Origin of the sequence: Kitasatospora brasiliensis, from assembly GCF_032654805.1 — a bacterium.
Lineage (GTDB): Bacteria > Actinomycetota > Actinomycetes > Streptomycetales > Streptomycetaceae > Kitasatospora > Kitasatospora brasiliensis.
Map to the genome: position 1 here is coordinate 281,489 of NZ_JAUOOW010000002.1, position 113,034 is coordinate 394,522.

A 113,034-nucleotide genomic window follows, 5' to 3' on the forward strand; every position below is an offset into this window, starting at 1 on the left:
CAGCCCGACGGCGTCGCCGACCGCGACCGAGACCCCGTCGGCCCCGCCGACGACCCAGTCGCAGGAGCCGCAGCCGCCGCAGCCGACCCCGACCTGCGTGCCGGGCGTGGACTGCCCCGGCGACCACCCGAGCCACTCGACCAGTAAGACCCCGAACCCGGGCAACAGCTGCCTGCCGCTGATCAACTGCCAGACGCCCCCGCCGACCGCGACGGACACCCCGCCGCCCGGCGGCGGCAACGGCAACGGCAACGGCAACGGTGGCGGGCACCCGGGCGGCGGCAAGCCGACCCCGAGCACCACCGGCGGCGGCGGTCTGCAAGGCCTCCCGGCCGGGCAGTAGCCCGGCGGAATTCGGTACGTACGGCGGTGGCGGTCCTCCTCGGAGGGCCGCCACCGCCGTTTCCGTCGGGGCCCGGCGCAGGCCGCGGACGTTGGGGCGGTTTCGTCATGATTGGCGAACCCGACCGCCGACCGACGGCCCGGACCGTTGCGGGGTCCTCCTCGTCCCGGCGGGATCGGTGCGGCAGGATGTCCGGCATGACGTCGAGCGATCGAGACGAAACCGCCGGCCCGGTCGGTTCCGGTGCCGCCGAAGGGCCCACCCCGGCAGCCGTCGCCACGGCCGCGCCGCCGGCCAACACCGTGGTCGTCCCGGCCGACGAGGACCCGGTGGCGGCGGCCGGCAGCGAGGTGATCGGCGGGCCGCCCGGCCGCCGGGCGCTGCTCGGCGTCTCCTGGTGGATCCCGGCCCGCTTCCTGGCCCTCGCGGTGATCGTGGTCTCGGTGCTCGGCATGGTGCAGAAGCTGCCCTGCTACGACCACGCCTGGTTCCAGGCGGGCTCCCCGCAGTACGTCCACGCCTGCTACAGCGATGTCCCGCACCTGTTCGCCGGGCGCGGCTTCTCGGCCGGGCTGCACCCGTACGTGGACCGCATCCCGGGCTCCTCGGGGGACCTCCAGTACCTGGAGTACCCGGTGCTGACCGGCCTGTTCATGCAGGTCGCGGCCTGGCTGACGCCCGGCGGCGGGGACCAGACCAGCCAGGAGCAGTGGTTCTGGGCGATCAACGCCGGAATGCTGATGGCCTGCGCGGTGGTCGCCGTGGTGGCCCTCTCGCGCACCCACCGGCGCCGCCCCTGGGACGCGCTGCTGTTCGCGCTCTCGCCCGTCCTGCTGCTCAACGGCACCGTCAACTGGGACCTGCTCGCGGTCGCCCTGACCGCCGTGGCGATGGCCTGGTGGTCCGGCTCCCGTCCGGGCTGGGCCGGCGTCTTCATCGGCCTGGCCACCGCGGCCAAGCTCTACCCCGTGCTGCTGCTCGGCCCGCTGCTGGTGCTCTGCTGGCGGGCCGGCCGGTGGCGGGAGTTCCGGCTGGCGCTGGGCGGCGCGGCCGGCGCCTGGCTGGTGGTCAACCTGCCGATCATGGTGGCCAACTGGCAGGGCTGGTCGACCTTCTACGTGTTCAGCAAGCACCGCGGCGAGGACTACGGCTCGTTCTGGCTGATCCTGATGCAGCGCCGCGGCGTCGGGCTGGCCGACCTCGACGTCTACATCGGCCTGCTGATGGTGCTGGGCTGCCTGGCCATAGCGTGGCTCGGCTTCTCGGCCCCGCGCCGGCCGCGCTTCGCCCAGCTGGCCTTCCTGGTGGTCGCGCTGTTCGTGCTGGTCAACAAGGTGTACTCGCCGCAGTACGCGCTCTGGCTGCTGCCGCTCGCCGTGCTCGCCCGGCCGCGCTGGCGGGACTTCCTGATCTGGCAGGCCTGCGAGGTGCTCTACACCCTGGGCATCTGGTCCCACCTGGGCTTCGTCACCGGCTCCAAGCAGCACGGGCTCAGCGAGGGCTGGTACCACTTCGCGATCGGACTGCACCTGGTGGGCACGCTCTACCTGGTCGCCGTGGTGGTCCGCGACGCCCTCCACCCGGACCGCGACCCGGTCCGCTGGGACGGCAGCGACGACCCCTCCGGCGGGGTGCTGGACCAGGCCCCGGACGTGGCGGTGCTGGGCGCCGCCCGCCGGCTGCGCGAGGAGGAGAGCTACGCCGGATACGCGCCGGCCGGCCCCGAGCAGTGGCTGAACGAGCCGGAACTGCCGGGACCGGCCGAGAAGGCCTAGCGAGCGAGCCCAAGGGCCGCGCCGGTGCCGAAAGGGGTGCTCAGCGGTCTACGACGCGGTCGAAGTGCGTGGTGGTGTGCCGGACCTGGAGACCGAGCTCCTCGCCGATCGTCGGGGGCTTGGTCTCCCCGTCCAGGAACAGCAGCGAGACCTGCATGTGCGGCGGCTCGGCGAACCACAGCTGCTTGCCGGCCCAGTGGAACGGCGACTTGGTCTTGTTGACGGTCGCCAGGCCGGCCCGGGCGATGCCCTTGGCCCGCGCGCCCATGCTGGCCACGTACTTCGGCGCCTCCAGGCCGATGCCGTGGGCGGTGCCGCCGGCGACCACCAGGAGGTGGCCGTCCGAGGGCGCCGGGTGCTGGCGGTAGCCGTAGCGGTCGCCCTTCTGCACCGGGGTGACGTCCAGGACGGTGGCCCGGACCTCCAGCGCGGCGTGGTCGCCCAGCCAGAGCCGGGTGCCGATCCGGGCCCGGAAGACCGTCTGCGGGTAGCGCTTGGCGAGCTGCTCCATGCCGGCCGCGCCGAGGTGGCTGACGAACACGGTGTGCACCGGGATGCCGGCCGCCACGGCGGCGTCCACCCAGTACACGACCTCGTCGACCGGGTTGGAGCCGTCTGGCCGGTCCATCGGCAGGTGCAGCGCCAGGCCCTCGAAGTCGACGCCGTCCAGCTCGGCGGCGACGGTCGTCAGCTCGGCGGCGCTCACACCGTGCCGGCGCATGGTGGTCATGCACTCCACCACCACCCGGGCACCGTGCAGCGCGCGCAGCGCGTCCACGTGGGCCACCGTACGGATCACCCGGGAGTGCGGCAGCGGCAGCACCTCCTCGCCGACCCGGTAGGGGGTGAGCACCAGCAGCTCGCCGCCGTACCACTCGGCGGCGTCGGCCGCCTCGTACGCGGTACCGACGGCGAGCACCCCGGTGCCCAGCAGCGTCGCCTCCTCGGCCAGCCGGTGGTTGCCCAGGCCGTAGCCGTTCCCCTTGGCGACCGGCACCAGACCGGGGAACTCGGCGAGGACGGTGCGCTGGTGGGTGCGCCAGCGTTCGGTGTCGAGGTAGAGCGACAGCGTCATCGGGGCAGCCTCCTCAGCGGCGGGACATGTAGAGGTCGAGGGCCTTGTGCAGCAGCTTGTTGAGCGGGAAGTCCCACTCGCCGAGGTATTCGGCCGCCTGGCCACCGGTGCCGACCTTGAACTGGATCAGACCGAACAGGTGGTCGTTCTCGTCCAGGGTGTCACTGATGCCGCGCAGGTCGTACACGCCGCCGCCGAGGGCGTAGGCGTCGCGCATCATCCGCCACTGGATGGCGTTGGACGGCTTGACCTCGCGCTTGTGGTTGGCCGAGGCGCCGTAGGAGTACCAGACGTGCTCGCCGACCACCAGCATCGTGGTGGCGGCCAGCGGCTCGCCCTCGTGGTAGGCGATGTAGAGCCGCATCCGGTTCGGGTCCTCGGCCACCATGGCCTTCCACATCCGCTGGAAGTAGGACAGCGGGCGGGGGGTGAACTTGTCGCGCTCGGCGGTGACCAGGTAGAGCTGGTGGAAGATCGGCAGCTCGTCGTAGCCGCCCTGGTACACCTCGACGCCGCTCTTCTCGGCCTTCTTGATGTTGCGGCGCCAGAGCTGGTTGAAGCCCTTCTGGATGTCGTCCAGCGAGCGGTTGGCCAGCGGCACCTGGAAGACGTAGCGGGGCTGGACGTCGCCGAAGCCGGCGCCGCCGTCATCGCCCTGGAGCCAGCCGGCCTTGCGCAGCCGGTCGGCCACCTCGAAGGCCCGGGCCTCGTACCAGTCGGCCTCGACGTCGCGCAGCCGCTTGGCCTGCTTGCCGGCGATGGCCTCCTTGATGGTGGGGGCGTCCCAGCGGCGGATGACCACCGGCGGGCCCATCTTCACGGAGAAGGCGCCCTGCGACTTGAGGTGGGCCAGCATCGGGGAGAGCCAGCGGTCGAGGTCGCGGTCGAACCAGTCGATGACCGGGCCCTCGGGCAGGTAGGCCAGGTAGCGCTTGAGCTTGGGGAGCTGCCGGTAGAGCACCAGGCCGGCGCCGACGAGCTGGTCGGTGTCGTCGAACCAGCCGATCGACTCGGACCGCCACTCGGCCTTCACGTCGCCCCAGGACGGCACCTGCATGTGGCTGGCCGAGGCACGGCTCCTGATGAAGGCGAGGTGCTCCTCGCGGGTGATCGTCCTCAGGCGCAGGCTCATTGCTCGGTGCTCCTCGTCGGTCGGGCTGCGGTGCCCAGGTTCTCGGGCTTGACCCTATCGTCCGGGGCCCGGGCGCCCGGCGCGGCGGGCACGACGGAGCCCCCGTCGGGTACCTGTCTCCTCCAGCAGATACGCGACGGGGGCGGCGGGGGTTCCGGGCGGGCTCTGTGGCCTCGGTCCCAGCGGTTCTCAGCGGCTCGCGGCGGTTCGCGGGCGGGGCCTCAGCCCCAGAGCCCGCCGCGGGCGATGCCGAGGTAGAAGCCGATCGCGGCGGCGCCGAGCGTGATCATCAGGACGAAGCGCTCGGCGGTGGTGACCGAGACGAACATGCCCCACAGGCCGGTGACGATCCCGAACAGGCCGGTCCACGAGGTCAGCAGGTGCAGGTTGTGGAAGAACGAGGTGGTGAAGGCGATCACGCCCAGCAGGGCGGTGATGCCCACCAGGGTGTTCTCCCGGGGGTGCGGATGGCCGTCGGTGTTCAGGGTGAGCGCGGGCATGCGGTGGACGGACTGGGCCATGAGTCCCACCTCCTGGCGTGGAGACGAACGGGCAGGGATCCCGTTCCGTCCAGATTGCGGCGGTTGGGTCGGTCTCACAACCCCTATGCGTTTTGTTCGTCCGTCCGGGTGCAGGTAGGCTGTGCCGTCTGCACTGGTGTAGTTGTGCCCCCTTGCGCCCTCTTCCGGGCGACACCCGCTTCCGGGTGGTGCGGGGGCCGTCTGTCCGACCCGGCCGCTACGGTGGCGGAGTCGGTCACTGCTCCGGTGCCGACGCTACGCACAACCCTCCTGCCACGGAGAGACCGTGGCCGCTGAGTCCAAAGGAGGTGGGTTACCCATGCGTCACTACGAGGTGATGGTCATCCTCGACCCCTCGGTCGAGGAGCGCGCTGTCTCCCCCCTGATCGAGAACTTCCTCACGGTCGTCCGCAACGGCGGCGGCAAGGTTGAGAAGGTCGACACCTGGGGTCGTCGCCGTCTGGCTTACGAGATCAACAAGCAGTCCGAGGGCATCTACTCGGTCATCGACCTGAAGGCCACGCCTGAGGTCGTCAAGGAGCTCGACCGCCAGATGGGCCTGAGCGAGTCGGTTCTGCGGACCAAGGTCCTGCGCCCGGACACCCACTGAGCCACCTCTGAGGCCTTCGGGTCTCGGGTAGCTCGCGTCCGCTGTTTCACGTGAAACAGCGGTGAACGGACATCTTCCCGAGAGGTCATCACCACCATGGCAGGCGAGACCGTCATCACCCTCGTCGGCAATCTCGTCGACGACCCCGAGCTGCGCTTCACCCCGTCGGGTGCGGCGGTCGCGAAGTTCCGCATCGCGTCCACCCCCCGCACCTTCGACCGTCAGACGAACGAGTGGAAGGACGGCGAGAGCCTCTTCCTCACGTGCAACGTCTGGCGGCAGCCGGCGGAGAACGTGGCCGAGTCGCTCCAGCGCGGCATGCGCGTCATCGTGCAGGGCCGACTGCGCCAGCGGTCTTACGAGACCAAGGAAGGCGAGAAGCGGACGGTCTTCGAGGTCGAGGTCGACGAGGTCGGCCCGAGCCTGCGCTCGGCGACCGCCAAGGTCACCCGGGCCAACCGGTCCGGCGGCCCCGGTGGCGGCTTCGGCGGCCAGCAGGGTGGCGGCCAGGGCGGTGGCGGCTGGGGCGGCGGCGGTGGCCAGCAGGGCGGCGGCAACTGGGGTGGAAACTCCGGTGGCGGCCAGTCCGGCCCCTCCGACGACCCCTGGGCCTCCAGCGCCCCGTCCGGTGGAAACCAGGGCGGCGGCTGGGGTGCCCCGTCCGGTGGTGGCGGCTACTCGGAAGAGCCCCCGTTCTAAGAGCTGACAGATTTCGTGCGGCCCGGCCGTCGGCGTCCCCGGACGCCCGCCGGGCCGTGAACCCCAAATGGAGCACACAATGGCGAAGCCGCCTGCTCGCAAGCCGAAGAAGAAGGTTTGCGTCTTCTGCAAGGACAAGGTCAACTACGTTGACTACAAGGACACGAACCTGCTGCGGAAGTACATCTCCGACCGCGGCAAGATCCGTGCCCGTCGGGTGACCGGCAACTGCACCCAGCACCAGCGTGACGTCGCCACGGCCGTGAAGAACAGCCGTGAGATGGCGCTGCTGCCCTACACCAGCACCGCGCGCTAAGAGAGGGTGACCAAGTAATGAAGATCATCCTCACTCACGAGGTGCCGGGCCTGGCCTCGGCCGGCGAGGTCGTCGAGGTCAAGGACGGCTACGCCCGCAACTTCCTGATCCCGCGTGGCTTCGCCATCCGCTGGACCAAGGGTGGTCAGAAGGACGTCGACGCCATCCGTCGCGCCCGTAAGATCCACGAGATCCAGACCCTTGAGGCCGCCAACGAGGTCAAGGGCAAGCTTGAGGGCGTCCAGGTCAAGCTGGCCGTTCGCTCGGGCGAGGCCGGCCGTCTGTTCGGTTCGGTGACCCAGGCCGACGTCGTCGAGGCCATCAAGGCCGCCGGCGGCCCGGCTGTGGACAAGCGCGCCGTCGCGATCGCTTCGCCGATCAAGACCGTGGGCTCCCACAAGGTCTCGGTCAAGCTGCACTCGGACGTCGTGGCCAACCTCGACGTCGCCGTCGTGGCTGCCTGAGCTCCGTAGCTCCAAGGCCTGAGGGCCGGACTCCTCCGGGAGTCCGGCCCTCGGTCGTTTCCCGTGGCAGAGGCGGAACGTTTCAGCCGCGGACCGCTCCGGTGACCAGCCACTTGCCGCCGCGGGCGCGCCAGGCCAGGAAGCCGGCCCGGAGCAGCATGAACAGGTTCATCGCCCACCAGAGTCCGGCCAGTCCGGCGCCGGTGGCCGGGACCGCGAGGGCCACCGGGACGAACACCGCCAGGGTCGCCAGCCCGGCCCAGGCCAGGTACGGGCCGTCCCCGGCGCCCATCAGCACGCCGTCCAGCACGAAGACCAGGCCGGCCACCGGCTGGGTGAGCGCGAGCAGCAGCAGGGCCGTGGCCAGCTGGGAGCGGACGGCCGGGTCGGGCGTGAACAGCGGGACGTACAGCGGGCGGGCGAGCACCACCAGCAGGCCGAGCACCAGCCCGGAGACGATGCCCCACTCGACCATCCGCCGGGTGGCGGCCCGTGCTCCCGGGACGTTCGAGGCGCCCAGGTAGCGGCCGATGATGGCCTGGCCGGCGATCGCGATGGCATCCAGCGCGAAGGCCAGGAAGTTGAACAGCGCCATGGTGATCTGGTGCGCGGCCACCTGGTCGTCGCCGAGCCGGGCGGCCACCGCGGTGGCGGTCATCAGCACCGCGCGCAGGCTGATCGTCCGGACCAGCAGCGGGCCGCCGGCCTTCGCGCCGGCCCGGATGCCGGCCGCGTCCGGCCGCAGCGAGGCCCCCTGCCGACGGGCGCCGCGGACCACCACGACCAGGTAGGCGGCGGCCATCCCGGTCTGGGCGAGCACGGTGCCCCAGGCCGAGCCGGCCACGCCGAGCCCGGCGCCGTACACCAGGCCGGCGTTCAGGCCGATGTTGGCGGCGAAGCCCGCGACGGCCACCACCAGCGGTGTGCGGGTGTCCTGGAGGCCGCGCAGCACCCCGGTGGCGGCCAGCACCATGAGCATCGCCGGGATGCCCAGGGAGCTGATCCGCAGGTACGTCACGGCGTGCGGCGCGGCGGTCGCCGAGGCGCCCAGGACGTCGGCCACCCAGGGGGCCAGCAGCAGGGTGAGGAGCACCACCGGGACGGCCAGGCCCAGCGCGAGCCAGATGCCGTCGATGCCCTGCTGCACGGCGCCCCGGCGGTCCCCGGCGCCGATCCGGCGGGCGACCGCCGCGGTGGTGGCGTAGGCGAGGAAGACGAACACCCCGGTCGCGGTGGACAGCGCGGCGGAGGCGACGCCGACCCCGGCCAGCTGGGGGGTGCCGAGGTGGCCGACGATCGCCGAGTCGGCCATCAGGAAGAGCGGCTCGGCGACCAGGGCGCCGAAGGCCGGGACGGCCAGGGCGAGGATCTCCCGGTCGTGCCGGCGGCGGGTGGCCGGGGGTGGGGGCGAGGCGGTCATGGGCTCCAGGCTACTCATCCACAGGTAATGGACGTAAGTGATGTGTGGCCATTACTCGAAACTCTGAGCGACGCGGTTCGCCCGCTCTGTGCCCACAGCCATTCGGAGGCGTGTGAAGAATTTCTCATGCACAGGCCCGAGAAGTGGTAATCCCAGGTCAGCAGGTTGACGGCGGATCGATCGTCCGGTTATCCACAGGGACGTCCACAGGGGTGTCCACAGCTTTGCGGCAGTTCTCCACAGGGCGGGGCCGTTCATCCACACCCCCTGTGGATAACCGCCTTGGCGCAAGGGCGTCCGGCGCCTTAGCGTGGGCCATCCACCCGACACTCCCACCGCCCCCGGCGTCCGATTTGTCGGGGCCGTGGCGTACAAAGAGGAGCGGATCCGCTCCACCCAGCCACCGGCAAGGCCCGCTCCAACTTCGCACCACTCGCTGATCGGGGAACACGCGTGACCGGCCCCCAGTACGACGACCACGACGCCCCGCCGCCGGAGGAGGACTGGCAGACCGCCGAGGATCCCTTCCCGGCCGGTGCCTTCGACGACGCCCCCTTCCCGGACGGCCCCGGCGACCGGCTGCCGGTGTCCCGCGGCCGCGGTGAGGGGCGCCAGGGCGGTGGCCGCGACGGCTTCCAGAAGGACGGCTTCCAGAAGGACGGCTTCCGGAAGGACGGCGGCTTCCAGAAGGACGGCTTCCAGAAGGGCGGCAAGGGCGGCCGGTCGGAGGGTGGCTGGCAGCGCCGGGACGAGGGCGACGGCGGTGGCGGCGGTGGCGCGGACGGCTTCGAGCGCGTCCCCCCGCAGGATCTGGACGCCGAGAAGTCCGTCCTCGGCGGCATGCTGCTCTCCAAGGACGCCATCGCCGACGTGGTCGAGGTGCTCAAGCCCGCCGACTACTACCGGCCCGCGCACGAGATGATCCACGGCGCGATCCTCGACCTCTACGCCCGCGGCGAGCCGGCCGACCCGATCACCGTGGCCGGCGAGCTGACCAAGCGCGGCGAGCTCCAGCGCGTCGGCGGCGCCTCCTACCTGCACACCCTGGTCAACTCCGTCCCGACCGCGGCCAACGCCGAGTACTACGCCCAGATCGTCAACGAGCGGGCCGTGCTGCGCCGGCTGGTCGAGGCCGGCACCCGGATCGCCGGCATGGGCTACGCGGCCGAGGGCGACGTGGACGAGATCGTCAACGCCGCCCAGGCGCAGATCTACGCCGTCACCGAGCAGCGCACCAACGAGGACTACGCGCCGCTGGCCGACATCATGGAGGGCGCCCTCGACGAGATCGAGGCGATCGGCTCCCGGCAGGGCCAGATGTCCGGCGTGCCGACCGGCTTCGCCGACTTCGACCAGCTCACCAACGGGCTGCACCCCGGCCAGATGATCGTCATCGCGGCCCGTCCCGCGATGGGCAAGTCCACCCTCGCGCTGGACTTCGCGCGGGCCTGCTCGATCCACCACAAACTGCCGAGCGTGATCTTCTCGCTCGAAATGGGCCGCAACGAGATCGCCATGCGCCTGCTCTCGGCCGAGGCCCGGGTGGCGCTGCACCACATGCGCTCCGGGAACATGACGGACGACGACTGGACCCGGGTCGCCCGCCGGATGCCCGACGTCAGCGAGGCGCCGCTGTTCATCGACGACTCGCCGAACCTGTCGATGATGGAGATCCGCGCCAAGTGCCGACGGCTCAAGCAGCGCAACGACATCAAGCTGATCGTCATCGACTACCTCCAGCTGATGCAGTCCGGCGGCTCCCGCCGGGCCGAGAACCGTCAGCAGGAGGTCTCGGACATGTCCCGAAACCTGAAGCTGCTGGCCAAGGAGCTGGAAGTCCCGGTCATCGCGCTCTCCCAGCTGAACCGTGGCCCCGAGCAGCGCACCGACAAGCGGCCGATGGTCTCGGACCTCCGCGAGTCCGGCTCGATCGAGCAGGACGCCGACATGGTCATCCTGCTGCACCGCGAGGACGCCTACGAGAAGGAGTCCCCGCGCGCGGGCGAGGCCGACCTGATCGTCGCCAAGCACCGTAACGGTCCGACCGCGACCATCACGGTGGCCTTCCAGGGCCACTACTCGCGCTTCGTCGACATGACCCGGGACTGATCCCGGGGGCCGTCAGACGGTGACGGTGGAGCGGAAGAGCGTGCCGGTGCCGGAGAGGCGGGTCGGGGCGCCGGTGGCGGGGAGGAAGGCGGACTGGCCGCGGGCCAGGCCCAGGACGGTGCCGTCGGCGGCGGTCAGCCGGGCGGCGCCCTCGGTGCAGAGCAGGATCTGCGGGGTGCGGCCGTCGATCTCGCGCTCGACGCCGTCCAGCGTGAAGCGGGAGAGCCGGAACTCGTCGATCGGGACGGGGTAGAGCTCCTCGCCCGGGGTGCCCTCGACCGGGGCCGGCCGCAGCGGCTCGGGGGCGCCGGCCTCGAAGACCACGACCTTCAGCAGCTCCGGCACGTCGATGTGCTTCGGGGTGAGGCCGGCCCGCAGCACGTTGTCGGAGTTGGCCTGGAGCTCGACGCAGACACCGGACAGATAGGCGTGCGGCACCCCGGCGCCCAGGTAGAGCGCCTCGCCGGCCTGGAGCCGGAGGTGGTTGAGCAGCATCCCGGCGATCACGCCGCGGTCGTCCGGGAAGTCCTTGGCGACCCGGGCGTACGGTGCGTACTCCCCGTCCGGATCGGTCAGCGCCAGCACCTCGACGGTCCGCCGGACGGTCTCCTCGTCCAGCGCGAGGGCGGCGGTCAGGGCGCCGCGCAGCGCCTCGGACTCTCCTCCGGCCGCTGACAGCCGGTCGATCACCGGGGCGAGCCCGGGCACCGCCAGTCCGCTCAGCAGCCGGGCCGCCTCGGCGGGCCGGCGGAAGCCGCAGAGGCCCTCGAACTCGCCCAGCGCGCAGACCATTTCGGGCTTGTGGTTGGTGTCCCGGTAGTTCCGCTCGGGGGCGTCCAGCGGGATGCCGAGGGCGTTCTCGGCGGCGAAGCCCGCCCGGGCCTGGTCCACCGTGGGGTGGGCCTGGATCGACAGCGGGATGCCCGCGGCGAGGACCTTGAAGAGGAACGGCAGGGACGGACCGAACCTGGCCACGCTCGCGGCGCCCAGCTCGCCCTCGGGATCGGCCGCGATCAGCTCGTCCAGTCGGCACGGGCCCTCGCCGCGGTCGGCGCGCGACGGGGCACCGGGGTGGGCGCCCATCCACAGCTCGGCCTGCGGTTCACCGGTCGGCCGCTGCCCGAGCAGCTCGGGCAGGGCGGTCAGCGACCCCCAGGCGTACGGGCGGACGGTGTTGACGAGCCTGTCCATGCGCGCGGTCCTACTCCTTCGCTGTCTGGCGGGTGTGCCGGATCGCCGGGGCGGGCCCGGCGGTGCGGGGGGTCCGGGCACAGGCAAGGGAACGACCCTAGCCGAACGGTGTCACCCAAGGGGAAACGGTGGGCATCCGGTGGGAGTGCCATGGCCGCAGCGTTGGTTCCCGGTGCGGTAGTAGGATGCCAGGACGCAGTAGCCTCCGCCCTGCGCGCAGTTCTCCGCCGGGGTGATCCCCCGGCGGGCTGCCGGTGGAGCCGCGTTCCAGAGTGCGGGCGCCGGTGTTCCGAGACCCCCCGTCATCGGCCGAGAGGTTTGTACGTGACCGTGAACCAGCAGAGTTTTGCTGATCTCGGCAAGGTCCTGGTGATCATCCCGACCTACAACGAGGCGGAGAACGTCGAGCGGATCGTCGGCCGGGTCCGTGCCGCCGTGCCCGAGGTGCACGTGCTGGTCGCCGACGACAACAGCCCCGACGGCACCGGTGACCTGGCCGACAAGCTGGCCGTCGAGGACCCGCAGGTCCACGTGATGCACCGCAAGGGCAAGGAGGGCCTCGGCGCCGCCTACCTCGCGGGCTTCCGCTGGGGCATCGACAACGGCTACGACGTCCTGGTCGAGATGGACGCGGACGGCTCGCACCAGCCCGAGGAGCTGGACCGGCTGCTGGGCGCGCTGCGCGGCGCCGACCTGGTGCTGGGCTCGCGCTGGGTGCCGGGCGGCCGGGTGGTGAACTGGCCGAAGTCGCGGCTGCTGCTCTCCCGCGGCGGCTCGACCTACTCGCGGCTGATGCTGGGCGTGCCGATCCGGGACGTCACCGGCGGCTACCGGGCGTTCCGCAAGGAGACCCTGCTCGGCCTGGGCATGGACCAGGTCGCCTCGGCCGGGTACTGCTTCCAGGTCGACCTGGCCTGGCGCACGGTGAAGGCCGGGTTCAAGGTCGCCGAGGTGCCGATCACCTTCGTCGAGCGCGAGCTGGGCGCCTCCAAGATGAGCCGCAACATCGTGGTCGAGGCGCTGTGGCGGGTGACCACCTGGGGTGTCACCGACCGGCTGGCCCGACTGCGCCGGGGCGCCGCGAAGCGCTGACCGAACCGCGTGAGGCCCGTCCACCGGAACCGGTGGACGGGCTTTCCGCCGTGTGACGCACGCCGCGCCGGGCGCGCCTTCCGCTCATTCGGACGTCGGTACTCCCATGCTGTAGGGCGCAGCCAATCCGATTTGCCGATCAGAGGGAGCAACCCGTGACGTCGTCCCCGCCCGAGGAGAGCGCCGGCGCGGAGCGTGCCCAGAACGAGCCGGTGGAGTTCGGGCAGCCCGCGCGGCCGCTGGAGACCGCCGTCTTCACCGGCCCCGAGTCGGCCTTCTTCGCCACCTCCACGCTGATCCTCGGCGAGCGGACGGCGATCCTGGTGGACGCCCAGCTGACCCGCAGCGCCGGGCGCGAGCTGGCCGAATGGGTCGCGGGCAAGGGCCGGCGCCTGCTCGCCATCGTCGTCACCCACCCGCACCCGGACCACTACTTCGGCGCCGAGGAGGTGCTGCGGCTCTTCCCCGAGGCGCAGCTGCTGGCCGCCCCGGCCGTGGTCGAGGCCATCGCGGCGACCGTCGCCGCCAAGGTCGCCCAGTGGAAGCCGGTGTACGGCGACGACATCCCGGACCACCCGCTGATCCCCGCCCCGCTGCTGCCGCAGCCGCTGATGCTGGACCGCCAGGTGATCCCGGTGCTGCTGCTCGGCCAGGCCGACTGCGGGGACTCCACGGTCGTCCACGTGCCGAGCATCCGCACCGTGATCGCCGGGGACTTCGTCGCCAACGGCACCCACCTGTGGACCGCCGACACCACCCCCGCCCAGCGCACCACCTGGGGGCACAACCTCGGCCGGATCGCCGACCTCGGCGCGGACCGGGTGATCGCCGGCCACCGGGCCCCGGACCAGGGCGACGACGCGGCCCGGGTGCTGGCCTTCACCGGCGAGTACCTCCAGGACTTCGACCGGCTGCTGGCCGGGCACCCGGACGACCCGGAGGCGCTGGTCACGGCCATGAACGAGCGGTACGGGGAGCTGACCCTGCCGTCCTTCCTGGCGCTGGGCGCGGCCGCCAACACCGCTCGTGCGGCCGCGGAAGCGGGCCCGGAGGCGAAGCCCGAGCCCGAGGCGAAGCCCGAGCCCGAGCCCGAGGCGGAGTAGCGCGGGCGGATACTGGCCGCATGACGCCGTACGACGTGATCGTCCCGGCAGGCGGGGCCGCCCGACGCCTCGGCGGGGCCGACAAACCCGGGCTGACGGTCGGCGAGACCACCCTGCTCGACCGGGTGCTCGCCGCCTGCGCGGGCGCCCGCACCACCGTCGTGGTCGGCCCGGCCCGGCCGACCACGACGGCCGGCGTCCGCTGGACCAGGGAGCGGCCGCCCGGCGGCGGGCCGGTCGCCGCCGTCGCGGCCGGACTGGAGCTGGTCACCGCGGACACCGTGCTGCTGCTCGCCGCCGACCTGCCGTTCCTGGACCGCCGGACGGTGGAACGCCTGGTCACCGCCCTCGACGAGGCCGGGGAGGGGACGGACGCCGCCGTGCTGGTCGACGCGGGCGGCCGGGACCAGCCGCTCGCCGCCGCCTACCGGAGTGCCGCGCTGCGCACCGCGCTGGCCGCCCTCGGCGACCCGGCCGGCCAGTCGCTGCGGCGCTTCCTCGGCCCGCTGAACGGGCTGCGGGTGGCCGACACCGACCAGGTCGCCCACGACTGCGACACCTGGGAGGACCTGGAGCAGGCCCGCGAGCGCGACCGGGGCACCGGCGGCGTGTGAGCGAAACGACGCGCCCCGCGCCAGGGGCGAACACCTCGGGGGTACCGACGATCGGGCAGCATAAGGCGCATGGAGCGCACGCTGGATGACTGGATCGCCGAGGCCAAGGCCGACCTGGGTATCGACCTGGACGTGGACGTCCGTGGTCTGCTCGACACGGCCCGGGTGGTCGCGCACGGAGTGGCCCGGCCGGCCGCGCCGCTGACCGCCTTCCTGATCGGCTACGCGGCCGCCCGGCGGGGCGGCGGGGCGGAGGCGGTCGCCGAGGCGACCCGACGGGTCGAGGCCCTCGCCGAGCGGTGGGCGGCCGACGCGCCGGGCGAGTCGTGAGCACGGTCGGACCGCTGAGCTGGCCCCGGGCCCGGGAGACCGCTCGCCGGGCCGGGCTGCGCCCGCTGTCCGGGGTCGGCGTCCCGCTGGCCGAGGCGCTCGGCCACACCCTCGCCGAGCCGCTCGGCGCGCTGACCGACCTGCCGGCCTTCGACACCTCCGCGATGGACGGCTGGGCGGTCGCCGGCCCCGGCCCCTGGCGGGTCGCCGGGCGGGTGCTGGCCGGCCGGGCCGAGCCGGCGCCGCTGACCGACGGCACCGCCGCGGAGATCGCCACCGGCGCCCAGCTGCCGCCCGGCGCCACCGCGGTGCTGCGCCGTGAGCACGGCCGATCGGACGGCGCGCTGCTGCACGACCGGGGCCCGGAGCCGCTGAGCCCCGGCCAGGACGTCCGCCCGCGCGGCCAGGAGTGCCGCCGGGGCGAGGAATTGCTGCCGTCCGGTACGCCGGTGGGCCCGGCCGTGCTCGGCCTGGCCGCCGCCTGCGGCCACGACCGGCTGCCGGTCCACCGCCGTCCCGAGGTCCGACTGTTGCTGCTGGGCGACGAGTTGCTCACCTCCGGTGTCCCCGGGCCGGGCCTGGTCCGGGACGCGCTCGGGCCGCTGCTGCCGCCCTGGCTGCGGGCGGCCGGCGCCGAGCCGGCCGAAGTCCGGTACGTCCGGGACGACTTCGCGCTGCTCCGGGACGCGCTGCGGCACTCCACCGCCGATCTGGTGGTCACCACCGGTGGGACGGCCGCCGGTCCGGTCGACTTCCTGCACCGGGCGCTCGCCGAGGTCGGCGCCCGGCTGCTGGTGGACGGCGTCGCCGTCCGGCCCGGCCACCCGATGCTGCTCGCCGAACTCCCCGGCGGCCGCCACCTGGTGGGCCTGCCGGGCAACCCGCTGGCCGCCGTCGTCGGGATGGTCACCCTGGTCCTGCCGCTGCTGCACGCCCGCGGCGGGCGGCCCGCCGACGCCCCCGTCCTGGCGACCGCCGCGGCGGCGCTGCACGGGCACCGTACGGACACCCGGCTCCAGCCGGTCCGGCGGACCGCCGGGGGCGTCGTGCCGCTGGCCTTCGACGGGCCCGCGATGCTGCGCGGCCTCGCCCGGGCCGAGGCGCTGGCCGTGGTGCCGCCCGGCGGGACGGCGGCGGGGGAGACGGTGGAACTGGTGGAGGTGCCGTGAGCGAGCGAAGTGAGCGCACCATCGAGAGGCGCGCGTTCGGCGAAGCGGCTGCCGAGCGCAGCGAGGTGGGCGCATGAACCGTTTGAGACGCAACACCGCGCCCGGCACCGAGCCGTGGGCGGACGCCGGGATCGTGCTGCCCGCCCGGCGGGCCGAGCCCGCCGTCCGGCAGGTCGGCTCCCGGCTGCTGCTGGCGCTCGCCGTGCTGGTCGCCACCACGCTGATCGTGTACGTCGACCGGGACGGCTACAACGACAACGCCGGTGGCGGGCTCAGCTTCCTGGACGCGGCCTACTACGCCACCGTGACGCTCTCCACCACCGGGTACGGCGACATCACCCCGTTCAGCGACAGCGCCCGGCTCACCAACATCTTCGTGGTCACCCCGCTGCGCGTGGTGTTCCTGATCATCCTGGTCGGCACCACCCTGGAGGTGCTCACCGAACGGACCCGCCTGCAATGGCGGTTGAACCGCTGGAGGTCCACCGTGCGCGAGCACACCGTCGTCATCGGCTACGGGACGAAGGGCCGCAGCGCCGTCGACACCCTGCTCGGCCAGGGGGTGAAGAAGGAGGAGATCGTCGTCGTCGACCCGCAGCGCAAGGTGATCGACCACGCCGCCCGGGACGGCCTGGTCGGGGTGGTCGGCGACGCCACCCGCACCGACACCCTGATCCGGGCCGCGCTGCCCACCGCGGCACGGGTGGTGGTCGCGCCGGAGCGGGACGACACCGCGGTGCTGATCACGCTGACCGCGCGCCAGTTGAACAAGGCCGCCACCGTGGTCGCCGCCGTCCGGGAGGACGAGAACGCGCCGCTGCTGCGGCAGAGCGGCGCCGACGTGGTGGTCACCAGCTCCAGTTCGGCCGGGCGGCTGCTCGGGCTGTCGATGCTCAGCCCGCACGCCGGGGCGGTGATGGAGGACCTGCTGACGTACGGCAACGGGCTGGACGTGGTGGAGCGCCCGGTCACCCGGGCCGAGGCCGGGCACAGTCCGCGCCAGTGCGCGGACCTGGTGGTCGCGGTGGTCCGCGGCCGACGGGTGCTCAACTACACCGAGCCGGAGGCCGCGGTGCTCCAGCTCACCGACCGGGTGATCGTCATCAAGTCCAGCGGAGTCGCCCCGACCGGCTGAGCCGCCCCCGCGACCGCCCTGACCCGCAGTAGGTTCGGGGCATGCATGCGATGACGATTCCCGTACCCGGTGGTCCCGAGGCACTGGTCTGGGCCGAGGTGCCCGATCCGGTGCCCGGCGAGGGCGAGGTCCTCGTGGAGGTGGCGGCCACCGCCGTCAACCGGGCCGACCTGCTCCAGCGGCAGGGCTTCTACAACCCGCCGCCCGGCGCCTCCCCCTATCCGGGCCTGGAGTGCGCCGGGCGGATCGTCGCGCTCGGGCCCGGGGTGTCCGGCTGGGCGGTCGGCGACGAGGTGTGCGCGCTGCTGGCCGGCGGCGGCTACGCGCAGCGGGTCGCGGTGCCGACCGGGCAGCTGCTGCCGCTGCCCGCCGGGCTGACCGCCGAGCAGGCCGCGGCGCTGCCGGAGGTCGCCTGCACGGTGTGGTCCAACGTCTTCCTCACCGCGCACCTGCGGCCCGGCGAAACGGTGCTGCTGCACGGCGGCGCGAGCGGGATCGGGACGATGGCGATCCAGCTGGCCAAGGCGGTCGGCGCTAGGGTCGCGGTCACCGCGGGCAGTCCGGAGAAGCTGGCGCGCTGCGCCGAGCTGGGCGCGGACATCCTGATCGACTACCGCGCGCAGGACTTCGTCGAGGCGCTCCGGGAGGCCACCGGCGGGGCCGGGGCGGACGTGATCCTGGACATCATGGGCGCCAAGTACCTCCAGCGGAACGTGGACGCGCTGGCGGTCAACGGGCGGCTGGTGATCATCGGGCTCCAGGGCGGGGTGAAGGGCGAGCTGGACCTCAACGCGCTGCTGCGCAAGCGCGCGGCGGTGATCGCCACCAACCTGCGCGGGCGGCCGCTGGCCGAGAAGGCGGCGATCGTGGCGGCGGTGCGGGAGCACGTGTGGCCGCTGGTCGAGTCCGGGGTGGTGAAGCCGGTGGTGGACCGGGTGTTGCCGCTGGCCGAGGTGGCCGAGGCGCACCGGGTGCTGGAGCGCGGGGAGCAGGTCGGGAAGGTCGTGCTGCGGGCCTGAGCGCGGGCGGTCCGGGGGCGTCGAGGGTGGGTGAATTGCCCGAAATGCCGTAACGATCGGGGCGTGCGAGGCTGGTCCGGAGCAGTCCCGCCGCCGATCCCGCCCCCGGGCGCCGTCGGCCGTCGGAAGGACTCCGACCGTGGCCGCATCACCGTACGCACCCCTCGGGCCGCTGCCCGTCGCGCCGCACCACCGTCGTACCGCCCGTCGTACTGCCCCTCGCATCGCCCGCCGCGCTCCGGGCCGCGCTCAGCGGCTGTTCGCGGCGGCGGTGCTGGGGCTCACGCTTCCGCTGGCCGCCGCTTCGGCCGCGGTGGCGTTGCCCTCGCCGACGGCGTACCCGCCGCCCGGGGCGGGGGCGAGGTTCGATCCGGGCGCGGAGGCCGACGCCGACTCCTTCGAGCGGGCTTCCCGGCCGCTGCCGCATCCGTACCCGGACGGTGACTTCCCGCCGTTCCACCGTCACCGCCCGGCCTCGCTGCCCGAGCGCTCCGACGCCGTGGTGGAGCAGGCTCCGGACCAGCCCGTCGAGGAGGCTCCGGAGCAGGCGCCCGAGCAGGCTCCGGACCAGCCCGTCGAGCAGGCTCCGGCGCGGGCCCCGGAACAGCCTCCCGAGCAGGCCCCGGACCAGGGCGTCGCGGCCGAGCAACCGGAGGGCGACGGCGACGCCGCGGACGCCGGGGCCCCCGGCGAGGCCGCCGCCCCGGACCGGGCCGCCGCGGACCTCGCGGCGCCGGCCGCCGGACAGCCCGTGGCGGCCGCCGTCCCGGTGCCCGTGCTGTTCCCGGCCCGCTGGCAGGACGCCTCCACCACCCAGCTCCCGCTGGGCGTCGGGCTGGGGATGATCGGCTGCGGGCTGGGGCTGATAGGCCTGCGGCTGCGCAAGGGTTGAGGCGGCGCCCCCGGTCCCGCCCCCGGCGCCGCTCTGGTCCCGGCGTCCGGGCGTGGAGATCCGGTGTGGGTCCGGGAGGGGTTCCGGGGGCGTTACCCCCCCCGCCCGCAGGGGGTCGCGGGAAGGCGGGACGACCGGGGGCTTCCGCCCGACCAACCCCAGTGAGAGAGAATGTTGTTCATGACGAATCCGATGAACGAGCGCCCGTCGCAGGAGCCCTTCCGGGCCACCGGCGGGCAGTCGCAGGACGGCCAGAAGGTGCTGATCGTCGGACCGGACGGGCTGCCCGTGGGCCAGGGGTTCGCCGGCGCGGCGGGCGACGGGGACGACGAGGGTGACATGCCGCGTGAGCTCCCGGTGACCGAGATGGTCGAGCAGCCGGCGAAGGTCATGCGCATCGGCAGCATGATCAAGCAGCTCCTGGAGGAGGTCCGGGCGGCGCCCCTCGACGAGGCGAGCCGGGTCCGGCTGAAGGACATCCACGCCAGCTCGATCAAGGAGCTCGAACTCGGGCTGGCCCCGGAGCTGGTCGCCGAGCTGGAGCGGCTGTCGCTGCCGTTCACCGAGGACACCATCCCGACCGAGGCCGAGCTGCGGATCGCCCAGGCCCAGCTGGTCGGCTGGCTGGAGGGCCTGTTCCACGGCATCCAGACCGCCCTGTTCGCGCAGCAGATGGCGGCGCGGGCCCAGCTGGAGCAGATGCGCCGGGCACTGCCGCCCGGTCTGCACAGCGGTGAGGCGGACGAGGACGAGCCGGGCCAGGGCCAGGGCCGCGGCATCCGCTCCGGCCCCTATCTGTAGCCGTACGCCGGTGGGTACGTCCGGTCCGTCCCGAGCACCCTCGGACCGGGCGCACCGCCGTCGGCGCGAGCCGATACCCTGACCCAGTCGTCGGCCGCTGGAACCGCCGCGACCGGGGTCCGCCAGGCCGGCGGGCAGGGCCCACCACGCACGGACGAGACCGAACGTCAGGCTGCGGCGAGCACGCCCGCGCCGAGGGGGAGCAGAGGACCATGAGCGAGCACGGCAACGCGGCGGTCGAGGGCTTCTCCCTGGGCAACGGCCGCTATGTGCTGCAGCGGCTGCTGGGCGAGGGCGGCATGGCCTCCGTGCACCTCGCCCACGACCGCGTGTTGGACCGGCAGGTCGCGCTGAAGAGCATGCACAGCGAGCTGGGCCGGGACGACTCGTTCAAGGAGCGGTTCCGCCGCGAGGCCCAGGCGGTGGCCCGGCTGGAGCACCCCAACATCGTCACGGTGTACGACAGTGGCGAGGACATCGCCGCGGACGGCTCCAGCACGCCGTACATCGTCATGCAGCTGATCGACGGCATGGGCCTGCGCGAGTCGATCAACGAGGCGATCGGCCAGTACGGCGCGGTGCCCACCGAGGAGGCCCTGCGGGTCACCGTCGGCGTGCTGAACGCGCTGGAGGCCTCGCACGACATGGGCCTGGTGCACCGCGACATCAAGCCCGGCAACGTCATGTTCGACCGCAAGGGCAATGTCAAGGTCATGGACTTCGGCATCGCCCGCGCGCTGGAATCCGGCGTCACGTCGATGACGCAGACCGGCATGGTGGTCGGCACCCCGCAGTACCTCTCGCCGGAGCAGGCGCTCGGCAAGCCGGTGGACGCCCGCTCCGACCTGTACTCGGTCGGCGTGATGCTCTTCGAGATGCTCACCGGCCGGCTGGTCTTCGACGGCGACTCGGCGTTCTCGATCGCCTACAAGCACGTCCAGGAGGAACCGCCGGCCCCCTCCGCCCTCAACCGCTCGATCACCCCCGAGGTGGACGCCTACGTCGCCCAGGCGCTGCGCAAGGACCCGGCGCACCGCTTCCAGAGCGCGGCGGCGATGCGGGACGAGGCGGAGCGGCTGATCGCGGCGGCCAAGAGCGGCGGCAGCGGGCACAAGCTGGAGGCCAGCACCCCGCTGGTGATCAACGAGGGCCCGCGGTCGGTGCACGCCGCCCCGCCGACCCCGCACCCGCACGCGCAGTACGGACAAGGGGGGCCGCAGCAGCAGGCGCACACCCCGCCGCCGCAGTACCAGACCCCGCCGCCGGCCTACCAGACGCCGCGACCCCAGTACCCGCAGCAGCAGCAGCAGGCGCACACCCCGCCGCCGCAGTACCAGACCCCGCCGCCGGCCTACCAGACGCCTCGGCCGCAGTACCCGCAGCAGCAGCAGGCGCACACCCCGCCGCCGCAGCCGATGCCGCCGTACCAGCAGCCGAAGGCGCCCACCAGCGGCGGCGGTTGCTCCACGGCCGTGGTGGTGGTCGGGATCATCGTCGGCGTGCTGGTGCTCGCGGGCATCATCATCGCGATCGTGGTCAACCGTGCGGAACAGAAGACGGGCACCAAGGTCGGCCACGCCGAGCGCCCCGCCGCCGTGCTGGTGGTCGACCTCCCGGCCGACCGCGACGGCCTGCACTGACCACGTCCGACTGGTTCGGGGGTACCACGGTCGTCCTTCGGAAGCGGTAGCGTTCGGGGATACGTAAGCGACAGGGCACCGCGATCCGAGCGAACGCCCGGGGCGAGGAGCGATGGCACAGACGCAGCAGCCGGACGAAGATGCGGGTGCCCGCGGGGTCGGCCGGACCGGCGGGACGCCGAGGATCCCCGAGCCCGGCAGCGAAGCCGCGACGTCGGCGCTGCCGCCGGTCATCGGCCCGCCGACTCCGGGCCGTGGCACCGCCGTGCCGCTGAGCACCGTCGGTGACGGCCGCTACCGGCTGACCCACCGGCTCGGGCGCGGTGGCATGGCCGAGGTGTTCGCCGCCGAGGACGTGCGGCTCGGCCGCACCGTCGCGGTCAAGCTGCTGCGTGGAGAGCTGGCCCAGGACGACGTCGCCCGGCTGCGGTTCACCCGTGAGGCCCACGCCGTCGCGGCGCTCAACCACCACTCGATCGTCGCGGTCTACGACACCGGCGAGGAGTACGTCGGGGACGAGTCCACGCCGTACATCGTGATGGAGCTGGTGGAGGGCCGCACCGTCCGCGAGCTGCTGGCGGACGAGGAGGCGCCGCCGGTCGACCAGGCGCTGATCATCATCGCCGGGGTGCTGGAGGCGCTCGCCTACAGCCACCGCAACGGCATCGTGCACCGCGACATCAAGCCCGCCAACGTCAGCATCACCAACGCCGGCGCGGTCAAGGTGATGGACTTCGGCATCGCCCGGGCGCTGACCGGCGGGGCCACCACGATGACCCAGACCGGCATGGTCATGGGCACCCCGCAGTACCTCTCGCCGGAGCAGGCGCTCGGCAAGCAGGTCGACCACCGCTCCGACCTGTACGCGGCCGGCTGCATGCTCTACGAACTCCTCACGCTGCGACCGCCGTTCACCGGCGACACCCCGCTCTCGGTGGTCTACCAGCACGTCCAGGACATGCCGGTGCCGCCCTCGCAGGCCAACGGCCGGGTGCCGGCCGCGCTCGACCAGCTGGTGCTGCGCTCGCTCGCCAAGAACCCGGACGACCGCTTCCAGGACGCCGACGAGTTCCGCGCCCACGTGCAGCACGCGCTGCGCGAGATGCACGGCGCGGCCGGGGCCGGCTGGGTCCCGGGCGACACCGGGGCGACCCAGGTGCTCCGGCCCGACCAGGCCGCGACCACGGCGTTCGGCGCGGTCCGCCCGGCCGACCAGACTTCGGTGCTGCCTTACCCGACGGGCGGCCCGCAGTCGCCCTCCTCGCCCTACCTGGCGTCCGGCGTCTCGTACACCGGTGGCGGCGAGGACGGCGAGGACTCCGGTCGTCGGCGCGGGCCGTGGGCCTGGGTGGCCGGTGTGGTCGCCGTGCTGGTCGCGGCCGGTGCGGGCATCGCGTTCGCGATGAGCGGCTCCGACGACCACACCGGCTCGGTGACCACACCGCAGGCCACGGTGGTCAGCACCAGCGAGCCGTCCACGCCGGTCCAGAGCGGTCAGCCGACCCCGCCTGCCTCGGTCTCGGGCAGCAAGAAGCCGCAGCAGCCGACCGACCCGGCCAACACCGGGAACAGCACCTGGAACAACGGCAACAACGTGTCGCCGTCGCCGAGTTCGGGCCGGCACTCGTCGAGCCCGACGCCGACCGACGCCCCGAGCCACACGCCGAGCGCTAGCGCTTCGGCGAGCTCGACCGGCGGGACGTCGACGGGCGGTGGCGGTACCGGTGGCGGCAACAGCACGGGGCTGCCGAACCCGCTGCCGACCAAGACCAACCCGCCGGTGACCACGCCGCCCTCGTTGCCCGCGTTCGGCACCGGCGGCTGAGCGGCGGGGGGAGCAGACGTGAGGGCCGACCGGTGTCGCACCGGTCGGCCCTTCTCGTGCGGCCGGCCTCCCGCCGGGCCGGTGCCGTCAGTTGGCGAAGGCGTCCAGCACCTGCTCGTACTCCTGGCACCACCACGCCAACTGGCCCGCGGAGGCCGGGTAGAGCGGGTCGGCCCGGTGGTCGGCCCGCTGGTAGCGCCACTGGAGCATCCAGAAGTCGTTCAGCCGCTCCCACCAGACCCGGTGGACGGCCGCGGCCAGGTGCTCGGCGGTGGCGGCGCCGGTGGCCCGGTAGGCCTGGGAGTAGCGGCGGACCCGGACCAGGTCCAGGACGCCGGAGACGCGGTCGTTGAAGAGCAGCGTGGCGGCCCGGACGGCCTCCTCGGCGCGCGGCTGCGGGCCGAGCTTGTCCCAGTCCAGGACGGCCGCCACCCCGCCGTCCCGCGACCTGTTCCCGTAGAGCAGGTTGAGGCCGTGGAAGTCGCCGTGGGTCCAGCCGGTGGGCGGCGCGGCCTCCGGGGCGGGGCGGCGGTGGGCGTATCGGGCGAGCAGTTCCAGCCGTTCCGTGAGCCGGTGCACCACCAGCGCGTCCAACTCCCCGGCCGGGCGGTGCTCCTGGGCGTGGCGCCGCAGATCGCGGGCCAGCCCGGCGCTGTCCGCCGGGTCGGCGCTCCGGTAGCCGGCGGGTTGCACCAGGGGGGCGCAGACGTCGTCGAGCGCGCCGTGCAGCCGGCCGAGCAGCGTGCCGAGCCCGTCGCACTGCGCCGGGTCGAGCTCGTCGCCGTGCCGGTGCCGGCCCTCGACCCAGGGGAACAGGGCGAACATCCGGCCGCCCAGGGAGGCGACCGTGCTCGACCGTTCGGCGCAGGCCAGCGGGGGTGCGACGGGCAGTCCGACGGTGTTCAGCGCGGCCATCGCGCGGTGGTGGGCGAGGATCTTCGCCCGGCCGGCGGTGGCGGCGTCGACGTAGCACTTCAGGAAGTACGGACCGGCCTCGGTGGTGACCAGGTACCCCCGGTTCAGCAGGCCCTCGGCGACGGGTTCGGCGGTCAGCAGCCGTCCCACCCGGTAGCGGGCCAGGACCTCGGCGAGCGCGTTGTACGGGACGGGTGGGCTGAGGGTCCCCATCGGCGGTGCGGAGAGATCGGGGCGGGCCGGGGCGCAGGCGAGGGTCTGGCTGAAAGTCACGTGCAGAGGTTATGGCCCCCTTGCGGGGGCCCTTGACAAGTCGTCAGTTCTGTGCAGTGGTGCGGTCAGTACTGGTGGTCGGCCTGGTGCCGCGCCACGAAGGCGGCCGCCTGGGTGCGCCGCTCCATGCCCATCTTGGCGAGCAGACTGGAGACGTAGTTCTTGACCGTTTTCTCCGCCAGGTGCAGCTCGTTGCCGATCTGACGATTTGTCATACCTTCGCCGATGAGGTCCAGGATCCGCCGCTCCTGCTTGGTGAGTTGGGCGAGCCGCTCGTCCTCCTTCTCGCCGCCGTCGCGGAGTCGGGCGAGCACCCGGCTGGTGGCGATCGGGTCGAGCAGCGAGCGGCCGGCCGCGACGTCCCGGACGGCGGTGATCAGGTCGGTGCCGCGGATCGCCTTCAGCACGTAGCCGGAGGCGCCGGCCATGATCGAGTCGAACAGCGCCTCGTCGTCCGAGAACGAGGTCAGCATCAGGCACTTGACCTCCGGCAGCTGGGACCGGATCTCGCGGCAGACCTCGACCCCGTTGCCGTCCGGAAGCCGGACGTCGAGCACCGCCACGTCCGGGTGGACCGCCGGGATCCGGGTGAGCGCCTCGGCGACCGTACCGGCCTCGCCGACCACCTCGATGTCGTCCTCGACCGAAAGCAGATCGTGCACGCCCCGTCGGACGACCTCGTGATCGTCGAGCAGGAATACCCTGATTTGTCCGTTATCAGTCACATCCAAAGCCTCCCATATCACCGTACGAAAGACCTATCGTTCACACCGCCGTCAAGACGGGAATCAGACAGGCCCACCGAAAACCGATACCGAGAACCCCCTTACGTACGGGCGTCCGCCCGGATAACGTGCGCTGGTGTCCTGAAGGCGCTCGAATTGAGAGCTGCGTCACGCCGCCCGTCACCCCCACCCTTCCGACGGCGAGCCGACCGCGGCACCCTCGGGGTTGTAGACCCTGAACAAGTAGGACGTCCTAGCGCAAGCGCGTCACGGGCGGACGCTGGGTAACGTTCTCGTGCGGGACGCCGTCGGAACAGGATCACCACCTGCCCCGCTGTGGGAGCGCACACCCACGCGCGCCCCGCGAGGCGGTGACCGGACCGGTCACCGGCGACCCCGGGCGGCCGGACAGACCGAGGAGTGAACGTGACCGTCAAAAGCACGGCGAGGGCCCGCAAGAAGGCGGCCCCCTCCGTCCCCGACACCCTCCGCGCCACGGGCGAGGACGCCCAGCCGGAGCTCGTCCAGCTGCTCACGCCGGAAGGCGAGCGGGTCGAGCACCCGGACTACCCTCTCACCACCACTCCCGAGGAGCTGCTCGCCCTCTACCGCGACCTGGTGCTGGTGCGCCGGTTCGACGGTGAGGCCACCGCGCTCCAGCGCCAGGGCGAGCTGGGCCTGTGGGCCTCGCTGCTCGGCCAGGAGGCCGCCCAGGTCGGCTCCGGCCGCGCCATGCGCCCCGGCGACTACGCCTTCCCCACCTACCGCGAGCACGGCGTGGCCTGGTGCCGCGACGTCGACCCGCTGAACCTGCTCGGCATGTTCCGCGGCGTGAACCACGGCGGCTGGGACCCGAACGAGAAGAACTTCCACCTGTACACCATCGTGATCGGCGCGCAGGCCCTGCACGCCACCGGTTACGCGATGGGCATCAGCAAGGACGGCGCCGACGACGCGGTGATCGCGTACTTCGGCGACGGCGCCTCCAGCCAGGGCGACGTCAACGAGGCGTTCACCTTCGCCTCGGTCTACAACGCGCCGGTGGTGTTCTTCTGCCAGAACAACCAGTGGGCGATCTCCGAGCCCACCACCAACCAGACCAAGATCCCGCTGTACCGCCGCGCCTCCGGCTTCGGCTTCCCGGGCGTCCGGGTGGACGGCAACGACGTGCTGGCCTGCCTGGCGGTCACCCGCTGGGCGCTGGACCACGCCCGCAGCGGCAACGGCCCGGTGCTGATCGAGGCCTTCACCTACCGGATGGGTGCCCACACCACCTCCGACGACCCCACCCGCTACCGGCACGCCGAGGAGACCGAGGCCTGGAAGGCCAAGGACCCGATCACCCGGCTGCGCGCCCTCCTGGAGAAGGAGGGCCTGGCCGACGAGGCGTTCTTCGCCGCCGTCGACGCCGAGAGCGAGCAGCTGGGGCTGCGGGTGCGCGAGGGCGTGCGCGGCATGCCGGACCCGGACCCGACCCTGATCTTCGACCACGTGTACAGCGAGCCGCACGCGCTGGTCGATGAGGAACGGGCCGAGTACGTCGAGTACGCGGCCTCCTTCGAGACGGGGGAGACCCACTGATGGCCGGTCAGTTGAGCATCGCCAAGGCGCTGAACGGGGCGCTGCGCAAGTCGCTGGAGAACGACCCGAAGACCGTCCTGATGGGCGAGGACATCGGCAAGCTCGGCGGCGTCTTCCGGATCACCGACGGCCTCCAGAAGGACTTCGGCGAGGACCGGGTGATCGACACCCCGCTCGCCGAGTCCGGCATCATGGGCACCGCGATCGGACTGGCGCTGCGCGGCTACCGCCCGGTCGTGGAGATCCAGTTCGACGGCTTCGTCTACCCGGCCTTCGACCAGATCGTCTCCCAGCTGGCCAAGATGCACGCCCGTGCGCTGGGCCACGTCAAGCTGCCGGTCACCGTGCGCATCCCCTACGCGGGTGGCATCGGCGCGGTCGAGCACCACAGCGAGTCGCACGAGGCGTACTTCGCGCACACCGCCGGCCTGCGGGTGGTCACCCCGGCCAGCGCCCACGACGCCCACTGGATGCTGCGGCAGTCGATCGAGTCCGACGACCCGGTCATCTTCCTGGAGCCCAAGCGCCGTTACTGGGACAAGGGCGAGGTCGGCGACGCCGCGGACCTGGGCCTGCACGACGCCCGGATCGTCCGGCCCGGCACCGACGCGACGCTGCTCGCGTACGGCCCGATGGTCAAGGTCTGCCTGGAGGCCGCCAAGGCCGCCGAGGAGGACGGCCGCCGGCTGGAGGTCGTCGACCTGCGCTCGCTCTCCCCGGTGGACTTCGCCACCCTGGAGGAGTCGGTCAAGCGCACCGGTCGGGCCGTCGTGGTGCACGAGGCACCCGTCTTCCTGGGCATGGGCGCCGAGTTGGCCGCCCGGCTCACCGAGAAGTGCTTCTACCACCTGGAAGCACCTGTCCTGCGGGTCGGCGGCTACCACGCGCCGTACCCGCCGTCCCGGGTCGAGGAAGCCTTCCTGCCCGACTTGGACCGCGTGCTCGACGCCGTCGACCGCGCGCTCGCGTACTGACTCCGGGGAGCGAAGATGACGACCGAAGTTCGCTCGCTCCGCGAGTTCAAGATGCCCGACGTGGGCGAGGGCCTCACCGAGGCCGAGATCCTCAGCTGGTACGTCAAGCCCGGTGACACCGTCACCGACGGGCAGGTCGTCTGCGAGGTGGAGACCGCCAAGGCGGCGGTGGAGCTGCCGATCCCGTTCAACGGGGTGGTCGAGCAGCTGCACTTCCCCGAGGGCGCGACGGTCGACGTCGGCACCGTGATCATCTCGGTCGCGGTCGCCGGGGAGGCGGGGGCCGCGGCTCCGGCCGCCGCTCCGGCTCCGGTTGCCGCTCCGGTTGCCGCTCCGGTTGCCGCTCCGGCCGCCGCCGAGGAGACCGAGCCCGAGCGGCGCGAGGTGCTGGTCGGGTACGGCCCGCGCACCGGCGCCGCCCAGCGCCGGGCCCGTCGGACGGTCACCACGACCACCACGACGATGGCCGCCGCGCCGAAGCCGGCCCCGGTCGTGCCCGCTCCCGCTCCCGCTGCTCCGGCTCCGACGGCCCCGGTGGCCGAAGCGCCGGTCGGGGAGCGGCCGTTGGCCAAGCCTCCGGTGCGCAAGCTGGCCAAGGACCTGGGCATCGACCTGCGGGCCGTCACCCCGACCGGTCCGGGCGGCGTGATCACCCGCGAGGACCTGCACGCCCACGCCGCGGCCCAGGCCGCCGCGGCCGCTCCGGCCGTCGAGCCGGTCGTGGCGGCGGCGGTCGAGGCGGCCGAGGCCGTGGTGGCCCCGGTGCCGGTGTCCGCCACGGGCGACGTCCGGGTGCCGATCAAGGGCGTCCGCAAGGCGACCGCGCAGGCGATGGTGGCCTCGGCCTTCACCGCCCCGCACGTCACCGAGTTCGTGCAGGTCGACGTGACCCGCACGATGAAGTTCGTCCGCCGGCTCAAGGAGAGCGGCGAGCTGGGCCGGGACGTCCGGGTCAGCCCGCTGCTGATCGTCGCCAAGGCGCTGCTCACCGCGATCAAGCGGCACCCGGAGATCAACGCCCAGTGGGACGAGGCGGCCCAGGAGATCGTCCTCAAGGGCCAGGTGAACCTCGGCATCGCCGCGGCCACCCCGCGCGGCCTGATCGTCCCGAACATCAAGGACGCCGGGTCCAAGACCCTTGCGGGACTCGCCACTTCGCTCGGTGAGCTGGTCGAGACCGCCCGTCAGGGCAAGACCTCGCCGGCCGACATGCAGGGCGGCACGGTCACCATCACCAACGTCGGCGTCTTCGGCGTCGACACCGGCACCCCGATCCTCAACCCGGGCGAGGCCGCCATCCTGGCCTTCGGCGCGGTCCGGGAGCTGCCGTGGGTGCACAAGGGCAAGGTCGTGCCGCGCCAGGTGACCACGCTCGCGCTCTCCTTCGACCACCGCCTGGTGGACGGGGAGTTGGGCTCCAAGGTGCTGGCCGACGTGGCCGCGCTGCTGGAGCGCCCGAAGCGGCTGATCACCTGGGGCTGACGGCCTCGTAGGGCAGCCTCGTAGGCCGCTCTCGTAGGACAAGGGAAGGGGCCCTCCACCGCACCGCCGTGCGGGGAGGGCCCCTTCGTCGTCCGACCGATCGACTAGCGCTGGGGACGGAGTCGACGGACGGCGACCAGGACGCCGGCCCCGAGGGCGAGGAGCGCGGCAGCGGTCAGGGCGAGGAAGGTGTTGCCGGAGGAGGAGCCGGTGTGCGCCAGCTCCGGGGTGCCGGCCGGGGCCGTGGTGGCCGGAGCGGCGGCGACCGGGGCGGCGGTGGCCGGGGGAGCCGTCGGGGTGGCGGCCGGGGCGGCGTCCTTGGTGGTGTCGGCGGCAGGCTTGGCCGGGGCCGGCTGGGTCTCCTTGGTGGGCTTGGGCGCGGGCTTGGCCGGGGTGGTCGGCTTGCCGGTGGGCGCGGGGGCGGGGGCGGAGGGGTGCGCCACGTGGAAGGTGTGGTGGTCGCCCATCTCCGTCGGGAATCCGGTGGCCTTCGAGAGGGTGACGAAGCCGAGCTCGGTCAGCTGCTTGGGCGCCTTCGCGGAGACCCCCACCCGGAACATGAAGTTCGCGGCCCGACCGTTCTCCAGCCGCGCGGTCGTGCTCGCCGCGGTCGCGGCGGTGTGCATCGACGGGTCGCAGCCGTCGGCGACCATCTTGACCGGCTTCCAACCGCCCGCGGAGGCGACCTCGACCGTGATGTTCTTGGGGTCCAGGTAGCCGGTGCCCGCGTCGTAGATCCCGAGCATCGCGGAGACGTTCTGGTACGGGGCGCCGGTGAAGTTGGCGACGCTGACGCCGATCTCGACCTTGGGGCCGCCCGCGGTGATGGTCTGGTGGTCCGGGGTCATGTGGAACCCGGACTGGTAGGTGCCCTGGTGGGTGGCGGCGGGCGCCTTGGGGGCAGCGGCGGGGGCGGCCTTGGCGGTGCCGGTGGCGGGCGCCTTGGCGGCACCGGTGGTGGTGGCGGTCGGCGCGGTGCTCGGCGCGGTGGCGGACGCGGTGACGCCCGCGGCCTCGGCGTCGCTGGGCCCGCAGGCCCAGGCGGTGTCGGTGGCGAGGAGCTGCATGCCGCCCGCGAGGACGGTGGTGGCGGCGAGGAGGGCGATGCGGCGGCGGCCGGAGACGGAGCGGTCGTTCTTCGCAAAACGGGTGATAACGGACGTGCGCATGATGTGGGTCCCCAGGGTGGTCGTGCTGATGGTGTGGGTGGGTGAAGACGACCGGCCCGCTCCTTCCGAGCGGAAGCGCCCCCCGGCTCTGCCGGTCTCGCTCTCCGTGCCTTCACTGGTATAGACGCGCATCCCCGCAGGTGGTTGCAGGTGGGTTCCGAGAATTTTTCGGGATTTCTCGGCGGGCCTCTGAGGCCGTCCAGGTGATGGCCGGTCAGTGCTGGCGGCGGAGCCTGCGCACGGCGACCAGGGTGCCCGCGCCGAGGGCGAGGAACGCCGCGGAGCTGAGGGCGAGGAAGGTGTTGGTGCCGGAGGAGCCGGTGTGCGCCAGCTCGGGGGTGCCGGCCGGGGCCGTGGTGGCCGGCGCGGCGGTCGGGGCGGCGTCCTTGCTCTGGTCGGCGGCGGGCTGCGCGGCCTTGGTGGGCTCGGCGGACTTGGTGGGCTTGGGCGCGGGCTTGGCCGGGGTGGTCGGCTTGGTGTCGGGGGCGGGCGCGGCGGCGTGCGTGACGTCGAAGACGCGGACGCTGCCGGTCACGGGCTCGGACCCGGGGGCCTGCGCCTTGGCGACGAAGGCGAGCGAGGTCATCTCCTTGGACGCCTTCGCGGAGAGCCCCACCCGGAACACGAAGTCCACGGACCGGCCGTCCTCCAGCCGCGCGGTGGTGGTCGCCGGGGACACGACGGTGAACGCCGACGGGTCGCCGCCGCCGTGGACCAGCTTGACCGGCTTCCAGCCGCCCCCGGAGGCGACCTCGATCGTGAGGTCCTCGGCCCGCAGGCCGCCGTCGGCCGGGTTGTACACCCCGAGCACCCCGGTGACGTTCTGGTACGGGGCGCCGGTGAGGTTGGCGACGCTGAGGGTGACCTGGACCTTCGGGCCGCCCGCGGTGATGGACAGGCCGGCCGGGTTCATCTTGGGGAACCCGGGCTCCAGGGTGCCGTGGTGGGTGGGGGTGGGCGTCTTGGCGGTGCTCGCGGCGGCGGTCGGCGTGCCGGCGGTCGGCGTGCCGGCCCAGGCGGTGTCGGTGGCGAGGAGCTGCATGCCGCCGGCCAGCACGGTGGTGGCGGCGAGGGCGGCGATGCGGCGGCGGCCGGAGATGGAGCGGTCGTTCTTCGCAAAACGGGTGATAACGGACGTACGCATGACGTGACTCCCCAGGGTCATGGTCTGAACGGTGTGTGGGTGAAGACGACCGGCCCCGCTCCTCCTGAGCGGAAGCGCCCCCCGGCTCTGCCGGTCTCGCTCTCCGTGCCTTCATCCGTATAGACGCGCATCCCCGCAGGGGGTTGCAGATGGGTTCCGAGAAATTTTCGGGATTCCTCGGCGGGCCTCTGAGACCGTCCTCGTGATGGTTGGTATGACCTGAATGATCCGGAAGGTCCGGATCGTTCGGCCAGGTCGGTGACTTTTTCGCGTCCGGATAGGGGAGCCCGACCCACCCGGGTACGTCTTCGCTCCACCACCCGGGCGACACCGGGTGACCGGAGCCCAGAGGACGTATCCGTATGCCGTCTGGCAACCCTGGCCGCCTCGTGCGGAGTCTGGCCGCACTCGTGCTGCTGTCCACCGCCGTACTCCCGGCCGCCCTGGAGCTCGCCGGACCCTCGCCGTTCGGCGTGATCGGGCCGGGGGCACCGGCCGACCGGGCGGTGCCGCCGCACAGCGCGCTCCGCGCCGACCAGCGGCTGCCCGCGGCCGCCCCGACCGTCGACATCCGGCGCACCGGGGACCCGGTCAACCGGATCACCCTGGTGCTGCTCGGCGACGGCTACACGGCCGGCGAGCAGGACCTGTTCCGGGCGCAGGCCGACCGGGCCTGGCACGCGCTGATGGACATCGAGCCGTTCCGCACCTACCAGGGCTTCTTCAACATAAGGAGGGTCGAGGTGGTCTCCCCGGTCTCCGGGATAGCCGAGACGGAGGGCCGCGGCCGCAAGCCCGCCACCCCCCTCGGCATGCACTTCTGGTGCGAGGGCACCGCCCGGCTGCTGTGCGCCGACGAGGCCGCCACCGCCCGGTACGCGGGGGACGGCAACGGGCCGCAGTACCTGATCGCTTTGGCCAACTCCACCGAGTACGGCGGCGCCGGCGGCACCGGGGTGACCACCCTCGCGGGCGGCAGCTCGGACGCCGGGCGGATCATCCAGCACGAGATAGGGCACACCCTGGGGGACCTCGGCGACGAGTACGACAGCGCCCCGGACGACGCCGACTACCCGAACCTCGCCACCCTCAACGCCGACGACATGCGCAAGAAGCAGGTCAAGTGGTGGCGCTGGCTGGGCGCCGAGTCCCCGGACGGGGGCGGCCAGGTCGGGGCGTACCGCGGCGCCAACGGCCTCTACCGGCCGACCAGGGACTCCGTGATGCGCACCCTGGGCAGCTCGTACAACCTCCCCTCGCGCGAGGCGATCATCGAGGAGCTGTACCGCAAGGTCCGGCCCACCGACACCCCGCAGCCGGCCCCCGGCGAGGTGTCCGGGCGGCCCCGGCTGGACGTCCGGCCGCTGCCGCTGAACGGCCCGCGGCAGCTGAAGGTGGAGTGGAAGGTGGACGGCGTCCCGGTGACGCCGCAGTCCGCCGACGGCTCCTGGCTGGACACCGCCCGGCTGGAACTGGCCCCGGGCCGGACGGCCACCGTGACGGCGACCGTCCGGGACACCACCGACTGGGTGCGGGACGAGGCCTTCCGGGAGCGCTTCATGACCCGCTCGGTGTCCTGGACGCTGACCGGCTGAGGACCGGACCGCGCCCCGCACGCGCCCCCGGGCGCACACCGCGACCGCGCCCCGGCCCTGGGCGTCCCATCATGGGATGACTAGTCTGGTCGGACTATGACCGTGGAGCCCGCTCGTTCAGCCCCGTCCCTGTCCGTCCCCGCTCCCCGAGCCACCGCCGAGCCCCCGGCCGCGCCCGCGCCTCCCGCCTTCGCGCCGCCCGGCGGCCGCGCGGCCTGGCTGGCTTGGTCCATCGGCGTCAGTGTCTACTTCCTGGCCGTCATCCACCGCACCAGCCTCGGCGTGGCCGGACTGGACGCCGCCGACCGCTTCGGCATCGGCGCCTCGGCGCTCTCCACCTTCTCGATCCTCCAGGTGCTGGTCTACGCGGCCATGCAGGTCCCGGTCGGCCTGCTGGTCGACCGCTTCGGGCCGCGCCGGGTGCTGCTGCTCGGTGTCCTGCTGCTCAGCACCGGCCAGCTGGCCTTCGCGTTCAGCTCCTCCTTCGGCCCCGCGCTGGCCTCCCGCGCGGTGCTCGGCTGCGGCGACGCGATGACCTTCATCAGCGTGCTGCGGATCGCCGCCCGGTGGTTCCCGGCGGCCCGGAACCCGTTCGTCGCCCAGCTGACCGGCCTGGCCGGGATGGGCGGCAACCTGGTCACCACCGTGGTGCTCGCCCAGGTGCTGCACAGCGAGGGCTGGACGCCGACCTTCGCCGCGATCGCGCTGCTCGGCGTGGCGGTGTTCGCGCTGGTCGCGTTCTTCCTGAAGGACACGCCCCCGCAGGAGGCCGGCGCGGCGGCCGGGGTGCCCCGGCCGCGGCCGAGGATCGGCCGTCAGGTCCTCGACTGCTGGCGGGAGCCCGGCACCCGGCTCGGGCTCTGGATCCACTTCACCACCCAGTTCCCCGCCAACGCCTTCGGCCTGCTCTGGGGCCTGCCCTACCTGGTGGAGGCCCAGGGCATGTCCCGGGCCGGCGCGGGCGGGCTGCTGACCCTGCTGGTGCTCGCCAACATGACCTGCGGCTTCGTCTTCGGCCGGCTGCTCTCCGCCTCGGCGCGGGCCCGGATGCCGATCGTGCTGACCGTCGTCACGGCCACCGCGCTCGGCTGGGCCCTGGTGCTGGCCTGGCCCGGCGGCCACCCGCCGACCTGGCTGCTGGTCGGGATCATCCTGGTGATGGGCAGCAACGGCCCGGCCTCGCTGGTCGGCCTGGACTACGCCCGCGCCCGCAACCCGGTGGAGCGGCTCGGCACCGCCTCCGGGATCGTCAACATGGGCGGCTTCATCGGCACGATGATCGCCCTGCTCGGCATCGGCGTGCTGCTGGACGCCCTCTCCCCGGCCGACGCCGGGACGTACTCGGCCACCGCCTTCCGGTGGGCGTTCTGCTGGCAGTACGTCCCGCTGGCGGTGGGCACCGCGATGATCCTGCGGCTGCGCCGGAAGGTCTCGGCGTGAGCGGGCGTCAGCGGGTGTGAGCAGACGTAGCCCCGGGCCTCACGGGCCCGGGGCGGCGGGCCTCAGATGGTGACCGAGAAGTTGGCCAGCACCCGCTCGGCCAGCTCCTTGTCCCCGTCGACGGTGACCGGGCCGGGGCGGCCGCGGCCGCAGGCGAGCCGCAGGTAGGTCTCCCAGCCCATGGTGAGCTGGACGTCGGGGGCCAGGCTGATCGACTCGTCCACGGTGCAGTAGCCGGTGGCGTCCACCCGGGCGGTGCGCAGGAACTCCACCGGGCCGGTGACGTCCAGCACCATCGTCGTCCCGGCCGGGGCCCCCGCCTTCTTGGCGACGGCCTTCGGCAGCTTCTCCAGCAGCACGTCCCGGGTGACCAGGGCGCCCGGCGAGTCCAGGTTGCCGGGGGTGTCCAGGGCCCGGCGCAGGTCCTGCTCGTGCACCCAGACGTCGAAGGCCCGCATCCGCAGCAGCTCGTGGTACGGGACGTCCCTGGCCAGCGGCCCGCCCGGCCAGCGCACCGGGTCCTCGGGGCCCTGCTTGGCGTTGCGCAGCGCCCGCGACCGGCGGATGACGGTGTACTCCAGCTCGCTGGTGATCTCCAGCGCCGTCCAGCAGCGGCGCTTGTCGACGGGCAGCTCGACGTAGCGGGCGAATTCGGTGGTCACGTGACGCAGGTCACGGGGCAGCGAATGGATCGGGCGGGGGTCGCCGAGCAGCTCGGACTCGACCGCGATCACGTGCGAGACGACGTCCCGGACGGACCACCCGGGGCACTCGGTGGCCCGGTTCCAGGAGTTCTCGGGAAGGGGGGCCACCAGCTCCGATATGGACTCGATGCTCTGGGTCCACGCCTCGGTGTAAGCCTGCACGGTCTGGTTGTCCGTCACGGGAATCTCCGGCCCTCCGTCAGCTTCCTTGCCGCCTGTGCCCCGCTGTCACGGCCGACCGGGATGGTCCGGCTTTCCGGGCGCACACGCTAACCGCACGTTACGCTGCCGGAAGACAGCTGGGCAGCGCTTTCGGGTGACGATCGTAGGTCTCTTGCCGTGGACGGTGGTACTGTGCGCGCTTCATTGATCCAACTCGCGGTCTCCGACGCGGAGCCGCCCGCCGAGCGCAGGGCTCGCGCGGCGGCCCTGGTGCGGGCGCAGCAGGGCGCCGACCTGGTGGTGCTCCCGGAGCTGTGGCCGCTCGGCGGCTTCGCCTATGACCTCTGGTCGGACGGCGCGGAGACGCTCGACGGGCCCACCTCGGACGTGATGTCCGCCGCCGCCCGGGCCGCCGGGGTCTGGCTGCACGCCGGTTCGATCGTCGAACGGGACCCGGACGGCCCGATCTACAACACCTCGCTGCTGTTCTCCCCGGACGGCGAGCTGGTGCACACCTACCGCAAGATCCACCGCTTCGGCTTCGACAGCGGCGAGGCGGTGGTGATGGGCGCCGGGCAGGAGATCGTCACCGCGCCCACCGACTTCGCCACGCTGGGCCTGGCCACCTGCTACGACCTGCGCTTCCCGGAGCTGTTCCGGGCGCTGCTGGACGCCGGCGCGCAGCTGCTGGTGGTCCCGGCGGCCTGGCCGGCCCGGCGGCGCGAGCACTGGACGCTGCTGGCCCGGGCCCGGGCGGTGGAGGAGCAGGCCTTCGTGCTGGCCTGCAACACCGCGGGGACGCACGCCGGGGTCGAGCAGGCCGGGTACAGCGTCGTGGTGGACCCGTGGGGCCGGGTGCTGGCCGAGGCGGGGGCGGACGAGGAGGTCTTGACGGTCGAGTTCGACCCGGCCGAGGTGGCGAAGGCGCGCGAGGAGTTCCCGGTGCTGCGGGACCGCCTGCTGGGGATTCCGGCACCGGTCCAGCGGTAGGGCGTGTCTGAGCAGGGGCCGGTCCGGAACGCGGTGGACGGCGTTCCGGGAGGGGTTGGTTCGTACCTGGGTCGATCGGGTTTGAGAAGATGAGCACTCGTCGTGTTCCCCGCCGACCCGTACGAGGGCCGGCACGGTAGGCCCGCCCGAGGAGATCGCGCCCATGCCTGAGAACGGCGCAGGCGACAACCCCCGCCCCGTCATCCACCGCAACAGCCTGCGCGAACAGATCGCCGGCGCGTTGCGCGAGGAGATGATGGCCGGCCGGCTGGCGGCAGGCCGCAACTTCACCGTCAAGGAGATCGCCGACCTGTACGGCGTCTCCGCGACCCCGGCCCGCGAGGCCCTGGTGGACCTCGCGGCGCAGGGCCTGCTGCGGGCCGAGCACCACCGCGGCTTCACCGTCCCGGAGCTGGTCTGGGACGACTTCGTGGAGATCTTCGAGTCCCGGGTGCTGATCACCGACAGCTTCCACCGCCAGTACGCCGCCCGCCGGGCGCTGCCCGACCTCACCCGGCTGCCCTCGCTGCACCGCCGGGCCGACGCGGCGGTGCGCGCCGCCCGGGCCGGCAACCTGGACGTGATGGTGGGCTGCGACCGGCGGTTCTGGCAGGAGGTCGGCGCGCTGCTCGGCAACAGCCGGATGGCCGAGTACCTGGACTGGCTGCGGGTGCAGTCCTGGATGTTCGCCGCGCGCTACCTGCGCAGGCTGCCCGAGGCGGGCGGCCTCTGCTGGGACCGCCACCGGGAGCTGGTCGCGGCGATCGAGGTCCGCGACTCGGTCGGCGCGCACCGGATCATCTGCGAGTACAACCTGTTCACCGTCCGGCTGTTGGCCGAGCTGACCGGGAACTCGCCCGAGTCGGTGACGGTGCTGGGGCTGCTCTACGAGTTCGCCGGGGAGGAGCCGCCGGAGCCGGCCGATCCGCCGCGCACTGACCCGCCGTCCGCTGATCGCCCGTCCGCTGATCGCCCGTCCGCTGAGCCGCCGTCCGTCGAGCCGCCGCCCGCCGCCCGCGGCGAGCGCGGCCGCCGCGGCGACGAGGTGGGCCGTGAGCTCGGCCGTGAACTGGGCCTGGGCCTCGGCCTGGTACCGCAGCCCCGCGCGACGGTGTACGGACGGTACGGCCGCCGGGCGCCCGAGCAGCCCCCGGAGACACCACGGGGACGGCCCGACCCGCAGGCGGCACCGGGCCGGTAGGGTGGGCGGTCGTCGGACCGGCCGCCCCGCGCAAGGGCCGTCCGGGTACCGACCCACCCCCCGTCGTCGCCCCGTCCGCGCGGGCGATTCCCGCCTCCGGAGAGGAACTGCCGGCCATGGCCTGCGACCTCTGGCTCGTCCCGCTGGTGGACGTGCTGAGCCACAGCCCCGACAACCCCTTCCGGGACGACCTCGCGCTCTACAACGGGGTGCTGGCCTCGCGCGGGCTGCCCGAGGTGCCGGTCTACCGGTTCGTCCCGGGCATAAGCGGCGGCGTCGAGCCGATAGCCGCCTTCGACTACGACTCGCTGCACTTCCTGCGCCGCGCCTACCTGTTGGGCCTCACCGGCCTGGACATCACCCCGGTCGACGCGCTCGGCGGCGACTACGAGCAGCTGCTGGAGATGTTCGAGAGCAGCGCCGAACAGTCGCACCTGGTCTGGCACTTCGACCACGCCGGCGCGTACGTCCCGGTCGAGTTCGCGGTGCCGCTGGTGGACGACACGCTGCTCGCCTCCGGTGGCCCGCTCGGCTCCAGCCACGGGCTGCTGCGCGAACTCCAGGCCGTCGCACCGGCGCTCGGCATCGACCCGCTCAACCCGCCGCACCCGACCAGGCCGCTCGGCCCGACCGGGCTGGAGCAGCCGTTCGGCCCGCCGATCGACGACGTCCACCCCTTCGCCCGGGAGCGGCACGCGTGGTCCGGCCTGTACGCGGCGGCGACCAGGAGCGTCACCCAGGGCTCGATGATCGTCTTCGCCTGACCTCCCGGAACCGCCTGACCTCCCGGAACCGCCTGACCTCCCGGAACCGCCTCACCTCCTGGAGCCGCATCACCGCAGCGGTCCCTCCGGCGGCCGCTGGCGCGGCATGGTGGGCCGGGTGCCCGGCGGCGGCAGCACCCGCACCTGGGCGCCCACTCCCGGTTCGCTGCGCCCGCCCCAGGCGCCGGCGGACTGGGTGGGCAGCTGGGTCATCGTGGCCCGGAACTCCAGCATCCACTCCGAGGTCTCGGAGCGGACCATGTCCGAGACGTCCTCGCAGAACCGGCGCAGCACGCCCAGGCAGCGCTCGGCGGCCTCGCCCGCGGTGCCCTCGGTCGGGCCGAGCACCTCGCGCACGCACTCCGAGGCCCAGTCGAACTGGAAGGCCTCCAGGCGGCGTTGCAGCGCCTGCCCGGTGGAGACGTCCCGCATCCAGCCGGAGGTGGCGCCGAAGACCCGGTCGGTGGCGAGGCAGGCGGCGGAGAGCGCGAAGCCGACGTAGCCCCAGCCGGTGCCGTGCGCGAAGCCGCCGGCCAGGTCGACCAGCGGGGCGACCACCCCGCCCGCGGCGAAGCCGGCCGCGGCGAACCGCAGCAGGCGGGCCCAGCGGCGCTTCCAGACCCGGTCCCGGCGGTACCACTCGATCGCCTCGACCGCCCGCTCCTCGGACCAGCGGTAGAGCTCCTCCAGCCGTTCGGCGGGCTCGCCCCAGTCCCCGAGCGGGAACTGTCGGGTGCTCAGATCGGCCCGGTGGCGGGTGGAGGCGCGTCGGACGGCGGCGACGACGGGCTGGTCCTCCTCACCGATCTCCTTGCCCCAGGCACTCTCCTCGGGCTGCATTTCCGGCTGGCTCACCTGTGGGGCTCCCTGTGGCGGGCGGGACTGCTGGTTCTGTCGGCGCATCGGCTGACGTGGCGTCCGCCGGTGGTTGTCCAACAGCACTTCTTACCGCCAAATGGCTGACCGTGGGGCCGCTTCCCCGTTGATCGTTACCGGTTTCGGCCACCGGAGCCCGAGGTGAGCGGGTTGCGGGGGGCGGCGAGATTTCACCCGTCCGAGCGAGGGCCCGGTGACCGGACGTCGTGACCCGACCATCCGGCGCCGAACCGGCCGCTCCGGGCTTGGAGGATCCTCCGACCCGGACGGCGTACGGAGCCCTCCTCCTGGAGGATCCGACGGGACCGGAGAGCGACCGGATCAGGCCACCGACTACGCTGCCAGGCGTGAAGGTCCTCGTCATCGGCGGCGGCGCCCGCGAACATGCCCTGTGCCGCTCTCTGTCCCAAGATCCCGCAGTGACCGAACTGCACTGTGCCCCGGGCAATGCCGGGATCGCACAGGTCGCGACGGTCCACCCGGTCGACCAGCTGGACGGGGCGCAGGTCGCCGCGCTGGCCGTGCGGCTCGGTGCCGGCCTGGTCGTGGTCGGCCCGGAGGCCCCGCTGGTCGCGGGTGTCGCCGACGCCGTGCGCGCGGCCGGCGTCCCGGTGTTCGGCCCGTCCGCCCAGGCCGCCAGGCTGGAGGGCTCGAAGGCCTTCGCCAAGGACGTGATGGCCGCGGCCGGTGTCCCCACCGCCCGCTCCTACGTCTGCACCACGGCCGCCGAGGCCGCCGAGGCGCTGGACGCCTTCGGCGCCCCGTACGTGGTCAAGGACGACGGCCTGGCCGCCGGCAAGGGCGTCGTGGTCACCTCCGACCGCGAGGCCGCGCTGGAGCACGCCGCCGCCTGCGAGCGCGTGGTCATCGAGGAGTACCTGGACGGCCCCGAGGTCTCGCTGTTCGCGATCACCGACGGCACCACCGTCGTCCCGCTCCAGCCCGCCCAGGACTTCAAGCGCGCGCTGGACGGCGACGAGGGCCCCAACACCGGTGGCATGGGCGCCTACTCGCCGCTGCCGTGGGCGCCCGCCGGGCTGGTCGAAGAGGTCCTGGAGAGCGTCCTCCAGCCGACCGTGGACGAGCTGCGCCGCCGCGGCACCGAGTTCTCCGGCCTGCTGTACGCGGGCCTGGCGCTCACCTCGCGCGGCACCCGGGTGATCGAGTTCAACGCCCGCTTCGGCGACCCGGAGACCCAGGTCGTGCTGGCCCGGCTGCGCACCCCGCTGGCCGGCGTGCTGCTGGCCTCCGCCAACGGCACCCTGGACCAGGTGGAGCCGCTGCGCTGGGACGAGGGCGCGGCCGTCACCGTGGTCGTCGCCTCCGAGGGCTACCCGGCCGCCCCGCGCACCGGCGACCCGATCGAGGGCCTGGCCGAGGCCGAGGCGGACGGCACCGCGTTCGTGCTGCACGCCGGGACGAAGGCGGGCGAGGACGGCCAGGTGCTCAGCGCCGGCGGCCGCGTCCTGTCGGTCACCGCGACCGGCGCCGACCTGGCCGGGGCGCGCGAGCGCGCGTACGCCGCCGTGGACCGGATCTCGCTCAAGGGCGGCCAGCACCGCACCGACATCGCGCTGAAGGCGGCCACCGCCTGAGGCGCCCGCTTCCCGCCCGCCCCGCGGCCCCCGTTGCGAACCGCTCGCACGGGGGCCGCGGTGCGTGGCGATCCCCGGCCCGCGCCGGTCAACCCCATGGGCGCAGCGTCCCGGGCGTTTCGGGCCGGGAGCGGCCACGGGGGCGGACACACCGTTCGGTCGACGGATTCCAGCCCATCGGGTGACAGCACCCGCATCCGGCTGACGTAACCCGCCGCCCGGCCTTATGGTGCGCTGGATCGCGGTGCGCGGGGCCCGTGCGCCGGGGTCGCCGCCGGGTAGTGGTGCTCCCACGGGGGGATGCTGGACGGCGACCGGCCAGGCGGGCGTCCGGGGGCTTCGCACCGGCCGGCCGACGCCGCCCGGGCGGCGTCACCGGAACACCTGGGCGGTGTCACCGGGACGAGTGGAAACCGGGGCGATCCGGAACACCCACCCGGACCGGGGCGTCGAAAATGTCAGTAGCGCCACGCAGCATGCACTACCGGGGACCGGACACCTCCGCTTCCCGGTCGGAACTGATCGTTTCGAGTCGGCTCAGGGGCCCGAAGCAGGGCGCCGGAGGGCTCCGAAGGGGGTGCCGCACCGTATGGCCGCAGTCGACCTCGCGCGCGCTCACGCTCAGGCGGTCCTGCGGGTCCGAGGCATCGCCCGGGCCGCCGCCGCCCTGCCCGCCGCCATCGCGGTGGTCCTGCTCGCGGGCCGGTTCACCGGCCGGATCGGCGCGCCCGGCGCCGCCGACGCGGCCGGCTGGGACGCCGTCCGCTGGGCGGTCTGCGCCGTCGCCGCGCTGACCCTGCTGGTGGCCGGGCTGACCTCCCGGGCACTGCGCCGGGCCGTCCCGCCGTCCACCCCGGCCGTCCCGCTGGAGCGCGCCGAGGCCCCCGAGCTGTACCGGCTGATCGACGAACTGGCCGACCGGCTGGACGTGCCCGCGCCCTCCGCCGTCGCCCTCACCCCGGACTGCGACAGCTGGCTGGAGGACCTCCCGACGGGCGGCCCGCACCGGCTGCGCCCGGCCGCCGAGCCGCCCGCCCCCGTCCTGGTGATCGGCTCGCCCTTCCTGTGGTGGATGCGGGCCGGCGAGCTGCGCGCCCTGCTCGCCCCCGTGGTGGCCGGCACCGCCGCCTCCGCCGACCCGGAGATCGCCGCCGCCCGCCGCTTCCTGCGCAGCCTGGACGCCTGCCTGGACTCCGGTGCCACCGGCCTCGGCGGCGCCACCCTGGCCGCGCCGCCCCGCCCGCCCCGGCGCGGTCCGGCCGTGCTCGCCGACCGGATCACCCGCCGGATCGTCCGCCGCCTGCTCGGCGCCTGCCGCGGCCACTCCGCCGAGCTGGAGCGCTCGGTCGCGAGCTGGGCCTCCGAGCAGGCCAGGACGGTCGACTACGGCCTGCGGATCGCCGCCCAGGAGCAGGTCGGCCTGGCCTACGCGGGCTGGGACCGGCTGCTCACCCGGGTCGCGCTGCCCGCCTGGCGGCTCGGCCGCCACCCGGCCCACCTCAACGCCGGCGTGGTCGCCGCCCTCACCGAGCTGTCCCGCCGCGACCGGCTGGCCGACGGCTACGGCAGCCGGCTCGGCGACCGCCCCGCCTGCGACCTGCTGGAGCAGCCCGGCACCGTCGACCGGGCGGTCTCCCGGCTCGCCGCCGACCTGTTCTTCGGCCGCCCGGCGGCCGGCGGCTGGCACGAGCTGGAGTGGGCCGACTACCCGGCCGAGGTGGTGGACGCCGGCTGGCGGGCGAACGCCGCCAGCCTCCAGACCGCCCTGGACCGGCTCGCCCCGCAGTCCCGCCCCGGCGCCCCGACCCTCACCCGGCTGCTGGGCCGGCTCGCCGAGGGCGACGGCGAGCTGCTGGCCGCCGCGCTCGCCGCCCAGCTGGCCCGCACCACCGCCCCGGCCCCGCTGCTCGAACCCGACCGCAGCGGCCGCGACCTGCTGGTCGACCACGTCACCGCGATGGTCTGCTGCGCGGCCGTGGACACCGCCGGCGGCGCCCCCGGCCTGGACTGGCTGGACGGCCCGGTGCTGCTGCTCGGCGAGGTCCGCCGCACCGACCTGGCCGGCCCGGTCGCCCAGGCCATCGAACAGGGCCAGGACGGGCCGCTGCGCGCCTGGCTCGACGCCGCCGACGTCCGGTTGGAGAAGCCCGTGCGCCTCTGACACCCCTGACGTCCCGGGGAGGGCGCACGGCCCCTGTGTGCGCGCCCCCGAATCTGTCGGCCGCCCGGCGTCTTCGCAGGCCGGAGGCCCCCTCCGGGAGGCGCGCGAGATTCCCCGCATCAATTGCTTCCGGAGGGTGACGCAACGCCTGCACTCTGTGGTGTATTAGACCGCACGCACATCCGGGGGGCACGTGCCAACCGGGCGGAAGTGCACCTGGGAGGGGCGCGTGAGGACCGAACTCAACCGTCGCTGGGAGTCGGGCACGCACGCCTACAGCGTCTCCGACCCCTTCGGCCAGGGTCCGCTGCCCTGGCTGCGCAGCCCGGACCAGTACCTGGGCGGGGTCGAGGACGCCGTCCCCTGGTACGTCTCGGTGGACGCGCCCGGCCAGCAGCCGCTGGCCTCCGGCACCCGGCCCAAGAAGCCCCCGGTCGGCACCCCCCAGGGCGCCAACGACGTGGACCAGCAGATCAAAGGCTTCGCCTCGGCGGGAGTGGTCCGCCCCGGCGGCTCGGTGGACTTCCGGGTCACCGTCAACCCGCCCCGCGAGTTCACCGTGGACGTCTACCGGATCGGCCACTACAACGGCGACGGCGCCCGCTTCATGACCACCACCCCGCACATCTCCGGCCTCGCCCAGCCCGCCCCGCTGGTGGTCGACCGCACCGTCTCCTGCCACCACTGGTGGCACTCCTGGCGGCTCCAGATCCCCCCGCACTGGAAGCCCGGCTCGTACGTCGCCGTGCTGACCACCGCGGACATGCTGCACCGCAGCCACATCCCCTTCACCGTCCGGGACCTGGAGGGGCAGAGCCGCCCCGCCGAGCTGCTCCTGGTGCTCCCGGACGTGACCTGGCAGGCGTACAACCTGTTCCCCGAGGACGGCCGCACCGGCGCCAGCCTCTACCACGCCTGGGACGGCCACGGCCGCCTGGTCGGCGAGCCGGAGGCGGCCGTCACCGTCTCCTTCGACCGCCCGCACGCCACCGCCGGGCTGCCGCTGCACGTCGGCCACGCGTACGACTTCATCCGCTGGGCCGAGCGTTTCGGCTACGACCTCTCGTACGCCACCGCCACCGACCTGCACGAGGGCCTGGTGGACCCGTCCCGGCACCGGGCGCTGGTCTTCCCCGGCCACGACGAGTACTGGTCCGAGCCGATGCGCCGGGCCGCCGAGCGGGCCCGGGACGACGGCACCTCGCTGGTGTTCCTCTCCGCCAACACCATGTACTGGCGGGTCGAGCTGTCCGCCGCCGCCTCCGGCGAGCCCAACCGGCTGCTCAACTGCCGCAAGCGGCAGAAGGTCCGGGCCGGCAGCCCGGCCGCCGGGGCGCCCGGCGCGGCCAGCGCGCTGTGGCGGGACGCCGGGGAGCCGGAGCAGCACCTGCTCGGGGTGCAGTACTCGGGGCGGGTCGCCGCGCCCGTCCCGCTGGTGGCCCGGCACACCACGCACTGGCTCTGGGACGGGACGGGCCTTCAGGAGGGCGACGAGCTGCCCGGACTGGTGGCCGGCGAGGCCGACCGGTACTACCCCAAGGTGGCGCTGCCCGACCACGTCGAGCGGGTGCTGCTGGCGCACTCGCCGTACCAGGACCCGGTCGGCCGCACCCGCTACCAGGAGACCTCGCTGTACCGGGCGCCCAGCGGCGCGTACGTCTTCGCGGCCGGCACCTTCGCCTGGTCGCCCGCGCTGGGCCGCCCGGGCCTGACCGACGAGCGGATCCAGCGGGCCACCGCCAACCTGCTGGACCGACTCTGCAAGAACTAGCGCGCGGGGGTCGTGAAAGACTGCGGGGGCAGTGACCTCCCCTTTCGCGGTGCCTCCGCCCGTGAACGACCCCTGAGGACTGAACACCTTGAGCGGATTTGTCACCAAGCCCGAGCCGGTCCAGGTACCCGGCCTGGTCCACCTGCACACCGGCAAGGTGCGCGACCTCTACCGCACCGAGTCGGGCGAACTGGTCATGGTGGCCAGCGACCGGACGTCCGCCCACGACTGGGTGCTGCCGAACGAGATCCCCGACAAGGGCCGCATCCTCACCCAGCTGTCGCTGTGGTGGTTCGAGCGCATCGCCGACATCGTCCCCAACCACGTGATCTCCACCGAGGTCCCGGCCGGCGCCCCGGCCGACTGGAAGGGCCGCACGCTGGTCTGCCGCAGCCTGGAGATGGTCCCGGTCGAGGCGGTCGCCCGCGGCTACCTGGCCGGCTCCGGCCTGGCCGAGTACCGGGAGACCCGTACGGTCTGCGGCATCGCGCTGCCGGAGGGCCTGGAGAACAGCTCCGAGCTGCCCGCCCCGATCTACACCCCGGCGCTCAAGGCCGAGGTCGGCGAGCACGACGAGAACGTCTCCTACGAGGAGACCGCCCGCCGGATCGGCGCCGACCTGGCCGCCCAGCTGCGCCAGACCACGCTCAGCGTCTACGGCCGGGCCCGGGACATCGCCCGCGAGCGCGGCATCATCCTGGCCGACACCAAGTTCGAGTTCGGCCTGCTGGACGGCGAGCTGCTGATCGGCGACGAGGTGCTCACCCCGGACTCCTCCCGCTACTGGCCGGCCGACGAGTACCAGCCGGGCCGCTCGCAGTCGTCCTTCGACAAGCAGCTGATCCGCGACTGGCTGGTCTCCCCGGCCTCCGGCTGGGACCGCCACGGCGAGCAGCCGCCGCCGGCGCTGCCGACCGAGATCGTCGAGCAGACCCGGGCCAGGTACATCGAGGTCTACGAGCGGCTGACCGGCACCACCTGGTCCTGACGCCGTGACGATCGCCCGCGAGCGCCGGGCTGCGACTCAGATCCAGCCGTGCTCGCGGGCGATCCGCACCGCCGCGTGCCGGTTCTCCGCGCCCAGCTTGGTGGCCGCCGAGGACAGGTAGTTGCGCACGGTGCCCTGGGACAGCGCGGCCCGCTCGGCGATCTCGGCGATCGGGGTGCCGTCGGCGGCCAGCTCCAGGACGTCCGTCTCACGCGGGGTCAGCGGGGTCTCGCCGGCGCTGATCGCGTCCGCCGCCAGCTCCGGGTCCACGTACCGGCCGCCGGAGCGCACGGTGCGGATGATGCCGGCCAGGTCCGCCGCCGAGACGGTCTTCGGCAGGAAGCCGCGCACCCCGACCTCCAGCGCCCGCTTCAGGTAGCCGGGCCGGCCGTGGCCGGTGACGATCATGCAGCGGCAGTCCGGCAGCAGCAGCCGCAGCTGGGCGGCCACCTCGATGCCGTCCTTGCCCGGCATCTGGAGGTCCAGCACCGCGACGTCCGGGCGGTGCGCCTGGGCCATCGCCAGCGCCTCGGTGCCGGAGCCGGCCTGCGCGATCACCTCGATGTCGTCCTCCAGTGACAGCAGCGCGGCCAGCGCGCCCCGGATCAGGTGCTCGTCGTCGGCGAGCAGGACGCGGACGGGCGCGGCGTTCTCGGTCATCGGGCGGTTCCTCGGTTCGTCAGCGGGGGAGCGGGACGGTGGCGAGCATCCGGAAGACGCCCGCTTCGACGGTCGGGACGGTCAGCTCGCCGTCGTGGGCGGCGAGCCGCTCGCGCAGGCCGCGCAGCCCGGTGCCGCTGCCCTGGGACGGGAACGGGACCGCCGGCACCCCGTCATTCTCCAGTTCCAGCACGGCCCGTCCGTCCTGGGTGCGCAGCCGGATCAGGCAGCGGTCGGCCTCGCTGTGCCGCAGCACGTTGGTGGTGGCCTCGCGGATCACCCAGCCGAGCACCGACTGCACCGCGGGCGGCAGCCGGTCGGCGTCCTCGCCGAGGTCGATCTCGCAGCCGACGTCGGCCGAGCGGAGCACCGCGCGGGCGCCGATCGCCTCGGCGTGCAGGTCGGCGGTGCGGTAGCCGCGGATGACGTCCCGGACCTCGCGCTGCGACTCCTGGGCGATCTTCTGCACCTCGGCCATCTGGTCGGCGGCCTCCTCGCGTCCGCGGCGGGCCAGCTGGACGGCGAGCTCGCTCTTCAGCGCGATGGTGGTGAGGTTGCGGCCCATCACGTCGTGCAGGTCGCGGGAGAAGCGCAGCCGCTCCTCGGCGACGGCCAGCCGGGACTGTGCCTCGCGGGCGGCGTCCAGCTCCCAGACGATCGAGGTCAGCCAGGCGAAGCTGCGGCAGCTGGAGCCGAGGAAGGCCATGCCGATGGTCAGTCCGGCCAGGAATCCGGCCGCGTTCGCGGCGTCGATCCCGGTCAGCACCGCGGCCGGAAGGACGGCCGCCAGCATGCCCAGCCCGACGACGGCGGCCCAGCGCGGGGCCAGCGCCACGCAGACCTGGCTGTGGGAGAAGAGCACCAGGCTGCCGGTGACGAGCATGGTGAAGGGCGGGCCTCCCGGGTTCGCCGTGCCTCCGTGGGAGGGCCCGAACAGCAGGACGGTCCAGGAGCCGGCCACCGCGAGGCCGACCGAGAGGGCGGTCCAGAGCCGGTGGTCGGTGGGGCGGCCCAGGTAGTGGTCGAGTGCGACCCGGTAGGCCCGCAGCAGCACCAGGGTGAGGGCGAGTGCGATCAGCAGGGAGATCCGGATGGCGGGGATGTTCTCGGGCTGGTCGGCGACGCTCCCGGCGGAGACCAGGACACTGGGCAGGACGAACAGCGCCATCAGGTAGAGCGACCAGCGCAGGTACAGCTCGGTGCGCTGGGGCTTGCTCAGGCCCGCCCAGCTGAGAACCGGTGACCGCATTCCCATGTTTTCCGCCCCCAGTTCGATCACGATCTTGCCGTTGTCTTCATATCAGAGGCACGAAAGGCGCTCATCCATTGGATGAGCGCCTTTCGTGCCTGATGCCCCTTCGGGTCAGCGGCGCGGTTCCCAACGGAAGTAGCGCACCGCGCCCCAGGCCGCCAGGCCCAGCCAGATGGTCCCGGTGACCAGGTACGAGCCGCCGGTGCTCCAGGAACCGAGGAAGTCGGTCGGGGCGGTCGAGCCGTCGGTGCCGAACCAGCCGACGCGGATCAGCTGGAAGGCCGGGGTGGTGGGCAGCAGTCGGCAGATGTTCGCCAGCTGCTCCGGCATGACGTCCAGCGGGAAGAACAGGCCGGAGCCGAGCTGGATGACCAGCATGACCGGCAGGGTGGTGATGCCGGCGCTCTCCACGCTCTTGGTGAAGGCGCTGGACAGCGCGGCCAGGGCGATCATGGTGGCCAGCGCGAGCAGCAGGCCGAGCAGCATCAGCACCGGGTTGACCGGCACGGTCAGGTGCAGGCCGAGGCTGCCGCCGATCCCGATCAGGGCGGCCATCAGCAGGCCGAGGGTGAGCGAGGGGACGGCGGTGCCGAGCAGGATCTCCAGGTCCCGGGCCTCGCCGGTGCGCAGCCGCTTGAGGACCAGCTCACTGCGCCGCCCGACGTACGCGGCGGTCAGGTTGTAGTAGACGACGAGGGCCAGGACCATCCCGACCGAGCCGTAGACCAGCAGCGAGTCGATGTCGAGCTCGGGGTTGGACTCGGCCTGCTTCGCCAGCGAGCCCTGGAGGGCGAAGATCAGGAACAGCGGCAGCACCAGGGCGGTGAACAGGGCGGTGCGGTTGCGCAGCAGCAGGGTGGCCTCGGCCCGGCCGAGGGCGAGCAGCCGACGGACGGTGGTGCTCTTCGGACCGGCGACGGCGGTGGTGGCGGTGGTCATCGGGCGGATCCGATCAGGCGGCGGCGGGCGGGACGGGTGGCGGCGGGCGCCTGCGGGGGGTTCTGGTGGGCGGCCTCGGAGGCGATCGCCAGGAAGGCCTCCTCCAGCGAGGCGCTGCGGGCCTCCAGGGCGCCGAGCGCGATGCCGTGGTGGCGGGCCCAGCCGAGCAGATCGGTCAGGGTGTCCTGGAGCCCGACGGTGTGCACGGTGACCTTGCCGGCGTCGACGCTGAACTCGGCCCCGGCCAGGACGGGCAGCGCGACCCCGGCGAACTCCGGCAGCCGGAAGCTGATCCGGGAGGGCCGGTCGGCGATCACCTCGGCGACGGTGCCGGAGGTGACGACCTGGCCGCCGTGCATGATGGCCAGCCGGTCGGCCAGCTCCTCGGCCTCCTCCAGGTAGTGCGTGGTGAGCAGCACCGTGGTGCCCTCGGCGCGCAGCTCGCGGACCAGCTGCCAGACGGCGGCGCGCGCCTCCGGGTCGAGGCCGGTGCTGGGCTCGTCCAGGAAGAGCACCTCGGGGCGGCCGAGCAGGGCCATCGCGAGGTCCAGCCGGCGCTTCTCGCCGCCGGACAGCTGCTTGACCCGGACGTTCGCCCGGTGCCCGAGCCCGACCAGCTCCAGCGCCTCCGCCACCGGGCGGGCGCCGGTGGTCATCCCGGCCCAGACCCGGCCGGTCTCGGTGGCGGTGAGATCGCCGGGGAAGCCGCCCTCCTGGAGCATGACGCCGATCCGCGGGCGGACGGCGGCGCGCTCCTTGTACGGGTCCCGGCCGAGCACCCGGACGGTGCCGCCGGTGGGCGCGGCCAGGCCCTCGATGACCTCCATGGTGGAGGTCTTGCCGGCCCCGTTGGTGCCCAGCAGGGCGAACAGCTCGCCGCGGCGGACGGTGAGGTCGACGCCGCGCACGGCGTGGTACCCGGAAGTGCCGCCGCCGTAGTGGCGGTGCAGGTCGGTGACCTCGATCACGTCGTCGCTGGGGCGGGTGGGCCGGCTCGTTTCCATGCCTCAAGCCTTCCGCCGCCCGGGCCGCGCGGGCAGTGCGCGCCGTCATGACCTGGCGGTGGGTATCCACGGGTCGGCGATGACAAATGTCATGGGTCGATATCGCGGCCCGCGGGAGGGAATGCCGAAGGGCCCCCTCAAACGAGGGGGCCCTTCGTATCGGAGCGGACGACGAGATTCGAACTCGCGACCCTCACCTTGGCAAGGTGATGCTCTACCAACTGAGCCACGTCCGCAGGTCAAACTATTGAGTTGTGCTGTGCTCGCGCACTGCGAGCGGACGACGAGATTCGAACTCGCGACCCTCACCTTGGCAAGGTGATGCTCTACCAACTGAGCCACGTCCGCCTGGTGCCTCGTGGGGCACCCGCCGCCTCTTCGGATCTCTCCGTTGCGGCGACGAGGAATACTCTACAGCATCTTTCGGGGTGGTCGCCCCACCCTTCGGTCCGGGAGGACGGGGCGACCGGGGAGCCGAGCTCCGACGGGGCTCAGTTCGCCTCGGCGAACGCCTCGTACACGTGCTTGGGGATGCGGCCGCGGGCCGGCAGTTCCATCCCGCGGGACAGCGCCCAGGCGCGGACCGCGGCCGGGTCCGGGGTGAGGGCGGTGCGGCGGAAGGACTTTCCGGCACGGCTCTGCCGGCGGCCGGCGGCAACGAACGGAGCGAGGGCCTCCCGCAGCTTTTCCGCGTTGTCCACGGACAGGTCGATCTCGTACGACTTCCCGTCAACGCCGAAGTGGACGGTTTCCGCGGCGGCGCCGCCGTCCAGGTCGTCGGAGAGCGTGACAACTACACGCTGAGCCATGGGTGTCAATCCTCTCGGGCAATTCGGCCGCCGGTCCGAGGGGGTACCGGGGCCTGATGTGCACCAACGCGCAAGTACGTACGGGCGGACCCGGTGGCCCGCCTGATACGCAGCACTTGCCGCGACAGGTGGCCCTATTCTGCACCCGAAGGGGGTCGAAATCGAAGAGTCCGGCATTCTTTTCCGGATATTCACGACTCTTCGCGGGGCTCACTTGATACCGGTGTGCGGGACGGGCGGATCTGTCCCCAAGTGCCGTATTCGGGTGTTCTCCGGGCGGTGCCGTTCCGGGCGCCGAATCCGTGGAAACGGGGCGGGTTCGACGGGGGGTCAGGTGCCCGTATCCCTTGCTGCGTAAGGGTCTCGGGTCTACGCGCGTCGCTATCCCCGGCCAGCAATCCTGCCCGAAACCACCGGTAGTCTGGGGTTCCCCCGCCTCACCGAAGACACCACCGGGAGTGCCAGTGGCACGCGTCGTAGTCGACGTCATGCTCAAGCCGGAGATCCTCGACCCCCAGGGACAGGCGGTGCAGCGTGCACTGCCCCGTCTCGGATTCACCGGGATCTCCGACGTCCGCCAGGGCAAGCGTTTCGAGCTGGATGTGGAGGGCCCGGTCGACGACGCGGCGCTCGCCCGTATCCGCGAAGCCGCCGAGACCTTTCTCGCCAACACCGTGATCGAGGACTTCACCGTCCGGGTCGAGGAGGAGGGCAAGTGACCACCCGCGTCGGCGTCGTCACTTTCCCGGGCTCCCTGGACGACCGTGACGCCCAGCGGGCGGTCCGTCTGGCCGGCGCCGAGCCGGTCGCCCTCTGGCACCGTGACAAGGATCTCCACCAGGTCGACGCCGTCGTCCTGCCGGGCGGATTCAGTTACGGCGACTATCTGCGCTGCGGTGCGATCTCCCGCTTCTCGCCGGTGATGGAGACCATCATCGAGCAGGCGAAGCTCGGAATGCCGGTGCTGGGTATCTGCAACGGCTTCCAGGTGCTGTGCGAATCGCACCTGCTGCCCGGTGCGCTCACCCGGAACGACTCGCTGCACTTCGTCTGCCGCGACCAGAAGCTCCGCATCGAGAACGCCGGCACCGCCTGGACCCAGGATTACTCGGCGGGCCAGGAAATCGTCGTCCCGCTGAAGAACGGCGAGGGCCGCTTCGTCGCCGACGAGCGGGTGCTGGACGAGCTGGAGGCGCAGGGCCGGGTGGTCGCCCGTTACCTCGACGTCAACCCGAACGGTTCGTACCGCGACATCGCCGGCATCACCAACGCCGCCGGCAATGTCGTCGGCCTGATGCCGCACCCGGAGCACGCCGTGGAGTCGCTCACCGGTCCGACCACCGAGGGCCTGGGCTTCTTCACTTCCGTCCTGAAGCAGCTGGTGAACGCCTGATGAGCCTCGACACCGTCAAGAACGCCGAGCAGACCCCGGACGCCGCCCAGCCCTGGGCCGAACTCGGCCTCAAGGAGGACGAGTACGCGCGCATCCGGGAGATCCTCGGTCGCCGTCCGACCGGCGCCGAACTCGCGATGTACTCGGTCATGTGGTCGGAGCACTGTTCGTACAAGAGCAGCAAGGTCCACCTGAAGCAGTTCGGCGAGAAGAAGCCGGATTCGGACGCGATGCTCGTCGGCATCGGCGAGAACGCCGGTGTGGTCGACGTCGGCCAGGGGTACGCGGTCACCTTCAAGGTCGAGTCGCACAACCACCCGTCGTACATCGAGCCCTACCAGGGCGCGGCCACCGGCATCGGCGGCATCGTGCGCGACATCCTGGCGATGGGCGCCCGCCCGGTCGCCGTGATGGACCCGCTGCGCTTCGGTGCGGCCGACCACCCGGACACCCGGCGCGTGCTGCCCGGGATCGTCGCGGGCATCGGCGGCTACGGCAACTGCCTGGGCCTGCCGAACATCGGCGGCGAGGTCGTCTTCGACTCCTGCTACCAGGGCAACCCGCTGGTCAACGCGCTGTGCGTGGGCGTCATGAAGCACGAGGACATCCACCTCGCGCAGGCCTCCGGCGCCGGCAACAAGGTCATCCTGTACGGAGCCCGCACCGGTGGCGACGGCATCGGCGGCGTTTCGGTGCTGGCCTCCGAGACCTTCGACGACACCAAGCCGGCCAAGCGCCCGGCCGTCCAGGTCGGCGACCCGTTCCAGGAGAAGCTCCTGATCGAGTGCACCCTGGAGATCTTCCGGGAGAAGCTCGTCAAGGGCATCCAGGACCTCGGCGGCGCCGGTCTGTCCTGCGCCACCAGCGAGCTGGCCTCGGCCGGCTCCGGCGGCATGCGGATCGAGCTCGACACCGTGCACCTGCGCGACCACACGCTCTCGCCGGAGGAGATCCTCATGAGCGAGTCGCAGGAGCGCATGTGCGCGATCGTGGAGCCCGACAAGGTCGACCGCTTCCTGGAGATCTGCGAGAAGTGGGACGTCATCGCCAACGTCATCGGTGAGGTGACCGACGGCGAGCGCCTGGAGATCTTCTGGCACGGCGAGCTCGTGGTGGACGTCCCGCCGCGCACCGTCGCCCACGAGGGCCCGACCTACCAGCGCCCGTACGCCCGCCCGAGCTGGCAGGACGCGCTCCAGGCCGACGCCCCGACCGCCGAGCGGCTGGCCCGCCCGACCACCGGCGAGGGCCTCAAGGCGGACCTGCTGAAGGTCGCGAGCCACCCGAACCAGGCCTCCAAGTCCTGGATCACCGACCAGTACGACCGCTACGTGCTCGGCAACACCGTGCTCTCGCACGGCGAGGACTCGGGCATGATCCGGATCGACGACGAGACCAACCTCGGCGTCTCGGTCGCCACCGACGGCAACGGCCGCTTCGCCAAGCTGGACCCGTACACCGGCGCCCAGCTGGCCCTGGTCGAGGCCTACCGCAACGTCGCGGCCGGCGGTGCCAAGCCGCTCGCCGTCTCCGACTGCCTCAACTTCGGCTCCCCCGAGGACCCGGACGTGATGTGGCAGTTCGCCGAGGCCACCCGCGGTCTGGCCGACGCCTGCCTGGTGCTCGGCACCCCGGTCACCGGCGGCAACGTCTCGCTGTACAACCAGACCGGCGAGGTCGCCATCCACCCGACCCCGGTGGTCGCGGTGCTCGGCGTCATCGACGACGTCACCCGGCGCACCCCGCTGGCCTTCGCCGAGGAGGGGCAGCTGCTCTACCTGCTCGGCGACACGGCGGACGAGCTCGGCGGCTCGGCCTGGTCGCAGGCCGTCCACGACCACCTCGGCGGCCTGCCGCCCAAGGTGGACCTGGAGCGCGAGCGGCTGCTCGGCGAGATCCTGATCGCCGCCTCGCGCGACGGCATGATCGACGCCGCGCACGACCTGTCCGACGGCGGTCTGGGCCAGGCGCTGATCGAGAGCTGCCTCAAGGGCGGTCACGGCGCGCGGATCGTCGTGCCCGAGGGCCAGGACCCGTTCGTCCTGCTGTTCTCCGAGTCGGCCGGCCGCGCCGTCGTGGCGGTGCCGCGCAGCGAGGAGCTCCGGTTCAACGACATGTGCACCGCGCGTGGCCTGCCGGCCGCCCGGATCGGTGTCGTGGACGGCGACAGCCTGGACGTCCAGGGCCAGTTCAGCGTCTCGCTGGCGGAGCTGAAGGACGCCCACACCGGCGTCATCGAGGCTCTGCTGGGCTGAGTGCCTTGCCGAGGGACGGGCGGTTCTCCTCGAACCGTCCGTCCCTCGGCGTATGTTGGGCCCCATGCCTGCCAAGTCCCGTACGTACCAGCCGCAGAAGGTCCGCGCCGCGCTGGCCGCCCAGAGCGAGGCGCTGCGCGTCGCCGTACACGGCCTGACCGCCGAGCAGTTGGAGCTGCCGACCCGGCTCGGGGCATGGCGGGTACGGGAGTTGCTGGCCCACCTGGGCCTGGCGCTGGGCCATCTGCCGGCCGCGGTGGACGGGCCGGAGCCGGACGGGCCCGCGCTCTCACTGGCCGGCTACGCGGAGCTGTCCGGGACGATGGGCGCAGCCGTGGACGCCCGGGTGGCGGAGCACGCGGCGACCGGGTTCGCCGGCCCGCCCGCCGAGGTGGCCGCCGCCTTCGACCGGACGCTCGACACCGTGCGGGCCGTGCTCGACCGGCCGGCCGCGCCCGGCCCGGAGCAGCGGATCGCCATCCCGGGCGGCCGCTCGATGGCCCTGACCGACTACCTGGTGACCAGGCTGGTCGAGGCCGTGGTGCACGCCGACGACCTGGCCGACGCGCTCGGCGCGGACGCCTTCCCGCACGACCGCCAGGCCCTCGCGGCCGTCACCCGGATGCTGGCCGACGCCTTCGCCGACCGAGCCCCCGGCGGCGCGGTCGAGCTGCGCGTCCCGCCGTACGCGGTGGTCCAGGCCGTGCCCGGACCGAAGCACACCCGGGGCACCCCGCCCAACGTGGTGGAGACCGACCCGCTGACCTGGATCCGGCTGGCCACCGGCCGGGCCGACTGGGCGGCGGCGGTGGACGCGGCCGTGGTGTCCGCCTCGGGGGAGCGCAGCGACCTGCGGACGTACCTGCCGGTGCTCGGCTAGGGCCCGGCGTTACGGGCCCTACGGCGTCAGGGGACGGCGGGCCCGCTCAGGTAGCCGCCCTCCGCCGAGTACGGCCAGGCGTTGGGCAGGCAGCCCTTGAGACCGTAGATCTGCTGCATCATCGCGGGCGCCGGCTTGCCCTCGCCGGGGCAGTCCTCGTGCCCGTGGCCGATCCGGTGGCCCACCTCGTGGTTGACGATCAGCGCCCGGTACTCCTCCAGCGGTCCGTTGAACTGGGGTGAACCGGTGTTCCAGCGCTTGGAGTTGACGAGCACCTGGTTGCCGACGTTGCAGTTGACCTCGCCGTGGGTGTCCAGGCCGGAGGCGCCGCAGATCCGGTCCACGGTGGCCGGCGAGGCGATCTTCACGGTGAAGTCGTACGAGCCGCCGGCGACCAGCTGGAAGCCGTTCTTGCGGTCGCTGGTCCAGCCGCGCCGGTCGCCGAGGATGCCGTGCACCTGCGCGGCGGCGGCCGGGGCGTCGATCCCGATGCCGTCCTCGACCTCGACCCGGTAGCGGCGGATGTTGCCCTGCCCGACGGCCTGGGCGGTGGCCGGGGCGACGGTGAAGGTGCCCGCGCCCTTGGCGGGGCCGGGGTCCGGGCCGGTGAGGGTGGTCGTCGGCGTCGGCGTGGGCGTGGGCGTGGGGGTCGGTGTCGGGGCGACGGCCGGGGGAGGGGCCGGCGGGGCCTGGACGGGCGCCGGCGCTTCCACGGGGGCCTGTTCGGCCGACGGGGCGACCCTCGCCTGGGTGCTCGGAGTGGTGGCCGGGGTTCCCGTGGAGCGGGTCAGCATGACGGCGGTGGCGGCGCTCAGCACCAGCAGCGAGACCGCCAGCGCCGTGAGCATGCCAGGGCCGAATCTCCGAGACGGTCGGCGGCGTCGGCGGCCGCCCTTTCGAGGCGGTGCGACCCGCCTGCCGACGGAGCGGGCTGCGGACATGATCTTCACACTGGCACGGCGAACGGGTGAATGTCTACATACCTGGTATGCCGCGTGAGGCCCCCGGTTTCGGCGGACTGTTCCGGGACGCCGGTTGACCCCTGAGTCTCGGGTGGCAGACTTCAGGGCATGGCGATTCACAGGAACCTTCTCGACGGTCCCGACCCGACCCTCCTCCCGGAGGAGGAGCGGCCCTACCGCATGCTGGCGGAGGAGTCCGCCTCCCCGACCCAGGTGGCGGCCGAATTCCCGAGCTTCTGCCTCGCCTGGGCCATGCTCGCCGACGACGCCAACGCGGCCGGCCGCTACGTCGAGTCGTACGCCTACGCTCGCACCGGCTACCACCGCGGCCTGGACCAGCTGCGCCGCAGCGGCTGGAAGGGCCACGGCCCGGTGCCGTGGGAGCACCGCGGCAACCGCGGCTTCCTGCGCTGCCTGGCGGCGCTCGCCCGGGCGGCCGGCGCGATCAAGGAGACCGAGGAGGAGGCCCGCTGCTGGCAGTTCCTGAAGGACAGCAGCGCGGAGGCGTACGCGGAGCTCAAGCAGTAGAGCAGTAGAGCGGCTGGACATCCGGACGTGCGGGTGCCCCCGGTGGATCCTCCACCGGGGGCACCCGTGTTTCACGTGCCCTGTCCTGCGTGCTTCAGGGGCCTTGCCTCAGGCGCCTCACTTCAGGCGCTTGCCCGCCGAACGCAGCTGCTCGGCGGCCTCGACCACGCGGGCGGCCATGCCGGCCTCGGCCAGCTTGCCCCAGGTGCGCGGGTCGTAGGTGTTCTTCTTGCCGACCTCGCCGTCGACCTTCAGCACGCCGTCGTAGTTGGCGAACATGTGGCCGGCCACCGGGCGGGTGAAGGCGTACTGGGTGTCGGTGTCCAGGTTCATCTTCACGACGCCGTTCTCCAGCGCGGTGGCGATCTCCTCGGCGGTCGAGCCCGAGCCGCCGTGGAAGACGAAGTCGAACGGGTCGGTCTTGCCGTACTGCTTGCCGATCGCGTCCTGGAGCTCACGCAGCAGCTCGGGCTTCAGCACGACGTTGCCCGGCTTGTACACGCCGTGCACGTTGCCGAAGGAGGCGGCCAGCAGGTAGCGGCCCTTCTCGCCCAGGCCCAGCGCCTCGGCGGTGCGCACGGCGTCGTTGACGGTGGTGTACAGCTCGTCGTTGATCTCGTGGGTGACGCCGTCCTCCTCGCCGCCGGTCGGGGTGATCTCGACCTCAAGGATGATCTTGGCGGCGGCGGCCTGGGCCAGCAGCTCCTGGGCGATGGCCAGGTTGTCGGCGAGGGTCTCGGCCGAGCCGTCCCACATGTGCGACTGGAACAGCGGGTTCCGGCCCTTGGCCACGCGCTCGGCGGAGACGGCCAGCAGCGGACGGACGTAGCCGTCCAGCTTGTCCTTCGGGCAGTGGTCGGTGTGCAGCGCGACGGTGACGTCGTACTTGGCGGCGACGATGTGGGCGAACTCGGCGAGCGCGATGGCGCCGGTCACCATGTCCTTGTTGTGCTGGCCGCCCAGGAACTCCGCGCCACCGGTCGAGATCTGGATGATGCCGTCGCTCTCGGCCTCGGCGAAACCACGCAGCGCGGCGTGCAGGGTCTGCGACGAGGTGACGTTGATGGCCGGGTAGGCGAACTTGCCCGCCTTGGCCCGGTCCAGCATCTCGTTGTAGACCTCGGGAGTTGCGATGGGCATGCGATCCGCTCCTGTCGGGTTGCGGCGTACGGACGGTGCTGTCCGACGCTGTGTACGCCTTCGTGACGACTCCGTGCCGGCCCGCCGACGCGCGGCGTTGCGGTGGCTCTCCGGCACGTTCGAGGCGACCTCCGCGGTACGGCCATGAGGGTGGTGTGCCGTTGCGGACCGGACGCCCGTGCCATCTTCCCAGACTCGTGCCCGCCGGTCAGCAGGAGCCCGCCATGCGAAACGCCGCAGGGCGCGGGCTTCCGTCCCCCGCCGGGCCCGTCCGGCAGGGGGTCGGGGGCGGTCGCCGGCCAGGTGCGCCCGCTATCCTGCGCCCGTGGACTACAACCAGCTGGCCGTCAATCTGCTCGACGCCAAATCCCTGATCTCGTCCCTCGGCGCCATCGGGCTGATCGCGATCATCTTCGCGGAGACCGGCCTGCTGGTCGGCTTCTTCTTCCCGGGCGACTCGCTGCTGATCCTCGCGGGTGTCGCCGCCTCGAACGCCGCCTCCTCGGTGCTCGGCGACGGCGCCAAGCTGCCGATCGCCGTCCTGCTGATCGGCTGCCCGATCGCGGCGATCGCCGGTGCCCAGCTGGGGCATCTGATCGGCGTCAAGGTCGGGCCGAAGATGTTCGACAAGCCCGAATCGAAGATCTTCCGCCGCGAGTACGTGGTGAAGGCGGAGGAGTACTTCAACAAGTTCGGCTCGGGCAAGGCCGTGGTGCTGGCCCGCTTCATGCCGATCATCCGCACCTTCCTGAACCCGGTGGCCGGCACCCTGGAGATGCCCGCCAAGACCTTCTTCCTCTGGAACGTGATCGGCGGCGTGCTGTGGACCGAGTCCATGCTGCTGATCGGCTACTTCTTCGGTGACGCGCTCGCCCCGGTGATCGACAAGTACCTGATCCCGGCGGTGCTGCTGATCGTGCTGCTGTCGATCTCGCCGATCCTGGTCGAGGTCATGCGCGAGCGGAAGAAGAAGCGGGCCGGCGGTGCCGAGGCCGACGCCGACAACGCGGTCCAGGCCGGCGGCGGTCGGCACCGGCGCGGCTGAGGCCTCCGGCTACGGCGAAGGGCCGGTTCTGCTTCACGGTTTCACGTGAAACAGAACCGGCCCTTCGTGGTTTCCGGGGTGGCCGCCGAAATCAGAGGCCCAGGTCGTCCGCGGTGTACGCGGTCACGTACTCCAGGCCCTGCGCCTCGATGGCAGCCGCGCCGCCGCGCTCCACGATCACCGCGACGCCGACCACCTCGGCGCCCGCCTCGCGCAGCGCCTCCACGGCGGTCAGCACCGAGCCGCCCGTGGTGGAGGTGTCCTCGACGGCCAGCACCCGGCGGCCCTTCACCTCGGGGCCCTCGATCCGGCGCTGAAGGCCGTGCGCCTTGCCGGCCTTGCGGACCACGAAGGCGTCCAGCTGACGGCCGCGCGCGGCGGCGGCGTGCAGCATCGAGGTGGCCACCGGGTCGGCGCCCAGGGTCAGACCGCCGACGGCGTCGTACTCCAGGTGCGAGGTCGCGTCCAGCATCACCCGGCCGACCAGCGGGGCGGCCACGCCGTCCAGCGTGATCCGGCGCAGGTCGACGTAGTAGTCGGCCTCCTTGCCGGAGGAGAGGGTGACCTTGCCGTGCACGACGGCCTTGTCCTTGATCTGTGCCAGCAGGGCGTCGCGGTCGTTGCTCATGAGCGTTCAGTCTAGGCCCTGGCGCTCCCACCGGCGCCCAGGGCCCGGCGTCCGCTCAGCGCTTGCGCAGCGCCCGGACCAGCACCACCGCGCCGCCCAGCAGGGCCACCGAGCCGCCGATCACCCACGGCACCGCGCTGCGGCCGTCGGTGCCCGGCACCACGATCCCGCCGGCCTCGCCGCCCCAACGGGACGCCGCCCGGGCCCGTGCGCTGCGAGCGGGCAGCGCCGGGGCGTACGGGCCGCGCGGCGGGGCGTGGTCCACCTCCTCGGCGGACCGGCCGACGATGCTGCGCCGCACCGGGCCGGTGAGCACCGGCTCCTCCTCGTAGGCGAAGAGCGGCTCGACGATGGCGTCCTCGCCGTCGACGTCGTCCGCCTCCACGGACTCCTCGTCGTCCGCGTCGGCCTCGATGCCGGCGTCGGCGTCGATTTCGGCGTCGGCTTCGATGCCGGTGTCGGCATCGGCGTCGGCGTCGGCGGAGCCGGTGGGCAGGCCGAAGCCCTCGGCGTCGGCGTCGGAGAAGGCGATCAGGTCGGAGAGGTCGTCGTCCAGGTCGTCGCCGGGCTGGTCCTGGCGCTCCTCCAGGTAGACCACGCCGGCCTCGGTGCCGGCCTCGGTGCCGGTCTCGGCCGCCTCGCCGCCCTCGTCCTGGTCCTCCTCCTGCACCTGCTCGCCCTCGGGGGCGACCAGCGCGGCGGCGAAACGGTCCAGCAGACGACGGCCGGTGGCGTCGAGGGTCTCCTCGTCGAACTCGGTCAGCCGGCCGGTGGCACTCAAGTCGCCGGTGAAGCGGATCGCCGCGGTGCCGCCCTCGGCGCCCTCCGCGACACTGACCCGGACGGTGGCGGTCACCTCGCCGCTGCCCCGGACCTCCTCGCCCTCGGCGAGCACGGTCAGCACGCCCTCCCGGCCCTCGATCAGCGACAGCACGCCCTTGTACGTGATCGTGGAGCCGCCGACCCGCAGCTTCAACCGGCCGCCGATCTCCTCGGCCGAGCCCGCCCCGACCGCGGCCGGCTCAGTGCTCAGCCCCGGCACACTCCGCGCCAGCAGCGCAGGATCCTGCAAAGCCTGGCGCACCAGCTCGGCGGACATCGGGACGACAACCTCATGCTCCATGCAACGGAGCCTACCGACTGCTCCCCGCCCGGTCCCTACCCACCACCACCAGATTTTCCCGACCCCACCTGTTCCCCAGCCGTCACCCGCACCACCCCCGGTCGCCCACCCCGCTCATCCAGCCCCGGCCGCCCACACGTCCCGCGCCGTCGGCCGGCCATCGGCCCGCCTCACGTGCGCCCCGGACTCCGGCCCGCTCCACGCGCACCCGGCTGCCGCCCTGGCCCAGCGCCTTCGGCTCCGCCCATCGCCGACACCGCCAGACCTCCCGCACCTCAGCACTGTCGGGGCGGCGGGCCTGGGACAACGGCCTGCCCCGGGTCGCTCCGCGTGTGCCGAGAGCCGCCCGACAAGCGGCGCCCTCCCCGCTGAGCACCGTGGCGCGGTCCGGGGCTCCGCAGCCGCTCGGCTCGTAGGCCTGCCGGGCGCGGCCCGCTCCGCCTCCCTCCGAGCCCGCCTGGGGAAGGTGCGTCGTCCGTCTCTCCGGGATGCCGTGCCGGCTCGCTCCGCATCCGCCCCTCCACCCGGGGCGCTCGCTTGCCGGATTGTCTGGCCGTTGCCGCGCAGGAAGTCGGCCGGGCCGACTTCCTGCGCAGCGGGCGTCAGCGGGGGCCGAGGAGGGTGAGGGCGGCTGGGGGGTGGATGGGGCGGAGGGCGGTGAGGTGGGTGGTGGAGCCGCGGAGGGTGTCGGGGGTGAGGGCGCGGGGTGGTGGGGCGTCGGGGGCGAGGGTGAGCGGGGGTTGGGTGTCGGCGGCGAGGAGGAAGTTCTGGGTGCCGTCCGGCGGGCCGGGGCGGCAGGCGGCGGTGGCGCTGCCCGGGACGGCGTACGGGGCGGTGCGCAGGCCCGCCGTGCGCAGGCCGGACTCGATCCGCCAGAGGCCGTCCAGGTCGCTGCCGGCCCGGACGGCGATCCGGCCGCCGGGGGAGAGCAGCCGGGCGGCGAGGCCGTAGAACTCCTGGGAGTGGAACTTGACCGGCCCGCCGTCGGCCGGTGCCGGGAGGTCGGCGAGCACCACGTCGTACGGCCCGCCCGCGCCGGAGGCGCCCGCGCCGCGCAGCCAGGCCAACGGGTCGGCGGCGACGCTGCGGACCCGGGGGTCGTCCAGGGAGCGCTTGCCGAGGGCGGCGAGCCCGGGGTCGGTGCGGGCGAGCCGGGGGAGGGCGGGGTCGCCGTCGACCAGCCGGACGGCGCGGACGCCCCGGTGCCGCAGCACCTCCCGCAGGGCGAGGCCGTCGCCGCCGCCGAGCAGCAGGACCCGGGCGTCCGGGCCGCCCGCCATGGCGGGGTGGACCAGGCCTTCGCTGGCCCGGTACTCGTCGGGTCCGCAGACCGCGAGCCGGCCGTCCAGGTAGAGCCGGAGCGGGCCTTCGGCGGGGCCGGTGAGCACGATCTCCTGGTGCCGGCTGCGGGTGGCGTAGCGGACCTGGTCGTCGCCGTAGAGGGCGTGGCGGGCGGCGCGTTCGATCGCGTCGGAGCCGGCCGCTGCGGCGCCGAGCAGGCCGAGGACGAGCAGGCAGCCGCCCCAGAGCAGCCGTCGTACTCGGGGGGCGGGTTCCTCGCGGAACAGCCAGAGCACCACGGCGGCCCCGGCGACGGCGTTGACGGCGCCGGTGAACAGCGCGCCGTCGCCGGGGCCGAGCGTGGGCAGGATCAGGAACGGGAAGGCGAGGCCGCCGATCAGCGCGCCCACGTAGTCGGCGGCGAACAGGTCGGCGACGGCCCGTCCGGCGTCCTCCCGCCGGATCCGCTGGATGAGCGTCATCAGCAGCGGGATTTCGGCGCCGATCAGGATGCCGATCAGGCAGGTGAGGCCGACCATGGCGACCTGGTAGCGGCCGATCCAGGACCAGCAGGAGTAGAGCGCGAGGACGGAGAGCCCGCCGGTGAGCGCGAGCGCGCACTCGACCAGCGCGAAGGCGGTGGCGGGGCGGCTGGTGAGCCGCTTGGCGAGCAGCGAGCCGAGGCCCATCGCGAACACCATGACGGAGAGCACGACGGAGGTTTGGGTGACGGTGTCCCCGAGCAGGTAGTCGCCGAGCGCGACGAGTTCGAGTTCGTAGACGAGTCCGCAGGCCGCGCAGACGAACGCGGCCAGCAGGACGGCCAGCCGGGCGAGCCGGGGGCTGGAGCGCAGCCGGGATCGACGGCGGGCGGGCAGGAGGGGGGCGAGGCTTCGCCCGGGCCGGGGTGGGGCGCCGTCGCCGAGGTCCACTCGCGGGCGTGCGGGCGGACCGGCCGGATGGTTGATCACGAACAAACGCTAGGGGACGTGCGGGACGGATGGCTGCGCCCATTCGGCGGACAGTGAGCAACGTCGGATTGACGAACCGTTCCTGCGTGCGATTCGTACGACCGCTTCGGGCGGTCTGCGGACGGATCGGGGGTCCGGTCCGGGCCTCGGAGGGTCATGCGCCGGTCAGCACCAGCGAGGAACGGGTGCACACCAGCTGTCCCTCCTGGGGGTAGGCGTGCCAGGTGCGCCAGAGCACCCGGTCCGCGCCGCCCTGGGCGACCAGCGCGGTGAACGCGCTCGGGTCGCCCGGGAAGACCCCGGCGAGGCCCCGCGGGTGCCCCTCGACCAGGGCCAGCAGTTCCTGGGCGCGGGCCGCGAAGTCGTGCGGCGGCAGCACCTCGATCCGGGCGGCGAACTCGTACTCCCAGCCGCCGACCTGCTTGGCCACCCGGGCCGGCAGCGGGGTTCGGCGGCCGGGCAGACAGGCGACGGTCTCCAGGCACTGGCCGGGGCCCGCGTCGATGACCACCTGGTGGGAGGCGCCCAGCAGGCGCAGCTGGAGGGTGCCGGACGCGCCGGGGCGGTCGGCTCCGTCGAGTCTCAGGTCGCGGACGGCGAGTGCGGGCAGGGGGTCGCCGCCGAGGCACCAGGCGAGGTCACCGGCGCGGGTGTCCGTGTAGGAGGTTTGCAGTGTGGTGAGCATGCTCGGCTCCGCGTTTCAGCTCCGTGCGCGCCCGCCGAGCAGCAGCGAGTAGGCCTAGGCGATGGCGAGGCTGTTCGTGGCTGTGCGGCCTTGGGCGCGGCCGACCGTGGAAGGAAGGATTCCGGCTGGAGATTCAGCAGCAGAGAAGCACGAATACGCCGGGTCCGCCGGTGATTTACCCAACTTTGTCAAGCATTCACCGTTTCGAGCACACCTGCTTCCCGGGTCTGATCGAGCCCGTGTACGAGTCTGCACAGCCCGCGCCCCTATCACCGGATCGCGCGCCGTGTGCGCCGGGAGTGCGCCGTCCGAGTGCATTACACACCGCCGCCCACCCCGAGCGGACCGTGACGACCGGCGAAGGCGTACCCGGAGAGTCGGGCCGCATGCCGCGGGCGTGGCAAACAATCAACCCGGGCAAGGAAGTTGGCGTCACGCCAGAACTGGCGTCGGATCAATCGGCATTCCAGTTCGAAGGGCGCGAAACAGGGCGCGCGCCCACTCGCGCGCGCCCTCTTCGGGCGGTGTCCTCCCGGAGTGCCCCGCCGTGTTTGCAGCGAGCGAAGCAGTCGGGGCTATGGTGAACGGGGGTGTCACGTCCGGGAGTTCGGCCACGGGGTCGGCGAGGCGCCGACCCCGTGGCGGTCGCCCGTCAGAGCTGTCGCAGGCGGGCGACGGCCTCCTGGAGGACCTCGTCGCGCTTGCAGAAGGTGAAGCGGACCAGGCTGCGGCCGGCCTCGGTGTTGTCGTAGAAGACGGCGTTGGGGATGGCGACCACGCCGCAGCGGGCGGGGAGGGCGCGGCAGAACTCGATGCCGTCCTTCTCGCCGAGCGGGGTGATGTCGGTGGTGACGAAGTAGGTGCCCTCGGGGGTGAAGGCGCGGAAGCCGGCCGCGGTGAGGCCGTCGAGCAGGAGGTCGCGCTTGCGCAGCAGATCGGCGCGGAGGGTGTCGAAATACGTGTCGGGCAGCCGCAGGGCCTCGGCGACGGCGTACTGGAAGGGGCCGGAGCTGACGTAGGTGAGGTACTGCTTGGCGGTGCGTACGGCCGAGACCAGGGCCGGGCTCGCGGTCACCCAGCCGACCTTCCAGCCGGTGAAGGAGAAGGTCTTGCCGGCCGAGGAGATGGTGACGGTGCGCTCGCGCATGCCGGGCAGGGCGGCGATGGGGTGGTGGGTGGCGCCGAAGACGAGGTGCTCGTAGACCTCGTCGGAGACGACGAGCAGGTCGTGCTGGACGGCGATCGCGGCGATCGCGGCGAGTTCCTCGGCGGTGAGGACGGTGCCGGTCGGGTTGTGCGGGGTGTTGATCAGCAGCAACCGGGTGCGCGGGGTGATCAGCGAGCGCAGCTCGTCCGGGTCGGGGCGGAACGACGGGGCCCGCAGGGTGAGCGGGACGCGGGTGGCTCCGGCCATGGCGATGCAGGCGGCGTAGGAGTCGTAGAAGGGTTCGAGGGCGATCACCTCGTCGCCGGGCTCCAGCAGGGCCAGCAGCGTGGCGGCGATGGCCTCGGTGGCACCGGCGGTGACCAGCACCTCGGTGTCCGGGTCGTAGGTGAGGCCGTGGAAGCGCTGCTGGTGCTCGGCGACGGCGGTGCGCAGTTCGGGGATGCCGGGGCCGGGCGGGTACTGGTTGCCGCGGCCGTTCAGCACGGCGTCGGCGGCGGCCTCGGCGATCTCGCGCGGCCCGTCGGTGTCCGGGAAGCCCTGGCCGAGGTTGATCGAGCCGGTGGCCGTGGCCAGGGTGGACATCTCGGCGAAGATCGTCGTTCCCATCCCGGCCAGTCGGCGGTTCAGCAGCGGCCTGGTACCCATCAGTGGCTCCTCACGGCTCGTCGTCAGGGCCATCCTGTGACAGTCGGGAGCCGGGGGACAAGAGGGACTACGGGAACGGCCCGCCACCGTGTCGAGCTCGGTGGGGGGCCGTTCCTGGGGGTGCCGGGCGGGATCAGGCCTCGTCGGTGCCCTCGGCCTCGCCGTCCTCGCCCTCGATCTCGTCCTGGAGGCCGAGGCGCTCGACCATCCACTGCTCGAAGCCGACCGCGGCCTGGGTCCAGTTGGCGGTGGTGGTGACGAAGTAGTCCAGGTTGACGCCGGTGCCGACGATCATCTGGGCCTCGCCGATCAGGCGGACCACGCCGTCCTCGTGGGTGTGGGTGTAGACCTTCGGCCAGAGGGTCTCCCGGTTCCACTCGTCGATCAGGTCGAGGATCTCGACCTTCTTCTCCAGCGGGTACGGGCGGTCGTAGAAGGCGCGGACCGCGAAGAGCTCCTTCTGGTCGCCGCGGAACATGTAGTAGACGCGGAAGCCCTCCCAGGGGGCGGTGAGGTCGCCCTCCTCGTCCACGACGTGCTTGAGCTGCATCTGGTCCAGCAGCTGGGAGACGAGGTTCTGGTCCGGGACGATGATCGGCGGCGGGCCGGCCGGCCGCCCGCCCTGGCCGCCGGGCTGGCCGCCCTGGGGGAGGCCGAAGGACGGGATGGACGACGGGTCGATGCTCATGGGGGTCCTCTTCCTCAGTGCACGTGGTGGCCGGCAATGAGAGGCCGCCCTTTCCACCTTCCATCCTGCCTCATTCGGGGCTCCGCTCACAGGGGCACCCGGGGGCCGCGTCGATCTTCGTCCGGCGTTCTTCCCAGGCGTTTTCGCCGGTATGGACGCTTCCGTTCGCCTCGGTCCCGCGGGTGGTGGTCACCCAGGGTGCGCGGGTCGGGGCGCGGGCCGTACGGAGGGTGGCGCGTGAGCCACGTCACGCGTTCGGCGCGCGGGTTCGGCTGCCGCACCGGCCGGTTGCGGTTAGCGTGCGACGCGACTCGCGTAGGTCAAAACCCTGGCCAATTGGGCGAGTTGAGCATTCCTGAGTTGAGGAGGGAACAGAAGTGGGCGGAACGGCGACGGGGGAGGGCGCATCGCTCGGGGCGCTGCTGCGGAGCATCCGGTTGGACCGGGGGATGACGCAGGAGCAGCTGGGTGAGGCGACCGGGTTGAGCGTGCGGTCGATACGCGACCTGGAGCGGGGGGTGTCCTGTCCGCGGGTCTCCACGCTCCGGCTGCTGACCCAGACCTGGGGCCTGCCGGACGTCCAGGTGGCCGAGCTGCACCGGCTGGCGCGGGTCTGGCGGGACCGGTCGCGCCGCCTGCTGCGGCAGGCGGCGGCGGCCGAGTAGCGACGCCCCTGGACGAGCCCGGAACGGGCCGCCCCCGCCGCCGCGGCGAAGCCGGAGCGGAGGGAGCGGCCCGTGTGCCGGACGCGCGCCGGGGGCTACTTCTCCAGCGGCCCCCGGCCACGGACGGTGAGGCGGTCGCCGTCCTCGGCCCGCTCGACCAGGACGGTGTCCCCGTCGTGCACCGCGCCGGACAGGATCGCCCGGGCCAGCTGGTCGCCGATCGCGGACTGCACCAGCCGGCGCAGCGGGCGGGCGCCGTACGCCGGGTCGTAGCCGGTGAGCGCCAGCCAGTCGCGGGCCGCCGCGGAGACCTCCAGGGTGAGCCGCCGGTCCTGCAGCCGCTTGCCCAGGCTCGCCACCTGGAGGTCGACGATCCGGCTCAGCTCGCCGGTGCCCAGCGGCTCGAAGACCACGATGTCGTCCAGCCGGTTGAGGAACTCCGGCTTGAACGCGGACCGGACGGTGCCCAGCACCAGCTCCCGCTTCTCCGCCTCCGGGGTGACCGGGTCGACCAGGTACTGGCTGCCCAGGTTGGAGGTGAGGATCAGGATGGCGTTGCGGAAGTCCACCGTGCGGCCCTGGCCGTCGGTGAGCCGCCCGTCGTCCAGCACCTGGAGCAGGACGTCGAAGACCTCCGGATGGGCCTTCTCCACCTCGTCCAGCAGCACCACGCTGTACGGGCGGCGGCGGACCGCCTCGGTGAGCTGGCCGCCCTCCTCGTAGCCGACGTACCCGGGCGGGGCGCCGACCAGGCGGGAGACCGAGTGCTTCTCGCCGTACTCGCTCATGTCGATCCGGACCATCGCCCGCTCGTCGTCGAACAGGAAGTCGGCCAGGGCCTTGGCGAGTTCGGTCTTGCCGACGCCGGTCGGGCCGAGGAAGAGGAAGGAGCCGGTCGGGCGGTCCGGGTCGGCGATGCCGGAGCGGGTGCGCCGTACCGCGTCCGAGACGGCCTGCACGGCCTCCTTCTGGCCGATCAGGCGGCGGCCCAACTCCTCCTCCATGCGCAGGAGTTTGGCGCTCTCGCCCTCCAGCAGCCGGCCGGCCGGGATGCCCGTCCAGGAGGCGACCACGTCGGCCACGTCGTCCGGGCCGACCTCCTCCTTGACCATCGAGGCGGAGGCGTCCTGGTCGGCGGCGCGCTCCTGGGCGTCGGTGAGCTCCTTCTCGGCGGCCGGGATCTCGGCGTACATCAGCTTGGACGCCCGCTCGAAGTCCCCGTCGCGCTGGGCGCGTTCGAGCGCGCCGTGCAGGTCGTCCAGTCGCTCCTTGAGCTCGCCGACCCGGTTGAGGCTCTTCTTCTCCTGCTCCCAGCGCGCCGTCAGCACGCTCAACTGCTCGTTCCTGTCGGCGAGATCGCGCCGCAGCCGGGCCAGCCGGTCCACCGAGGCCGGGTCCGACTCCTTCTCCAGGGCCAGCTCCTCCATCCGCAACCGGTCGACGGAGCGCTGGAGTTCGTCGAGCTCGACCGGGGAGGAGTCGATCTCCATCCGCAGCCGGGAGGCCGCCTCGTCGACCAGGTCGATCGCCTTGTCGGGCAGGAAGCGGGAGGTGATGTAGCGGTTGGACAGGGTGGCCGCGGCGACCAGGGCGGCGTCCGAGATCTGCACCTTGTGGTGCGCCTCGTACCGGCCCTTGAGGCCGCGCAGGATGGCGATCGAGTCCTCCACGCTGGGCTCGCCGACCAGCACCTGCTGGAAGCGGCGCTCCAGGGCCGGGTCCTTCTCGATCCGCTCGCGGTACTCGTCCAGCGTGGTGGCGCCGACCATCCGCAGCTCGCCGCGGGCCAGCATCGGCTTGAGCATGTTGCCCGCGTCCATCGCGGAGTCGCCGCCGGCGCCCGCGCCGACCATGGTGTGCAGCTCGTCGATGAAGGTGACGACCTGGCCGTCGGAGGACTTGATGTCGTTCAGGACGGCCTTCAGCCGCTCCTCGAACTCGCCGCGGAACTTGGCGCCCGCGACCATCGCGCCGAGGTCCAGCGCGACCAGCCGCTTGCCGCGCAGCGACTCCGGCACGTCGCCGGCCACGATGCGCTGGGCCAGGCCCTCGACCACGGCGGTCTTGCCGACGCCGGGCTCGCCGATCAGCACCGGGTTGTTCTTGGTGCGGCGGGAGAGCACCTGGACCACCCGGCGGATCTCCTGGTCACGGCCGATCACCGGGTCGAGCTTGCCGTCCCGGGCGGCCTGGGTGAGGTCGGTGCCGTACTTCTCCAGGGCCTTGTAGGTGCCCTCCGGGTCCGGCGAGGTGACCTTGCCGCTGCCCCGGACGTCCTTGAACGCGGCGAGCAGCGCCTTGGGCGTGGCGCCCTGCTGCACCAGCAGCTCGGCCACCGCCCCGCCCTCGGCGGCCAGGCCGACCATCATGTGCTCGGTGGAGACGTACTGGTCGTCCAGGTCGTCGGCGCGCTTGCCGGCCTCGGTGAGCACCGCGATGGTGTCCCGGGCGAGCTGCGGGGCGGAGACCGTCGAGCCCGACGCGCTGGGCAGCGCGGCCGCCTGGCGGCGCGCCTCGGCGTCGATCCGGGAGGCGTCGGCGCCGACCGCCTCCAGCAGGGGCCGGGCGATGCCCTCGGGCTGCTCCAGCAGGGCGATCAGGATGTGCACCGGCCTGACGTCCGGATTGCCGGACGCGCCGGCCTGCCGGATCGCGGTGGCCAGGGCGTCCTGGGTCTTGGTGGTGAACTTGCTGGCGTCCACTGCTGGGGGGCCTCCCTCTCGTCCTGCGCTGAGCCGTCTCGCGCTGAGCCGTCTTGCACTGACCTTTGTGCACTGCTGCGGGCCGTACGGCACCGGGTGGTAGTGCCGTACTGCTGCGTACAGCATGCACTAAGTTGAGTCTATTCCGCTCAACCTTTCCTCGCGCCCACATTTTCGGTGAACATCCGGCTCCTCGGTGAACGTTTGGCGGACCGCCTGGTCAACCCCAGCAGCTCCCGGGCAGGCCCGCCCGGCCGCTGCCCGGCCGGCCACACCGCGCGCAGCGGCCGCCGCAGGTCCAGCTCCGGCACCAGCTCCACCTCGACCAGCCGCCGGGTGGCCAGCTCCTCCTCCACCACCAGGTCGCTCAGGCAGACCGGCCCGGCCCCGGTCATCGCCGCGGCCTTCAGCGCGGTGGACGAGGCCAGCTCCATCCGGGGCCGGGCCGCGCCCCCGTACGGCCGCAGGGCCGTCTCCAGCACCTCCCGGGTGCCCGAGCCGGGCTCGCGCAGCACCAGCGGGGTGGCGGCCAGCTCGGCGCCGGTCAGCGGGCTCTGGCGGCGGGCCCACGGGTGGCTGGGCGCCACCACGACCACCAGCCGGTCCGCCGCCACCACCGTGCCGGCCAGTCCGGGCGGGGTGGACGGGCCCTCGACGAAGCCGAGGTCGGCCTCGCCGGCCAGCACCTGCCCGGCGACGTCCGCCGAGTTCGCCGTCCGCAGCGTCACCGCCGTCCCCGGGCTGGCCTCGGACAGGCCCAGCAGCCAGCCGGGCATCAGGTACTCGGCGACGGTCAGGCTGGCCACCAGCCGCAGCTTGGCGTCCCGCCGCCCGCGCAGCGCGTCGATCCCGGCGTCCAGGGCCTGCGCCGCCTCCAGCACCTGCCGGGCCCACTCGACCACCAGCCGGCCCGCCTCGGTCGGGGTGCTGCCCCGGGGCGAGCGGTCCAGCAGCGGGACGCCGATCTGCCGTTCCATGCCCTTGATCCGGGCGCTGGCGGTCGGCTGGCTGACGCCCAGCTCGGCCGCCGCGCGCCCGACGCTGCCCAGCCGGGCCACCGCGAGCAGCAGTTCCAGGGCGCCTAGTTCGGGGACGTGCGAGGAGAGGGCCATAGGTTCAGGCTATGCCCCCATCGAATCTTCGGCGCTACCGGTGGTCCGCCTGCGGACCGATGGTGGAGGGCATGTCCACCGTGTCCGACGTCCACCCCCTCGTCCGCCCCGCCGTCCGCCGTCCGCGGTACGACCTCGCCCGGCTCGGCCCCAACTGGTACGCCGCCGTGATGGGCACCGCGATCCTGGCCAACGGCGCCGCCGCCCTGCCGGTGCGGCTGCCCGGGTCGACCGTCCTCGGCGAGGTGATGTGGGCGCTCGGCCTGGCCGCCCTGCTGGTGCTGGCCGGGGCCCGGCTGGTCCACCTCACCCGGCACCGGGAGGCGGCCCGCGCCCAGCTGCTGGACGACCCGGCGACCGCGGTCTTCTACGGCTGCCCGCCGATGGCGCTGCTGGCGGTCGGGCTGGGCACCCTGCTGGTCGGCTCCCGGGTGATCGGCACCGGCCCGGCGGTCGCCCTGGACCTGGTGCTGTGGAGTGTCGGCACCCTCTACGCGCTGGTCGTGGCCGGCGGCATCCCGTACCTGATGATCACCCGGCACCCGGTCTCCGTCCTGAAGGCCAATCCGACCTGGCTGCTGCCGGTGGTCGCCCCGCTGGTCGCCTCCGCCTGCGGCCCGGCGCTCGTCCCGCACCTGCCGGCCGGAACGCCCCGGCAGGCCATGCTGTACGGCTGCTGGGCGCTGTTCGGGGTCGGGCTGCTGGCCACCCTGGTGCTGCTGCCGGTGGTGTTCACCGGCCTGTTCCACAGCAAGCTGCCGGCGCCGGCGCTCACCCCCTCGCTGTTCCTGGTGCTCGGCCCGCTCGGCCAGTCCGTCACCGCGATCCACCAACTCGCCGACGCCGCCCGCCCGGTGCTGCCCGCCCTGGCCCCGGCCATGACCGACCTCGCCGAGCTGTACGGGGTGGCGGTGATCGGCGTCGCGATGCTCTGGCTGGCCGTCGCGCTGACCGCCAACCTGCGCGCCCGGCGGGCCGGGATGACGTTCGCGATGACCTGGTGGGCGTTCACCTTCCCGGTCGGCACCTGCGTCACCGGTGCCTCCGCGCTCGCCCGGCACACCGGCTTCGGGGGCTTCAGCGCCCTGGCCGTCGGGCTGTACCTGCTGCTGGCGCTGGCCTGGGTGCTCGCGGCCGGCGGCACCGCGGCGGGGCTGGCGCGGGGGCGGCTGCTGGCCCGGCAGGCCTGAGCCGCGCGGCTGTCGTCGGGGACTGGCGGGCCTGAGCCGCGAGGTCGTCGGCGACGGCGCGGATGCAGGAACGTGCACCGCGGGCATGACCGTGCACCGCCAACCGGCAGTGGTGCCCGGTGACGCCGAAACCCGTTGCCAGCCTCGGTGTTCACCGCGATCCGACCCGCCGTCCGGCCCCCCGCACCCGGGCCGTGCTGCAGATAGCTGCAATTGCGCGAACATGCACTCGGGCTGCACTTGTTCACCGGCCGTCACGCTGTGAAGGTGGAGGCACGCCAAGTCGTCCGGGCACCGCAGCCCGATGGTGGCGACTAGCTCTTCAAGATGGCCGCCGGTGCGATATCCCGCACCGGCGGAACGGGGGGGAAGAGCACCGGATCGGGGGCCATGTGTGGTGATGGCCCCCGAACCGGACCCGGCGAGGCGTTGCTGCTCCGCCTCGACGGGAGCGCCCTGGCATGGCGTACCGATGGCGGCCCCCGGACGACCCGGCGTGCGACGGCACCCGGGCCCGGGGGCCCGCTGTCCCACCCGGTACCGTGACCGCCGACCCGTGATCACGCCGTACCGGTACCAGGCACCGTGAGCCCCACCGGCCCACCGGCGCCGCGGCCCGTGCGGGAGGGGAGCACGGGCAGCACCAGGGGAGAGGCGTCCGGCAGGGAGAGTGCGACGTGACGGCGGAACCGGCGGTCACGCCGCACCCCGGGGGACCGGCGGGCGAGGAGCCCGACGAGGCCGCCCGCCGGCTCTACCTGGCCGTCATCGCCGAGGGCGGCCGGCTGCCCGTCGGCGAGGTCGCGGACGTCGACCAGGGCGCGCTCCAACAGCTCATCGACATCGGCCTGTTGATGGCCAACCCGATGGACCGCTGCTACACCGCGGTCAGCCCGCGCTCGGTCAGCGACCGCCTCGGCGCCGAACTGCGCAGCGAGGCCACCCGGCTGCTGGTCCGCGCGGAGAACCTCCCGGGCGCCCTGGACGGCCTCACCCGCGCCTACGACGCGATGCCCCGCCCGGCCGGCCGGGCCGGCGGCGCCGTCCACGTCGAGGGACACGTCCACATCCGCCAGCGGATCTCCCAGCTGGTCTCCGACTGCCGCTCCGAGGTCCTCACCGCCCAGCCCGGCCACCGGCCCGCCGACACCCTCCAGATCGCCCTGCGCCAGGACGTCCGACTGCTCCAGCGCGGCTGCTCGCTGCGCACCATCTACCAGCCGGTCGCCTTCGCCGACCCGCCCGCCCTCGCCTACGCCGAGGAGGTCACCCGGCACGGCTCGCTCATCCGCGTGCTCGACGAGCCCTTCCAGCGGCTGATCGTCTTCGACCGGTCCGTCGCCGTGATCTCCGCCAACGACGACAACAGCACCGCCGCCTTCATCACCGACCCGGCCACCATCGCCTACCTGGTCGGCGCCTTCGAACGCGACTGGGCGCGCGCCGACACCACCGAAGCCGCCGCGCCCGGCCAGGGGCCCGCCCGCACCATCCCCGACCGGGTCGGCCGGCTGCTCGCCCGCGGCCTCACCCAGCGGGCCGTCGCCACCCGGCTCGGCCTCAGCGAACGCACCGTCGCCGGCCACATCTCCCGACTGCGCGACCGCTACGGCGCCCAGACCCTGTTCCAACTCGGCTGGCTGATGCGAGGCTCCCGCGATGACCGATGAGCCCGGCCAGGCCGAGCGGGCCCTCTACCTCGCCGCCGTCCGGGGCGGCGGCCGGCTGTGCCCCGCGGACCTCACCCCCGCCGACCGCCCCGCCCTGGCCGCCCTCGTCGCCCGCGGCCTGCTCAGCCCCACCCCCACCGGCTGGACCGCCGCCAACCCGCGCGCCTGCGGCGACCGCCTCGGCGGGGAACTGCGCGCCCGCGCCCTGCGCCTGCTGCTGCACGCCGAGCGGCTGCCGGGCACCCTCGCGCCGCTGGCCCACGCCTACGACGCCGCCCGCCACGCGCCCGCCGACTCCCCGCCCGTCGCCTTCCCGGCCGTCGACTTCCCGGCCGTCGGTCGCGGCGCCGTCGAGCCCGGGCCCGGCAGCGTCGACGAGGCCGCCGACGCCCGCCGACGGATCAGCGAACTCGTCTCGGAGTGCCGGGAGGAGGTCCTGGCCGCCCAGCCCGCGCCGCGGCCGCTCGAAGCCCTCCGGATGGCCCTCGCCCAGGACCTCTCGCTGCTCCGCCGCGGCTGCTCGCTGCGCACGGTCTACCAGCCCGCCACCGTGGCCGACCCCGCCGCGCTGAGCCAGCTCGCCCTGCGCACCGGTCGGGGCGCCCAGATCCGGGTCCTCGCCGAACCGTACGAGCGGGTGCTGGTCTTCGACCGTACGGTGGCCGTCATCCCCGCCGACGCGGACCGCAACCGCGCCACCTTCCTCACCGACCCCACCACCGTCGCCTACCTGGTCGCCCAGTTCGAACGCGACTGGGCCCGCGCCACCCCCGCCGACCGGCACCTCGACCCGCCGCCGCCCACCACCGTCCGGATCGGCCGGCTGCTCGCCCGCGGCCTCACCCAGCGGGCCGTCGCCACCCGGCTCGGCCTCAGCGAACGCACCGTCGCCGGCCACATCTCCCGACTGCGCGAGCGCTACGGCGCCCAAACCCTCTTCCACCTGGGTTGGCAGATGCGGGAGGAACAGTCATGACCGACCTCGGCTTCGCCATGCCTGACGACGACGCCCGCGCGCTCTATCTCGCCATCCTGCGCGAGGGCGGCTGGGTGCGCTCGGTCGAGGTCGCCGCGGCGGACCGGCCGGCCCTCCGGCGGCTGGTGGAACTCGGGCTGCTGGTGCCGCAGTTGCAGGACGCCGCGTACAGCGCGGTCGATCCGCGGGCGGCCACCGAGCGGATCGGCGCCGAGATCCGCCGGCAGAGCGCCCGACTGCTCGTGGAGGCCGAGCAACTGCCCGAGCTGATGGGCGAACTGACCCGCGCCTACGACGCGACCCCGAAGCACCGGAACGGCACCGCGGGGGTCCGCTACCTCACCGCGAAGGAGGACATCCGGCACGAAATCGAGCTCCTGGCCCAGGAGTTCCCCGGCGAGACCATGACCGCCCAGCCCGGCGGCCCCCGTCCGGCCGAACTGCTCCCCGACTCCCTCGACCGTGCCCGCCGGGTCCACGAGCGCGGCGGCACCGTGCGCTCCCTCTACGAGGCCTCGGCCAAGCTGGACCCGCTGACCGTCCGCTTCGCCGCCGACGTCACCCCGCTCGGCTGCACCACCAGGGTCCTCACCGTCCCGTTCAAACGCTTCCTGGTCTTCGAGCGCACGGTGGCCGTCATTCCCGCCGATCCCGGCTACGCCAGCGCGGCCGTGGTCGACGACCCGGCGATGGTCGCCTTCGTGGCGGACACCTTCGAGCAGCTCTGGCAGCACGCCGAGGGCGTCAACTGGGCCGCCCTGGCCGCCGGTTCTCCCGAGAGCCCGGTCCACGAGCAGGTCTCCCGCCTGCTGGCCCGGGGCCTCACCCAGCGGGCGATCGCCACCCGCCTCGGCCTGGGCGAGCGGACGGTGGCCGGGCACATCGCCAGGCTGCGGGAACAGTACGACGCCGAGACGCTGTTCCAACTCGGCTGGCAGATGAGGGGAGACCGCCATGTCTGAGCACGACCTGCCCGACGCGGCGGCGCGGGATCTCTACCGGGAGATCCTCAAGGAGGGCGGCCGCCTCCACGTCAGGGACATCCGCCCCGAGGACGAGCCGACGATCAAGCAACTCGCCGATGTCGGGCTGTTGGTGCTGCGCGTCGCGGACAGCGCCTACAGCGCGGTGAACCCCCGGGCGGTGGGCGAGCGGATCGGTGCGGACCTGCGGGAGGAGAGCGCCCGCCTCCTCGCGAAGGCCACGCTGGTGCCGGAGCTGCTGGAGGACCTGGCCCAGGCCTATGACGCGGTGCCGCGCCGGCACAAGTCGACCGGCGGGGTGCGGCGGGTGGCGGGCATGGTCGAGATCAGGCACCTGATCTACCAGCTCGTCAAGGACCATCCGCACGAGGCCCTGTGCGCCCAGCCCGGCGGGCCACGCCCGCACGCCCACATGGCCGACTCGCTCGACGCGGCCCGCCGCTACGTGGAGGCGGGTGGGGCGATGCTCACCGTCTTCGAGCCGTTGGCCTGTTCCGACCCGCGAACGGTCGAGTACGCGCGGGACTCGACGCGGGTCGGTGCCCCGATCCGGCTGCTGGACGGCCCGTTCGCCAAGACGTTGATCTTCGACCGGGCCGTCGCGCTGGTCCCGGCGGCGTCGGACCACACGGTCGCCGCCGTCGTGGAGGACTCCGCGATGGTCACGTACCTGGTCGAGGTCTTCGAACGGCAGTGGGAGCAGGCGCAGATCGTGGACTGGGAGTCCCTGTCGGGCGGTTCCACTCCGTACTCCCCCCACACGCAGGTCGGCCGCCTCCTCGCCCGGGGCCTCACGCAGCGGGCGATCGCCAGCCGGATGGGGCTGAGCGAACGCACCGTCGCCGGTCACATCGCCCGGCTGCGTGAGCTGTACGACGCGGAGACGCTGTTCCAACTGGGCTGGCGGATGCGGGGAACCCGGACGGGGGAGTCCGATGGGTAGCCGCGGCTCAGCCGGTGGCGGCGCCGGTCGGCCAGTGCTGCTGCCGGGGGACGTTGAACTGCTCGCCGGGGGCGGTCCAGAAGCCCTCGCGCAGGGAGAGCGCCATGCCGGCCCAGTCCAGCGCGGTCTCCACCGTGTGGTTGAGGGCCTCCTGTGACCAGGTGTCGTCGAAGACCAGCGGCAGGACGGGGGCGACCTGCTCGATGGTGGCGATCAGCGGGTTGTGGGTGATGGCCTCGTCGACCAGCAGGACGATGGGCTTGCGCAGCGCCGACGCCCAGCCGAGCTCCAGGCTCACGCCGGCCGAGAGGGGGGCCCCGACGTAGGCGAAGACCAGGTCCGCGGACTGGAGGGCGCGGAAGTCGGACGGAACGCGGGGCTCCGGCGCGCGGCCGGAGATGGTCCAGGCGTCGCTGTGGTGCGCGCTGTACACGGCGGCACCGCTGCGGAGCAGGGTGGTGCGGAGCGTCGTCAGCCGCGTCCGGCTGGCGAGCGTCACCACACTGTCGGCCGGGCCGGTCAACCGCATCAGCGGCGCGGCCAGGAACACACGTGCACGCCGACCCTCAGGGGCCTGGCTGTCGTGGTGACGCAGGTAGGGCTCGGTCATGTCGACTCCGGGGAAAGGCCGACCGGGGGGGTGTGCGTCGGCGCTGCGTTGGATGTGGGCTGCTCTGCGGACTGATGCCGCTGATGAACGGTTTAGAATTTGACGGTACATTGGCAAGGTGTGGTGCCTTGTCGGACCATTGCGAGCGAACTGATCGTCCATCGCGGGGCAACGCCGCGTCCAGGGTTGTCCTGTGTCATCTGGATGACTGGCAGGGAGATGACGCACAGCCCGTCATCGGCGGCGGATGAGCGCAGCCCCCTCGCGTAGCAGTATGTGAACCGTTATCCTGCTCGATGCTTCTAGTTGACGGTTTCTCAAGAGAGTGAGGGCGTGGCCGATATGCGCCGATTTGTCCGCAAGATAGTGCTTTCGCTGGCCGTCGTCGCTGCGGTGACCGGTGCCGGCTCGCTCGCGAATGCTGCCGACTCGCACGACGCGACCACTGTCAGTGCCGTCGTGAGCCTTGCCGACGACATCTCCTGGCAGTAAAGGCCGCCAGGTGAACTCCTGATCGCACGTCAGGAATCCCCGGAAATTCGGCGGCCTTGCGTGAAGTGGGCGGGCGAATCAGCCGACGGAATCCTGGGCCTTTCGGCCGAGTGCGTATCCGAGCTGAAATAGCGAGTCGACCTTGTAGTCGTCTCGCATTTCGGCTATGTGTCTTGCCAGCGTCCGCTCACTGATTCCCAGGCGCCGCGCGATCACCCGGTGGTTGGTGCCTTCGAGCATCTGGTCGATGATCGTCTGGCGGAGGCGGGACACCACCTGTTGGGGCACCGTACGGTCGCCCTCGAATTCCAGCGCGCGGCTCCAGTACTGCTCGAACACCTCCTTGGCGAGATAGTCGACGATGGCGGGGTCGTAGATGAAGGCCGCGAGGCTCAGGTCGTCGTCGATCGGGATCACGGCCACCCGCCGGTCCATCACGATGAGTCGTGTGTAGGGCTCGTCGAGGGTTCGGTACTGACCGCCGGCCTGCGCCAGCGTGGCCACGTAATCCCTGGTCGGCTGGTGGTAGCGGGTGCTGGCGTGGTAGATCGTCCGCATCTTCGTGCCGCTGCGGAGCGTCTTCAGATCGTAGGCGATCATTCTGGCGAGGAGGTCCGGCTGACGGGGGCCGCCGGGTTGGAGTGCCAGTGCCTCCCCGAATCCGGAATCTCTGAACTGCTCCAGCCGCTGCCTGATCAGCGCCTTCCCGCGGACGTGTTCTATCGACCCTCCGGAGCTATTCGGGGTATGGAATTCCCGGGCGAGCTCCTGGAGTTCGGAGGGGAAGGATACGGCGCGCGACAGGAGTTCCAGCGCCTGGCGCTGCCAGGAAGTGCTGAGACTTGTCGAGAGCTGCGTGGGATCGGTGGCCACGAAAACATCCGGATCATCGGTGTCGGGGACGAGAAGTCCGATCCTCACCAGCTCGTCCCGCGCGGAATCGCAGAAGTCGGTTTCAGAGCCCAACGGCAGACTGCCATCTCCCCGGATGACCGCGAGATACAGCTCTCGCGCTTCTGTCGAGAGGATGGTCGAGCCGGCGGCAAGGGGCTGCTCTCGTCCACTCATTCGTGACTCCTTGCCGTTGTAGTGCTAGCTGCGTCCTATCAGCGCCGATGCTGAACGATTTTTAGCATGCCAGATCCGTTGAGCCCCCCGAGAGGGATCGCGACCGCACTCTCTCACCACACGCCAGCCGCCGGCACCCCCCGAGAGGAGGGGCCGGCGGCTGGTGGGCGGCTCGGTCAGCGCTTGGGGCGCCAGACGACGAGGGCGCTGGAGTGGGAGGTGGGGGGCTGGTACGGGACGAGGTCGCGGCGGTAGGAGGCGTGGACGGCGGCCTCGCGCTGCTGGAGGGCGCTGGCGGCGCCTTCCAGGGAGTCGATCAGTTCCGCGACGCGCGACTGGAGGGCGGTGACCTGGTTCTCCAGCTCGATGATCCGCTTGATGCCCGCCAGGTTGATGCCCTCGTCCTGGGAGAGCCGCTGGACCTCGCGCAGCTGCTGGATGTCGCGCGCGGAGTAGCGGCGGCCGCGGCCGGCGGTGCGGTCGGGGCAGACCAGGCCGAGGCGGTCGTACTGGCGCAGGGTCTGCGGGTGCAGCCCGGACAGTTCGGCGGCCACGGAGATGACGTACACCGGGGTGTCCTCGGTGAGGACGTACGGCGGCGCCGCCGCGGCGGCCCGGCGGGTGCGGCGGGGGGCGGCGCCGGGCAGGCCCTCGCCGACTCCGGCGCCGATCGGGGTGTCGGGGTCGATCGGATTCATCGGGGACATCTGGTCGTCACGCTCCCTTCGCCGCCCGGAACAGGGCGGCTCGCGGATCGTCGGAGGCGGTGGCCTCGCGGTACTGCTCCAGGGCGTTCAGCGCGTCACCGGTGACGTGCTGGGGCACCACGACCTCGACGGTGACGAGGAGGTCGCCGCGGGTGCCGTCCTTGCGGGTGGCGCCCTTGCCGCGGGCGCGCATGGTGAGGCCGTTGGCGCTGCCCGGCGGCAGCTTGAGCTTCACGGCCGGGCCGTTGAGCGTGGGCACCTCGATGGTGGCGCCGAGCGCCGCCTCGGGGAAGGAGACCGGGACGGTGACGGTGAGGTTGTCGCCCTTGCGCCCGAAGACCGGGTGCGGGTCGACGTGCACGGTGACGTAGAGGTCGCCGGGCTGCCCGCCCCGCTCGCCCTGGGCGCCCTTGCCCTTGAGCCGGATCCGCTGGTCGGCCTGGACGCCGGCCGGGATGCGGACCTGCATGGTGCGGGCCGAGCTGGCCCGGCCGCTGCCGTGGCAGTCGGTGCACGGGTCGTCGACGATCATGCCCCGGCCGCGGCAGTCCTTGCACGGCTCGGAGAGCGCGAAGGCGCCCTGGCCGCGGCTGACCGTGCCCGCGCCGACGCAGGTCGGACAGACCCGCGGGGTGGTGCCGGCCTTGGCGCCGGTGCCGTTGCAGCTGCGGCAGGGGGCCTGGCTGGTCATCCGCAGCGGGACGGTCGCGCCGTCGACCGCCTCGTCGAAGGAGAGCGTCACCTCGGTCTCGACGTCGGCGCCGCGCCGGGGCTGGGCCTGCCGGGTGCCACCGCGGTTGAAGAGGCCGCCGAAGACGTCGCCGAGTCCGCCGCCGGCAGCGCCGCCGCCCTGGCTGCCGCTGAAGAGGTCGCCGAAGTCGAAGCTGTAGCTGCCGGCGCCACCGGGGCCGCCGGCGCCCCGGAAGCCGCCGTTGGCGAAGAGGGTGCGGGCCTCGTCGTACTCCTTGCGGCGCTTCTCGTCGGAGAGGACGTCGTACGCCTCGGAGATGTCCTTGAACCGCTCCTCGGCCTTGGAGTCACCCTTGTTGGCGTCGGGGTGGAACTCGCGCGCGAGCTTGCGGTAGGTCTTCTTGATCTCGGTGGCGGTGGCGTCCTTGGGTACGCCGAGGACCTTGTAGTAGTCCTTCTCGACAAAGTCCTTGCCACTCATGCGTCCACCTCGCTGCGCTCGGTAGCCGCTGAGCGGTACACGCGCCCCTCCATGGTTCGCTCGCTGCGCTCGCTCACGGCTTCCGCCACCTCCCGAATTCCATCGTCACAGAGCTGTCAACAGGCGCCCGGCGAACGACCGTTGACAGTGCGCTGCGGAGCCGGCCGCCGTACTTGCCGGCGTACGACTCCGCAGCGCACTGGTTGTCAGCTGTCACAGGGTGTCAGCTGTCCGAGCCACCGTCGGACTTGTCCGCGTCGGCGGACTTCGCCTCGGCGTCCGAGGACGCCTGGCTGCCGGGCTGGGGTTCGGCGACGGCCACCATCGCCGGGCGGATGATCCGCTCGCCGATGCGGTAGCCGGGCTGGAGGATCTGCACGCAGGTGTCCTCGGTGACGTCCGAGGAGTAGCTGTGCATCAGCGCCTCGTGGATGGTCGGGTCGAAGGGCTCGCCCTCCTTGCCGAACTGCTGGAGGCCCAGCTTGGCGACGACCGTCTCCAGCGACTCGGCGACGGACTTGAAGCCGCCCGTCACCTCGCCGTGCTCGCGGGCGCGGCCGATGTCGTCCAGGACCGGGATCAGCGACTCCAGGATGTTGGAGACGGCGATCTCGCGGACGGTCAGCCGGTCGCGCTCGACCCGCTTGCGGTAGTTCTGGTACTCGGCCTGGAGGCGCTGGAGGTCACCGGTGCGCTCGGCGAGCTCCCGCTTGGCGGCGGCGAGGTCCTCCGAACCGGAGCCCTCGGAGCCGGCCGCGGCGGCCTCCTCGGCAGCCTTGATCACGGCCTCTTCGGCGGCGGAGTCGTCGCCGGGCTTGCCGCCCTGCGGCTTGTCCGTCATGCCGCACCGCCCTTGGGCTTCTCGTCGTCCACGATCTCGGCGTCGACGACGTCGTCGTCCTTGGCCTGGGCGGAGTCACCGGCAGCGGCGGCACCGGCGGGGGCGTCGGCGTTGGCGTACAGCGCCTGGCCGAGCTTCTGCGCGGTGGTGGAGACCTTCTCCGAGGCCTCGCGGATCTTCGCGATGTCCTCGCCCTTCAGGGCCTCCTTGAGCTCGCCGATGGCGGTCTCGACCTCGGTCTTGACGTCGCCCGGCAGCTTGTCGGCGTTGTCGGCGATGAACTTCTCGGTCGAGTAGACGAGCTGCTCGGCGGAGTTGCGGGTCTCCACGGCCTCGCGGCGCTTGTGGTCGTCCTCGGCGTACTGCTCGGCCTCGCGGCGCATGCGGTCGACCTCGTCCTTCGGCAGCGAGGAGCCGCCGGTGACGGTCATCTTCTGCTCCTTGCCGGTGCCGAGGTCCTTGGCACCGACGTGCATGATGCCGTTGGCGTCGATGTCGAAGGTGACCTCGATCTGCGGCAGGCCGCGCGGCGCCGGCGGCAGGCCGGTCAGCTCGAACATGCCGAGCTTCTTGTTGTACGCGGCGATCTCGCGCTCGCCCTGGTAGACCTGGATCTGCACGGACGGCTGGTTGTCCTCGGCCGTGGTGAAGATCTCGGAGCGCTTGGTCGGGATCGTGGTGTTGCGCTCGATCAGCTTGGTCATGATGCCGCCCTTGGTCTCGATGCCGAGGGACAGCGGGGTGACGTCGAGCAGCAGGACGTCCTTGACCTCGCCCTTGAGGACACCGGCCTGGAGCGCGGCGCCGATGGCGACGACCTCGTCCGGGTTGACGCCCTTGTTGGCGTCCTGGCCGCCGGTCAGCTCCTTGACGAGCTCGGCGACGGCCGGCATACGGGTCGAGCCGCCGACGAGGACGACGTGGTCGATCTCGGAGAGCGAGATGCCGGCGTCCTTGATCACGTTGTGGAACGGGACCTTGCAGCGCTCCAGCAGGTCCGCGGTCAGCTGCTGGAACTGGGCGCGGGTGAGCTTCTCGTCCAGGTGCAGCGGGCCCTCGGCCGAGGCCGTGATGTACGGCAGGTTGATCGAGGTCTCGGAGGACGAGGACAGCTCGATCTTGGCCTTCTCGGCGGCCTCGCGCAGACGCTGGAGGGCCATCTTGTCCTTGGACAGGTCGACGCCGTGGCCGGCCTGGAAGACCTTGACCAGGTGGTCGACGACGCGCTGGTCCCAGTCGTCGCCACCGAGGTGGTTGTCACCGTTGGTGGCCTTCACCTCGACGACCCCGTCGCCGATCTCCAGCAGGGAGACGTCGAAGGTGCCGCCGCCGAGGTCGAAGACCAGGATGGTCTGGTCGTCCTTGTCGAGGCCGTACGCGAGGGCGGCCGCGGTCGGCTCGTTGACGATGCGCAGGACGTTGAGGCCCGCGATCTCACCGGCCTCCTTGGTGGCCTGGCGCTCGGAGTCGTTGAAGTACGCCGGGACGGTGATGACGGCGTCGGTGACGGTCTCGCCCAGGTACGCCTCGGCGTCGCGCTTCAGCTTCTGGAGCACGAAGGCCGAGATCTGCTGGGGGTTGAAGTCCTTGCCATCGATGTTGATCTTCCACCCGGTGCCCATGTGGCGCTTGACCGAGCGGATGGTGCGGTCGACGTTGGTGACCGCCTGGCGCTTGGCCACCTCGCCGACCAGGACCTCACCGTTCTTCGCGAAGGCGACGACGGACGGCGTGGTCCGCGCACCCTCGGCGTTGGTGATGACGGTGGGCTCGCCACCCTCCAGAACGCTGACGACCGAGTTCGTCGTACCGAGGTCGATGCCGACCGCGCGTGCCATCGTAAATACCTCCACGGAAGAGTTGAGCTTTACGGGCTCAAGGATGCATGACTCGACGCCCGGCGTCAACAGGTATGAGTGCGCATCGCTCAACTTTGCTGAGCCGAGGCTTGGGTCGCGGCCTCCGCCCCGCCCGCCCCGCCGTGGCGGGGGTGCGCTCACGTGACTGCCGCCATAGCTTGGGAATCTTCTGGAGAACCGTTAGCCACCGGTAATGTCCGGGCCGTCGGCCCGGCAAGTTACCGACCAGTACACTCAGTTCCAAAGATTTCAAGAACCGCAGAGCCTGCTCAACCGCAAAGCCGCAGGAGACGGAGAGCCGATGCAGCTAGCAGCGATCGTCATCTCGCTGGTCACATTCGTGATCGGCACCGCGCTCGCCGCCCGTGCGGCGCTGTACATCTACAAGGTGGTCCGCACCGGTGCGGACGACGGCACGCGCTTCGGACAGCCCGCCCAGCGGGCGAAGACCCTCGCGACCGAGTTCGTCGGCCACACCAGGATGAACCGCTGGGGGGTCGTCGGCATCGCCCACTGGTTCGTCGCGGTCGGCTTCTTCAGCCTGGTCCTGACCATCGTCAACGCCTTCGGCCAGCTCTTCGACGCCGACTTCGCGCTGCCGATCATCGGGCACTGGATGATCTGGCAGCTCTTCGTCGAGCTGATCGGCACCCTCACCACGCTGGGCATCGCGGTCCTGATCGTGATCCGGCTGATGAGCCTGCCGTCCAAGTCGGGCCGCAAGTCCCGGTTCGCCGGCTCGATCGCCTGGCAGGCCTTCTACGTCGAGTACACGATCCTCGGCATCGGCCTGTGCATCCTGATGCTGCGCGCCCTGGAGGGCGCCCTCAACGGCGTCGACTCGTACGGGCCGGAGCACCTGGTCTCGTACCCGCTGGTCTCCGCGCTGAGCGGCCTGTCGCACGGCACGCTGGAGAACCTGATCTACCTGTTCGCGATGCTGAAGATCTGCATCTCGTTCGCGTGGGCGACCACCATCGGCCTCAACCCCTCGATGGGCGTGGCCTGGCACCGCTTCCTCGGCTTCTTCAACATCTACTTCAAGCGCGAGGAGGACGGCGGCACCGCGCTCGGCGCCCTCCGCCCGATGACCAGCAACGGTCAGCCGATCGACTTCGAGGACCCGGCCGAGGACGCCGTCTTCGGCGTCTCCCAGGTCGAGCACTTCTCCTGGAAGGGCATCCTCGACTTCTCCACCTGCACCGAGTGCGGCCGCTGCCAGTCGCAGTGCCCCGCCTGGAACACCGGCAAGCCGCTCTCGCCGAAGCTGCTGATCATGAGCCTGCGCGAGCACGCCTACGGCAAGGCCCCGTACCTGCTGGCCGGCGGCGGCAAGGACATGGAGGGCGTCGAGCAGGCCACCTCCGAGCAGCTCAAGGACGTCCCGGCGGCCGCGCTGGCCGAGGCCGAGCGCCCGCTGATCGGCACCGCCGAGGAGAACGGCGTCATCGACCCGGACGTGCTGTGGTCCTGCACCACCTGCGGCGCCTGCGTCGAGCAGTGCCCGGTGGACATCGAGCACGTCGACCACATCGTCGACATGCGCCGCTACCAGGTGATGATCGAGAGCAACTTCCCGACCGAGGCCGGGACGATGCTCAAGAACCTGGAGAACAAGGGCAACCCGTGGGGCCTGGCCACCAAGGCGCGCCTGGACTGGGTCAAGGAGCTGAAGAAGGAGACCGGCATCCAGGTGCCGGTGATCGGCGAGGACATCGACCCCGCCGAGGTCGAGTACCTCTACTGGGTCGGCTGCGCCGGCGCCCTGGAGGACCGCGCCAAGAAGACCACCAAGGCCTTCGCCGAACTGCTGCACACCGCGGGCGTGAAGTTCGCGATCCTCGGCAAGGAGGAGACCTGCACCGGTGACTCCCCGCGCCGCCTGGGCAACGAGTTCCTGTTCCAGATGCTCGGCGCGCAGAACGTGGAGACGCTGAACGCCGCGCTGGAGGACGCCCCGGTCAAGCGGATCGTGGCCACCTGCCCGCACTGCTTCAACACCATCGCCAACGAGTACCCGCAGCTGGGCGGCCACTTCGAGGTCATCCACCACACCCAGCTGCTCCAGCACCTCATCGACGAGGGCAAGCTCGTCCCGGTCAACCCGGTCGAGGGCCTGATCACCTACCACGACCCCTGCTACCTGGGCCGCCACAACAAGGTCTACAGCCCGCCGCGCGAGATCATGGACAAGGTCCCCGGTCTGCGCCAGCAGGAGATGCACCGGCACAAGGAGCGCGGCTTCTGCTGCGGCGCCGGCGGTGCCCGGATGTGGATGGAGGAGCGCATCGGCAAGCGGATCAACACCGAGCGCGTGGACGAGGCGCTGTCGCTCAACCCGGACATCGTCTCCACCGCCTGCCCGTTCTGCCTGGTGATGCTCTCCGACTCGGTCAACGGCAAGAAGAACGAGGGCGCGGCCAAGGAGCACCTGAAGGTGGTCGACGTGGCCCAGCTGCTGCTCGACTCGGTGAAGGCGACCCCGCCGGCCGAGGCCGAGGAGCCCGCGACGGTGGACGCGTAACCGCACCCGCGGCGGCCGCTGTTCGACAGTTCTGCTACAAAGGCCCGGCCCGGTGGACGCCGTCAACGCGCCCACCGGGCCGGGCCTTTGAACGGCCGCACGGCCGGCGTCGGCACGGCGGGCGGAGGGCCGGCGACGGCAATCGCACAGGGGCCGGACGGGCATTCGGTCGGAAGCAAATACAGTAGGCCAGGACCGGCTCCGTGCCGGTCGACCCGCTCCGGACACGAGCCCGGGACGGGTGGCGACCCGCGCCGGCCGGACGGCCGGGTCCAGACCGACGACGGAGGTATCGGCCCGCCGGGCCGGGCCGCAGAGACCACAAGGGGAACAGCGCAGACCATGACCGAGGCGATCATGCTGGTCGGTGGTAAGGGCACGCGACTGCGTCCGCTGACCACCCACACCCCCAAGCCGATGCTGCCGGTGGCGGGCGTCCCGTTCATCGCGCACCAGTTGGCCCGCGCGGCCGCGGCCGGCGTCACCCGGGTCGTGCTGGCCACCTCCTACCTGGCCGAGGTGTTCGAGGACCACTTCCAGGACGGCACCCCGTACGGCATCGAGCTGGTCTACCTGACCGAGCGCGAGCCGCTGGGCACCGGCGGGGCCATCCGCAACGCCGCCTCCGGTCTGACCTGCGGCCCGGACGAACCGGTCCTGGTCTTCAACGGCGACATCCTCTCCGGCGTCGACATCGCCGCCCTGCGCGACGGCCACGTGGCCGCCGGGGCCGACGTCACTCTGCACCTGACCCGCGTCGAGGACCCGCGGGCCTTCGGCCTCGTCCCGACCGACGCGGACGGGCGGGTGCTGGAGTTCCTGGAGAAGCCGGAGACCCCGGAGCAGATCGTCACCGACCAGATCAACGCCGGCTGCTACGTCTTCACCCGATCCGTGATCGACCGCATCCCGACCGGCCGCGAGGTGTCCGTCGAGCGCGAGACCTTCCCCGAGCTGCTGGCCACCGGCGCGCTGCTGCGCGGCGTCGTCGACACCTCGTACTGGCTGGACCTGGGCACCCCGGCGGCCTTCGTCCGCGGCTCGGCCGACCTGGTGCTCGGCAAGGTCGACTCCCCGGCCGTCCCCGGCCCGACCGGCGACGCCCTGCTGCTGCCCGGCGCCACCGTCCACCCGGGCGCGGTGCTCAGCGGCGGCACCGTGGTCGCCGAGGACGCGGTGGTCGAAGCCGGCGCGATCGTCGAGGGCAGCGTGATCCTGCCCGGCGCGGTGATCGGCCCGGACACCCTGGTCAAGGACTCGATCGTCGGCGCCTTCGCCACCGTCGGCGCCCGCTCGGCGCTGGACGGCGCGGTGATCGGCGACGGCGCGATCGTGGAGTCGGACAACGAGCTGCCGAACGGCATCCGGATCGCCTGCGGCACCCTGCTACCGGTCGGCGCCGTCCGCACCTCGGCCGGCCCGGGCGGCTGCCCGGCCGGCACCAGCGCGGCCGCGGCGGTGCACGGCCCGTCGGTCAGCGCCCAGCGGTAGGCCCGTTTTCGGGCCCGTTCGTCTCAGCCTCGCTGCAAACCGGCCCCGGCTCCGTCCGGGGCCGACGCGCACCCGGTCGGACCGGTACCGTCGGACCGTGGCTGGTAATCGATACGACAGCGGTCAGGGCGCCCACCGTCCGCACGGCGGGTGGTCGGCCCCTCCGCCGCCGCCGGGGGCGTCCGGGGGACACGGGGAAACGGACGGGCCCGAGTACTTCACCGGGACGCACCCGGGGGTGCCCGCGGGGCCGGGGCACGGTCCGGGCGGGCACGACCCGTACGCGGCGGACCGGCCCGGCAGCACCCGGGCCTTCCCGGTCGGCGACCCGTACGCGGGCGGCGGGCCGTACGGGCAGCAGCCGCCTCCGTACCAGGGGCAGCAGCACGGCCACTACGACGACGGCCACGGGCAGCAGCCGCCGTACGGCCCGGACCAGGGCTACGGCCCGGACCAGGGCTACGGCCCGGACCAGGGCTACGGCCCGGACCAGGGCTACGACCAGCAGCCGTACCAGCAGTCGTACGAGCAGCCGTACGAGCAGGACAACGTCGCCGTCTACCGGGCCGGCGGCCGGTCCGCCCCGCACGTCGCCGGGCCCCGGCCGCACTGGCGCGAGCTGTTCGTCGGCCTGTTCCGCACCCCGACCGCGATCTTCGACCGCACCCGCGACCACCAGGTCTGGCTGCCCGCCCTCACCGTCTCGCTGCTGTACGGCGCGCTCGCGGTGCTCGGCATAGGGCTGACCCACGACGACATCGTCAACTCGACCTTCACCGTGGCGCTGACCGGCATGGTCGCCGCCGCCATCGGCTTCACCGTGGCCGGCGCGCTCTTCGGCACGGTCACCTACGCGCTGGCCCGCCAGCTCGGCGGCGACGGACCGTGGAAGGCGACCATCGGCCTGGCCGCGCTGATCGGCTGGCTGACCGACGCGCCCCGGCTGCTGCTCGACCTGGTGCTGCCCTCCGGCAGCGCCGTCGTCCAGGTCTTCGGCTGGGTCACCTGGCTGCTCTGCGGGTACCTGCTGACCAGCATGGTCCGACGGCTGCACGACCTGCCCTGGGGCAAGGCCGCCGCCGCCTCGGCGGTGCAGCTGGTCGCCCTGCTGGTGCTGATCAAGCTGCCGACGCTGGGCTGATCGGCCCGAGGGGCGGAAGGCAGAATGGGGGGCGGGTCACGGCCGAGCGCCGTGCCCGCCCCACCCTCGTCGTCCACCTTCACCGGAGCGCAGGCATGTCCCTCCCCACCACCCACGTCAGCTTCCCGGCCGGGGCGGTGACCGGCGAGTCCCCGGTGCTCGCGGTGCACCCGCTGGCCGACGGCCGCTACGCCGTCGTCACCGAGGCGACCCCGTTCCACCCGCTCGACCACACCTGGCCCGACCAGCCGGCCGACCACGGCACCCTGACCGTGGACGGCACCGAGCTGGCCGTCGTCGACTGCCTGACCGGCGCCGTCGGCCCGGACGGCGGGGAGCCGCTGGTCGGCGCCGACATCCCGGTCCGGCGCGGCGACGAGGAATGGTCCTGGCTGGTCCTGCACGTCCTCGCCACCGACCCCGGTGACATCGTCGGCCGCACCGCGGCGCTCGCCGTCGACGCCGAGCGCCGGGCCGCCCTGAGCGCCTCGCACAGCGGCTGCCACCTGCTCGCCCTCGCCCTGAACGCCGCGCTCGCCCCGCGCTGGCGCAAGGACCCGGGCCGCTCGGACGCCTTCGGCAACCCGGACTTCGACAGCCTCGCCATGGCCGGCTCGGTGATGGACACCGCGGCCAGCACGGACACCTACCGGCTCGGCAAGTCGCTGAAGAAGAAGGGCTTCACGGCGGACGCCACCGAGGAGTTCCCGGCCCTCGCCGACGCCCTGCCGGCCCTCACCGAGGCCGTCAACGCCCGGCTCGCCGCCTGGGTCGCCGCCGACGCCCCGGTCCGCATCGAGGTGCCCGGCCCCGAGCTCACCGCCCGCCGCCAGTGGCACTGCGAGCTGCCCGAGGGCGGCGCGCAGATCTTCTGCGGCGGCACCCACCTGCACCACCTCGGCGAGCTGGCCGAGCTGCGCACCGAGCTGCGGCTGTCCGAGGACGGCACCGAGCTGGTCGCCGTCACCAGCCCCAAGCGGGCCTGAGGAACAGCGGGCCTGAGGACAGCGGGCCTGAGAAACGCCGCGGGCGGCCAACCCCTGCCAGGGTTGGCCGCCCGTCGTGCGTGCGCTCCGTCGTGCGTGCGGGTCCGTGGGCCCCGCGGTCAGACCTTCGTCTGGTGGAAGTTGAGGTACGAGCGGGACGGCGTCGGGCCGCGCTGGCCCTGGTAGCGCGAGCCGTAGCGCTCCGAGCCATACGGGTGCTCCGAGGGCGAGGAGAGCCGGAACAGGCACAGCTGCCCGATCTTCATGCCCGGGTACAGCTTGATCGGCAGCGTCGCCACGTTCGACAGCTCCAGGGTCACGTGACCGCTGAAGCCCGGGTCGATGAAGCCGGCCGTGGAGTGGGTGAGCAGGCCCAGCCGGCCCAGGCTCGACTTGCCCTCCAGCCGGGACGCGACGTCGTCGGGCAGCGTGATGACCTCGTACGTCGAGGCCAGCACGAACTCGCCGGGGTGCAGGATGAACGCCTCGTCCCCGTCCGGCTCGACCAGCCGGGTCAGGTCCGGCTGCTCCTCGGAGGGGTCGATGTGGGGGTACTTGTGGTTCTCGAACACGCGGAAGAAGCGGTCGAGGCGCACGTCGATACTCGACGGCTGGATCATCGCCGGGTCGAAGGGGTCGACGACGACCCGGCCCAGGTCGATTTCGGTCCGGATGTCCTTGTCAGAGAGCAGCACGCTTCGAGGTTACGTGCAAGAAAGGGCCCCGGACGAATCCGCCCGAGGCCCACCTGCTCATCCGTCCGCCGTCCGGCGTCGTCAGGCCAGGAACTCCGCGGCCTCCAGCCGCATCGCCCGCGCCAGTTGCGGCTCCGACAGCTCGCGCATGTCGGCCAGCACCGAGCTCCGCAGCCGTCCACACTGCGGACAGCGGATCAACCGCCCGGGCCCGAGTCGGCCCGGACCGAGGTTCTGCATCGGAAACGTGGTGGTGCTGAACAGGTGCCCCTCGGCACAACGAACGACGGCGCGCTGCTCCATCGATCCCCTTCCCATCCCTAACCCCGTACTCACCCGTGCTCGCGTCCCCGGCGGCCGAGCCCCGGGACAGCGTCACATTAGGGGATGTTCCGGACATTCCTCGCCATGGCTCGCCGCCCCGACCCCCACCCACCGGGGCACTCGCACGCGGCCCAAACAGTACGCCCCCGCACCCGCCCCACCCCGCTCCGCCACGTCCCCCGACCCCCTGTGCAACCACCGTCGCAGATGGGGTACAGTGACACTGGATCGAGCGGTCTCTGACGGCTCATCAGGCGGGCGTAGTTTAATGGTAGAACATGAGCTTCCCAAGCTTAGAGCGCGAGTTCGATTCTCGTCGCCCGCTCCATACCGAAAGCCGCAGGTCATATGACCTGCGGCTTTTGTGTTGTCCGGGGCGGTCAGCGGGGGAGGGCCCAGGGCGGGGTCCAGGTCGGGGTGGTGGGGGTGTCGGGGGTGGGGGTGAGGTGGGTGCGGAGGGTGGGGAGGGCGGGGTGGGGGTTGTCGCGGTGCCAGAGGAGGGAGTGGGGGTAGACGGGGGTCGGGTCGGTGATCGGGATGCGGCGCAGGCCGTGGCCGGAGGGCCAGACGAGGCGGGTCTGCTCGCTCATGAAGGTGGCCAGGGCGGGGGTGTCGGCGATGGTGTCGAGGAGGGCGTCGGAGCCGAAGTTGGGGCCGGTGGATTCGATGGTGAGGCCGAACTCGGCGGCCAGGTCGTCGTAGTAGGCGCCCCATTCGCTGCCGGGGACGATGCCGGGCATCCAGATCCGGTGGCCGACCAGTTCGGCGACGGTCACCGATGTGGCGTCCGCCAGGGCGTGGGCGGGGCCGGTGAGGAGCTGGAGGGGTTCGTCGAGCACCCGGGCGGAGTCGATGTCGGCGGGCAGCGGCCGGCCGGGCATGGCGACGGCGCGGAAGGACGCGTCGATGGTGCCGGAGCGGATGGCCGAGACGGCGGTCTCGATGTCGAGCAGCATCAGCACGTCGAGGTCGATGTCGGGATGGGCGTGGTGGAAGCCGCGCATCAGGCCGGAGACCGCGCCGCGTGAGTTGATCACGTCGACGCGCAGCGGGCGGCGGCCGGCGCGTACGGAGGCGGCCGCGCGCTCGGCGACGCGCAGCAGTTCGCGGGCGTGGGGCAGGAACGCCTGGCCGTCGATGGTGAGTTCGGCGCCGCGCGGGGTGCGGGTGAACAGCCGTACGCCGAGGGCGCGTTCCAGGGCGGCGACGCGTTTGGAGACGGCCTGCTGGGTGATCGCGAGGTCGGCGGCGGCCTTCTGGAACTGGCCGGCCTCCGCGATGGCGGCGAAGGTGCGCACTGCTTCGAGGTCCACGCCGACCCACCTTAGGGAACAACCCGTGGTTGTGCCTGGAGGGCGGGGCGGTTGTTTGACCGGCCACAGTGGCCTCCGGTTGGCTCTCACCGGTCAACTTCGGTTTGTGCGGTCGGGGGCACGCGGTGGGCAGGAGACGGCTGGGCCGGCGGTTCGGCTGGCTGTGGGCGGCGTACGCGGTGAGCGCGTACGGGTCCGGGCTGGGGTTCGGGGCGTTGCCGCTGATCGCGGTGCTGGTGCTGCGTGCCGGGCCCGCCGAGGTGTCCGCGCTGTCCGCGGTGGGGCCCGCGGTGGGCGCGCTGGTCGCGGTGCCGCTCGCGCCGTGGGTGGAGTTCCGGCGCAAGCGTCCGGTCATGGTCGCGATGGACCTGGTCCGGTTCGTGGCCATGGCGTCGATCCCGGTCGGCTACGCGCTCGGGTGCCTCGGTTTCGTCCAGTTGCTGGTGGTGTCGGTGGTGGTGGCCGCGGCCAAGATCGCGTTCGGCGCGGCCGGCGGCGCGTACCTCAAGGCGCTCGTCCGGCCGGATGACCTGCTGGTGGCCAACGCCCGCTTCGAGTCGACGAATTGGAGCTCCATCGCGGTCGGTCCACCGCTCGGCGGCGCGGCGATCGGCTTGTTCGGGCCGGTCACCACGGTGGTGGCCGACGCGCTCGGCTATCTGCTCTCCGCGCTGGGCATCGCCGCGATCGGCGGCCGGGAGGCCGCGCCGCGGCCGAGCGGCAAGGAACCCGTCCGGGCGGGCGCGGTGCTCGACGGCTGGCGGCACATCCTGGGCGATCCGGGGCTGCGGGCGCTCTACCTCAACAACATGCTCGTCGCCGGCCTGATCATGGCCACGGAACCGGTGCTCGCCGTGCTTCTGCTCCGCCAACTCCACTTCGCCCCATGGCAGTACGGGCTCGCCTTCGCCGCGCCCTGCCTCGGCGGACTCGTCGGCTCCCGGCTGGCCCGGCGGGTGGTGGACCGCTACGGGCGGGACCGGGTCTTCCGGACCGTCGGCACCCTGCGCGCCGTCTGGCTGATCGGCCTGGCCTTCGTCCGCCCCGGCGTCGTCGGCCTCGTCACCGTGATCGCCGTCGAGCTGGCGATCATCGTCAACATGAGCCTGTTCAACCCGGTGCTCGCCACCTACCGGCTCGAACGCACCCCCGAGCACCTCGTCGCCCGCACCCTGTCGGCCTGGTCGATCGGGCAGCAGGCGTCCATCGCCCTCTGTACGGCGCTCGGCGGGCTGCTCGCCGCCGCCACCGGCCCGCGCGCCACGCTCGTGGTCGCCGGGCTGCTCATCCTGGCCACCCCGGTCCTGCTGCCGCGAGGCGAGGGGACGGCCGCGCCGGGCACCCCGACGGCACGGAGGACATCCGCATGACCATCGATCCCGCGCACACGGCGCTGCTCGTCCTGGACTGCCAGCCCGCCGTCCTGGCCGCGCTGCCCGAGGAGGGCGATCGGGAGGCCCTGCTCGGCCGGGTGGCCGGCGCCGCCGCCGAGGTCCGGGCCGCGGGCGGCACCGTCGTCCAGGTGCGCGTCGGCTTCACCGAGGCCGACTGGGCCGCTGTCCCGGACGCCAACAAGTCCTTTGCCCCGCTGGCCCGGCACCGGGCCGTGCACCACGAGGACCCGGCCGCCGCCGTCCATGAGCGGCTGGCGCCGCGGGACGGTGACATCCTCGTGCGCAAGACCCGCTACGGGGGCCTGTCCACCACCGACCTGGACGCGCAGCTGCGCGAACGCGGCATCACCACGCTGGTCGTCGCCGGTCTGAGCACCGGCGGGGCCGTCCTGTCCACCGTCCTCGACGCGGCCGACCGCGACTACCGGCTGTTCGTGCTGTCCGACGGCGTCGCCGACCCGGACGAGGAGGTCCACGAGGTGCTGCTCCAGCGGGTCCTGCCGTCCCGGGCCGACGTGGTCGGCACCGCCGAGCTGCGCTCGCTGCTCGGGGGCGGCTGACCCGCCCGCCCCCGGCAGCCGAGGCGGGATCAGCGGTGGGCGGCGAGGTCCTCCAGGGCGGGGACGAGGGCGGCCGGCGCGGGCAGGGCGGCGTTGTCGGCCTGGAGGCGGTGGGCGGCGTCGCGCAGTGCGGTGTCGGTGATGAGGCGGGTGAGCAGCGGGGTGTCGACGGCGTCGGAGGTGGAGGTGAGGGCGGCGCCGGTGGCGGTGACGGCCGCGGCGTTGATGAAGTGGTCCGCGCCCTGCGGGAGCACCAGCTGGGGCAGGCCGGCCTGGAGGGCGGTCTGCATGGTGCCCGCGCCGCCGTGGTGGATCAACGTGTCGGCCCGGCTGAGCAGTTCGTTGAGCGGGACCCAGGGCAGGCCGCGGACGTTGGCGGGCAGGGTGCCGAGTTGGGCGAGGTCGGTGCCGCCGACCGCGAGCAGGAAGTCGGCGTCCACCTCGGCCGCCGCCTCGACCAGCCGGACCACCGACCGGAGGCCGTCGAGCTCGGCGAGCACGGTGCCCAGGCTGACGACCGCCCGCGGGCGCTCCGGCCGGCGAAGGTACTCGGCGGGGACGACGCCGCCGCCGTTGTACGGGACGTAGCGCATCGGCAGGCCGTCCGGGTCGCCGCCGAGCGGGCCGAGGTTGAGCACCGCGGCGATCTCCGGGACGGCCAGGCCGTACTCCTCGTACAGGTCGGGCACGTGGGAGGCCAGCAAGTCGGCCATCGGACGGCCGGGGGTGACACCGAAGTTGTGCACCACCGACGGGATCTTGAGGCGGCCGGCGACCAGCGGGGCGGCGGCGGCGAAGGAGTCGTGGACGAGCAGGTCGGCGCCCCAGTCGGTGGCGGTCGCGAGCAGGCCGGCCAGGTCGGGGCGGGAGGCGTAGGCGAAGGCCCCCGCCGCCATGTCGAAGATCTCCTCCTGGGTCTTGTCCTGGTTGACGTACTCGACCGCGCCGCCGAGGTGCTCCTCGAAGAGCTCCCGCGCGGTCCGGCCGTTGCCGATCTCGACGACCGGGATGCCCGCGGAGCGGACGTAGTCGAGCGGCTGTCCGGTGGCGAACAGCACCTCGTGGCCGGCGGCGCGCAGCGCCTGGGCGGTGGGCACCATCGGGAAGATGTGGCCGGCCGCGGCGGGGCCGGTGAAGAGTATGCGCATGGTGGTCTCCTTGCGAATGCTGCTGACAAGGCAGTCTCACCTTTGAAGTTGACGTTCAGTCAATGCAATAGAGATCACCATGCGTGGTAATCGGACTTTCTGGAGTGAACCTTGCGGGACAAGCGCGGACGTGCTCTCGCGCGCCCGACCGCACGCCGGGCCGCCCGCCCGTCCGAACACCGGTCGCGACCATCGAGGCGGCGGAAAGTGTGGGAACGGTGAGGGAAGGAACGGGCAGCGGAACTGCCCGTACCCGCCCGCCGTCCAAGCAGTGACGGAATTGCCTGCCCGGCCTGAACACCGGGAGGAACGCGGAGGGCCCTGTGCAGTCAGGTGGTGCCGAACTGAACGTCGGACGTCCGGGTGGCGGACCCGGGGGCGTGCCGGCCGTGCCGCTCCGGCGGCCGGGGTCGGGGTTCGGCTCGGAACCGGCGGTCGATCAACTCGACGCCGCCGCACGCTGCGAGACGCTGCTCCAGGAGACCCTGGACGCCGTCCGCCCGATGCCGGTCTGGCAGGGGGCTCCGGCGCGGGCGGGGGCGCGACTGCCGCTGCCGGGGCGGGAGTCGGAGCTGCTCTGGTACGTCACCCGGGGCCGGGACATCCTCACCGTCGTCTCGCTGCCCCGGCGGGCGGTGCTGGTGGGCGTGGTGGAGCGGCACTGGCGCCGGCGCGGCTGGACGATCACCTCGCTGGACGCCGACCGGAGCCGCCCCGGCGTCGCCGCGACCACCCCGGACGGCTACCGGCTGGCGCTGCGCTTCGGCGAGTCGGGCGAGGCCGGGCTGACCGCGAGCTCGCCGGGAGTGGCCCGCTCGGAGCGGGGCCCGGTGCTGTCCGGGAGTGCCGACCACTGCGTGCCGCCGCTGCCGTACGTGAGCTGCCCGTACTGGAGCGCCCTGGTCTGACCCGGGCCGGTTCGGCACCCGCCGGTTCGGCTCGCGCCGGTTCGGCTCGCGCTGGTTCGGCCCCCGCCGGTTCGGCCCGCGCTGGTCCGACCTGCGGGGATGGGAAGAGGAGGCGTGGAGCGAGTCCCCCCGGACACGCTCCACGCCTCCTCGTCGAGCGGCTTCGGTGTTGCCGCTCCCCCCGACACCCCGGCACGCCCACCGTTCCCCCCTGGCTACACCCTCCGGCGAGAGCGGTCCGCACAGGCCCCGGCGAGCCCCCCACCCCGGGGACGTCGTTGATCAACGGTAACAAACCGCGTGGTTGGTTTGTCAATAGTGGAATCCACGAAAAATCCACAATGTGCCGAGCCCTCCGGGGCGCCCGGAAGGGCCTCCGACCAGGGAGTTGTGTCCCTGTCAGGGTGGCTGTTCGCCTCGACGCCGAGGATGGGTCCGAGTCGGGCGCCGGCGCGGAATCCGACATTCCGAGCATCATGGCAGTACACAGCGACACCGGGCGAGCGCCCAGCGCAGCCGCGGCGGATCAGCGCAGCAGCCGGCGTTCCTTCGCCACCGCCACCGCGCCCGCCCGGGTGTCCACGCCCAACTTGTCGTAGATCCGGCCGAGATGGGTCTTCACCGTGGCCTCGCTGATGAACAGCGCCCGGGCGATCTCCCGGTTGCCCAGCCCCTGCGCCAGCTGTCCGAGGATGTCCTGCTCGCGTTCGGTGAGCTGCCGCGCGGGTGCCCGCATCCGCGCCATCACCTTGGAGGCGACCGGCGGCGACAGCACCGTCCGGCCCCGCGCGGCCGCGTGCACGGCGGCGAACAGCTCCTCCGGCCGCTCGGCCTTCAGCAGGTAGCCGGTGGCGCCGGCGGCGATGGCCCGGGTGATGTCGGCGTCGGTGTCGTAGGTGGTGAGCACCAGGACGTGCGGCCCGCCCGGGACGGCGGTGATCCGCCGGGTGGCCTCCACCCCGTCGATGCCGTCGCCGAGCTGGAGGTCCATCAGCACGACCTGCGGCGCCAGCCGGGCGGCCAGGGCGACGGCCTCCTCCCCGGTGCTCGCCTCGCCGACCACCTCGATGTCGCCCGAGCTCGCCAGCAGCGCCAGCAGCCCGGCCCGCACCACGGCGTGGTCGTCGCAGACCAGCAGCCGTACGGGAGTCGTGTCCATCAGTGCTCCAGGCTCATCGGTGTTCCATCGGGATCGCGGCGGAGACGACGGTGCCCTCGCCGGGGCTGCTCTCCACGGTCAGACTGCCACCGAGCTGCCGCAGCCGGGCACGCATCGCCGGCAGGCCGTACCCGCGCCCGGCCCCGCCCTGGACGCCGCCGCCTCCGGGACCGGCCGGGTCGGGAGCGAAGCCCCGCCCGTCGTCGGCGATGTCCAGTACGGCCTGGTCGCCGAGGAAGGAGAGCGTGATCGCGGCGGCCGAGGCCCCGGCGTGCTCGCGGACGTTGGCCAGCGCGCCCTGGGCGATCCGCAGCAGCGCCGACTGCGCGGCGGTCGGCAGCGGTACGGGCGCGCCGTCCAGGTGGAAGCGGACCGGCAGCCCGCTCTCGGCGGACTCCCGCTCGGCCAGCGCCCGGAGCGCCCGGTCCAGCGTCCGGCCGTCGGAGAGCTCGGCCGGCGCGAGGTCGTGGACGAAGCGGCGGGCTTCGGCCAGGTTCCGGGCGGCCACCTCGGCGGCGGTGCGGACATGGGCACGGGCGGTCGCCGGGTGGGTGTCCCAGGTGCGCTCGGCGGCCTGGAGCAGCATCTGCTGGCTGGACAGGCCCTGCGCCAGGGTGTCGTGGATCTCCATCGCCAGCCGTCCGCGCTCGGCCAGGGTGCCCTCCCGCCGTTCGGTGGCGGCGAGTTCGCGCCGGGTGCGGACCAGGTCGGCGATCAGCGCGCGCTGCCGGGCGGCCTGCCGGGCCATGAAGAGGAAGACCCCGGTGGCGAGCCCGGCCACCGCGGGCGGCAGCAGGACGAGCGTGGCGTCGGCGCCGCCGGGCAGCCGGACCTCGGCGATCACCACCAGCAGGGTCAGCGCGCCGACCAGCGGGATCGCGGCCTTCGCCGGCAGCGCCCGCAGCGCGGTGTAGATCAGCGGGACGGCGCACCAGGCGAAGCTCGGCGCGAGCAGCACCAGCACCACCCAGAGCAGCACCACCAGGGCCGACGGCCACCGGCGGGGCCGGCCCGGGGCGGGCGGGCGGTGGTGGTCGAGCCAGGAGCCGGCCGGCTGGGCGACCGCGAGGGCGGCGCTCAGCCCGATCACCCAGGGCGCCTGCGCGCTGCCGGAGTGGTGGCCGAGGTAGCGGCTGAGCGAGGCGGCGAGCAGCAGCAGGAAGGCCGAGTCCAGCAGGACCGCCAGCCGGCCCGCGTCCGGGTCGTCGGCGCCGTCGTGGTCGGTGGAACCGTGGTCGGTGGCACCGCCGGGCACGCCGTGGTGCCCGGCGGTCGGGCGGGGCTGCTGCACGGGTGGGCTCCTGGCTGGGCGGGTGGCGCGGGCGCGGTCGGCGCCGGCCCGTACCGGTCCTGCCGACCCGCACTGACCTGCGTCGATCCCTCGATGGTGACCCGTTCGGGCCGGGTCCGCATCAGCCGATCGGTTGACGCGGCCGTCCACCATCCCGCCCGGCCGTTCGCGCCGGTCCGTCGATGTGGCGGGCCCGTCCCCGGCCGGAGGATCGAAGCACGCCGCCGGGCGATCCCCCGCAAGGCCCGGCGGCCCCCCAACCAGGCGGCCCCCGAACCCGCCGCACCCCCGCCGCACCACACCACCCCGCAGACCCGCTTGAGGAGCTGGACCACCATGAAGAAGACCTCCGTGCGCACCCGGGTGCTGACCGGCACCGTCGCCGCCGCCGCGCTCGCCGCCGCGACCGTGGGCGCCGTCTCGGCCAGCGCCGAGTCCTCCGAGACCCCGGCCGGCCCGGCCGCCGCGAAGGCCGACACCCAGAACAAGAACCTCGCCCAGAGCAGCGGCCTGACCATCGAGGCCGCCACCCGCGCCGCCCAGGCCTCCCTGGACGCGGCGACCAAGGCCGGTCAGCACGTCTCGGTCGCCGTCGTCGACCGTGACGGCGTCACCCGGGTGCTGCTGAAGGGCGACGGTGCCGGCCCGCAGGCTCCGGTGTCGGCCGAGCGCAAGGCCTTCACCGCGGTGTCCTGGAACGCCCCGACCTCGGAGCTGGCCAAGCGGCTGGCCCAGACCCCGAACCTGAAGGACATCCCGGGCACCCTGTTCCTGGCCGGCGGTGCCCCGATCCAGTCGAAGGGCGCTCCGATCGCGGCCGTCGGCGTCGCGGGCGCGCCCAGCGGCGACCTGGACGAGCAGTTCGCGCAGGCCGGCGTCGCCGAACTCGCCAAGTGACGTCCCCCTGGACACCGCCCGGCCGGCCCGCTCCGTGCAAGGAGCCGGGCCGGCCGGGTCTTTGCCTCGTTCGGGTGAACGCCGGGAGGGTCGCCGCAGAACACGGGATGACCCTTCGAAAAGCCGGTGCCGCTGTCAGTGGCGCGTGGCAGGCTTCCCGGTATGACGGCGTGGACCCTCAACGACATCGAACGTGCGATCCGCTCCTCCTGGGGTGTCGACACCTGTGCGCCCGAGGACCTGGCCCACTGGCGTCCCGACAATCCCGCCCGCGGCCAGTGCGGGGTGACGGCGATGGTGGTGAACGACCTGCTCGGCGGCGAGCTCATGATGGGCGAGGTGTACGTCGACGGCGTGCGGACGGACCTCCACTGGTGGAACCGTTTCGTCACCGGCTTCGAGATCGACCTCACCCGTGAGCAGTTCGGGCCGGACGAGCTGGTCGGCCCCGGCCGCCCGGTCGCCCGCCCGACCCGCCCCGGCCGGCTCCAGGCCCAGTACGAGCTGCTGCGCGGCCGGGTGGTCGCCGAGCTGGAGCGCGGCGCGGCCGCCGACCGCACCCGGGTGCCGTCCCACGTCACCCGGGCTCGGGCCTGCGCGTGAGCCACCACGCGGGTCCGTAGCGGCCGCCGTTCCGCCGCCGCCTCCTGACGTACAGTGCGATCGCGTACGAGCAGGAGCAGCGGCGGTGTCGGCGAGCGAGGGAGTGCACGGATGACCGGGCAGACGATCGGTTTCGTGGGGCTGGGGTCGATGGGGCGCGGCATGGCCGGCAGCCTGCTGAGGGCCGGCCACACCGTACGGGTCTGGAACCGCTCGCCCGAGCCGGTGGCCGCCCTGGTGGCCGAGGGCGCGGAGGCGGCCGGCTCGCTCGCCGAGGTGTTCGCGGCCGACACCGTGGTCTCCATGCTGGCCAACGACACGGCGGTCGAACAGCTGCTGCTGGACCGGGCCCTGCTGGCCGGGGCCAAGGCGAGCCTGCACGTCAACATGGCCACCGTCTCGCTCGCCCTCGCCGAGCGGGCCGAGGCGGTCCACGCCGAGCACGGCATCGGCTACGTCGCCGCGCCCGTCCTCGGCCGGCCGCCGGTCGCGGCGGCGGGGCGGCTGAACATCCTGGTCGCGGGCGCGCCCGAGCTGCTGGAGCGGGCCGAGCCGCTGTTCGCCGCGATGGGCGAGCGCACCTGGCACTTCGGCGAGAACCCCCGGCAGGCCAACACGGCCAAGATCAGCGCCAACTTCCTGATCGCCTGCGCGATCGAGTCGATGGCCGAGGCGTGCAGCCTGGCCGACGCCCACGGCGTCCGGCCGACCGACCTGGTCGAGATGCTCACCGGAACGCTCTTCCCCGGGCCGATCCACTCCGGTTACGGCGCGATGGTGGCCGAACGCCGTTACGAGCCGGCCGGGTTCCGGCTGCCGCTGGGGCTCAAGGACGTCGGACTCGCGCTGGAGGCGGGGGCCGCGCGCAACGTTCCGCTGCCGTTCGGCAGCATCCTGCGGGACGCCTTCCTGGACGCGCTGGCCCACGGCGACGGGGACAAGGACTGGGCCGCGGTCGCCGCCGTCGCCCGCCGCCGCGCCGGGCTGCCGGACTGACCGCCGACGCCGACCTCCGGTGCGGGCAAGGGTAGTTGCCGTGCGTACGGAAGGGACGGCAGCGGGCCGGAACGGCAGTGGAATAGGACGACGTTCGACGGTTGCTCACTCCTGCGTCCGCACCGCCCGTACGACGGAGGAGTTCTGATGGCCGATCAGCCGTCCGGCGCCGCTGCGCCGCGCCGCTTCCTGTTCCTCGACGCCAGTGCGCGCCCCGACGGCAACTCGGCCCGCCTCGCCCGGCTGGCCGCCGAGTCGAGCCTGCCGGCCGGCGCCGAGCAGCGCTGGCTGCGGCTGGACGACCACCCGCTGCCGCCCTTCCGGGACCTGCGGCACACCGGTGACGGCAGCTACCCCGAGCCGGCCGGCCATGAGCTGGCCCTGCTGGAGGCCACCCTGGCGGCCACCGACCTGGTCTTCGTCGCGCCGGTGTACTGGTACTCGCTGCCGACCAGCGCCAAGCTCTACCTCGATTACTGGTCGGCCTGGCTCCGCGCGGCCGGGGTGGACTTCCGCGACAGGATGCGCGGCGGCACCATCTGGGGCGTCACCGTCCTGGCCGGCGAGGAGCACCTGGCCGAGCCGCTGATCGGCTCGCTGCGGCTGACCGCCGACTACATGGGGATGCGCTGGGGCGGGGCGCTGCTCGGCAACGGCACCCGCCCGGGGGACGTGCTGCGCGACGAGCGGGCGCGGATCGCGGCCAAGTCCTTCTTCGCGGGTTGACGCCTGCGGCACCGTCCTGCGGACGTGTGCCCGTCACCCGTTGCGCGCCCTCGTCGGCGGCGCCTCCGGATCGATGCAAAAGCCTTACGGATAGCCAGAGTTGGACGATTCGGGCATCCTTTCCCCCGGTGCGGAACGCGGCGTGCCACCCGCCTTCCGGGCCGGTCGGATCGTTCGGTACTCTCCGTCGGACTTTCAGCTTCGCGGGGGGTTTCGCGGCGTTCACGGCGGCCCCCTCGCGCCCGGGCCTCGCCCGGACACTTCCGTGAGGTCTCCTTGTCCATACGTCGCAGTCTTGCCCTTGCCGGAGCCGCCGCGCTCGCGTCCTCGCTCGTGCTGGCCGGCGCCCAGGGCGCCATGGCCGTCGGCGCCACCGGCACCCCGTCCGCCGTCGCCACCCAGGCCGACAAGGCATCGCACGCGAGCCTCGACCTCTCGCTGGACGGCGTTCCCGGCACCTTCATCGCCGGCGGTGACGCCCGCGAGTTCACGTTCGAGATCGAGAACAAGACCAAGCACGACTTCGTCTTCATCCCGCTGCTCAAGTTCAAGAACAAGGCGGGCTCGCTCCAGGCGAAGGACCTCAAGGTCCAGTACAAGCTGCCCAAGGGCGAGTGGCGCACCGCCGTGGTCGCCCCCGACAAGAGCGGGAAGAAGGACGACTCCGTCCTGATGATGCTCGGCACCCTCGACGCGGCCGGCAACCCGGTCGACGACGACCTGCTCGGGGTGAACCGCGGCAAGCACGTCCCGATCAAGGTCCGCGCCTCCTTCGGCGACGACGCCCCGCTCGGCCGGGCCGGCGTCGTGCCGGTCGTCTTCGCCGCCCAGCTCGACGACACCAGCCACCAGCCGGTCGACAACGGCCACCTCAGCTGCGACGGCGGCGTGGGCTTCGTCATCAAGGCGCCGGGCGGCGGCAAGCCGACCCCGACGCACACCGGCAAGCCCAGCCCCACGGGCAAGCCCAGCCCGACCGTCAGCAGCTCCCCGTCGGCCACCGCGACCACCACGCCGACCGAGAAGCCGACCACCACGCCGACCGAGAAGCCGACCGAGACGCCCACCGGCAAGCCGACCGAGACGCCCACCCAGCAGCCGACCACCCCGGCCACCGGTACGCCCTCCGGCTCCGCCACCTCCCCGGCCCCGGCCGAGAGCAGCGGCGACGCCTCGGGCCCGATCGACTTCCCGGTGGAGCCCCCGGTCGTCACCCCGCCGCCGCTGACCCCGGGCGGCGTCGACAAGGCCAAGGGCGCCGCGGACGACGACGACAAGGCCCTGGCCCAGACCGGTGGCGGTGACCACACCACCGCCATCGCGGCCACCGGTGGCGCCGTCCTGGTGGCCGGCATCGGCACCCTCGTGGTGCTGCGCCGCCGCAAGGGCGCCCAGCAGGGCTGACCCGGGCAGCCGCCCCCGAAGCACTGACCGTGCCGCCCGCACCGTCCACCGGACGGTTGTGCGGGCGGCACGGCCGGTTCTCATCCGTCACATAGGATGTCCGGCCGGAGGGGGGCGGAACGGCGGGGAGAGGACAGGTGCGGGAAGCACGCACGGCACGGGCCACCACCGATTACGAGGCGACGACCGGGCGGATCGCGGGACTGCCGCTCCGGAGGCACCACGTCCTGCTGACGGCCTGGACGGTGCTCTGGTTCTTCCTGGTCGAGCCCAGCGGCGGCTTCTCCTGGCACTACCTGCGTCAGGGCGAACAGCTGCTCTTCAGCGACCAGCCCGACGGCGGCCTGTCGCTCTACGCCCACCATCCGGAGCTCCAGATCGGCCCGGTCAGCCTGGCCGCGGCCCGGCTCACCGCCCCGTTCACCCCGCACACCGGCCAGGTGATCGCCGAGGCCGTGAGCGCCGGGCTGGGCCTGGTGATGCTGGTCGTGATCGGCCGCACCGCCGCCCTGTACTACCTCGGCACCGGGATCAACCACCGCCGGCTCCAGCAGCGGCTGCTGATCGCCGGGCTGGCGTTCATCCCGATGTGGGTCGAGGTCTCGGTCCGCTTCGCGCACCTGGACGACGTCCTCGCGCTGTTCTTCACCACCCTCGCCGCGCACGCCCTGGCCCGCGGCAAGCCCGTCCAGGTCGCGCTCTTCCTGGCGCTGGCGGTCGATTCCAAGCCCTGGGCGATAGCCTTCGCGCCGCTGATGCTGGCGCTGCCCCGGCCCGCCTGGCTGCGCACCGCGCTCTGGTTCTGCGCCCTGGTGGCGATCGCCTGGCTGCCGTTCTACCTGGGCAACCTGGACACCATGGCGGCCGCCAAGTTCACCATCCCGAACCAGCCGGCCTCCGCGCTGCGCTGGTTCGGGGTCACCGACCCGGCCACCCCCTGGTGGGACCGCCCGACCCAGTTCGCGCTCGGCATCGGGCTCGGCTGCGTCGCCGTCTGGCGCGGCCGCTGGCCGGCCGTGGTGCTGCTCGGCGCGGACGCCCGCATCCTGCTCGATCCGAGCGTCTACACGTACTACACGGCCTCGATCCTGCTCGGCACCCTGCTCTGGGACGCGGTCGGGCAGAAGCGGCTGGTCCCGTGGTGGAGCTGGATCGCGCTGGCCGCGCTGTACGGCGGCACGCTGCTCCTCCCGTCCGACGCGGCCCGCGGCTTCGTCCGGCTGGCCTTCGTGGTGGTCTCCGCCGCGTACGTGCTGTTCTGGCCCACCCAGCGGTCCCGCCGCAAGCGGCGGTCCGGACCGTCGGGCGACGGCGGCGCCGACCCTGGCACGTACCGGGTCCCGGAGCCGGCCCACACCGCCTGACCCCCGTACGGCTTGACCCTCACGCGACGTGAGAGCCGAGGGTGGTGGTCAGCACCAGGGAGGAACCCCGATGGCCAGTGAGGACTACTCGGTCGGCACCGTGGCGAAGATCGCCAGGGTGACCGTCCGGACCCTGCACCACTACGACGAGATCGGCCTGCTGTCCCCGGCCGGCCGGACCAGCTCCGGCTACCGCCGGTACGTGGACGCCGACCTCGACCGGTTGCAGCAGATCCTCTTCTACCGAGAACTCGGCTTCCCCCTGGAGGAGATCGCGGCGATCCTGGACGACCACTCGGTCAGCCCGAGCGAACACCTCCGGCGGCAGCACCGGCTGCTCACCGACCGGATCAGGCACCTCCAGGAACTCGCCACCGCCGTCGAACACGCCATGGAGGCACGGAGAATGGGCATTCAGCTGACCCCGGAGGAGAAGTTCGAGATCTTCGGCGAGGGCTACCAGGAGGGCTGGGAGCAGGAGGCCGAGCAGCGCTGGGGCGACACCGAGGCCTGGGCCGAGTCGCAGCGCCGCACCGGCGGCTACTCCAAGGCCGACTGGCAGCGGATCCAGGCCGAGATGACGGAGCTCAACACCCGCCTGGCCGCGGCGCTCACCGCCGGTGAGCCCGCCGACGGCACGGTGGCCACCGACCTCGCCGAGGAGCACCGGCAGCACATCTGCCGGAACTTCTACGACTGCACCTTCACCATCCACCGCGGTCTGGGCGGACTGTACGTCTCCGACCCGCGCTGGACCGACACCTACGAGAAGATCGCGCCGGGCCTGGCGCGGTGGCTGCACGACGCGATCCTCGCCAACGCGGACCGGCGCGAGCAGGCGTAGTCCGGAGATCAGGCCACCCCGCGCCCGAAGGAGCGCCGGTAGGCGGTCGGGGAGGTGCGCATCACCCGGCCGAAGTGGTGCCGGAAGGTCGCGGCGCTCTCGAAGCCGACCGCCGCGGCGATCTCCTCCACCGTCCCCTCCGGCGACTCCAGCAGCGCCAGACTGGCCGCGATGCGCTGGGTGACGACCCAGCGCATCGGGCTGGTCCCGTTGCGGGCGGTGAAGTGCCGCAGGTACGAGCGGTCCGACATCCGGGCGGCCCGGGCCAGCTGCGAGATGGTCAGCGGGGTCGACAGGTGGTCCAGCGCCCACTGCATGCTGCGGGCTATCCCGTCCTCCTCGTCCTCGACCGGTCGCACCGCCGCCTCGATGAACTGGGCCTGCCCGCCGTCCCGGTGCGGTGCGACCACGAAGCGGCGGGCCACCGCGTTGGCCACCTTGGCGCCGTGGTCCCGGCGGATCAGGTGCAGACAGAGGTCGATGCCGGCCGCGCTGCCCGCGCTGGTGAGCACGTCGCCGCCGTCCACGTACAGCACGTCCGGGTTGACCCGCACCGCCGGGTAGCGCTGCTGGAGCAGTTCGGCGTACCGCCAGTGGGTGGTGGCCTCCCGGCCGTCCAGCAGTCCGGCGGCGGCCAGCGCGAAGGCGCCCCCGCAGATCGACACGATCCGGGCGCCGCGCCCGTGCGCGGTGCGCAGCGCCTCGACCAGCCCGGCGGAGACTTCCCCGCCGAACGCGTTCGGCACCCCGGGGATCACCACGGTGTCGGCCGCCGCCAGCTCGTCCAGCCCGTGCCGGGCGGTCAGCGCGAAGCCGCCCACCGCGTCCAGCGCCGTCCCGGGCCGGTCGGCGCACACCTTCAGCCCGTACCAGGGCGCCGCCAGCAGCCCGGCCAGCTCGGGCCGCGCGAGCCCGAAGACCTCGACCACCACGCCGAGTTCGAACGGCGCCATCCCGGCGAAGGCGTACACCGCGACGTCGTGCACGGGCTCCGGGCGCCGGCCGATGGCGACGGCCACCGGTCGTGGACCCTCGACGTCCTGCTCGGCCATGCGAACCCCCTGCTCACGGGTGGCGGAACTGCCGGCGAGTGTAGCCGCCGCGGCCGCCGCCGAAATTTCTTCGAATCCACCTGCAACCTCCGCGCCCGTCACACGTCCTTGGAGAGGGGGTGGAGGGAACCGAACCCAGGGCCACTGGAATGATCCCTCCCGATCACGATCTTGATCAGGTGACCTGACGGAACGGCCGGCGCCGTCACCGTCCCGGGGGAAAGCGGAAACGCGCATGTCCATGGCCATCGGGCCGACCGCCGCGCCGACAGGAGGGCGTGGCTTCTCCATCCGAGGGATGGTCGCCGTGCTGTTCGGCGCGCAGGAGGCCGGCGAACCGCTCGCCGGCATCGTCACCGAGCAGGAGGCGAAGCAGCGCCGTTCCGGCTTCCGCCTGTTGCGCGGCGGCCGCAAGCCGGTCGAGGAGCGGCCCACCCTGACCGACCTGTACCACGCCCACCGGCTCGGTCTGGTCCGGATGGCGGTCATGCTGGTCGACCACCAGGACCTGGCCGAGGACGTCGTCCAGGACGCCTTCACCCAGCTCTACCAGCGCTACGGCGAGGAGCTGGACGACCTCGACAACGCGCTCGGCTACCTGCGGACCTCTGTGGTCAACGGCGCCCGCTCGATGCTGCGCCGTCGCAAGACCGCCCGCGAGTACGTGCCGCCGCACGAGGTCGACGCGCCGTCCGCCGAGGACCACGCGGTCCTCAACGACGAGCACCGCCGGGTGCTGGTGGCCCTGCAGGAGTTGACCCCCCGCCAGCGTGAGGTGCTGGTGCTGCGCTACTGGTCCGATCTGTCGGAGGCGCAGATAGCCGAGACCCTGGGACTGTCCCGGGGTGCCGTGAAGTCCACCGCCAGTCGCGCTCTGGACGCCTTGGAAAAGCACCTGGAGAAGGTTCGATGACCGACAAGTTCTCCCGCCGCATCGGCGGCGACGGCGACGGGCCGGCCGAGACCCCGACGGAACGGCTGCTCCGCGAGGCGATGAACGCCCGGGCCTCCATGGTCACCGCGGCCAGCCTGCGCCCGGCCGCACCCCCGAAGAACCGGATCCGCCGGCTGCGCCCGGTGTACGCGATCACCGTGCCGCTCGGCCTGGCCGCCGCGATGGCGGTCAGCGTGCTCACCTTCCACGGCGACCCGGTCGCCCACGACGAGGTGCCGCCGCCGGCCGCCACCGTGTCCGTCCTGCCGAGCCCGACGCCCGAGCCGACCGGCGAGCCCAGCCCCACGGCCGCCCCGGCCGACACCCCCGCCCCCACCGGCGCGCCGACCGACGTCGTGCTGCCCGACGGCGGCGAGACCAGTACCCCCAAGAACACCACCCCCCCGCTGCCTCCGGCGAGTTCGTACAACCTCCGGGGCGTCAAGTTCAAGGTCCCGGCCGGCTGGAAGGCCGTGCCGATCTCCGCCGACCGGGTCTGCGTGCTGAGTCCGGGCGCGCCGACCGACCTGCAGGAGGGGTGGACGCAGCGGGATTGCGAGCCGTACGGCGTCCTGGTCGTGGCCTACAACACCACGGAGGAGACCGAGGGCGGCGCCTGGCCCTCGATGGCCGACCTGACCTCCGACTCGGGCTGGGGCCACCAGCCGAACTGCCCGGTCTGGGGCCACCCCTACCTCCCCGCCAACGGCTACTCCTCGGTCAGCGCCCCGGCGCGGACCAGGGACATCGTGGCCGGGAAGACGATCGACAAGACGACGTGGCAGGTGACCTGCCAGCCGGGTGACAGCTTCACCGCCCAGCTGTGGGGGCTCAACACGGACCAGGTGTTCATCGTGGCGAACGGGCTGAAGTCCGACTACCAGCCCGCCCTGGTCTCGATCCTCGACACCCTGGACGTCAGCGGCCACCAGCCGCCCGGCGGGGCGGCGGCCACCGGGTCCTCCGTCGCCGTCTCGATGGACGGTCTCGTCACGGGCCGGGAGGTGCCGAACGACGGCACCGCGACGACCTTCTCGGTCACCTTCAAGAACACCGGCAAGTCCGGCTTCGCCCAGGTGACCCCGCACGTGGTCGCCGAGTCGTACGGCGGCAGCCAGCCGACCGTGCACGGGACGCTGGAGCGGCAGGACGGCGGGGCCTGGACGACGGTGAACCTCAACCGGCCGCTCGCCGGCTCGCCCGCCACCGACGGGAGCTTCGCCCTGGCCGCCGGGCAGAGCGTGACGCTGAAGTACCGGATGACGCTGACCAAGGAGGACGGCGCCGGGGTCATGCCGGTGACCGCCGAGGCCCTGGTCATCCCGGACGCGGGGGTTCTCTCGACCGTGGGCAGCAAGACCGTCCCGGTCCGGGTGGTCGCCAAGTAGCCTGCCACGGGCCGTCGTCGAGGCGCCGTGACCGGGGGTTCCCCTGGTCGCGGCGCCTTTCGGCGTTCCGGGGAGCGGTCGGTGAGAGGCCGCAGAAAATAATTCGAACCCGGCTGCAACCCTTCGCGGGGACGGGCGTCTATGTCAGTGAGAGGCGGGAGAGCGGCCGGCGAAGAGCCGGGGGGCTCGGGCCGGCTCAGGGGGCGCGACGGTAGGCGCCCGTCCTTTCCGATACACCATCACCTTGTCCTATGGGGGGACTGTCACATGAGCGCGTCCGTTATCGCCCGTATTGCGAAGATTGTTCCGCTGGCTGTCGTCGCCGCCATCGGCGTCACCGCGTGCGGCCCGACGGAGGGCGGGGCCGCGGTCGCCGCCTCCGCGCCGGTCACCACGCCCGCGGCCGCCTCCTCGGCCACTCCCGGTGCGGGCGCCGTCCCGGCCGTCCCGACGGCCCCGGCCACCGCGACCGCCCCGAACGCTCCGGCCGCCGCGCCGGCCGGCGCCAGGACCGAGGCCAAGGGCGGCGCCGAGGCCCCCGCCGTCTCGACCGCCAAGACCGCCGCCAAGACCGCGGTCAACGCCGGGAGCGCGGCCAAGCCCGCCCCCGCCACCCCCGGCGGCGGCATCGGCATCACCTTCGGCGGCCTGCGCGAGGGCGGGAAGATCGAGCTGAACGACCTGGTGCCCTTCACCGTCACCTGGAAGAACAACGACGCCACCGGCACCCGCGGCGTGGCCCCGGTGGTGGCGACCCAGCAGTACGAGGGCGCGCCCTGCACGCTGCAGGTCGCGGCGGCGGAGGGCACCCTGGAGCGCAAGGACGCCTCGGGCTGGAAGACGCTGGACCACCTCAGCATGGGCGGCGGGATGGACTACGCGGGCACGGCCAACGACGCGGCCTTCACCCTGGCCGCCGGTGAGAGCCGGACCATCGAGTACCGGATGCGGCTGTCCACGGCCAACCGTCCGGGGCACATCACGATCGAGGCGGACGCCCCCGTGCCGAACTCCAAGAACTACCTCGACATGGCGAAGGCCGAGCTGAACGCCGTGGTCGTCGACAGCCACAGCCCGGAGATCCTCTCGGTGCGGCTGCCGGCCAAGGGCGTGATCACCAAGGACCCGATCCCGTTCGACTTCAAGGTCTCCTCGCCGGACGGCACCGCGGGCCTGCGCCCCCAGGTGTCCCTGTGGAGCGCCCACGGGCTGAACTCGAACGACGTCACGCTGGAGGCCCTGGTCGGCGACGTGTGGCAGCCGGTCGCCATGACGGACGACTGCGGCCCGGTCGCGGACGCCCCGAACGTGCCGGGCGCCGGCACCGGCAACACGGTCGAGTACACCTTCCGGGTCACGTTCAAGGAGACCCCGAAGTCCGACGTGGACATCCGGGTGAGCGCGGCGTCGAACGGCCACAAGTCCGCCGAGCGGTCCGTCCTCCTGCGTGCCGCGAACTGACACCGCGGGCCCGCCGATGACCGAGGGCCCGGCCTCCCACTGCTCGGGAGGCCGGGCCCTCTCACGTGCACTCTCGCACGTCCGCTACGGCGCTCAGGCCAGCGAGGCCATCCAGGCCTCGACGTCCTCGGCGCGGCGGGGCAGGCCGGCCGAGAGGTTCTCGTTGCCGTCGGCGGTGACCAGGATGTCGTCCTCGATCCGGACGCCGATGCCGCGGTACTCCTCCGGCACCGTCAGGTCGTCCTGCTGGAAGTACAGGCCGGGCTCGACGGTCAGCACCATGCCGGGCACCAGCAGCGCGTCGACGTGCTCCTCGCGGCGCGAGTGGGCGCAGTCGTGGACGTCCAGGCCGAGCATGTGGCCGGTGCCGTGCAGGGTCCAGCGGCGCTGGAGGCCGAGCTCCAGGACCTTCTCGACGTCGTACACCGAGGCGTCCAGCAGGCCCCAGGCGAGCAGCCGCTCGGCCAGGACGCGCTGCGAGGCCTCGTGGAAGTCGCGGAAGCGGGCGCCGGGCCGCACCGCGGCGATGCCCGCCTCCTGGGCGTCGTACACCGCGTCGTAGATCCGGCGCTGGAGCTCGGTGAACCGGCCGTCGATCGGCAGGCTGCGGGTGACGTCGGCGGTGTAGAGGGTGCTGGTCTCCACGCCGGCGTCCAGCAGCAGCAGCTCGCCGGGGCGGACGTCGCCGTCGTTGCGCACCCAGTGCAGGGTGGTGGCGTGCGGGCCGGCCGCGGCGATGGTGCTGTAGCCGACGTCGTTGCCCTCGACCCGGGCGCGGCGCCAGAAGGTGCCCTCGATCCAGCGCTCCGAGGTGGTGACGGCCTGGCCCAGCTCGCGGACCACGTCGGTGAAGCCCTTGACGGTGGCGTCGCAGGCGGCGCGCAGCTCGCCGATCTCCCACGCGTCCTTGACCAGCCGCAGGCCGCTCAGGAACTCCTTGAACTCGGCGTCCTTGCCGGCGTCCAGGGCGTCGGCCAGCGCGGTCTCCAGGCCGGCGTCGTAGCCGCGGACGAGCCGGGTCGGCACGGCGGGGTCGGCGGCCTTGGCGGCCAGCTCCTCGGCGGCCTTGCGCACGTCGCGGGCGGGCAGGCCGAGCAGCTGCTCCTGCTCGCTCAGGCTGTGCCGGCGGCCGACCCACAGCTCGCCGTAGCCGTCCAGCCAGAACTCGCCGTTCTCGCGGTCGGAGCGGGGCAGCAGGTAGAGCGTGAACTCGTGGCCGGTCGCGCCGGTCGGCTCGGCGACCAGCACCGCGTCCTCGGTCTGGTCACCGGTGAGGTGGACGTACTCGCTGGCGGCGCGGAAGGCGTAGTCGCAGTCGTTGGAGCGCACCCGCAGGTTGCCGGCCGGGACGACCAGGCGCTCGCCGGGGAAGGCGGCGGACAGCTTGGCGCGGCGCTCGGCCGCGTACGGGGCCTGGGCGACGGGGGCGAGGCCGTGCAGCTCGGTGTCGGCCCAGCCGGACTTCATCGATGCGGCCAGCTCGTCGGAGATCTCGCCGTAGAGACCGTTCTTGCGGCCCTTGAACTGCTCGGGCTCCTCGCCGCCCTCGGCCTCGGGGTTCTCGGCCACGGCGGGGGTACGGTCCTCGGTCACGTGCAACGCCTCCTTGGGGGGTGGTACTGCCGCCCGTCGGGGGGAGGTGTCGGATCGCGACACGCGCGGGCGGCCGTCCGTCCATGGTACGGACGCCCGGCCGCCCGCATGCTCCGGGCCCGAACCGTCACTCGAAGCGCGCCGCCAGCAGCATCAGGTCGTCGGTGGCCGCGGTGAGCGCCTCCGGTCCCGGGCAGACGGCCAGCAGGTGGGCGCAGAGCCGGTCCGGGTCGGTCCGCACGTCGCGCGGGGCGTCGGCGGCGGCCCGGCGCAGGTTGGCCTGCCCGGCGTGCAGGGTCGGGCCGCAGCGCCGGGCCAGCCCCTCGGTGTAGAGCAGCAGGGTGTCGCCGCGCTCGGCGGTGAACTCCACCCCGGGGGCCTCCCAGCAGGTCAGCATGCCGAGCGGGGCGGACAGCGAGGTCTCCACGAACTCGGCGCCGTGCCGGCCGACCAGGACCGGCGGGCAGTGCCCGGCACCGGCCAGGGTGATCCGGCGCTCCTCGGGCTCGACCCAGGCGTACAGGGCGGTGGCGGTGCGGGCCGGCTCGGTGGTCTTGAGCAGCAGCTCCAGGTCGCCCAGCACGGAGACCGGGTCCTCGCCCTCCAGCACCGCGTACGCCCGCAGCGCGGCCCGGACCCTGCCCATCGCGGCGGCCGCGCCGGGGGCGGAGCCGGGGCCCGCGCCGGGGCCGTCGCCGGAGACGGAGCCGACGGTGAGGCCGATGGTGCCGTCCGGCAGCGGGATGGCGTCGTACCAGTCGCTGCCGGAGGAGTGCTCCAGCCCGGCCGAGACGAGCCGGGCGGCCAGCCGCAGCCCGGCCGCCCGGGGGAGCCGGTCCGGCAGCAGGCCGCGGCGCAGCGCCTCGGTGGTGCGGGCGATCCGGTCCGCCTCCAGCTGCTTGGCCAGCAGCGGGGAGGCGATCTCGCAGTAGTGGCGGGCCAGGGCACGCTGGCACTCGGTCGGCTCGGCGGGCTCGTCGTAGAACCAGAGGGCGGCGGCGAGCGGGCCGTCCTCGTCGGTGGCGAGCGGCAGGCCGAAGGCGCCGCCGAGGCCGAGGTGGACGGCGAGCTCGCCCAGTCGGGGGCCGATGGCCGGGTCCTCGGCGAGATCGCGGGAGTGCAGCTGGGCGGGTCGGTCCTGGTCGCGCAGCAGCCGGGCCAGCAGGCTCTGCTCGGCCGGGACGGTCTCCAGGGCGCCGAGGCTGGCGCGGTCGAGGCCGAAGCCGACCGGCTGTCCGGGCCCGCCGCCGGGCAGCCGGGTGACCAGCATGCCGCGCCGGGCGCCGAGCAGGGCGGCGCCGGAGGCGAGGACCGTGTCCAGGGTGGCGGCCAGACCGCGGGTCCGGGCTAGCTGCTCGGTGTGCTCGTGCAGGCTGGTGATATCGGACAGGCGTCCGGCCAAACGGTCCTGCACGGCAGCGGACGGCGCCGTGCGGTCGTCCGCCGGGCCGTCCGGGCCGTCGGGGCCGTCGGGGCCGTCGGTGGCGTCATCGGCGCCGGTCCGGTCCGGCGGATCGAGGACGGTGAGCCCGCCTGCGCAGCCAGGTCCGTCCGGCTCGGCGGTCGTCGTCGACGGGAGGGCCGTCGACGGGTGGGACTCGTTCATGCCGCCACTCCTGACGCGGTGCTACGTGCCATGCGAAACCCCCAGATAAGGCCAATGTGGAGCGAGCACGGCCGAAGGGCGTGTTTCGCCTCGATTCGCTACTACTCGTCATTGATCGACAGCAATGCCACCACTTCTACACAGGCCATTCGGGGCATGTCCAGATCCAGGACCGACGCGGTGGCCGGTTCCACAGCTCCCGCGACCCGGACGGGGGGCGCGCGGCGGTCGTGCGCGCGCCGGTCGGGCCGGGGGGAGGTGTCCGAGAGGCATGGAGCGGGCCGCGAACGGGCAGAACGGGGAGGACGGTCCGGGTGGCCGTCCGGATCGTATGTCCGTGCCGCCCGCGAGCCGCTCCGGCCGGAACTCTCTCACTCGTACGGTGGAACCAAGCGCGCTCGG

At 73.0% G+C, this 113,034-nt stretch carries 98 protein-coding genes, 3 tRNA genes and 2 pseudogenes (1 of these 103 running past the window's edge); 60 read left to right on the plus strand and 43 right to left on the minus strand.

What is annotated here, in order from left to right; all coding sequences use genetic code 11:
- Together QWJ13_RS09130 and QWJ13_RS09135 are read left to right on the plus strand one after the other, a co-directional pair.
- On the plus strand, nt 1–343 hold the final stretch of the coding sequence (locus QWJ13_RS09130) for a transglycosylase domain-containing protein (protein ID WP_316522273.1). 2,309 nt of this gene lie to the left of the window's left edge; only the last 343 of its 2,652 coding nucleotides appear in the window; the start codon falls outside the window, past its left edge; the stop codon is at nt 341–343.
- A 197-nt stretch (nt 344–540) separates the two neighbouring features.
- Nucleotides 541–2,118 carry a glycosyltransferase family 87 protein gene (locus QWJ13_RS09135; protein ID WP_316522274.1) on the plus strand — a complete coding sequence of 526 codons (1,578 nt, stop codon included), beginning with the start codon at nt 541–543 and terminating at the stop codon, nt 2,116–2,118.
- Nucleotides 2,119–2,158: 40 nt separating this feature from the next.
- Here the strand turns inward: QWJ13_RS09135 and QWJ13_RS09140 are convergent, their stop codons facing one another.
- The 3 genes from QWJ13_RS09140 to QWJ13_RS09150 all read right to left on the minus strand — a co-directional run bounded on the left by QWJ13_RS09140 (nt 2,159) and on the right by QWJ13_RS09150 (nt 4,846).
- Nucleotides 2,159–3,193, minus strand: coding sequence for an alanine racemase (locus tag QWJ13_RS09140; protein WP_316522276.1), 1,035 nt, complete (start codon nt 3,191–3,193; stop codon nt 2,159–2,161).
- A gap of 13 nt (nt 3,194–3,206) precedes the next feature.
- Nucleotides 3,207–4,325 carry a lipid II:glycine glycyltransferase FemX gene (locus tag QWJ13_RS09145; protein WP_316522278.1) on the minus strand — a complete coding sequence of 373 codons (1,119 nt, stop codon included), beginning with the start codon at nt 4,323–4,325 and terminating at the stop codon, nt 3,207–3,209.
- Between the two features lie 221 nt (nt 4,326–4,546).
- Nucleotides 4,547–4,846: a hypothetical protein gene (locus QWJ13_RS09150; protein WP_316522281.1), complete on the minus strand. Its 300-nt coding sequence runs from the start codon at nt 4,844–4,846 to the stop codon at nt 4,547–4,549.
- Nucleotides 4,847–5,165: 319 nt separating this feature from the next.
- Here QWJ13_RS09150 and rpsF point away from each other — a divergent pair, with 319 nt between their 5' ends.
- The 4 genes from rpsF to rplI all read left to right on the plus strand — a co-directional run bounded on the left by rpsF (nt 5,166) and on the right by rplI (nt 6,935).
- The gene (gene rpsF, locus QWJ13_RS09155; protein WP_030233085.1) at nt 5,166–5,456 is read left to right on the plus strand and encodes a 30S ribosomal protein S6; all 291 of its coding nucleotides are present in this window, start codon (nt 5,166–5,168) and stop codon (nt 5,454–5,456) included.
- A 96-nt stretch (nt 5,457–5,552) separates the two neighbouring features.
- The gene (locus QWJ13_RS09160) at nt 5,553–6,155 is read left to right on the plus strand and encodes a single-stranded DNA-binding protein (RefSeq protein ID WP_316522287.1); all 603 of its coding nucleotides are present in this window, start codon (nt 5,553–5,555) and stop codon (nt 6,153–6,155) included.
- A 79-nt stretch (nt 6,156–6,234) separates the two neighbouring features.
- Complete coding sequence (gene rpsR / locus QWJ13_RS09165) at nt 6,235–6,471, plus strand: 30S ribosomal protein S18 (protein ID WP_030059640.1); 237 nt, start codon at nt 6,235–6,237, stop codon at nt 6,469–6,471.
- 17 nt (nt 6,472–6,488) lie between these two features.
- Nucleotides 6,489–6,935, plus strand: a complete 447-nt coding sequence (gene rplI, locus QWJ13_RS09170; RefSeq protein ID WP_316522289.1) for a 50S ribosomal protein L9 — start codon at nt 6,489–6,491, stop codon at nt 6,933–6,935.
- Between the two features lie 82 nt (nt 6,936–7,017).
- Here the strand turns inward: rplI and QWJ13_RS09175 are convergent, their stop codons facing one another.
- Nucleotides 7,018–8,355: an MATE family efflux transporter gene (locus QWJ13_RS09175; RefSeq protein WP_316522290.1), complete on the minus strand. Its 1,338-nt coding sequence runs from the start codon at nt 8,353–8,355 to the stop codon at nt 7,018–7,020.
- 585 nt (nt 8,356–8,940) lie between these two features.
- Between QWJ13_RS09175 and dnaB the strand changes: the two genes are divergently transcribed.
- On the plus strand, nt 8,941–10,464 hold the full coding sequence (gene dnaB, locus QWJ13_RS09180) for a replicative DNA helicase (protein WP_432277490.1): 1,524 nt from the start codon (nt 8,941–8,943) through the stop codon (nt 10,462–10,464).
- A 12-nt stretch (nt 10,465–10,476) separates the two neighbouring features.
- On the opposite strand, the gene manA is transcribed toward dnaB, so the two are convergent.
- Entirely contained in the window at nt 10,477–11,655 is a 1,179-nt protein-coding gene (gene manA / locus QWJ13_RS09185; protein WP_316522296.1) for a mannose-6-phosphate isomerase, class I, read from the minus strand.
- 324 nt (nt 11,656–11,979) lie between these two features.
- On the opposite strand from manA, the gene QWJ13_RS09190 reads away from it, so the two are divergent.
- The 10 genes and pseudogenes from QWJ13_RS09190 to QWJ13_RS09240 all read left to right on the plus strand — a co-directional run bounded on the left by QWJ13_RS09190 (nt 11,980) and on the right by QWJ13_RS09240 (nt 23,275).
- Nucleotides 11,980–12,747: a polyprenol monophosphomannose synthase gene (locus QWJ13_RS09190; RefSeq protein WP_316522298.1), complete on the plus strand. Its 768-nt coding sequence runs from the start codon at nt 11,980–11,982 to the stop codon at nt 12,745–12,747.
- A 155-nt stretch (nt 12,748–12,902) separates the two neighbouring features.
- Nucleotides 12,903–13,850, plus strand: a complete 948-nt coding sequence (locus QWJ13_RS09195) for an MBL fold metallo-hydrolase (RefSeq protein WP_316522300.1) — start codon at nt 12,903–12,905, stop codon at nt 13,848–13,850.
- Between the two features lie 20 nt (nt 13,851–13,870).
- Nucleotides 13,871–14,794: pseudogene (locus QWJ13_RS34335) on the plus strand (NTP transferase domain-containing protein).
- On the plus strand, nt 14,791–15,963 hold the full coding sequence (locus QWJ13_RS09210; RefSeq protein WP_316522308.1) for a molybdopterin molybdotransferase MoeA: 1,173 nt from the start codon (nt 14,791–14,793) through the stop codon (nt 15,961–15,963). Before QWJ13_RS34335 ends, QWJ13_RS09210 begins: the two are co-directional and overlap by 4 nt.
- A 73-nt stretch (nt 15,964–16,036) precedes the next feature.
- Nucleotides 16,037–17,098 (plus strand): potassium channel family protein, encoded by a 1,062-nt coding sequence (locus QWJ13_RS09215; RefSeq protein ID WP_316522310.1) that lies wholly within the window; start codon nt 16,037–16,039, stop codon nt 17,096–17,098.
- A gap of 41 nt (nt 17,099–17,139) precedes the next feature.
- Nucleotides 17,140–18,117 carry an NAD(P)H-quinone oxidoreductase gene (locus QWJ13_RS09220; RefSeq protein ID WP_316522313.1) on the plus strand — a complete coding sequence of 326 codons (978 nt, stop codon included), beginning with the start codon at nt 17,140–17,142 and terminating at the stop codon, nt 18,115–18,117.
- A 139-nt stretch (nt 18,118–18,256) separates the two neighbouring features.
- The gene (locus QWJ13_RS09225; RefSeq protein WP_316522316.1) at nt 18,257–19,009 is read left to right on the plus strand and encodes a hypothetical protein; all 753 of its coding nucleotides are present in this window, start codon (nt 18,257–18,259) and stop codon (nt 19,007–19,009) included.
- Between the two features lie 180 nt (nt 19,010–19,189).
- Nucleotides 19,190–19,810 (plus strand): bacterial proteasome activator family protein, encoded by a 621-nt coding sequence (locus tag QWJ13_RS09230; RefSeq protein ID WP_316522319.1) that lies wholly within the window; start codon nt 19,190–19,192, stop codon nt 19,808–19,810.
- 212 nt (nt 19,811–20,022) lie between these two features.
- Complete coding sequence (locus tag QWJ13_RS09235) at nt 20,023–21,450, plus strand: protein kinase domain-containing protein (protein WP_316522320.1); 1,428 nt, start codon at nt 20,023–20,025, stop codon at nt 21,448–21,450.
- A gap of 328 nt (nt 21,451–21,778) precedes the next feature.
- On the plus strand, nt 21,779–23,275 hold the full coding sequence (locus QWJ13_RS09240; protein WP_432277491.1) for a protein kinase domain-containing protein: 1,497 nt from the start codon (nt 21,779–21,781) through the stop codon (nt 23,273–23,275).
- 87 nt (nt 23,276–23,362) lie between these two features.
- Here QWJ13_RS09240 and QWJ13_RS09245 read toward each other — a convergent pair whose 3' ends face one another.
- Both QWJ13_RS09245 and QWJ13_RS09250 read right to left on the minus strand, forming a co-directional pair.
- Nucleotides 23,363–24,463 (minus strand): phosphotransferase, encoded by a 1,101-nt coding sequence (locus tag QWJ13_RS09245; protein WP_316522324.1) that lies wholly within the window; start codon nt 24,461–24,463, stop codon nt 23,363–23,365.
- A 65-nt stretch (nt 24,464–24,528) separates the two neighbouring features.
- Nucleotides 24,529–25,188: a response regulator transcription factor gene (locus QWJ13_RS09250; protein WP_316522327.1), complete on the minus strand. Its 660-nt coding sequence runs from the start codon at nt 25,186–25,188 to the stop codon at nt 24,529–24,531.
- 426 nt (nt 25,189–25,614) lie between these two features.
- Between QWJ13_RS09250 and pdhA the strand changes: the two genes are divergently transcribed.
- Genes pdhA through QWJ13_RS09265 form a run of 3 tightly spaced genes read left to right on the plus strand, consistent with a single transcriptional unit; the run spans nt 25,615 to nt 29,225 of the window.
- Nucleotides 25,615–26,769, plus strand: coding sequence for a pyruvate dehydrogenase (acetyl-transferring) E1 component subunit alpha (gene pdhA / locus QWJ13_RS09255; RefSeq protein WP_432277468.1), 1,155 nt, complete (start codon nt 25,615–25,617; stop codon nt 26,767–26,769).
- Nucleotides 26,769–27,743 (plus strand): alpha-ketoacid dehydrogenase subunit beta, encoded by a 975-nt coding sequence (locus tag QWJ13_RS09260; protein ID WP_432277469.1) that lies wholly within the window; start codon nt 26,769–26,771, stop codon nt 27,741–27,743. Before pdhA ends, QWJ13_RS09260 begins: the two co-directional genes overlap by 1 nt.
- 15 nt (nt 27,744–27,758) lie before the next feature.
- Entirely contained in the window at nt 27,759–29,225 is a 1,467-nt protein-coding gene (locus tag QWJ13_RS09265; protein ID WP_316522332.1) for a dihydrolipoamide acetyltransferase family protein, read from the plus strand.
- Nucleotides 29,226–29,329: 104 nt separating this feature from the next.
- Here QWJ13_RS09265 and QWJ13_RS09270 read toward each other — a convergent pair whose 3' ends face one another.
- Together QWJ13_RS09270 and QWJ13_RS09275 are read right to left on the minus strand one after the other, a co-directional pair.
- Entirely contained in the window at nt 29,330–30,394 is a 1,065-nt protein-coding gene (locus QWJ13_RS09270) for an LPXTG cell wall anchor domain-containing protein (protein ID WP_316522335.1), read from the minus strand.
- Between the two features lie 214 nt (nt 30,395–30,608).
- Nucleotides 30,609–31,538, minus strand: coding sequence for a hypothetical protein (locus QWJ13_RS09275; protein ID WP_316522337.1), 930 nt, complete (start codon nt 31,536–31,538; stop codon nt 30,609–30,611).
- Between the two features lie 389 nt (nt 31,539–31,927).
- Between QWJ13_RS09275 and QWJ13_RS09280 the strand changes: the two genes are divergently transcribed.
- Entirely contained in the window at nt 31,928–33,133 is a 1,206-nt protein-coding gene (locus QWJ13_RS09280) for a M64 family metallopeptidase (RefSeq protein WP_316522340.1), read from the plus strand.
- A 96-nt stretch (nt 33,134–33,229) separates the two neighbouring features.
- The gene (locus QWJ13_RS09285) at nt 33,230–34,573 is read left to right on the plus strand and encodes an MFS transporter (RefSeq protein WP_432277470.1); all 1,344 of its coding nucleotides are present in this window, start codon (nt 33,230–33,232) and stop codon (nt 34,571–34,573) included.
- A 62-nt stretch (nt 34,574–34,635) separates the two neighbouring features.
- On the opposite strand, the gene QWJ13_RS09290 is transcribed toward QWJ13_RS09285, so the two are convergent.
- Entirely contained in the window at nt 34,636–35,457 is an 822-nt protein-coding gene (locus tag QWJ13_RS09290) for a maleylpyruvate isomerase family mycothiol-dependent enzyme (protein ID WP_316522342.1), read from the minus strand.
- 174 nt (nt 35,458–35,631) lie between these two features.
- Between QWJ13_RS09290 and QWJ13_RS09295 the strand changes: the two genes are divergently transcribed.
- The 3 genes from QWJ13_RS09295 to QWJ13_RS09305 all read left to right on the plus strand — a co-directional run bounded on the left by QWJ13_RS09295 (nt 35,632) and on the right by QWJ13_RS09305 (nt 38,394).
- Nucleotides 35,632–36,429, plus strand: a complete 798-nt coding sequence (locus QWJ13_RS09295; RefSeq protein ID WP_316522345.1) for a carbon-nitrogen family hydrolase — start codon at nt 35,632–35,634, stop codon at nt 36,427–36,429.
- Nucleotides 36,430–36,592: 163 nt separating this feature from the next.
- Nucleotides 36,593–37,630 (plus strand): GntR family transcriptional regulator, encoded by a 1,038-nt coding sequence (locus QWJ13_RS09300; RefSeq protein WP_316522347.1) that lies wholly within the window; start codon nt 36,593–36,595, stop codon nt 37,628–37,630.
- Nucleotides 37,631–37,746: 116 nt separating this feature from the next.
- Nucleotides 37,747–38,394, plus strand: a complete 648-nt coding sequence (locus tag QWJ13_RS09305; RefSeq protein WP_316522348.1) for a hypothetical protein — start codon at nt 37,747–37,749, stop codon at nt 38,392–38,394.
- A gap of 69 nt (nt 38,395–38,463) precedes the next feature.
- Here QWJ13_RS09305 and QWJ13_RS09310 read toward each other — a convergent pair whose 3' ends face one another.
- Entirely contained in the window at nt 38,464–39,249 is a 786-nt protein-coding gene (locus QWJ13_RS09310) for an SLATT domain-containing protein (RefSeq protein WP_316522350.1), read from the minus strand.
- A gap of 368 nt (nt 39,250–39,617) precedes the next feature.
- Here QWJ13_RS09310 and purD point away from each other — a divergent pair, with 368 nt between their 5' ends.
- The 4 genes from purD to QWJ13_RS09330 all read left to right on the plus strand — a co-directional run bounded on the left by purD (nt 39,618) and on the right by QWJ13_RS09330 (nt 45,785).
- Nucleotides 39,618–40,865: a phosphoribosylamine--glycine ligase gene (purD, locus tag QWJ13_RS09315; protein WP_316522352.1), complete on the plus strand. Its 1,248-nt coding sequence runs from the start codon at nt 39,618–39,620 to the stop codon at nt 40,863–40,865.
- Nucleotides 40,866–41,454: 589 nt separating this feature from the next.
- A complete protein-coding gene (locus QWJ13_RS09320) occupies nt 41,455–43,026 on the plus strand; it encodes a hypothetical protein (protein WP_316522354.1) in 1,572 nt (523 codons plus the stop codon).
- 229 nt (nt 43,027–43,255) lie between these two features.
- Nucleotides 43,256–44,797: a N,N-dimethylformamidase beta subunit family domain-containing protein gene (locus QWJ13_RS09325; protein ID WP_316522355.1), complete on the plus strand. Its 1,542-nt coding sequence runs from the start codon at nt 43,256–43,258 to the stop codon at nt 44,795–44,797.
- Between the two features lie 88 nt (nt 44,798–44,885).
- Entirely contained in the window at nt 44,886–45,785 is a 900-nt protein-coding gene (locus tag QWJ13_RS09330) for a phosphoribosylaminoimidazolesuccinocarboxamide synthase (RefSeq protein ID WP_316522358.1), read from the plus strand.
- A 36-nt stretch (nt 45,786–45,821) separates the two neighbouring features.
- Here QWJ13_RS09330 and QWJ13_RS09335 read toward each other — a convergent pair whose 3' ends face one another.
- The 7 genes from QWJ13_RS09335 to QWJ13_RS09365 form a co-directional block, all read right to left on the minus strand.
- Nucleotides 45,822–46,445: a response regulator transcription factor gene (locus QWJ13_RS09335; protein ID WP_316522360.1), complete on the minus strand. Its 624-nt coding sequence runs from the start codon at nt 46,443–46,445 to the stop codon at nt 45,822–45,824.
- 19 nt (nt 46,446–46,464) lie between these two features.
- Entirely contained in the window at nt 46,465–47,694 is a 1,230-nt protein-coding gene (locus tag QWJ13_RS09340; protein WP_316522363.1) for a sensor histidine kinase, read from the minus strand.
- A 114-nt stretch (nt 47,695–47,808) separates the two neighbouring features.
- Nucleotides 47,809–48,636, minus strand: a complete 828-nt coding sequence (locus QWJ13_RS09345) for an ABC transporter permease (protein WP_316522366.1) — start codon at nt 48,634–48,636, stop codon at nt 47,809–47,811.
- Nucleotides 48,633–49,640: an ABC transporter ATP-binding protein gene (locus tag QWJ13_RS09350; RefSeq protein ID WP_316522368.1), complete on the minus strand. Its 1,008-nt coding sequence runs from the start codon at nt 49,638–49,640 to the stop codon at nt 48,633–48,635. The genes QWJ13_RS09345 and QWJ13_RS09350 overlap by 4 nt, the downstream gene beginning before the upstream one ends.
- Before the next feature lie 163 nt (nt 49,641–49,803).
- Nucleotides 49,804–49,876: transfer RNA gene (locus QWJ13_RS09355), tRNA-Gly, on the minus strand.
- A 39-nt stretch (nt 49,877–49,915) separates the two neighbouring features.
- A tRNA-Gly gene (locus QWJ13_RS09360) sits at nt 49,916–49,988 on the minus strand.
- A 143-nt stretch (nt 49,989–50,131) separates the two neighbouring features.
- Nucleotides 50,132–50,449, minus strand: coding sequence for a histone-like nucleoid-structuring protein Lsr2 (locus QWJ13_RS09365; protein WP_316522370.1), 318 nt, complete (start codon nt 50,447–50,449; stop codon nt 50,132–50,134).
- A 464-nt stretch (nt 50,450–50,913) separates the two neighbouring features.
- Here QWJ13_RS09365 and purS point away from each other — a divergent pair, with 464 nt between their 5' ends.
- From purS to QWJ13_RS09385, 4 genes are read left to right on the plus strand one after another with little or no spacing between them, the layout of a single operon-like run.
- A complete protein-coding gene (purS, locus tag QWJ13_RS09370; protein ID WP_316522372.1) occupies nt 50,914–51,168 on the plus strand; it encodes a phosphoribosylformylglycinamidine synthase subunit PurS in 255 nt (84 codons plus the stop codon).
- Nucleotides 51,165–51,842 carry a phosphoribosylformylglycinamidine synthase subunit PurQ gene (gene purQ, locus QWJ13_RS09375; protein ID WP_316522375.1) on the plus strand — a complete coding sequence of 226 codons (678 nt, stop codon included), beginning with the start codon at nt 51,165–51,167 and terminating at the stop codon, nt 51,840–51,842. Before purS ends, purQ begins: the two co-directional genes overlap by 4 nt.
- Nucleotides 51,842–54,097, plus strand: a complete 2,256-nt coding sequence (gene purL / locus QWJ13_RS09380; RefSeq protein WP_316522376.1) for a phosphoribosylformylglycinamidine synthase subunit PurL — start codon at nt 51,842–51,844, stop codon at nt 54,095–54,097. Before purQ ends, purL begins: the two co-directional genes overlap by 1 nt.
- A gap of 55 nt (nt 54,098–54,152) precedes the next feature.
- On the plus strand, nt 54,153–54,977 hold the full coding sequence (locus tag QWJ13_RS09385) for a sterol carrier family protein (RefSeq protein WP_432277492.1): 825 nt from the start codon (nt 54,153–54,155) through the stop codon (nt 54,975–54,977).
- Between the two features lie 26 nt (nt 54,978–55,003).
- Here the strand turns inward: QWJ13_RS09385 and QWJ13_RS09390 are convergent, their stop codons facing one another.
- Nucleotides 55,004–55,825, minus strand: a complete 822-nt coding sequence (locus QWJ13_RS09390) for a DUF3152 domain-containing protein (RefSeq protein ID WP_316522382.1) — start codon at nt 55,823–55,825, stop codon at nt 55,004–55,006.
- A 222-nt stretch (nt 55,826–56,047) separates the two neighbouring features.
- Here QWJ13_RS09390 and QWJ13_RS09395 point away from each other — a divergent pair, with 222 nt between their 5' ends.
- Nucleotides 56,048–56,467, plus strand: coding sequence for a DUF3151 domain-containing protein (locus tag QWJ13_RS09395; RefSeq protein WP_316522384.1), 420 nt, complete (start codon nt 56,048–56,050; stop codon nt 56,465–56,467).
- A gap of 117 nt (nt 56,468–56,584) precedes the next feature.
- Here the strand turns inward: QWJ13_RS09395 and fbaA are convergent, their stop codons facing one another.
- Nucleotides 56,585–57,607: a class II fructose-bisphosphate aldolase gene (gene fbaA / locus QWJ13_RS09400; protein WP_316522386.1), complete on the minus strand. Its 1,023-nt coding sequence runs from the start codon at nt 57,605–57,607 to the stop codon at nt 56,585–56,587.
- A gap of 325 nt (nt 57,608–57,932) precedes the next feature.
- Between fbaA and QWJ13_RS09405 the strand changes: the two genes are divergently transcribed.
- Nucleotides 57,933–58,652, plus strand: coding sequence for a DedA family protein (locus QWJ13_RS09405; protein WP_316522387.1), 720 nt, complete (start codon nt 57,933–57,935; stop codon nt 58,650–58,652).
- Between the two features lie 91 nt (nt 58,653–58,743).
- On the opposite strand, the gene pyrE is transcribed toward QWJ13_RS09405, so the two are convergent.
- From pyrE to QWJ13_RS09435, 6 genes are all read right to left on the minus strand, one after another.
- Nucleotides 58,744–59,280, minus strand: a complete 537-nt coding sequence (gene pyrE, locus QWJ13_RS09410; RefSeq protein WP_316522391.1) for an orotate phosphoribosyltransferase — start codon at nt 59,278–59,280, stop codon at nt 58,744–58,746.
- Between the two features lie 55 nt (nt 59,281–59,335).
- Nucleotides 59,336–60,403, minus strand: a complete 1,068-nt coding sequence (locus QWJ13_RS09415) for an SRPBCC family protein (protein ID WP_316522394.1) — start codon at nt 60,401–60,403, stop codon at nt 59,336–59,338.
- A 602-nt stretch (nt 60,404–61,005) separates the two neighbouring features.
- A complete protein-coding gene (locus QWJ13_RS09420) occupies nt 61,006–62,655 on the minus strand; it encodes a polyamine aminopropyltransferase (protein WP_432277471.1) in 1,650 nt (549 codons plus the stop codon).
- 154 nt (nt 62,656–62,809) lie between these two features.
- Nucleotides 62,810–63,340 carry a DUF2617 family protein gene (locus QWJ13_RS09425; protein ID WP_316522397.1) on the minus strand — a complete coding sequence of 177 codons (531 nt, stop codon included), beginning with the start codon at nt 63,338–63,340 and terminating at the stop codon, nt 62,810–62,812.
- Between the two features lie 652 nt (nt 63,341–63,992).
- Complete coding sequence (locus QWJ13_RS09430) at nt 63,993–65,153, minus strand: pyridoxal phosphate-dependent aminotransferase (RefSeq protein WP_316522400.1); 1,161 nt, start codon at nt 65,151–65,153, stop codon at nt 63,993–63,995.
- Between the two features lie 133 nt (nt 65,154–65,286).
- Nucleotides 65,287–65,841, minus strand: coding sequence for a type III secretion system chaperone family protein (locus QWJ13_RS09435; RefSeq protein ID WP_316522403.1), 555 nt, complete (start codon nt 65,839–65,841; stop codon nt 65,287–65,289).
- 377 nt (nt 65,842–66,218) lie between these two features.
- Here QWJ13_RS09435 and QWJ13_RS09440 point away from each other — a divergent pair, with 377 nt between their 5' ends.
- Complete coding sequence (locus QWJ13_RS09440) at nt 66,219–66,506, plus strand: helix-turn-helix domain-containing protein (protein WP_316522404.1); 288 nt, start codon at nt 66,219–66,221, stop codon at nt 66,504–66,506.
- A 95-nt stretch (nt 66,507–66,601) separates the two neighbouring features.
- On the opposite strand, the gene clpB is transcribed toward QWJ13_RS09440, so the two are convergent.
- Both clpB and QWJ13_RS09450 read right to left on the minus strand, forming a co-directional pair.
- Nucleotides 66,602–69,208, minus strand: coding sequence for an ATP-dependent chaperone ClpB (gene clpB, locus QWJ13_RS09445; RefSeq protein ID WP_316522408.1), 2,607 nt, complete (start codon nt 69,206–69,208; stop codon nt 66,602–66,604).
- A 149-nt stretch (nt 69,209–69,357) separates the two neighbouring features.
- The gene (locus QWJ13_RS09450) at nt 69,358–70,320 is read right to left on the minus strand and encodes a LysR family transcriptional regulator (protein WP_316522412.1); all 963 of its coding nucleotides are present in this window, start codon (nt 70,318–70,320) and stop codon (nt 69,358–69,360) included.
- 71 nt (nt 70,321–70,391) lie between these two features.
- On the opposite strand from QWJ13_RS09450, the gene QWJ13_RS09455 reads away from it, so the two are divergent.
- From QWJ13_RS09455 to QWJ13_RS09475, 5 genes are all read left to right on the plus strand, one after another.
- Nucleotides 70,392–71,510: a TDT family transporter gene (locus QWJ13_RS09455; protein WP_316522413.1), complete on the plus strand. Its 1,119-nt coding sequence runs from the start codon at nt 70,392–70,394 to the stop codon at nt 71,508–71,510.
- Between the two features lie 677 nt (nt 71,511–72,187).
- Nucleotides 72,188–73,180: a LuxR family transcriptional regulator gene (locus QWJ13_RS09460; protein WP_316522416.1), complete on the plus strand. Its 993-nt coding sequence runs from the start codon at nt 72,188–72,190 to the stop codon at nt 73,178–73,180.
- Complete coding sequence (locus tag QWJ13_RS09465) at nt 73,170–74,156, plus strand: helix-turn-helix domain-containing protein (RefSeq protein WP_316522419.1); 987 nt, start codon at nt 73,170–73,172, stop codon at nt 74,154–74,156. Before QWJ13_RS09460 ends, QWJ13_RS09465 begins: the two co-directional genes overlap by 11 nt.
- On the plus strand, nt 74,153–75,118 hold the full coding sequence (locus tag QWJ13_RS09470) for a LuxR family transcriptional regulator (protein WP_316522421.1): 966 nt from the start codon (nt 74,153–74,155) through the stop codon (nt 75,116–75,118). The genes QWJ13_RS09465 and QWJ13_RS09470 overlap by 4 nt, the downstream gene beginning before the upstream one ends.
- The gene (locus tag QWJ13_RS09475; protein WP_316522423.1) at nt 75,111–76,082 is read left to right on the plus strand and encodes a LuxR C-terminal-related transcriptional regulator; all 972 of its coding nucleotides are present in this window, start codon (nt 75,111–75,113) and stop codon (nt 76,080–76,082) included. Before QWJ13_RS09470 ends, QWJ13_RS09475 begins: the two co-directional genes overlap by 8 nt.
- 7 nt (nt 76,083–76,089) lie before the next feature.
- Here QWJ13_RS09475 and QWJ13_RS09480 read toward each other — a convergent pair whose 3' ends face one another.
- A complete protein-coding gene (locus QWJ13_RS09480; RefSeq protein WP_316522426.1) occupies nt 76,090–76,692 on the minus strand; it encodes a hypothetical protein in 603 nt (200 codons plus the stop codon).
- Nucleotides 76,693–77,025: 333 nt separating this feature from the next.
- On the opposite strand from QWJ13_RS09480, the gene QWJ13_RS09485 reads away from it, so the two are divergent.
- Nucleotides 77,026–77,184: a hypothetical protein gene (locus tag QWJ13_RS09485; protein WP_316522429.1), complete on the plus strand. Its 159-nt coding sequence runs from the start codon at nt 77,026–77,028 to the stop codon at nt 77,182–77,184.
- A 78-nt stretch (nt 77,185–77,262) separates the two neighbouring features.
- Here QWJ13_RS09485 and QWJ13_RS09490 read toward each other — a convergent pair whose 3' ends face one another.
- The 5 genes from QWJ13_RS09490 to dnaK form a co-directional block, all read right to left on the minus strand.
- The gene (locus tag QWJ13_RS09490; protein ID WP_316522432.1) at nt 77,263–78,252 is read right to left on the minus strand and encodes a helix-turn-helix domain-containing protein; all 990 of its coding nucleotides are present in this window, start codon (nt 78,250–78,252) and stop codon (nt 77,263–77,265) included.
- 176 nt (nt 78,253–78,428) lie between these two features.
- A complete protein-coding gene (locus QWJ13_RS09495; RefSeq protein ID WP_316522434.1) occupies nt 78,429–78,959 on the minus strand; it encodes a heat shock protein transcriptional repressor HspR in 531 nt (176 codons plus the stop codon).
- 7 nt (nt 78,960–78,966) lie between these two features.
- Nucleotides 78,967–80,130 carry a molecular chaperone DnaJ gene (dnaJ, locus tag QWJ13_RS09500; protein WP_316522436.1) on the minus strand — a complete coding sequence of 388 codons (1,164 nt, stop codon included), beginning with the start codon at nt 80,128–80,130 and terminating at the stop codon, nt 78,967–78,969.
- 223 nt (nt 80,131–80,353) lie between these two features.
- The gene (gene grpE / locus QWJ13_RS09505; protein ID WP_316522438.1) at nt 80,354–80,971 is read right to left on the minus strand and encodes a nucleotide exchange factor GrpE; all 618 of its coding nucleotides are present in this window, start codon (nt 80,969–80,971) and stop codon (nt 80,354–80,356) included.
- Entirely contained in the window at nt 80,968–82,809 is a 1,842-nt protein-coding gene (gene dnaK, locus QWJ13_RS09510; protein WP_316522441.1) for a molecular chaperone DnaK, read from the minus strand. Before dnaK ends, grpE begins: the two co-directional genes overlap by 4 nt.
- 322 nt (nt 82,810–83,131) lie before the next feature.
- Between dnaK and QWJ13_RS09515 the strand changes: the two genes are divergently transcribed.
- From QWJ13_RS09515 to QWJ13_RS09530, 4 genes and pseudogenes are all read left to right on the plus strand, one after another.
- Complete coding sequence (locus QWJ13_RS09515) at nt 83,132–85,354, plus strand: (Fe-S)-binding protein (RefSeq protein WP_316522443.1); 2,223 nt, start codon at nt 83,132–83,134, stop codon at nt 85,352–85,354.
- Between the two features lie 342 nt (nt 85,355–85,696).
- Nucleotides 85,697–86,770 (plus strand): annotated as a pseudogene (manB, locus tag QWJ13_RS09520) (mannose-1-phosphate guanylyltransferase); the annotation flags it as partial.
- Nucleotides 86,771–87,083: 313 nt separating this feature from the next.
- A complete protein-coding gene (locus tag QWJ13_RS09525) occupies nt 87,084–87,986 on the plus strand; it encodes a Yip1 family protein (protein WP_316522446.1) in 903 nt (300 codons plus the stop codon).
- 95 nt (nt 87,987–88,081) lie between these two features.
- Nucleotides 88,082–88,972 (plus strand): alanyl-tRNA editing protein, encoded by an 891-nt coding sequence (locus QWJ13_RS09530; RefSeq protein ID WP_316522448.1) that lies wholly within the window; start codon nt 88,082–88,084, stop codon nt 88,970–88,972.
- 119 nt (nt 88,973–89,091) lie between these two features.
- Here the strand turns inward: QWJ13_RS09530 and dcd are convergent, their stop codons facing one another.
- A complete protein-coding gene (dcd, locus tag QWJ13_RS09535; protein ID WP_316522451.1) occupies nt 89,092–89,667 on the minus strand; it encodes a dCTP deaminase in 576 nt (191 codons plus the stop codon).
- An 81-nt stretch (nt 89,668–89,748) separates the two neighbouring features.
- Complete coding sequence (locus QWJ13_RS09540) at nt 89,749–89,970, minus strand: hypothetical protein (RefSeq protein WP_316522453.1); 222 nt, start codon at nt 89,968–89,970, stop codon at nt 89,749–89,751.
- 275 nt (nt 89,971–90,245) lie between these two features.
- Between QWJ13_RS09540 and QWJ13_RS09545 the strand changes: the two genes are divergently transcribed.
- Nucleotides 90,246–90,319: transfer RNA gene (locus tag QWJ13_RS09545), tRNA-Gly, on the plus strand.
- A 52-nt stretch (nt 90,320–90,371) separates the two neighbouring features.
- On the opposite strand, the gene QWJ13_RS09550 is transcribed toward QWJ13_RS09545, so the two are convergent.
- Nucleotides 90,372–91,304 carry a LysR family transcriptional regulator gene (locus QWJ13_RS09550; protein WP_316522455.1) on the minus strand — a complete coding sequence of 311 codons (933 nt, stop codon included), beginning with the start codon at nt 91,302–91,304 and terminating at the stop codon, nt 90,372–90,374.
- 125 nt (nt 91,305–91,429) lie between these two features.
- On the opposite strand from QWJ13_RS09550, the gene QWJ13_RS09555 reads away from it, so the two are divergent.
- Both QWJ13_RS09555 and QWJ13_RS09560 read left to right on the plus strand, forming a co-directional pair.
- Entirely contained in the window at nt 91,430–92,674 is a 1,245-nt protein-coding gene (locus QWJ13_RS09555) for an MFS transporter (protein WP_316522457.1), read from the plus strand.
- The gene (locus QWJ13_RS09560) at nt 92,671–93,258 is read left to right on the plus strand and encodes a cysteine hydrolase family protein (protein WP_316522458.1); all 588 of its coding nucleotides are present in this window, start codon (nt 92,671–92,673) and stop codon (nt 93,256–93,258) included. The genes QWJ13_RS09555 and QWJ13_RS09560 overlap by 4 nt, the downstream gene beginning before the upstream one ends.
- Before the next feature lie 29 nt (nt 93,259–93,287).
- Here the strand turns inward: QWJ13_RS09560 and QWJ13_RS09565 are convergent, their stop codons facing one another.
- Nucleotides 93,288–94,406 (minus strand): glycosyltransferase, encoded by a 1,119-nt coding sequence (locus QWJ13_RS09565; protein ID WP_316522461.1) that lies wholly within the window; start codon nt 94,404–94,406, stop codon nt 93,288–93,290.
- Between the two features lie 380 nt (nt 94,407–94,786).
- On the opposite strand from QWJ13_RS09565, the gene QWJ13_RS09570 reads away from it, so the two are divergent.
- Nucleotides 94,787–95,314 (plus strand): hypothetical protein, encoded by a 528-nt coding sequence (locus QWJ13_RS09570; protein ID WP_316522462.1) that lies wholly within the window; start codon nt 94,787–94,789, stop codon nt 95,312–95,314.
- 526 nt (nt 95,315–95,840) lie between these two features.
- Here QWJ13_RS09570 and QWJ13_RS09575 read toward each other — a convergent pair.
- Together QWJ13_RS09575 and QWJ13_RS09580 are read right to left on the minus strand one after the other, a co-directional pair.
- A complete protein-coding gene (locus tag QWJ13_RS09575; RefSeq protein WP_316522463.1) occupies nt 95,841–96,473 on the minus strand; it encodes a response regulator in 633 nt (210 codons plus the stop codon).
- A 13-nt stretch (nt 96,474–96,486) separates the two neighbouring features.
- The gene (locus QWJ13_RS09580; protein WP_432277472.1) at nt 96,487–97,764 is read right to left on the minus strand and encodes a sensor histidine kinase; all 1,278 of its coding nucleotides are present in this window, start codon (nt 97,762–97,764) and stop codon (nt 96,487–96,489) included.
- 336 nt (nt 97,765–98,100) lie between these two features.
- On the opposite strand from QWJ13_RS09580, the gene QWJ13_RS09585 reads away from it, so the two are divergent.
- The 7 genes from QWJ13_RS09585 to QWJ13_RS09615 all read left to right on the plus strand — a co-directional run bounded on the left by QWJ13_RS09585 (nt 98,101) and on the right by QWJ13_RS09615 (nt 104,598).
- The gene (locus tag QWJ13_RS09585) at nt 98,101–98,661 is read left to right on the plus strand and encodes a GlcG/HbpS family heme-binding protein (RefSeq protein ID WP_316522467.1); all 561 of its coding nucleotides are present in this window, start codon (nt 98,101–98,103) and stop codon (nt 98,659–98,661) included.
- 162 nt (nt 98,662–98,823) lie between these two features.
- Nucleotides 98,824–99,264: a YunG family protein gene (locus tag QWJ13_RS09590; RefSeq protein WP_316522470.1), complete on the plus strand. Its 441-nt coding sequence runs from the start codon at nt 98,824–98,826 to the stop codon at nt 99,262–99,264.
- 111 nt (nt 99,265–99,375) lie between these two features.
- The gene (locus QWJ13_RS09595) at nt 99,376–100,260 is read left to right on the plus strand and encodes an NAD(P)-dependent oxidoreductase (protein ID WP_316522472.1); all 885 of its coding nucleotides are present in this window, start codon (nt 99,376–99,378) and stop codon (nt 100,258–100,260) included.
- A 147-nt stretch (nt 100,261–100,407) separates the two neighbouring features.
- A complete protein-coding gene (locus QWJ13_RS09600; RefSeq protein WP_316522474.1) occupies nt 100,408–100,986 on the plus strand; it encodes a flavodoxin family protein in 579 nt (192 codons plus the stop codon).
- 276 nt (nt 100,987–101,262) lie between these two features.
- Nucleotides 101,263–102,390 carry an LPXTG cell wall anchor domain-containing protein gene (locus QWJ13_RS09605; protein ID WP_316522477.1) on the plus strand — a complete coding sequence of 376 codons (1,128 nt, stop codon included), beginning with the start codon at nt 101,263–101,265 and terminating at the stop codon, nt 102,388–102,390.
- 137 nt (nt 102,391–102,527) lie between these two features.
- Nucleotides 102,528–103,754, plus strand: a complete 1,227-nt coding sequence (locus QWJ13_RS09610) for a hypothetical protein (RefSeq protein ID WP_316522480.1) — start codon at nt 102,528–102,530, stop codon at nt 103,752–103,754.
- Between the two features lie 70 nt (nt 103,755–103,824).
- On the plus strand, nt 103,825–104,598 hold the full coding sequence (locus QWJ13_RS09615; protein WP_316522482.1) for a MerR family transcriptional regulator: 774 nt from the start codon (nt 103,825–103,827) through the stop codon (nt 104,596–104,598).
- An 8-nt stretch (nt 104,599–104,606) separates the two neighbouring features.
- Here the strand turns inward: QWJ13_RS09615 and QWJ13_RS09620 are convergent, their stop codons facing one another.
- The gene (locus tag QWJ13_RS09620) at nt 104,607–105,650 is read right to left on the minus strand and encodes a helix-turn-helix domain-containing protein (protein ID WP_316522484.1); all 1,044 of its coding nucleotides are present in this window, start codon (nt 105,648–105,650) and stop codon (nt 104,607–104,609) included.
- Between the two features lie 235 nt (nt 105,651–105,885).
- Here QWJ13_RS09620 and QWJ13_RS09625 point away from each other — a divergent pair, with 235 nt between their 5' ends.
- The 3 genes from QWJ13_RS09625 to QWJ13_RS09635 all read left to right on the plus strand — a co-directional run bounded on the left by QWJ13_RS09625 (nt 105,886) and on the right by QWJ13_RS09635 (nt 109,433).
- Nucleotides 105,886–106,563, plus strand: a complete 678-nt coding sequence (locus tag QWJ13_RS09625) for an RNA polymerase sigma factor (protein ID WP_316522487.1) — start codon at nt 105,886–105,888, stop codon at nt 106,561–106,563.
- Nucleotides 106,560–107,972 carry a hypothetical protein gene (locus QWJ13_RS09630; RefSeq protein ID WP_316522490.1) on the plus strand — a complete coding sequence of 471 codons (1,413 nt, stop codon included), beginning with the start codon at nt 106,560–106,562 and terminating at the stop codon, nt 107,970–107,972. The genes QWJ13_RS09625 and QWJ13_RS09630 overlap by 4 nt, the downstream gene beginning before the upstream one ends.
- A gap of 267 nt (nt 107,973–108,239) precedes the next feature.
- Entirely contained in the window at nt 108,240–109,433 is a 1,194-nt protein-coding gene (locus QWJ13_RS09635) for a hypothetical protein (protein WP_316522492.1), read from the plus strand.
- Between the two features lie 93 nt (nt 109,434–109,526).
- Here QWJ13_RS09635 and QWJ13_RS09640 read toward each other — a convergent pair whose 3' ends face one another.
- Together QWJ13_RS09640 and QWJ13_RS09645 are read right to left on the minus strand one after the other, a co-directional pair.
- Nucleotides 109,527–111,026 carry an aminopeptidase P family protein gene (locus QWJ13_RS09640; protein WP_432277473.1) on the minus strand — a complete coding sequence of 500 codons (1,500 nt, stop codon included), beginning with the start codon at nt 111,024–111,026 and terminating at the stop codon, nt 109,527–109,529.
- A gap of 127 nt (nt 111,027–111,153) precedes the next feature.
- Complete coding sequence (locus QWJ13_RS09645; RefSeq protein ID WP_316522495.1) at nt 111,154–112,632, minus strand: PP2C family protein-serine/threonine phosphatase; 1,479 nt, start codon at nt 112,630–112,632, stop codon at nt 111,154–111,156.
- Nucleotides 112,633–113,034: the final 402 nt, after the last annotated feature.

What these genes read in the sequence shown, in the direction of transcription:
- QWJ13_RS09135 (WP_316522274.1), top strand. Translation starts at nt 541, where the DNA reads ATGACGTCGAGCGATCGAGACGAAACCGCCGGCCCGGTCGGTTCCGGT.
- QWJ13_RS09140 (WP_316522276.1), bottom strand. Translation starts at nt 3,193, where the DNA reads ATGACGCTGTCGCTCTACCTCGACACCGAACGCTGGCGCACCCACCAG.
- QWJ13_RS09145 (WP_316522278.1), bottom strand. Translation starts at nt 4,325, where the DNA reads ATGAGCCTGCGCCTGAGGACGATCACCCGCGAGGAGCACCTCGCCTTC.
- QWJ13_RS09150 (WP_316522281.1), bottom strand. Translation starts at nt 4,846, where the DNA reads ATGGCCCAGTCCGTCCACCGCATGCCCGCGCTCACCCTGAACACCGAC.
- rpsF (WP_030233085.1), top strand. Translation starts at nt 5,166, where the DNA reads ATGCGTCACTACGAGGTGATGGTCATCCTCGACCCCTCGGTCGAGGAG.
- QWJ13_RS09160 (WP_316522287.1), top strand. Translation starts at nt 5,553, where the DNA reads ATGGCAGGCGAGACCGTCATCACCCTCGTCGGCAATCTCGTCGACGAC.
- rpsR (WP_030059640.1), top strand. Translation starts at nt 6,235, where the DNA reads ATGGCGAAGCCGCCTGCTCGCAAGCCGAAGAAGAAGGTTTGCGTCTTC.
- rplI (WP_316522289.1), top strand. Translation starts at nt 6,489, where the DNA reads ATGAAGATCATCCTCACTCACGAGGTGCCGGGCCTGGCCTCGGCCGGC.
- QWJ13_RS09175 (WP_316522290.1), bottom strand. Translation starts at nt 8,355, where the DNA reads ATGACCGCCTCGCCCCCACCCCCGGCCACCCGCCGCCGGCACGACCGG.
- manA (WP_316522296.1), bottom strand. Translation starts at nt 11,655, where the DNA reads ATGGACAGGCTCGTCAACACCGTCCGCCCGTACGCCTGGGGGTCGCTG.
- QWJ13_RS09215 (WP_316522310.1), top strand. Translation starts at nt 16,037, where the DNA reads ATGAACCGTTTGAGACGCAACACCGCGCCCGGCACCGAGCCGTGGGCG.
- QWJ13_RS09220 (WP_316522313.1), top strand. Translation starts at nt 17,140, where the DNA reads ATGCATGCGATGACGATTCCCGTACCCGGTGGTCCCGAGGCACTGGTC.
- QWJ13_RS09230 (WP_316522319.1), top strand. Translation starts at nt 19,190, where the DNA reads ATGACGAATCCGATGAACGAGCGCCCGTCGCAGGAGCCCTTCCGGGCC.
- QWJ13_RS09235 (WP_316522320.1), top strand. Translation starts at nt 20,023, where the DNA reads ATGAGCGAGCACGGCAACGCGGCGGTCGAGGGCTTCTCCCTGGGCAAC.
- QWJ13_RS09240 (WP_432277491.1), top strand. Translation starts at nt 21,779, where the DNA reads ATGGCCGAGGTGTTCGCCGCCGAGGACGTGCGGCTCGGCCGCACCGTC.
- QWJ13_RS09260 (WP_432277469.1), top strand. Translation starts at nt 26,769, where the DNA reads ATGGCCGGTCAGTTGAGCATCGCCAAGGCGCTGAACGGGGCGCTGCGC.
- QWJ13_RS09265 (WP_316522332.1), top strand. Translation starts at nt 27,759, where the DNA reads ATGACGACCGAAGTTCGCTCGCTCCGCGAGTTCAAGATGCCCGACGTG.
- QWJ13_RS09270 (WP_316522335.1), bottom strand. Translation starts at nt 30,394, where the DNA reads ATGCGCACGTCCGTTATCACCCGTTTTGCGAAGAACGACCGCTCCGTC.
- QWJ13_RS09275 (WP_316522337.1), bottom strand. Translation starts at nt 31,538, where the DNA reads ATGCGTACGTCCGTTATCACCCGTTTTGCGAAGAACGACCGCTCCATC.
- QWJ13_RS09285 (WP_432277470.1), top strand. Translation starts at nt 33,230, where the DNA reads ATGACCGTGGAGCCCGCTCGTTCAGCCCCGTCCCTGTCCGTCCCCGCT.
- QWJ13_RS09300 (WP_316522347.1), top strand. Translation starts at nt 36,593, where the DNA reads ATGCCTGAGAACGGCGCAGGCGACAACCCCCGCCCCGTCATCCACCGC.
- QWJ13_RS09305 (WP_316522348.1), top strand. Translation starts at nt 37,747, where the DNA reads ATGGCCTGCGACCTCTGGCTCGTCCCGCTGGTGGACGTGCTGAGCCAC.
- QWJ13_RS09320 (WP_316522354.1), top strand. Translation starts at nt 41,455, where the DNA reads ATGGCCGCAGTCGACCTCGCGCGCGCTCACGCTCAGGCGGTCCTGCGG.
- QWJ13_RS09335 (WP_316522360.1), bottom strand. Translation starts at nt 46,445, where the DNA reads ATGACCGAGAACGCCGCGCCCGTCCGCGTCCTGCTCGCCGACGACGAG.
- QWJ13_RS09340 (WP_316522363.1), bottom strand. Translation starts at nt 47,694, where the DNA reads ATGCGGTCACCGGTTCTCAGCTGGGCGGGCCTGAGCAAGCCCCAGCGC.
- QWJ13_RS09345 (WP_316522366.1), bottom strand. Translation starts at nt 48,636, where the DNA reads ATGACCACCGCCACCACCGCCGTCGCCGGTCCGAAGAGCACCACCGTC.
- QWJ13_RS09350 (WP_316522368.1), bottom strand. Translation starts at nt 49,640, where the DNA reads ATGGAAACGAGCCGGCCCACCCGCCCCAGCGACGACGTGATCGAGGTC.
- QWJ13_RS09365 (WP_316522370.1), bottom strand. Translation starts at nt 50,449, where the DNA reads ATGGCTCAGCGTGTAGTTGTCACGCTCTCCGACGACCTGGACGGCGGC.
- purL (WP_316522376.1), top strand. Translation starts at nt 51,842, where the DNA reads ATGAGCCTCGACACCGTCAAGAACGCCGAGCAGACCCCGGACGCCGCC.
- QWJ13_RS09390 (WP_316522382.1), bottom strand. Translation starts at nt 55,825, where the DNA reads ATGCTCACGGCGCTGGCGGTCTCGCTGCTGGTGCTGAGCGCCGCCACC.
- QWJ13_RS09395 (WP_316522384.1), top strand. Translation starts at nt 56,048, where the DNA reads ATGGCGATTCACAGGAACCTTCTCGACGGTCCCGACCCGACCCTCCTC.
- fbaA (WP_316522386.1), bottom strand. Translation starts at nt 57,607, where the DNA reads ATGCCCATCGCAACTCCCGAGGTCTACAACGAGATGCTGGACCGGGCC.
- pyrE (WP_316522391.1), bottom strand. Translation starts at nt 59,280, where the DNA reads ATGAGCAACGACCGCGACGCCCTGCTGGCACAGATCAAGGACAAGGCC.
- QWJ13_RS09415 (WP_316522394.1), bottom strand. Translation starts at nt 60,403, where the DNA reads ATGGAGCATGAGGTTGTCGTCCCGATGTCCGCCGAGCTGGTGCGCCAG.
- QWJ13_RS09425 (WP_316522397.1), bottom strand. Translation starts at nt 63,340, where the DNA reads ATGCTCACCACACTGCAAACCTCCTACACGGACACCCGCGCCGGTGAC.
- QWJ13_RS09430 (WP_316522400.1), bottom strand. Translation starts at nt 65,153, where the DNA reads ATGGGTACCAGGCCGCTGCTGAACCGCCGACTGGCCGGGATGGGAACG.
- QWJ13_RS09435 (WP_316522403.1), bottom strand. Translation starts at nt 65,841, where the DNA reads ATGAGCATCGACCCGTCGTCCATCCCGTCCTTCGGCCTCCCCCAGGGC.
- QWJ13_RS09450 (WP_316522412.1), bottom strand. Translation starts at nt 70,320, where the DNA reads ATGGCCCTCTCCTCGCACGTCCCCGAACTAGGCGCCCTGGAACTGCTG.
- QWJ13_RS09455 (WP_316522413.1), top strand. Translation starts at nt 70,392, where the DNA reads ATGTCCACCGTGTCCGACGTCCACCCCCTCGTCCGCCCCGCCGTCCGC.
- QWJ13_RS09465 (WP_316522419.1), top strand. Translation starts at nt 73,170, where the DNA reads ATGACCGATGAGCCCGGCCAGGCCGAGCGGGCCCTCTACCTCGCCGCC.
- QWJ13_RS09470 (WP_316522421.1), top strand. Translation starts at nt 74,153, where the DNA reads ATGACCGACCTCGGCTTCGCCATGCCTGACGACGACGCCCGCGCGCTC.
- QWJ13_RS09475 (WP_316522423.1), top strand. Translation starts at nt 75,111, where the DNA reads ATGTCTGAGCACGACCTGCCCGACGCGGCGGCGCGGGATCTCTACCGG.
- QWJ13_RS09480 (WP_316522426.1), bottom strand. Translation starts at nt 76,692, where the DNA reads ATGACCGAGCCCTACCTGCGTCACCACGACAGCCAGGCCCCTGAGGGT.
- QWJ13_RS09490 (WP_316522432.1), bottom strand. Translation starts at nt 78,252, where the DNA reads ATGAGTGGACGAGAGCAGCCCCTTGCCGCCGGCTCGACCATCCTCTCG.
- QWJ13_RS09495 (WP_316522434.1), bottom strand. Translation starts at nt 78,959, where the DNA reads ATGTCCCCGATGAATCCGATCGACCCCGACACCCCGATCGGCGCCGGA.
- dnaJ (WP_316522436.1), bottom strand. Translation starts at nt 80,130, where the DNA reads ATGAGTGGCAAGGACTTTGTCGAGAAGGACTACTACAAGGTCCTCGGC.
- grpE (WP_316522438.1), bottom strand. Translation starts at nt 80,971, where the DNA reads ATGACGGACAAGCCGCAGGGCGGCAAGCCCGGCGACGACTCCGCCGCC.
- dnaK (WP_316522441.1), bottom strand. Translation starts at nt 82,809, where the DNA reads ATGGCACGCGCGGTCGGCATCGACCTCGGTACGACGAACTCGGTCGTC.
- QWJ13_RS09515 (WP_316522443.1), top strand. Translation starts at nt 83,132, where the DNA reads ATGCAGCTAGCAGCGATCGTCATCTCGCTGGTCACATTCGTGATCGGC.
- QWJ13_RS09530 (WP_316522448.1), top strand. Translation starts at nt 88,082, where the DNA reads ATGTCCCTCCCCACCACCCACGTCAGCTTCCCGGCCGGGGCGGTGACC.
- QWJ13_RS09540 (WP_316522453.1), bottom strand. Translation starts at nt 89,970, where the DNA reads ATGGAGCAGCGCGCCGTCGTTCGTTGTGCCGAGGGGCACCTGTTCAGC.
- QWJ13_RS09560 (WP_316522458.1), top strand. Translation starts at nt 92,671, where the DNA reads ATGACCATCGATCCCGCGCACACGGCGCTGCTCGTCCTGGACTGCCAG.
- QWJ13_RS09565 (WP_316522461.1), bottom strand. Translation starts at nt 94,406, where the DNA reads ATGCGCATACTCTTCACCGGCCCCGCCGCGGCCGGCCACATCTTCCCG.
- QWJ13_RS09575 (WP_316522463.1), bottom strand. Translation starts at nt 96,473, where the DNA reads ATGGACACGACTCCCGTACGGCTGCTGGTCTGCGACGACCACGCCGTG.
- QWJ13_RS09585 (WP_316522467.1), top strand. Translation starts at nt 98,101, where the DNA reads ATGAAGAAGACCTCCGTGCGCACCCGGGTGCTGACCGGCACCGTCGCC.
- QWJ13_RS09590 (WP_316522470.1), top strand. Translation starts at nt 98,824, where the DNA reads ATGACGGCGTGGACCCTCAACGACATCGAACGTGCGATCCGCTCCTCC.
- QWJ13_RS09595 (WP_316522472.1), top strand. Translation starts at nt 99,376, where the DNA reads ATGACCGGGCAGACGATCGGTTTCGTGGGGCTGGGGTCGATGGGGCGC.
- QWJ13_RS09600 (WP_316522474.1), top strand. Translation starts at nt 100,408, where the DNA reads ATGGCCGATCAGCCGTCCGGCGCCGCTGCGCCGCGCCGCTTCCTGTTC.
- QWJ13_RS09615 (WP_316522482.1), top strand. Translation starts at nt 103,825, where the DNA reads ATGGCCAGTGAGGACTACTCGGTCGGCACCGTGGCGAAGATCGCCAGG.
- QWJ13_RS09620 (WP_316522484.1), bottom strand. Translation starts at nt 105,650, where the DNA reads ATGGCCGAGCAGGACGTCGAGGGTCCACGACCGGTGGCCGTCGCCATC.
- QWJ13_RS09625 (WP_316522487.1), top strand. Translation starts at nt 105,886, where the DNA reads ATGTCCATGGCCATCGGGCCGACCGCCGCGCCGACAGGAGGGCGTGGC.
- QWJ13_RS09630 (WP_316522490.1), top strand. Translation starts at nt 106,560, where the DNA reads ATGACCGACAAGTTCTCCCGCCGCATCGGCGGCGACGGCGACGGGCCG.
- QWJ13_RS09635 (WP_316522492.1), top strand. Translation starts at nt 108,240, where the DNA reads ATGAGCGCGTCCGTTATCGCCCGTATTGCGAAGATTGTTCCGCTGGCT.
- QWJ13_RS09645 (WP_316522495.1), bottom strand. Translation starts at nt 112,632, where the DNA reads ATGAACGAGTCCCACCCGTCGACGGCCCTCCCGTCGACGACGACCGCC.